A 114,140-nucleotide genomic window follows, 5' to 3' on the forward strand; every position below is an offset into this window, starting at 1 on the left:
TTCGTTTTGCAGCAATTCGTCCTTAACCCCGGACATCATGCCCCCCAGCGCTCCGTACAACCCGTCCATTCCGTTCATCGCCGACTTCCCTGCATCGTAAGGATCGTCGTCAAGGTCGGCTCCCTTGGTTTCCGCCTCGGCAGCTTGATTGTTAAATTCGATGCTTTCGCCGTAATAGGTTTGCAGCGTGTCGTATTCTTTCATATAAGTCTTTGCCTTTTGATCCAGCTCGTTGATCCGTTCCAAAATATTCGCTGCCTCTTTCAATTTGGCCTTGCCCTGTTTTTCCTTTTCCTTCCGCTCTTTATCCGAACCGCGGTGCTGCTCGATCACCGCCGCTTCCTGGTCCAGCCTGTTCGCGGAACCCGACTCGGCGTAGGCCCGCAAATAGCCGTCGATCACCCCCCGGGCCGCAATGACCGCGCTTTTCATGCTGCTTGAGCTGCCGTAAAGCCCGGATGCCCCGGCCAGCTCAGACCGTGCCGACGAAAGACTTTGGTCCGCCTGCCGGAACTCGTCCCGCTGGCGGCTGATCCCTTGCTTCAGATCGCCCAGCAGGCTTTCGCTCAGCAAAAGCTGGTCGGTTTGTCCGCGCAAGCCGCGGATCGTCGCCGCGTCATCCCCGTTGATTCCGGCCGTATGCCCCGGAATGACGCTTCGCGAAACCGCGTCGTAACCTGCGCTTTCGGAGCGGTTTTCGGAAGCCGCGATGACTTCTTTCATCTTTTCGTTCAGTTCGGATGCCTCCTGCCATGCCAGATCGGCCTCCTGCAGAAGCTTGCCGTGGCTGTTCGCCGCCGAACGATGCTTGCTGCCAAGCCGGGACGTCACGTCCGACGAATCCGTCAAATAATCGCGGATCTCGTCGTTGTACTGCGGCTCTTCATCCTCGCCGCGGTTCGCGTCTTCATTCGCCTTGGCGACGTAATCATCGTATTGGGCAGCAATGCCTGCTGCAGCGCTCACCCGCGAGGATCCGAGAGACTCATTGGAAATGGAGGAGGAATACACGCCCATGAGCATGCCCGGTATGCCGTTTGCGCTTTCCGCCGCCTGTCTTTGCTTGTCCAGCATCCGGTCCAGCGCGGCCTCCCGTTTGTCGTACAGCTTTTGCAGTTTGCGCAGCACGTCGACCGTATCGGAAGCCTCTTTCATCGAAGAAGACAACGGCTTCATTTTTCCGGCAATCTCAAGCGTAAAATCGATTGGCGCCTTATACTTCATTTCCTCCCCGATTTGTCGGTTGAAAATGTCGTATTCGCCGAGCATCCTTTCCATCTGCAGGCCGGAACTGTCCAGCTCCATCGGCAGCAAATCGAACCGGTCGCTCCTTTTCCCCTTTTCCAAACTGTTGCTCAACACGCCCGCCATAATCTGATCCCCGCTCTGTTCCCCGTAGGCAAACAAACCGTACCGTTCCTGCAGCTCCACGTCATAAGAAGACATGACGGAACGAACCGCCGCATGCGCCAACCGTTCGGTTTGAACCTTCATCGCCGCGATGCGCGCATAATCGATAAAAAGAGCGACGAACGCAAATATAAAAGCAAGAATCATGATTAAAAACACGGAAACCGAACCGTTTTCCGCCCGCCTTCCAGCAAACACACCTTATCCCCTCTTTCCGCTACCTGCCCGAAGACCTGAATTGATTCAACACCTCCGCGGCGCTGCCCGGATCGGTTTTGGCGTCTTCCCTTGTACCTTTGAATTTCGAAGCATAATATCTCATTAAATCAACCGTACGAATGAATTCGACGGGTTCGACGACAGCGGAATTGGCAAAGCTGCTCGCATCCGAACCTTCTTTCAGCAGGGTATCCAGCGGCGGGAGGGACAGCATGCGAGTCAGGTCTACCCTCACCGTCCGCTGCACGATCGTGTTTTTGTAGCTGATCTCGCCTTTCATCTCAGGCGGGACCATGCTTCCGGAATGGTTCATTTTGATGACAGGGAGGCTGCCTCCCGCGCCATTCCCCCCCGGCATGGGAACAGTTTCCGTATTCTCCGTTATCCCGGTCCAGCTAAACAACGCCCCAAGCATCCCGTCTTCGCTCAGCCTCCAATACAAGGAATCGTATTGTCCTTTCCCGACCTGGCCGGTGGCTGCTTGCTTGTGGCTGTTGTCCCAGCTGTATGCCGCCCGCTCCGCGACGGCGGACGCGGTCTGGTGCAAAAAGCTCTGCTGATACACGTACAGGCAAAAAAATACGAGCGTCATCGTGACAAACAGGAAGATCGGAAGCACGAGGGAAGCTTCGACGGTGAAACTCCCCTCGCTGCCTTTGAGAGGTTTAGCTATCCGAAAATACTTCATCGCTTTTTTTGTCCACTTTCGTTAACAGCCGTTGCACGATCCGAAGCAGCTCTTTTCGGAACAACAAGGCGATGATGATAATCACCGCAATGATCAAGATCATTTCGAGCATTCCGAGCCCGTCTTCCTGTTTCCAAAAATCTTTGGCTTTGCTCCAAGCAAGCATCCACATACCTTCATTCCTCCTACAAATTCATCATCATAAAAGCAGGCGTTCCGACAAGCACAATCACAATCATAAAAATGACGACCATCGGAAAGATCAGCTTGGAAGACGCCTGTTCTCCCCGGGTCCGCGTAATGGCCTTCCGTTTCTCCCACAGAACCCGGGACAAATCGGTCAATGCCAGCACGAAGTCGCTCCCGCCCCGCCTGAAATTGAGCAGGACGGTCGTCGTAAAAATCGAAACCTCCTGAACGGCGCAGCGTTTGCTGAAGTTTTCGAAGGACTGGTGAAAGGAGTATCCCCCTTCGAGATCATCCTTCATCTTGATCAGCTCGCGGTAGAGCGGATGATGAACCTGCTGCTTTTTCTGCTCCACGCAGTGGCTGATCGCCTTTTGGACCGTTTCGCCGGCTCCGACCAGCAGCACGATTTTGTTCAGCAGTTCCGGAAGCTCCGTCAAAATGTCCTGGTCGCGCTTGACGACCTTGCCGTGCATGTCCTTGATCATGGCCGCCGGCACCAGCACGCCCATGGTCCCGCCGATCGCCAGCCCCGCGGCGTCTTTCATGGCAAGCGTCAGCAAGCAGCCCAGCATAAGCAGCAGCCAGCCGTAAGCCATCATTTCCCCGGCGTATAACAGCGTCAATTCGGCGCTGTAGCGCTGGCCGTTCAGCTTTTGGATCGAGCGCTGAATTTTGAAGAAAAACAGCGGGAAACGGGACATCAGCTTCAATCGCTCCACAACATACAGCATCGGGGGAGCCAACCTTTTAAGCCGAAGCCCCTCCATATGCAGCTTCGTCACGCTCCGGTATTTCGCGCCGCCGATCCGGTTCAGCACCACCCAACCACCCGCCAGCAGAACCAGCATCACGACCGCAATCAGCTCCACATCCTCACCCCGCTCAAATTTTGATGTTCATAATTTTGATAATCCATAATAAACAGCCCGCAAGCCCAAGCAGCGCAAACGTCGATATGACCATCCCCATGCCCCCGAACATCGGCTTCATATAATCGCCCGAGGTCAGGTTCATGAACACCAGCATGAGGATGGGCGCGGCGAGGAGCGCCTTCGACTCGAATTTTTTCTGGGCCACGAGAACGGCGATTTCCTGCTGAATGTCCAGCTTTTCGCCGATGATGGAGGAGGTTCTCCGGATGACTTCCACCAGGTCTCCCCCCGTCCGTTTGCATGTGATGAATACGTCCGCGAAATTCGTGATGTCCTCCATGGAGGCCCTGCGGCTGAAATCCCGCAGCGCGTCTTCGATCGGTTCCCCATATTCCAAGCGGGCGCAAATGATGGACAGCTCCGTAATCAAATCGTTTTCGGCGTCCGGATCGAGCATCCGCAAGTCGGAAATCGCCTCCCGAAAGCCGTTCTCCACGGATCGTCCGGCTGACAGCGAGGAGGAAAGCGAATAAAGTGCCTGCTTAAAATGCAGGTTTAGTGCCGCGCGCCTCCGCTGCAGCATATGTTTCCTCCAAAATCGGGGAACAAGCAGGCCGCCCGTCGAAAGCACAAGCGCCATCAGCCACTGATGATAAAACAGGTATCCGATGCCAAAAAACAAGACGGCTCCGGAAATAACGCACATTACCCGCTCTAACGGGCTTAAAACATAGACGCTGTAATCGGGCAGCTGCTTATGCCCTTCAGGCTTTGCTTTGGGGGGACGGCGGCTGCGGCGCAGCATGCTCCCGCTCCCGGCGTATCCCTGGCGGCCGCGCCCTTTGAACGCTTGTCCGGTTTTCATACGACAGCCTCCTTCGACGCCGGGGGATCATAACGGATGCCGGCCATTTTCAGCTTGTCCTGGTTCAACAGCGGTCCCTGAGGCTCCAGCTCCCCAATGATCCTTCCGTCCTTTTCTCCGGTTTCCCTGAACTTGTACAGCGTATGAAGGACGACTTCCCCATTTTCCAGGCCGGCCACCTCGCTGATTTCCATGACCCGCCGCGACCGGTCGCGCAGCCTGCTTAGATGGACGAAAACATCGATTGCCGAGGCGATCTGCTGCCGAACGACGGCGATCGGCAGCTCCGCACCGCTCAGCACCATCGTCTCCAGCCGGCTGATCATGTCGCGCGTGCTGTTCGCGTGCCCGGTGGATAAAGACCCGTCATGGCCGGTGTTCATGGCCTGCAGCATGTCCAGGGCTTCGCCGCCGCGCACCTCCCCGACGACGATCCGGTTGGGCCGCATCCGCAGCGAAGACCGGATCAGGTCCCGGATCGATATTTCTCCCCGTCCCTCCGTGTTGGCGTTGCGGGTCTCCAGCGACACGAGGTTCGGCACGGTCACGATCTGCAGCTCGGCCGAATCCTCGATCGTGATCACGCGCTCGTCCCCAGGGATAAACTGGGATAAAGCGTTCAAGAAGGTCGTTTTCCCCGAACCCGTGCCGCCGCTGATAAAAATGTTATACTTGCCAGCCACCAGCTTTTGCAGAAACAACGAAGCTTCCTCGCCGAGCGCCCCCCGCCTCGTCAAATCGTCCATCGTCATCGGTTTTTCCGGAAACTTCCGGATCGTCATGGTCGGACCTTTGAGCGCGATCGGGGGCAGGACGATATTGACGCGGGAGCCGTCCTTCAGCCTGGCATCCACGATCGGCGACGATTCATTGACGACCCGGTTCACGCCGGACACGATCGTCTGAATGATGTCCTCCAGCCTCGTCCGGGACTCGAATTCCAGCGGCAGCTTCGAAACCTCGCCGTTTTGCTCGATAAAAATGTCCCGATGGCTGTTCACCATGATTTCCGTGATCGCTGGATCATCGACGAGCGGCTGCAAAATATCGAGCCCGCGGAACGAATCGAATATGCGCCGGACCAGCTTTCTTTTTTCCGTCGCGGTCAGATCCTGCAGCTCCCTGCGGCTGAGCACCGTCCGCTCGATGAACTTCATCAGCTCGTCGTTGTCCAAAGCCGACGTGACGTCCAGGCCGGAGCGGACCTCCGCCCGCAGCTGCCTGAAAAGCTCTTCATCCATATCCCTTCACCCCGGTTCCGTTGACCAGCCCTTCCCCGAGCAAATCCCGGCAGAGCTTCAACATATCGCGTTGAAAAATCGGCGAGCTCAGCAGCAGCTCTTCGTTATGGTTTTGTTTCCAGGACGGTATATAAGGAAGGACTCCGTCAATCTCCCGAATGATCTCCGGGGGCGTATTGGCCAAGCTGCCGGCGAAACGGTTGACGATAAACCGGCTTTTTCCCGCCACAAGCCCGAATGCCTCAGGATGGCTGCGTTCCATGTAAGCAAGCTGCTGGCCGCTTTTATACATATGGATAAGGTCGTCCAGCAAAATCCAGACCAAATGCTCGCAACCCTCCAGGACGGCGGACGTCCGGTCATTCATTCCGGAATCGGTATCGGCGATGACGACGTCATAACTCCCGCAGGCCGCGATTCGTTCGATCAGGTTCAGTACGTCGGCTTTGCTCAGTTGAAGAATTTCGTTGCGGTTCGATACCGGCTCGAACCAATCGCACTTCAAAGCCGGATGTTTTACCGAAAACGGTTCGATCGGAATGCGCGCCGGGCTTTTGCTTTCTTGCGCCGCCTTCATCTCGTACAGCAGGCGCGGCAGGCCTTGGGCGTCCTCCGCTTTGCGGTTGGGCCTGGAAAAAACGGCGCTGCTGTTCATCGTCTCCAGGTTCAGATAAAACACGGAACATCCCAATCCGCCGAGCTGCTTCGCCATATTGACCGCTGCCGTCGTTTTCCCGCTGCCTCCGACCGCGGACACAAAGCCGATCGTAACCGCCCCGTCCCCTTTCCGAGCCGCCTGTCCCGCAAGCATTCCTTCCTTGGAACAGGCCTGAAACAATGCTTCGCATAATTCGGGAAGCGCCTGAAATTTCGCTATCTCATGAGGCGGGCCGCCGCCCGTTCCGAGCACCTTCCAGGAGCAGGTTTTGCCCCCTTCCATCCAAGGCCCAAGCAAATCCCGGTCCCCGACGACCAAATCGGGACGTTCGTCTCCGTTCATGAACTCCAAAAAAGCCTCCTGCTTCGTAAAACCGATCATCCGCAATTTGCTTCCGTATTCGCTCGCATGCACGTAATGGAGCAGCGGCTCCAAGTACTGCGGCTCTTTGACGGCAACGACCACCGTATACGGCACCATAAACCTTCGCATCCCCCATTCCAAGACATAAAAAAACACCGTTGAACAACCGCAAAGGCGGCTGTCAAACGGTGCTTCCGTTATCGGCTTCATATTAAGCTCGTCTATCATAAATTGATTATGACTTAATTAGGAATTTACCATATCCTGAAATGAATTACAATACAAAATGTGTAAAATATCGACATATCTTGGATAAAAAATACTCCGCGCCTTTCCTATAAAAACCGTTTTTTCAACTCGGGCGTCGGGAGCAAACACTGCTCCTCCTTGCCGAACCAGCGGTAGCGGTTCCGGGCGACATAACGGTACAGGCGATCCCGGATGGGCGTGGGCACGGCCACAAATATATACAGCAGCGGCCAAGGCATTTTCAATTGCCGGACGATTCGCAGCACCGCCTCCGAACGGACATAATAGCGCCCCTTTTCGATCAGAACCACGGTATCCACCTCGCCTGCGGGCAAACCGCCCTTGATCAGCAGCTCGGCCCCGATCTCGGATTGCAAGGATGCGAAGCGGAACTTTGCCTTCGGGTCGCGCTCGATGATAAAACGGGTTAATCCCTGGCACAAATGACAGACTCCATCGACAAGCACGATGCCTTCATAGCCGCCGCTTTCAGGCGTGCGTCCCTTTTCCATTTTCGGCACCTCCTGAAGTTAGTATCCGCCGTATTTGCCCTGAAATCAAGCATGGCAGAAAAAAGGGGCGGGGAAAACGAGCCGCATTTTTATCTATCAAGCAGGTATATAACGTATAATTAGGCTTACATAATCCGAAAAAAGAAAAAAGCCCGGGTAGCTTCCCGCGCCTGTATCTCGGTTCGACAGCTTATTTCGCCAAAGCTTTGTCGATCCATTGGTTTTCTTCGATTTGCTGTTCCAGCTCGCCTTTGTAGCTCTCGATGCATTTGCAGATGAAGTCTTTGCGGCATACGGGGCAAGGCGTTTTTTGCAATCGGCTGATGTTTGTCATTTTCCATTCCGGAAAACGGCTATAGAACACGCGGCACACTGTTCCGTCAGCCAGGTTCATGATGAATTCGTACAATCCGCTTTGCTCGTTGCTGCTGGCTTCCTTCATGTTCGCAATCACTGGTCTGTAAGACATATGCATCACCCGTTTATAATAAATTTCTGAATCAAGTACCTAGACATATTAAAGAATTTTAAACTTCATGTCAATAAAAGCTTGCGTCACTTCGCGCGCCGCTATTCCGTTGGAAACTGGAAAATGCGGCGTCCTTCGTTAAACGATGGCGCACCGGCGGCGGCCTGGTAATTTTTTTTCAGCGTAAAATCCGGCGATAAACCGGCAGGCGGTCGATGACCCTTCAAGTCCGTACTCTCTGCTTGCCCACATCCGGGCACCGCTATACTAAAAAATATTCAAACGGACCGCAAGTGAATAGCAAACGGGAGCATTTAGAAAACTACCCCATAATAAGGTGCACAAGGTGCGTGATACCGAATGAAGGGCTGGACCAAACCTAAAAGACGCTCCTCGCTCACGGGAATCAACCATTCGCTGGAAGTTCCACGCAGAGGCCCGGCATTCCGGAAATTTCTGGCTTTCGCCGGTCCCGGTTATCTTGTCGCCGTCGGTTACATGGATCCGGGAAACTGGGCGACGGACATCGCCGGGGGCGCCGGCTTCGGGTATTCGCTGCTGTCCGTCATTCTTTTGTCCAATCTGATGGCCGTGCTGCTCCAATCGCTTTCCAGCAAGCTGGGCATCGTCACCGGCCATGACCTGGCGCAAGCCTGCCGCACCCAATACAGCAAACCGGCGGCCATCGGCCTGTGGATCCTGTGCGAAGCGGCGATCGCCGCATGCGATTTGGCGGAAGTGGTCGGTTCGGCCATCGCCCTGAAGCTGCTGTTCGGCATTCCGATGCTGTACGGCGTGCTGATTACGGCGCTTGACGTTTTGCTAATCCTGCTTCTGCAGCATCGAGGTTTTCGCGCCATCGAAACGCTGGTCATCGTGCTTGTGGCGACGATCGGGATCTGCTTTGCGGTCGACCTGTGGCTGGCCAAACCCCATCTCCCCAGCGTGTGGGCCGGATTCATGCCGACGCCCGACCTCATAACGAACCACGAGAAGCTATATATCGCGATCGGGATTCTCGGAGCCACGGTGATGCCGCATAACCTTTATCTTCATTCGTCCATCGTGCAGACCCGCCGGTATGAAACGACGGATGAGGGCAAACGCGAAGCGATCCGCTTTTCCGCCTGGGATTCCGCCATTGCGCTGACTTTGGCGCTCTTCATCAATGCCGCCATCCTGATCGTCTCCGCCGCGACCTTCCATCAAGCGGGCTTGACGGAGGTCGCTAATATCAGCGATGCCTTTCATCTGCTGACGCCTCTGGTCGGAACGACGCTGGCAAGCATCGTTTTCGGACTCGCGCTTCTTGCTTCGGGGCAAAACTCCACGCTGACGGGCACCCTGGCCGGGCAGATCGTCATGGAGGGTTTCCTGGACATCCGGCTCCCGCCCTGGCTTCGCCGGCTGGTTACGAGGCTGATCGCCGTCATCCCGGCAGTGATCGTCACGATGATCGCCGGCGAACAAGGAACCGAAGATCTGCTGATTTTGAGCCAGGTCATGTTGTCGCTCCAGCTTCCGTTTGCGGTGATTCCCCTCGTCCAATTTACCGGAAGCAAAAAGCTTATGGGTTCATTCGCCAATCCGGCCTGGATCAGCTTGCTCGCCTGGTGCGTCTCCGCCGTCATCGTCGTTTTGAACATGTTTCTTATTTACCAAACCTTTGCAGGCTGAAGAAAAAAGACGCCATGGTTCGTCCCAAGCCGAACATGGCGTCTTTTTTCTTATGGCAATAACAGCTGCACTACGATCTGCCCTTTCTGCCTTCCACTTGAAACAGCCTGGAAATCCAAAGCTTATTCCCTGCCCGTCCCCAACTCCTTCAGGGCCAAATTCAGCTTCAGCACGTTCACTCTTTTTTCGCCGAACACGCCCAGGTCGCGCCCTTCGGTAAATTGTTCGACCAGCTCCTTCAATCGCTCCTCGGGAAGATGCCGGAGTGCGCCGATCCGCGGAATTTGCGCCATCGCGGCCGCGGGCGATATATGCGGGTCCAGCCCCGAGCCGGAATTGGTGACCAGATCCGCCGGCAGCTTATCGACCGGAACCTGCGGGTTTTCCTTCTCCCACCGGGCGATGGAAGCCTGAACCCGCTTCAGCAGCTCGGGATTGGACGGGGCATAGTTGTTGGACCCGGAGCCTGCGCCGTTATTGTCGATACTGGAAATCCGGCCCTGGAAAAACGACGGATCGGCAAACGTCTGCCCAATGAGCTCCGAACCCACCGTTCTTCCCGCGCCGTCCTTGATCATGCTGCCGTTGGCCTGGTGCGGAAAGAAAAGCTGGGCCAGCCCGGTGCTGGCCAGCGGGTACGCCAGACCGCAAACAACGATGAACAGCAAACTGGAGCGCAGCGCCAAAAGCCAAATGGAGCCATGCGGCATTTTTTCGAATTCAGCCGTGGTTTTCAATGGATATCACCCTTTTTCATATCGTTAAGAGGAGCGTTCAGCTTTCCCCATGTATCTCTGCCATCCAAATCAGCATGCTCAGATCCACAAATGCACGACCAGATCGATCAGCTTGATGCCGGCGAACGGGGCGATGACGCCGCCGAGGCCGTAAACCGTCAGGTTGCGGCCCAGCAGCCGCGCCGTGCTCATCGGCTTGTAGCGGACCCCCTTCATCGCCAGCGGAATCAGCAGCGGGATGATGACCGCGTTAAAAATGAGCGCGCTCAGGATCGCGGACAGCGGGGAGCCGAGCCCCATCACGTTCAGCGCCTTCATCTGCGGTATGGCCGCCATGAACATCGCCGGAATGATGGCGAAATATTTGGCGACGTCGTTGGCGATGCTGAACGTCGTCAGCGCGCCGCGCGTCATCAGCAGCTGTTTGCCGATCGCCACCACTTCGATGATTTTGGACGGGTCGGAATCCAGGTCGACCATGTTGGCCGCTTCCTTGGCGGCGACGGTGCCGCTGTTCATCGCGATTCCCACGTCAGCCTGGGCGAGCGCCGGGGCGTCGTTCGTCCCGTCCCCCGTCATCGCGACCAGCTTGCCTTCGGCCTGCTCGCGGCGGATAACGGCGATTTTGTCCTCCGGCTTGCTTTCGGCGATAAACTCGTCGACGCCGGCTTCGCGGGCGATGGTCGCCGCCGTGAGCGGATTGTCCCCCGTGCACATGACCGTTTTGATGCCCATTCGGCGCAGCTGTTCAAAACGTTCCTTCATCCCCGGTTTGACGGTATCCTTCAAATGGATCAGGCCGTAGATTTTGCCGTCGACCGCCACGGCCAGCGGAGTGCCGCCTTCCGACGCGATCGCGTCGGACTTCGCCGCCAAATCCTCCGGAATGCTGCCGCCTTGGGCGAGCACCCACCGCCGCACCGCGTCGACCGCGCCTTTGCGGACATGCCGCCCGTCCTGCAAATCGATGCCGCTCATGCGGGTTTCCGCTTTGAATTCGACGAACTCGCCGCCGGCCGCAACCTCCGTGTCATAGGCGAGCTGCTGCTTGTTCATCAGCTCCAGCACCGACCGCCCTTCGGGCGTTCCGTCCTTGAGCGAGCCGACCGCGGCCCAGTACGCGGTTTCGGCAAGCGCCTCTCCTCCGACCGGAATAAATTCGCTCGCCATCCGGTTCCCGTACGTGATCGTTCCCGTTTTGTCCAGGATCATCGTGGTGATGTCGCCGGAGGCTTCGACCGCCTTCCCGGACATGGCCAGCACGTTGAACTGCGTCACCCGGTCCATCCCGGCGATTCCGATCGCGGACAGCAAACCGCCGATCGTCGTCGGGATCAGGCAGACGAGCAAAGCAATGAGCACCGGGATATCCAGCGGAACGCCCAAATATTCGGCAATCGGTGCCAGCGTGACGACCACGATCAAAAAGATGAGCGTGAGCGTGGTCAACAGCGTGTTAAGCGCAATTTCGTTCGGCGTCTTCTGGCGCGACGCGCCTTCGACGAGCGAGATCATCCGGTCAATGAAAGACTCGCCGGGGTCGCTCGTGATGACGACCTTGATCCGGTCGCTCACGACCCGGGTTCCCCCGGTCACGGAGCTGAAATCCCCGCCCGCTTCTTTCATGACCGGAGCCGATTCCCCCGTAACCGCCGACTCGTCGACCGACGCAAGCCCTTCGATGACCTCGCCGTCGCCCGGGATCATTTCGCCTTGGGACACAACGACGATGTCGCCTTTGCGCAGCTCCGTGGAATTCACCGCGATGATTTCGGAACCGACGCATTTGTTCGCGGACGATTCCTTTTTCGTTTTTTTCAGGGCGTCGGCCTGCGCTTTCCCGCGCCCTTCCGCAAGCGCCTCGGCAAAGTTGGCGAACAATACCGTAAACCATAAGATCAGGAACACCGCCAGATTAAAACCCGTGCGTCCGGCGGTATTGAAATACCCCGGAAACAGCACCATCAGCAGAACGACGAACGTTCCGATTTCCACCACGAACATGACCGGGTTTTTCATCATGACGACCGGATTCAGTTTAATGAAGCTGTCCTTCAGCGCCTGCTTCACGATGCTTCCCGTCAGCATGCTTTTTCGTTTTCCGTCCATGATTTTCTCCACCTCGTTTATCCATCGCTTAACATGCGTTTTTCGATGGGACGCTCCCAGCGAACCATCGCTTCCGTTTGCAAACCATTTCGACAGGCCCCTTACATCGTCAAAAACTCCGCGATTGGCCCCAGCACGAGCACAGGCAGGAAGGTCAAAGCCCCGATCAGGAGCACCGTTCCGACCAGAATCCCGGCAAACAGCTTCGTATCCGTGCGGAAGGTGCCGATCGATTCGGGAACGGGCTTCTTCCGCGACAACGAACCGGCCACGGCGAGAAGCGCGATGATCGACACATACCGTCCCAAAAGCATGACAAGCCCCGTGCTGACGTTCCAGAACACCGTGTTATCCCCCAGCCCTTCGAAGCCGGAGCCGTTGTTCGCCGCGGATGACGCAAATTCGTACAACGCCTGGCTGAGCCCATGATACAGCGGATTCGAAAGGGCGTCCGTGCCGAGATGCGTCAGGAACGAAATGGCCGTCGGCGCCAAAATGATCAGCGGATGCGCCAGGACCGCGACGGCGATCAGCTTCATTTCCCGGCTTTCGATTTTGTTCCCGAGAAACTCCGGCGTCCGCCCGACCATGAGGCCGCAAATGAACACGCCCAATATGGCGTACATCAGCATGTTGACCAGCCCGACGCCTTTGCCCCCGAAGACGACGTTCAGCATCATCTGAGCCAGCGGAGCCAGCCCGCCGAGCGGGGTCAGCGTATCGTGCATGTTATTGACCGAACCGGTCGTCGCCGCGGTCGTCACCGCCGTGAACAAAGCGGACTGCGCCACGCCGAAACGAACTTCTTTTCCTTCCATGCTGCCCTGCGAAGCGTCGATGCCCAGCTGATGGATCAGCGGGTTGCCGCTTTTTTCCGAGACGTACGTCAGGGACAGGAACGCCAGGAACAGCACCATCATGGCCGAAAAAAGAATCCAGCCCTGCTTGCGGTTGCCGGCGAAACGCCCGAACGTGTAAGGCAGCGCGGCCGATATCGTCCACATGCTTAAAATTTCGATGACGTTCGTGAGCGGACTCGGATTCTCGAACGGATGTGACGAGTTCGCCCCGAAAAATCCGCCGCCGTTCGTTCCCAGATGTTTGATCGATTCCAGGGACGCTACCGGCCCCATCGCGATATGCTGCACAGCGCCGCCAAGCGTGTTCACGGTCACCGCCTGATCAAGCGTCTGCGGCACCTTCAACCCCACAAGCACCAGGGTAACGATCAACGCGAGCGGCAGGAACACCCGGACATGGGCTTTGACGAAATCCTCGAAAAAGTTGCCGAGTCCGCCCCGCCGGCGGGTTATGCCCCGCATGAAAGCGATCGCCACGGCCAGGCCGGACGCGGCCGACGTAAACATCATCATCGTGATGACGATCATTTGCCCCAAATACGACATGCCGCTTTCCCCGCTGTAATGCTGCAGGTTCGTATTCGTCATAAAGCTGATGACGGTGTTGAAGGACAAGCTCGCCTCCATGTTTCCCGTCCCGTTCGGGTTTGCCGGCAGTCCGCCCATCCATCTCAGCGCCGCGTAACTTGCGGCCACCAGCACGACGTTCGTCGCCATCATGCTTAGGGCGTATGTTTTCCAGCTCATCCCGGAGCGTTTCCGAAGACCGATGACGGCATAAAAAAACTCCTCCACGGGACCGAACATCCGGTCCGTCCAGTTCGCCTCGTTAGAAAATACGTGGTAAATATAACTGCCTGCCGGTTTGACCAACAGCAGCAGCACCACGATCACGATGCCTATCTGCAATATATCCAAAATCGTTTCCTCCTCTTATAAGCGGGTCGAAGGCGTCTAAGCCTGCTCCGCCCGGCCTTTCTAAAACCGTTCCGGATGGATCAAGGCATACGCCAGGTAGACGAACACAAACGCCGTCAGCACCAAAACCACGATCATCGGCCTTCGCCTCCCCCATCCACGACATGGCCGCACCACATGAGGAACAGCAAAAAGATTCCGAACACGCCCGCAAGCGTTAAAATCATTAAAAAATCCATCATGGTTCAACGCTCTCCTTGTCAAATCCCTTATTTCAGCAAAAATCCGACTTCGCCGTTCAACGTGTGAATGACGTGATCCGCGCCAAGCCCCCGGTAAATGCCCGGCGAGTGATGCGCCCGGGTGATTACGTATATCGAATCCGGCGTCCAAGCACGGCAAATTTGCAAGTAACGGCACGTTAAATTCAAACTGTTTTCGAATATAAAAATCCGGCCGATCCGCCACTCAGGCACGACCCATTCCTCCGTGTTGTTGGTATGGAGCCGGATGACTTTGGAGACGCCCAGCTTCTTCAGATCGCGTTCTTCCTTGGCATTGTTCGTCAGCGCGGCGAAAGGCCGCTTGAGATAGATCAAAAGCTTGATAAAATTGCGCCCGGCCTCGTTCGGGGCCGTCACGACGATGAGTTCCTCCTCCACGGCTCTCGCCTCCTTTCGTTTCTGGATCGGGCAATCCGCAACAATCGCACCTTTTATTAAAAATGCTTATCCGAAATGCTGACCCGAATAAAAAAAAGCCGCAGGAAAGAGGATTCTTTCCCGCGGCTTCCAACATCCATGACCAAAGAAAGCCATGAAATATCGCTCACGACGAATGGGGCCTCTCCCGATACGCTTACGAGGTTAGCTGACGGATTAGGGCGTGAGAGTCGCCCTTCCCCCGTCCGGTTTTCGGACAAAGGGATTCACCCCGGCGCCATCCGCTTGTGGAAGCAAACGGCGCGTTGGTTCCCCCGCTTCCGGCCAAAGCCAGAATTCAGCGTTAAAGACGTTTCTATTGACTTTCATCCATTTTGTGCAACGTTGCGTTTTTGGCAATAAAAAACCACAGAGGTCATCCGATCCCCTGCGGCCGATGTTCATCGATCACAAGTTTCATCATTCCTCTCTCAGGCGACGCTTACGAGGTTAGCTGACGGATTCGAGCGGTGAGAGTCGCTCTACCCGCGATCGGATCCATGGCATCCGTTCGCAGGATTCACCCCGGCGCCTCCCTGCCTTCCGACTCTCACACCGGACGACGGGACGCGCGATTGGTTCCCCCGATTTCCGCTTCTTCAAACGGAAACTCAGCGATTTAAAAATGGAAACATGTTCAATTACGATTTGAATCATACACCCGCGTGCATCGGCATGTAAAGGAGACGCGAAATCGTTATCCGCGTAAAATGACGACCCTAGCATACAGGTTACCGCTTACAAAAGTCTTTATCTGCGCCAAGCTCTCGCATGCTCTCTATTTTTCGCGTTTTTGGCAATGGATTCGAAAGCCCCTTCTATTGCGTTCCTTTGAATCGGATCCCTTTTTCCGCAAACCGGCCGGGCCCAATCGAATCGTGAACCATTGCCCTATGGCGACCTAAAAGCATAAAGAATGGAGCAAAACAAAAAAGAGGCCGCATTGGCCTCTTTCGTTATATGTGAGTCTATGGAATTTCCCGCGGCGGCAAAAGCTTCTTTTTACGGACGAACGCTTGGATGGCGAAACATTGCCCGGTGCAACAAAAAAATCCCTGCAAAACAGGGATTTTCTCGGTCAGATCGTCAATGCGGTAGAGAGGACTCGAACCTCCACGGGCATACGCCCACTACCCCCTCAAGATAGCGTGTCTGCCATTCCACCACTACCGCATAATATTAACTTTTGCAGCAACTCTGTTATTATACACCGATTATCACGATATGTAAATAGCTTATTTCTTTTATCCAGTCCGATCCCAGGGAATATATGATCCGTTGCGTAAAAACGGGCCGTGGACCAAAGCCCGTTCATTCCTTCAACAGCTTGCCCAGCTTGGCGACCGTATCGCCTTCCGCCGTCGGAACGTTGATCGTGACGGTCAAACCCGGGTCGTCGGACGTCACAAACGAAACCTGCTCGAATTCGAGCCTGCCCGCGGCCGGATGATGAATGATTTTTTTCCCTTCGGGGCCGTTTAAGACGTCATGCCGCGGCCACCACGCCCTGAATTCTTCGCTTGCGCGGTTTAATTCCCCGATCATGTCCGTCCACCATGGATCCCCGGCGAATTTGGCGTAGTTTGCCCGAAATTGCGCCAGACGGTGCCGGGCATGGGCTTCCCAACGTTCCCGGAGCAGGCTGCGGACATCCGGGGAGGTAAACGTACGCCAGACGGAGTTGCGTTCCCTTGCCGGCATCGTTTCATATTCTCCATACACCATGCTGGCGATCCGGTTCCATCCCACGATGTTTAAGCGCTGGTCGGTCACGTAAGCCGGGCTTGTTCCCTGCAGGTCCAGAAACCGCTGAAGCGCCGGCGTAATTTCCGCGGCAGCCTCCTCCGAAACGGGGGGATACTGCTGCAAAGCAAGCAGAAACAGATGTTTTTTTTCATCGGCATCAAGCTGCAGGGCGCGCGCGATGCTCTCCGTCACCTGGGAAGACACCTGTATGTTTCGGCCCTGTTCCAGCCACGTATACCAATCGACGCTGATGCCGGCAAGCAGCGCCACCTCGCTGCGCCGAAGTCCCGGAGTCCGCCTGCGCCCCTCCACCTTCAATCCGGCCTGCTCCGGCGTCATCCGGGCGCGCCGGGTCCGCAAAAACTGGGCAAGCTCCCGAAGACGCTCCCCATCCGCTTTTTCCCACAAGTGCTTCTCCTCCCCTTCCCGTTCCCTAGGAGAATTTCTCCTAGGATAAACCCTCATCTAGTCCCATGATAAGAACCATTATACACTTTCCCGGTAACGGCGATGACTGCCGAATTTGCCTTTACGGAGGGATTGTCTTGGAAAAAGCGATGAACATCCAGTCCGACGGCCGCTGGAAGCCGGCTAAAGCGCTGCTGCTGCTCGGACTGTCGATCGGATACTTTATGGTGCTGCTGGACACGACGGTAGTCAGCGTCGCGCTGCCCGCGATCCGCGCCGACCTTGGCGGCGGGATTTCCGGCCTCCAATGGGTCGTCAATGCGTATACGATCGTGTTTGCCGGCTTCCTGCTCTCGATGGGCGGGCTAGCCGATAAACTGGGAGCGCGCCGCGTCTATGCCGGAGGCCTGGTCCTGTTTCTGGCCGCTTCGGCCTTGTCCGCGGCCGCCCCTTCGCTTGGCTTGCTGATCGCCTTGCGCGCCGTTTTGGGCATCGGAGGCGCGGCTCTGACGCCGGCCTCGCTAGCGCTCGTTGCCCATGCGTTTCCCGAACCGTCCGCACGTGCCAGGGCGCTTGGCATCTGGGCTGCGGTCACCGGGATCGCCATGGCTGCCGGGCCCGTTGCGGGCGGCCTGCTGGCCGATTCGCTCGGGTGGCGAAGCATCTTCCTGCTGAACGTGCCGCTTGCCGTCATCAGCTTGGCCATCGTCCTGCGGCTCGGCGCCGAAACCGCCCGCAAGCGGCGGCAGCCCCTGGATTGGACGGGCCAATGGACGGCTGTAACGGCCATCGCCGCGTTATCCTTCGCGCTCATGGAGGGATCGGCTTACGGCTGGGGATCGCCGATCGTGATCGCCGCTTTCGTCCTGACGCTCGTCAGCGCGGCTCTCTTTGCGCGGGCCGAAAGGAAAGGCCCCGACCCGCTGCTTCCGCTGGGAATGTTTCGAAACGCAACCGTATCGGCGGGAATGATTGCCGGCATGGCCGTCAATATCGGATTGTCGGGCATTTTGTTCGCGCTGCCGCTCTTTTTTCAACAAGCGCGCGGATTATCGGCTCATACGGCAGGCCTGGCCCTCCTTCCGATGACGATCCCGCTGGCATTCAATCCGATCGTCACCGGCCGCATCGTCGGCAGGATCGGCGCCAGAATCCCGATGACCGCAGGGTTCCTTCTTGCAGCCGCGGGAACGATCTTCCAGCTGCGAATGGTTTCAACCTCCGATTACGCCCTTCCTTTGATCGGCCTGTTCCTGATCGGCCTTGGAGTTTCCCTCACCATCCCCGCGCTCATGACCGCGGTCATAGGCGCGGTTCCCCGGGAGCAGACAGGCGCCGCATCGGGCGCATTAAATTCGAGCCGGCAGGTGGGCGCGACCTTGGGCGTTGCCATGATCGGCTCGATCCTCGGCGGCACCCCGTCGATGACGGCGGGGATGCGCCTGGGGCTGGCCCTGACTGCGGCCGTCCTGCTGGCCGGGAGCCTGCTGTCGTTTGCCTTTATCGGCCGAAAGGGCCGCAACCCGCGGATTGAACGTTAATGTTCCCAACCACAAAAAAGAGCCTTGCTCCCAAAGCAAAGGCTTCTTTTTTGCGTTGTCCCGGGGCACGCCCCCCCTATGATAGCCGCTCCCTGAAGGCTTGCCGCCACCCGGCTGATCCATCGGGATCGACGGTCCATCCTTCCTGCAGGAACAGACGCATGCGTCCCTTCAGGCCGTCGCGTCCGATTCTATTTGCTCATTCGCCGTTCGATTGTTTTTTTCGGTAACGCGTAAACTCGATATATTCCCTTATGAACTCTTTTTCCTTCTCGGACAACGGAACGTCGCCGTCATCCCCTTCCTCCCATGCGTATGTACCTGTGTTTTCCTTCAAATGAAAACGCTCCTGGTCTTTGCCCAAAATCAGCCAATCGAGGCTGACGTCGAAAAAGGAGGCAATTTCGATCAGTTTATGGGTACCCGGCGTTGATTTTCCTCTTTTCCAATCCCCCAGATTCCCCGTGCTGATGCCAAGCTGCTCGCAAAACGATTTTTTCGTCATCCCCCGCATTTTGATTAACGATTCGATTCGATCGTAAATGGATTGCATATTAAACCGCCTTCCGATAATTCTTATGACGACGTATTTTCGTAATTTTTCTCTTGCAAAATGACGTAAAAAAGTATATACTTTTCTTTATGCTACAGTAATTATAACATAACAATAATTGGAGAAATAAGTTTATTCCTTTATTCACGCAATCCTCAAACATCCCATGCGAACTCCCCGTCAGACAGACCTGAACCAGCACGCGTACCTGCGATAAAGCACTTCCAATACAAATAGAGGGAGCGACCTTAGTTGCCTAAAACAAGCTTCACTTTTCCCGAAATCATCGATTCGTTCAAGCAGGCCGTCGCGGTCGTCGATGCCGATGGCTGCATTGTCTCCGTCAACCGAAACTGGGTCCAAAATTCGATCGATGCGGGCATTCCCGAAACGTTCGAATGGATCGGCGTCAGCTTCATGCAAATTTATTACGCCCTGTCGGAGGCCGACGGACGGCCGCCGGACGAGCTTGATTCCGTATTGAACGGAACGCTGCCTTATTATCGCCAGGAAATCCAGTCCTCGATGCAGCGTGCGAATAAGTGGTATCTGCTCGAAGCCTCGGCGATTTACGACGATGGCCGCCATACCGTCAAAGGGATGACCGTGTGCTTCACCGACATCACCAAGAGCAAAATGATCGAGCATGATTTGCTGGAGGCCCTGACCCAAATCCGAACGCTGCGCGGGCTCCTTCCGATCTGCGCCGTGTGCAAAAGAATCCGCGACGAACAAGATATTTGGAATTCGGTCGAAAGTTTTCTCGAAAAACATACGCACGCGGAGTTCACCCATGACATCTGTCCGGACTGCATCCGGCGCCTGTATCCGAAGTATTCCTCTATTTTGGACGGATCGTCCTGCTCGTAAACCGGCCTTAACATACGCATGCCCGGATTGTCGTTTCGATACGCGACGCTCGAAAGCCATCCGTGCTTGTATGCATTCGCAATGAATAACATTCCATTTTATGGATGTAACGTTGACGATTTCTATTTATATGAATATAATTGTTATGACAATTAATTGAAGGAGTGCATCTCTCTGAAAAGGTCCAAATTGCCCCACCAATCGATTGGATTCCGGTTCGGCAACATGTCCCGCAAAATGTCCTCCCTGTTTGCAAGCAGACTGAAGCCGTACGGCATCACCCCCGAACAATGGACGGTGCTGTACCAAGTGTATCTCCAGGAAGGAATCAACCAAAAGGAGCTTGCGCTGAGATCCGGCAAAGACCAGCCCTCCATTACGCGGATCCTCGACGTTCTCGACAAAAAGGGCTTCGTCCGGCGCAAACCCGACCCCGGCGACCGGAGAGCCTATTTGATCTATGCGACCCCGGCCGTTAAGCAGCTGATGAACGAAACCGAGCCGCTGGAGCTCAGCCTGAACGACGAGCTGATCGCCGGGATTACGGACGAGCAGCTCGAGACGCTCGACCAGATTATGAAACAAATCAACGCCAATATTGACCGAATATTTGTAGAGTAGAGGTTACAACCATGGAAGACACCAAAGACAAATTGTGGACCCGGGAGTTTATCATGCTGACGGTGTGCAATCTGCTGCTGTTTTTGAACCTGCAGATGATCTTGTCGCCGCTCCCCGGTTACGTCAAAGAACATTTTCACGCGGGCGCTTTAACGGTCAGCCTGTTCACGACCGTGTTTGCTTTATCCGCCATTATCTCCCGTCTCTTCTCGGCGAAAGCGCTGGAAAAAGGGAAACGCAACGTCATCTTGTTTCTGGGGCTTGCCCTGGCGCTTCTCGCCACGCTGGGCTACCTATGGAGCGGCACGCTTGCGCTGCTGCTAGCGATGCGGATCGTGTTCGGCATCGGCTTCGGCATGGGCAGCACCACGCTGCCGACGATGGCATCCGGGATCGTTCCGGTCCGCCGCCTCGGCGAAGGCATGGGGTATTTCGGCTTATCGACCAGCATAGCCTTGTCCCTTGGACCCGTGATCGGCAGCATGCTGCTCGAAAAGCAAGGGTTCACGACGCTCGTGTACGCAACGATCATCGTAATCGCCCTTATTTTTCCGCTTGTTTATCCGCTGACGAAAAAGGTTAAACCGCCGGAGCCTGCCGCCGTTCCCAAAGCATTTTCGGCCGTCCCGGAGAAAAAGGGATTCCCGAAAGCGCTCCTGCTGCCAAGCCTGCTGAACCTGCTCATGTCCGTGACGTACGGCGGGCTCCTCAGCTTTATGAACCTGTTCGGCAAAGAGGCCCATTTGGCCAACGCTTCGCTTTTCTTTTTGTTTAATGCGGCAGCGGTCATTTTGATCCGGCCGATTTCCGGCAAAATTTACGACAAAAAAGGCCATAAAGCCCTGCTCATCCCGGCAGCGGCATGTTTGATCGTCGGGCTGTGGCTGCTGTCCTATGCGACGTCGACCGGCTTTTTGGCGCTGGCCGCCCTCTTCTACGGGCTTGGATTCGGCACGCTGCAGCCGACGCTGCAATCCTGGATGCTTCAGCTCGTACCGCCGCAGCGGCAAGGGATGGCGAACAGCATGTATTTCAACTCGCTCGACTTCGGCGTGGCCGTGGGCGCGCTCGTTTTGGGGCAAATCGCCGCTTTCAGCAGCTACGGCACGATGTATCGGTATTCCTCGTTGTTCCTGGGCGTCTTTATCGCCATTTATGCCTTGTACCTGCTGACCCGATCCAAAGACGGGGCGAAAGCCATCCTCCAGCCTTCCCCGGACAACCGCTCGATCGACGGTTAAACGTCGCAGACCCTTCCGCATGCCGCGGAGGGGTCTTTTTCCACGCTTCGTTTTTAAGTCCCGGCGGCCCCCCTGGAATTTAAGGTGATTCTTCGAACCGCTTCCCCATATAATGGTTTCATGACATCCGTAAGCCTAACGTTAAAGCCATTTAGCAAAAATGCAGCGGCACATGTCTTTTTGTTTTGCAAGCGCTTTCTTATCTAATCACAATACATAAGGAGGAAGACCCGTCATGAGAAACCACCGGATTACGACCTTCTCCGATTTGCTCTACCCGAACGGTACCTTGATGCAAAAAGGCTATTCGACCAAAGCCGTGATGCGCTACAACCGCAAGCATATTAAGGCTCCGCCGTGGCGGATCAAGGAATGGGATTTCTACCAAGTGTCCAATGACGATTACTGCCTCCAGCTGACCATCGGCCACGCCTCTTACGCCGGGGAAGTTTCCGCGATGCTGATCGATTTGAACGAGAAAAAAACATACGCCGCAAAAGAAATCATCGCGCTCCCGTTCAACCGGCTGCACATGCCCGCTTCCGCCGAGCATGGGGATTTGGCCGTTCGCCGCAAAACGATCGACATGCAGTTTGAGGTGTACAAAGGCGGCCGCCGTTTGCGCTGCCGAACCCGCGATCCGAAAACGTTCCCCCGAATCGACATCGATATCGAGCTTTCCCAGCCCGATCTGGAATCGATGGTCATTGCAACGCCGTTTGACGAAGATCCTCGCTATTTTTATTACAATCACAAAATCAATTGCATGCCTGCCAGCGGCACTGTCACGTTTAGCGACCGGACGATCGCGTTCGAGCCGGAAACGGCTTTCGGACTTCTCGACTGGGGACGCGGCGTCTGGCCGTTTAACCATGAATGGGTTTGGGGCAGCGGCAGCGCCTGGATCGGCGGCAAACGTTTCGGATTCAACATCGGCTTCGGGTTCGGCAATACGGAGGCCGCCACGGAAAATATGCTGTTTTACGACGGAAACGCCCACAAGCTGAACGAGGTGTACGTCGACCTGGCGGCAGGCGGGTACATGTCCCCGAAAAAAATCACCAGCGATGACGGGCGGTTCGAAATGGATTTTGAGCCGATCTACGACCGGTATACCGAAACGAAAATGCTGTTCGTCGACAACTGCTGCCACCAAATTTTCGGGCGTTTCAAAGGCAAAGCCGTTCTGGACGACGGCACCGTGATCGACGTGAAGGACATGTCGGGGTTCGTGGAGCACGCGGTCAATCGCTGGTGACCTATAACCGGCAGCGGCAAAAAGCCCTCCCGGTTCATTCCGGAAGGGCTTTGAATGCTTCGTAAAGGCATGCGTAAGAATATGCGCCGGCCCTGCAGGACCGGGAGCGGACCAGCCGCTGGAGCGAGGGCTAAGCGCGTCACGATACGCAGCATCGGGCTCAGCAGCGAAGGCAAAAGCGAGACATGCCCCTCAAAAATCGAAGACGATTCGGGCCTGCCTGCGGAAACGGCTCTGACAGGAAGTTATCTGATTACAGACGGCTTGTCCGGATCGAGGTAGTCTCTTTTTTCCCCTATTCCCTTTAAGCGCTTCATGTTTGTCATGAATCTCGTACCGAAGGAGCAAACGGATCGCTCTCTTCGGGCCAAACCACCCCTTGTTAATATTATGTAATATTTTATTACATTCAGTAGAGTTATTATCATCTTTTTTCACTTGTTTTATTGACAAAAGGAAAAGTTTGTGTGATATTAACTTACAAATATTCTGATTCAAACAGTCGGATAGTGTATTTAGTGTAATATAATATAACATCAAATTTGGTTTTCATCCATTTCTAATGGCTCATCCTATTCTTGCTTGGAGGTGACCGCGTTGAACGACAAAAGCACCAAACTGCTGGATTACGTGCAGATGCTGGATAACGATTTATCGGTTGGAGGCTTCAGCTGCTTATCGGACTTAAGAAGCCGCATTTCGGAGGGACGTATTCAAACGCTGATGGAACTCGAAGGTTATTTTCTTCATCCCCTGACGAACCGTTTAGTCCGCCAAGACGGCACCGCCATTCAAGCGGTATACGAGGCGGCCGAGCTGCTGGACATCGCCTCAATCAGCAACATCGACAATATGCTGCTTGGCCCAGCCGTAACGACGGACGAATGCGAAGCCGCAAGAAAACGGGGAAAAAGACTGGTGAAGCTGGCACAAGCCTTGTACCCATGGCTCAACCTCTCCGTATTGGAGGGCATCGTCCGGGATCAGCTCGGTCCTGCTTGCCTGCCTACCGTCCATGCGTACATCAACTACCAATTGGGAACAAGCTGCGATCAGGCCGTATACGGTTATATGAAATCCGCCATATGCGCCTGCGTTTACGGTGCGGCCCGCCCTCTGAATATCGCCCGTCCCGAGGCCGCTATGTTGGCCGGCAAATGGACGGCGGAAACGGAAAAGGCGTGGCTGCTCGAAAAAGATTCCCTGACGAAAGAACGTTTTGAATCCACGGCAAGCAGCCCCCATATCGCTTGACCGGAAACGCCCGAATAGACACGGAAGCGGCCCCACGTTGTGGGGTTATTTTGATATGGACCCGATGTTTCATGAAGGAGAGAGATGACGATGAACCTTGCACCTGCCGCTTTTGATTTTTTGCCCGCACAGCCGGGGATGGCCAATCACTTCGACGACTATATCGAACTCCGCGACCATATTTCGCAAGAGGGCTTCCCGGTTCTCTTTTATCAATTTGTCGTTCCCCCGGTACACCCGGGACGGTGCCCGCTTATCCCCGGAGGCTGTATCGATATCCTGTTCCCTTTCGGAGCACAGGTTTCGGGCCCGATGGTGATTGGCGGCATCCGCAGCCGGACGTTATCGCTTCAGCCAGGAACGACGTATTTTGGCGCCAGGCTCCTCCCCGTACCGCTTGCCCCTCACTCCCTGATCCCCGTCAAAAAACTGGCGAACAGCTGCGTCCCGCTTGGCGACTTCCTCCCCGCCGGCCTGTGCTCCATGCTGCGGATTCCATTGGAGGGCGGTTCCTTTTTCAGCCGGATCAGCCTCTTCCAAGAGGGAATAGCCCGTGTTACAGCGCTGGCGCCGCTTGGAGGAGATCGGGAACCCAAAGGACTCGGACCTGCGATTGACCGAATCTGCGAAGCTCGCGGAAATATCAGCCTTAGCCATTTATCGGGCATCATGAACTGCTCAAGCCGTCACTTCCGCTCTTTATTCGAGGCATATGTAGGGATCCCGCCCAAGACGTTTTGCCAAATCGTACGTTTCCAATCCGCCGTCCGCCAACTGCTGCAGCCCGGTAAAATCGCCTTCAGCAACATCGTTTCGGAATCCGGTTATTACGATCAAGCCCATTTTATCCGCGAGTTCAAAAAATTCAGCCGCGAATGCCCGACCGTCTGGCTAACGCAACTTCTGCAAAAAAATCATAGTTAGCGTCATATTACCTCACATCAGTTCCGTTTTATACAATCCATGTGATATCTCCTCCGCTAAAATAGGCTCCAACGATGAAAATAAGGCCGCTTGTTTATCCCCAATCCCTGTATATCCGCCTTCCGGCCCCCAAACCAGGGATTTCAAACAGGCCCTTGTCTTCCGTATAGAGTCATCTTTCATAACATCACCACAGGAGGAGAACTTATGAAGAGTTTCAAAAGCAAACAGTTAGTGCTGCTATTTATCTCTGCCCTGTCGCTCACCCCGACGATGGCATCGGCCTCTCCGGCAGCCTCCCCCGCCCCGAGCGGCGAGATGGCGGAAGCCTTATCCCAAGACTGGATGCCGCAATCGCTGACATCGGCTGGGGCGAGCAGTTCGCCGATCACGGCGGCCGAATTCGCCGAAGCGGTCAAAACAGCCGCAAAAGCCGCCGGTTCCTCCGTCACCCTGGCGCCCACCCAAGAAAATGGGGGGCTGACGCGGGAAAAGGCGGCTTCCCTCCTGGATTCGCTCATTCAAGTGCCTTACGCCAAGCCGGTTGAATATCGCGACGTTGCTCCGGACAGTCCCGATCGCAAAGCCATCGCAGACGTATACACCGCCGAGCTGATGCAGGGAAAATCGCCCCAGGCTTTCGGCTACGGCAGCATGTTGACCCATCGCGAAACCGCCGCCATCGTCTATCGCCTTTACCGATATTTGCAGCCCTTCAAGCTGACGGAGGCTACGATCGCGGAGATGCAAAAAGCGATGGAAACCGGGCGCCTCACCTCCGAAGAACTGGTCGGGCAATATTTGGAGCGGATCGCGAAATACGATCATCAAGGCCCCAAACTCAACAGCATCCTTACTTTGAACGCCAAGGCGCTGGAAACGGCAAGACAGCTTGACGCCGAGCGCGCCGCCACGGGGGAACGCAGCCCGCTCCACGGCATCCCCGTGATCGTCAAAGACAACTACGATACATATGACATGCCCACGACCTCCGGCAACGTCGGCCTGAAGGGCGTCATCCCTCCGGATGACGCGGCGCAAGTAAAAAAATTAAGGGACGCCGGCGCCATCGTGATCGGCAAAGCCAATCTTCACGAATTTGCTTTCGGCTATACGACCGTCAGCTCGATGGGCGGGCAAACGCTTAACCCGTACGACCTGACCCGCGTGCCCGGCGGTTCCAGCGGGGGTACGGCCGCCGCCGTTGCCGCCAACCTCGCCGCGGTCGGCATGGGCACCGATACCGGCGGATCGATCCGGATCCCTTCCTCGTTCAACAGCCTGGTCGGTATCCGCCCGACCGTCGGCTTATCCAGCCGCGACGGCATTGCCCCGCTGGCGCTCACCCAGGATACGGGCGGACCGATCGCACGTACCGTAGCCGATGCGGCCCTCATATTGAATGCGACGGCAGGTTATGATCCCAACGACATTGCGACGGCCAAAAGCGTAGGTTTCGTGCCAAAGGATTATACCGATTACCTGGATCGCGACGGGCTGAAAGGCGCCCGGATCGGCATCGTACGCGAAGTATTCGGCACCGACGAACAGGTCAACGCCGTCGCCTCCCGCGCCATCGATGAAATGAAAGCCGCAGGCGCCGTACTTGTGGACAATGTCAAAATCCCGAACTTCGATGTCATCAACAAATACGGAAGCCTAAGCGCCTGGGAATTCAAATTCCAATTCAACGATTATCTCAAGTCGCTCGGCGACGCTTCGCCGTACAAATCGTTGGACGAATTGATCGCTTCCGGCCAATACGATCCTTCAATCGAAAAGGCGCTGATCGACCGGAACAAACGAACCTCTTTGGACGCGCAGGAGTATAAGGACATCGTCCTGTACCGCACGAAATACGTGCAGGAGGCCGTCCTGAAAATGATGGCGGACCATCAGCTGGACGCCCTGATCTTCCCGACCTCGTCCAAAACCGCCGTCAAAATCGGCGAAGATCAGGTGGCCGGAGACGCCTTCAAGCTGAGTTCTTTTACGGGCTGGCCTACGGTAACGGTGCCCGCAGGATTTACGCCGGACGGTCTTCCGGTGGGCATCGACTTCTTCGGCCGGGCATTCAGCGAACCTGAGCTTATCAAGCTGGCTTATAGCTATGAACAGCACACGCATCATCGCCAGGCGCCTGGTTCGACGCCATAACGTTTAACTTTCCGCGTTATTCCGAACTCATATTCCTTATTAAAATTCACCAAAAAAGCGCACCTGCTGCCGCGAGGTACCCGTCAGAATCCTCGGTTCGCGGCATCGGTGCGCTTTTGTTTTTATTTTTGAACATAAAAAAATCCTTGGCTTCGCAAGGACTGTCGTCGTTATGATTATGGTGCGGTAGAGAGGACTCGAACCTCCACGGGCATACGCCCACTACCCCCTCAAGATAGCGTGTCTGCCATTCCACCACTACCGCACGTTTAGGGAAAATAAAACTGGTGAGCCATGAAGGACTCGAACCTTCGACACCCTGATTAAAAGTCAGGTGCTCTACCAACTGAGCTAATGGCTCTCGATGACTCACAAAGATGTGCGCCAATACATGTAAAAGTGAAAGAAGTGACCCGTAGGGGATTCGAACCCCTGTTACCTCCGTGAAAGGGAGGTGTCTTAACCCCTTGACCAACGGGCCAGATTATCAATCGTGACAACAGAAATTATCTTAACAGAATTTCTGGGACATGACAAGTACCTTTTTGAAATTTTTTTTATTTCTTTTGGAACGGGCCTTTTTTTGCGTCATGGATGAATAAGTTTGGCCTTAATCCGGCATCTTATGATTGGTATGTCATCACCGGGATGATTTAATCCTGAACCTAAAATACACACATCAAAGGAGAACGAAACCATGGCTAAACCTGACAACCGCTCCGACAACGCGGAAAAAATCCAAAACGCCATCGACAATACGCGCGAAAACATCCAAAAAACGAACGATTACCTGGACGAGCATGCCGATGAAATCTCCGGGAAAGAGCTCCACAATCTCCAGCACAAAAATACGAAGCGCGAAAGAGCCATCGAAGGCTTTGAAGCCGAATACCAAGACGAAAAAAATCAATAAGTTGAAACGAGGGTTCCCATCCCTAGAACAGAAGAAGCTCCCAGCGTAAGCGCTGGGAGCTTTCGAAGTATTCCAAAACGGAGAGAGAGGGATACCCTCCCTTCGGTCGGGACTGCGACGCTGTTCCTATCGATGCCTATGCTCCGACGCCCCCTCTTCGAGGGTTCTCATCCCTATACATAAAAACTCCCAGGCGCTAAGCGCTGGGAGTTCTCGAAGTATTCCAAAACGGAGAGAGAGGGATACCCTCCCTTCGCTCGGGACTGCGACGCTGTTCCTATCGATGCCTATGCTCCGACGCCCCCTCTTCGAGGGTTCTCATCCCTATACATAAAAACTCCCAGGCGCTAAAGCGCTGGGAGTTCTCGAAGTATTCCAAAACGGAGAGAGAGGGATTCGAACCCTCGCACCGCTTACGCAGTCTAACCCCTTAGCAGAGGGTCCCCTTATAGCCACTTGGGTATCTCTCCAAGATACTGGCTCCCCGAACAGGACTCGAACCTGTGACAACTCGATTAACAGTCGAGTGCTCTACCGACTGAGCTATCGGGGAACGTTTTCAATATGGTGACAATACATAATTTATCATGATTTTTGGGGCGAGTCAAGCGTCGTCTGCCGGAGTTTTCCCCTGCATTTGCCGCATCGAAAACGCCTGGTATCCACCTTCCGCTTGCGCATATATTTCATCCCGCATCCCTGGCAAACCAGGACGTAACGATACGGCAGCGTTTTTCTCCCTCCGCGGCTCTGAAGCGTGCTGCAAAACCGGCTTCCGCCCACATGCGAGAGCAGCGTTTTAAAATCGGAATCGCGATGCTTGTACCCTCTTCCGGCAAGGTGCAGGTGGTAATGGCAAAGCTCATGCTTAATGATTTTCTCCACCTCTTCCCTGCCGTTTTCCTCCAGCTGATGCGGGTTGATTTCAATGTCATGGGTATGCGTAAAATATCGTCCTCCCGTGGAGGACAATCTCGCATTAAACGTTGCCCGATGCCTGAACGGTACGCCGAAGCTCTCCAGCGATACGCGTTCCACCCACTCCTGCAGCTCGTCGTTGCTCATGATCGGCATGTCCTTCATCAATGCTCCCTTTCCGTCTATTTGCACGGACACGAGTATTTCCGCGCAGGAATCTACTTGAATTTTAACTTCACCCTAAGCTACACTGTCAAGTAAGGATTGATTTGCATCGATATGCAAGCAGCAAGTACGGAGGGAGAACCATCATAATGCCAAACATGCGATACGTTATTTTGCAATCGGGAGACAAGCTCCAATACGTGGAGATGCCCGCCGATTATGCTTATCAGCTCAGCGCGCTGAATTTGAGGCTCCATAAGGAAGTCAGCAAGCTTACCGCCCAGGGTACGCCGGAGCTGCCGCTAGCCGTGGCCGAATGCGACCATCTCGAGCTGCTGCAGGAAACGTCCGCGATCGTAAGCGGCCTGGATTATATCAACGAACTGGAAAAATCTTTTGCTTCCCTCAATGAAACAAACTATCCGCTCATCTCGCTGCTCACCGAAATCCGGGCCCTGCAGGCGCAGCTGGAGCAATGGTACGAGGAAGAAGCCGTCTGACGTCCATGTTTAAAGGCGCACGCCGCTAGAGAGAGGGCACATCGCGTCCCGTTCGGGTCCGCTTTACGTCAAAAGTCGATTGCTTGGATGTTCGCGGCATGATCCGCCTCATAAAACGATGTAGACCTGCACGCTTTGGGCGTCTTCCCCATATGCTATCCATACAGACGGTTTTGCATGAGGAGGAGATACCCTTGCCGCAATGGCTCTGCAATCAACTGACACGCGCCTTCCGCAAAAAGGACAGACGCCAAATCAAGCTGCTGAACGACTGCTGGTTTTTTTACCGCAATTCAGGCAGCGAGGGCTCGGATCACTCATAAGTTTCGACATCCATAACGCAAGCAAAGAGGTTGCAAAAACCTAAAGCAAGAAAACGAGCCGGACGGTCAACGTCCGGCTTCTTTTTTGTCCTGAAGGCTGGTTATGAACCCCTGGTCGTATCCGTTCTCTTCCCCCCGAAACACGGCCAGCAGCAGAAATTTTTATTTTAAAAAGGAAGCGGGGGCATCCCCCAAATCTTGACGCTTATTCAAAGCTTCTCGTTGCCGGCCAGACGCCTTGCAGCTTGCTTAATAACACAATTTGACCCGTATGGTAGGCATCGTGGGTAATCAAACTCATAAAACGTTGAGGATGCACTTCGAGCTCCTCTTCCGGCAGTAGCTCCAGTTCGCTTTGCAGCGCTGCGTGAACATCCATAAGCCTCGATTTGGCCTGCTCCCAGCCTTCGCGGCTCGCTTCAAAGATGCGGAACGTCTCATCGTTGCTTAGGTTGAAAGCACCGGATGTCCCCTTTAGCCGGGCCAGCAAACGCTCCTTATAATACAAAAGATGCTGGACGTTTTCCCAAATGCTGTTGGCCGCCCCGTCGGCGGGTTTCCACAGCGCCTGCTCAAACGATACATTTTGAAGGGCGGGCTGCAGCGGCGGATACCAATCTTCCTTTTCCATGCAATAACCCCAATATTTCAGCAGCAAATTCCGGATGCTCATTCCATCGCCTCCATTTCATTGTAACCATCAAATTAATATACGGTAGTTACAACGAGAATAGCATACATATTCTTCCTGCACAACAGCCAATATGTTTAAAACGGTTTTCTCCCGGCGGTTCGCGGCCAAAGATGGCAAAAGCCATCCGTGATTGCTACAATGCTCATATAGAAAGGATGAATTGAGGCCATGTTATGGGATGATTTCGTGAACAGCCATTGGCATGATTGGCGGGGCAGCGGACGCGAAGAGGACCGTTTGGAGAAGGAAACGTGGCTTCGCCGGTTTATGCAGGAAAACGGCATTACCGCCGCCACCCTTCCGGATCCAGCGGAACTCCGCGAACTAAAAAAGCTCCGGGCATTTCTGCGGGAGCTCATTGGCCGGATCGTCGCCGGGGAAAGCATGACCGATGATCAGATCGGGATGCTGAACGACTGGATGGAAAAAGCGCCGGTATACCGCAAATTGACCCGTGCGGCCGATGAAGCCGTGAGCCTGGCGTATCTTCCGGCCAACGCCGATTGGACGCAAAGCATGGCCGAAATAGCGGCCTCCTTTGCGTCCGTGCTGGCGAATGGCGAAACGTCCAGAATCCGCATCTGCGACAACCCGGACTGCCTTTGGGTGTATTATGACGATACGCGCAACCGCTCCAAGCGGTATTGTGACGACAAAATGTGCGGCAACCTGATGAAGGTGCGGCGTTTCCGGGCCAAAAAGAAGCTCTCCGCCCCCGTTCAAGCGAACCCGGACGCCCCCTGAAGAATAACCGACTTCCCTTATAAAGACATGCGGAAATAAGCCCCGGTCTATCGATTTTTTCGACAGGGGCTTATTCGTTTTTACCGCCTTCTATTGCTGATCTTTCGGCTTGCGCATAGTCAAACCGACGCGGCCTTTTTTCAAATCCACGTTCAGCACCCAAACCGTTACATTGTCCCCGACGGAGACGACGTCCATCGGATGTTTGACGTAACCTTCGCTCAGCTGCGAAATATGCACGAGTCCGTCGCTTTTGATGCCGATATCCACGAAGGCCCCGAAGTCGATCACGTTGCGCACGGTGCCCTGAAGCTCCATGCCCGGAGACAAATCCTCGATCTTCAGCACGTCCGTCCGGAAAATCGGCAGCGGCAGCTCCTCGCGCGGGTCGCGGCCCGGGCGCTGCAAGCTTTCCAAAATGTCGCGCAAGGTCGGAACGCCGACGTCAAGCGCTTCGGCGAGCTGGCCGACATGCTGCTGCGCCAGCAAATCCGACAGCTCCTGCGTGCCCAGCTTGTCCATGCCGATGCCCAGCTCCTTGAACAAGCGATCGACCACCGGATACGATTCCGGGTGGATCGGCGTGCGGTCCAGCGGGTTCTCCCCGTCCGAAATCCGCAGGAAGCCGACACATTGCTCATACGTTTTGGCGCCGAGGCGCGGCACGTTTTGCAGCTGCTTGCGGCTGATGAATTTGCCGTTCGAATCGCGGTATTTCACGATGTTTTTCGCCAGCGTCGCGTTGACCCCGGCCACGTAAGACAAAAGCGACGGCGAAGCCGTGTTGACGTCGACGCCGACGTGGTTGACGGCCGATTCCACGACTGCCTTAAGGCTTTCGTCCAGATGCTTTTGCGAGACGTCATGCTGGTATTGTCCGACGCCGATCGCTTTCGGCTCGATTTTGACCAGCTCCGCAAGCGGGTCTTGCACCCGGCGGGCAATGGAAACCGCGCTCCGTTCCGCTACGTCCAGGTCCGGGAACTCTTCCTGCGCCAGCTTTGACGCCGAATATACGCTCGCGCCCGCTTCATTGACGATCAGGTACGCCAGGTTACGATCCTGCAGCTCCCCGATCACTTCCGCCACGAACTGCTCGGTTTCGCGCGAAGCGGTGCCGTTGCCGATGACGATCAGCTCGATCCCGTATTTGTTGATCAGCTCGCGGAATTTCTCCGCGGCTTCCTTTTTCTTGTTGTTCGGAGGCGTCGGATAGGTGACCGCCACCTCAAGCAGCTTGCCCGTCTCGTCGACGACGGCCAGCTTGCAACCCGTCCGGTACGCCGGGTCTACGCCGAGCACGCATCTGCCTTTGACCGGCGGCTGCAGCAGCAGGCTGCGCAGGTTGCCGGAGAAGATGGAGATCGCTTGATTCTCCCCTTTTTCCGTAAGTTCTGCGCGGATTTCCCGTTCGATCGAAGGCGCGATGAGACGTTTGTACGCATCTTCAATGACCGCGGTCAGGACGTTCTGCACGATGGACGGCCCCTTTACGGTCTGGCGCGCCATGAAATTGTGGATCGGCTCGGCCGATACCTCAAGCCCCACTTTGAGCACGTTTTCGCGTTCGCCCCGGTTGATCGCCAAAATCCGGTGAGGCGGCATCTTTTTGGCAAGCTCGCGGTAATTGTAATAGTTTTCGTACACCGATTCCTGCTCGGCATCCTTGGCCTCCGAGGTCAGCATCGCATGATCCATCGTATAACGGCGTACCCAGGAGCGGATCGTCGCGTCGTCGGCCATGTTTTCCGCCAAAATGTCCATTGCGCCGGCAATGGCGTCGTCCGTGTTCTCCACGCCTTTTTCGGCATCCACGTATTTCGCGGCTTCCTGCTGCAGATCCCCCTGCTTCGGCTGCCCCATGATCCATTCCGCCAGCGGCTCCAGTCCCTTTTCCTTGGCGACGCTTGCCCGCGTTTTGCGTTTTTGCCGGTATGGACGATATAAATCCTCCACTTCCTGCAGCTTGACCGCCTTCTCGATGGCCGTCTTCAGCTCGCCCGTCAGCTTGCCCTGCTCGTCGATGATCCGGATGACTTCGCGTTTCCGTTCCTCCAAATTGCGCAAATAGTGAACCCGTTCCTCGATATCGCGCAGCTGGTTTTCGTCGAGTTCTCCGGTCATTTCCTTACGGTATCTGGCGATAAACGGAATGGTGTTCCCTTCGTCCAGAAGCTCGACCGTCGTGCGGATCTGCTTCAGCGAAAGCTGCAATTCCTTCGCGGTCTGCTGGATGATCCGTTCCTGTTCGATCGCCTTCTGTTCTTCCGTATTCATGTCGACAACTGCTTTTTCCGTCATATGAAATCCCTCTTTCCCGTTCAATTCGCTTGTTTCGGCGACAATTGCATCGTTCGTTCGTATATTTCGTTCGTTTAATGGCGCTTTTTATGCATTTATGGTTGTCATGTAAAATTTCGTTCTCCACCCGCATTACATGCAAGGCATGGAGCTTCAAGTTCCAAATTGGCGTAAAATCCTCGTCAAACGGTCTAAAAAATTTAGATATTTTTCTAAAAAGTGAAGCAAGGTTCTTGTATATTATCACAAACTTTTGCCTACATTTCCAGCGGACATCTTTGGAAGAGGCAAACAAGGATGGCAGATGCTTCTTTCAGGGGGCATTTATTCCCTTCAGTCTGCCGGTTTCGTCGGCATTTGCGTTAACGCTTTGTTAAAAATGCTCGGGTGCGAGGCTTGTATTTTACAATCTTTTTACGCGGTCTATCAAGGATTTGGGGCGGTGGAAACTTTCTCCACAAGGGGGGGATCCATCTAACGAGGGGGAATGTCGAAGTTCAAAAAAGCGATCCCTCCAAAGTATTTTGGAAGAGGATGCCGTCAACTTTTACAGGACTGATGTGATAAAAAGGAGGTTCACATTTTGTGAGCCTCCTCTTTTTGATTATTTCTGTAAAAAACGAAATAAACCAACAGATAATAATATTCCTCCAAACAAACGATATCCGATAATGTATGATTCCAAATGGGCTTTCAGGTCGGCGGAATCCGTGCTTCCTCCCACGGCAGTTAAAAATTCCAGAGCACGGTCATCCCCCATACTAGTACTATTTAGAAGATACCGAGCGCCTATAATTATACAAATTAAGGCCAGTAGCCTCATAAGGATTTCCTTTAAATGAATATTTTTAAACAATAAATCCCCTCCTTTTTACCATTATAAACCTTTTTTTAACTTAAATATCAAAAAAAGTTTCGCCTCTGCTATGCCGAATTTCGCATCAAAATATCATCTCCCCCTCTTTTCCCAGGCAAACAGCCGCAAAAAAAAACGAAAAAAGGCGGCCCCCCGGGCACGCCTTTTCACTGCACTATTCATGGTTAAAAGTCGATCAAGCTCAAGCTGATCTGCAGGGAATCATCCACCTTTTTCATCGTTTCCTCGTCCAGGTGGGTGATTTTGTCCGTCAGCCTTTGCTTGTCAATGGTCCGGATTTGCTCCAGCAATATGACAGAGTCCCTGTCAAAGCCATGCGAAGCCGCATCGATTTCCACATGCGTCGGCAGCTTGGCTTTCTGAATCTGGGCCGTAATCGCCGCTACGATGACCGTAGGGCTGAAACGGTTGCCGATATCGTTTTGGATGACCAGCACCGGTCTTACTCCGCCTTGTTCAGAACCGACAACGGGTGACAGATCCGCAAAAAAAACGTCGCCGCGTTTTACGATCAATGTTTACACCCCGCTCACTAAGCGACCTAAAGTGCTGTCTGCATCTTCCTCCGCATGAAACGCCTCAGAGGCCATCGTCAAATTGATTTTGGCCATTTCCATGTAACCGCGCTGCATGGACTCGCGAATATAACGCTTTTTCCGTTCCATCAGATACAGCTTCATGGCCTGCCTGATCAATTCGCTGCGGTTGGAATTTTCCATAGCAACGATGCCATCCACTTCCTGCAAAAGATGATCCGGCAAGCTGATCATAATTCGTTTGGTATTCTGCATATTAGCCACCTTTTCTTCCACCCCCACAACCTTCACACCCTTGTGCACCAGTATTACTTTATTCAAGGAAATTTATACAAAGGAATATATATGCCGAAGGTATATCAGGTATGCTGCATTCCATTATAAACTACAGCCGCGGTGTCCGTACAGACAATCTCGGCATAAATCCTTATTCGAGAAGCAGGCAAGTTATTCCTGCTAGCTGTTTCGGAAAAGTCGGGCGGCCATTTTTTTCCTGTTATTCAGGGAGGAGAGAGTTGACCAATCGGACGGAATTTCCGCCGCGAACGTACAAGCGCGGCACCCGGCCCGCGATCATGCAGACGACCTCGTAGTTGATCGTGCCAAGCCAGGAAGCCAGTTCGTCGGCGGTGATGCTTGAGCCGGATTGGCTGCCGAACAGCACCACCTCTTCGCCGGCCCCGATCTCTTCCGCTTCTTTCCCGAAGGATTTGAGCGACACCATGCACTGGTCCATGCAGATCGTTCCGGCCACGGGCGCGCGGCGCCCGCGGATCAGCACCTCTGCCTTGCCGCTCAGCATCCGGGAATAACCGTCGGCATACCCGATCGGGAGCGTAGCGATCATTTCCTCTGCTTCTGTTACATATCTTGCGCCATAACTTACGCCCCAATGCGGGGGCAGCTTTTTGACGAACGAAACGTTGGTTTTCAGCGACATGACGGGGCGCAGAGCCACGCGCTGCCGGTTGACCTCATCCGATGGGTACAAGCCGTATAGGCTGATCCCGATCCGCACCATGTTGAAGCTCAGCTCCGGCATGTCGATCGCGGTCGCGCTGTTTCCGGTATGGAGTATCGGGAGGCGGATGCCTTTTTGCTCCATGGCTGCAACGACGCCGGCAAAACGGCGGTATTGCTCCTGCGTATAGCTTTTGTCCTCTTCGTCGGCTTTGGAAAAATGGGTGAACATCCCTTCGACTTCAGCCTGAGGCAGACCCGCAGCCTCCTCGATGAAGGACACCGCGCCGTCCCCGGGCAGCAGCCCCAGGCGTCCCATGCCGCTGTCGATTTTGACGTGCACCTTGAGCGGCCGCTCAAGGCTTGCTTCCGGCAGGCGCCGGATCGCCTCAAGCACCTCGGGACTGAATACGGTCACCGTCACCCGATGCTCCCAGGCGGCCTGGATTCCTTCCGGGGGCGTATACCCCAGCACCAGCACCGGCGCCTGAATGCCTGCCCGGCGAAGCTGGATCGCCTCATCCAGAAAGGCGACGCTCAAATAGTCCGCGCCGGCTTGCTCCAGCGCTCTTGCCACTTCCACGGCGCCATGGCCGTAAGCGTCCGCCTTGACGCAGGCCAGCAGCCGCATCCCTTCGGGAAGCGCATGCCGGAATGCTTTATAGTTCTCGATGAGATGATCCAAATTGATTTCCGCCCGTGTTGCTCTATATTGAACTTGCATTTTTTGCAGTCACCTTCTCTTACGTTTTACGCCAAGCTCGCTCATTAATCGTAATGTTCGAAAAGGCCACTGTCAATGAACCACGGCGGGGCGGTTTCGGGCATGTTTACCGTACCACGCGGGCGTACCGATCCATCCCGCAATCAAAAAAGCGGATTCCCCTGCCGCAGAGCAGTTGCCCTGCAGCGGAGAATCCGCCCGCGTGAAGTTATTTTCCGGTCTGCTCCTGCAGCGACACGGCGATTTTTTTCATCTCGTCGAATGGCAGGTTGCTGCTCGTGATGCGGAATTCGATGCCTTCGTCGTTCATCCAGGTCAGCGTCTTTTGCTCGTCTTCGGTATACAGCCCTGCCGTAAAGCCGAGATCGACGACATCTCCGGATGCCAGGGAGGATACGGCCTGATCCGGGGAGCGCGATTCCATGATGGTATATTGATAGGTTCCGTCATAACGGAGAAGGACCGTATGGTTTGCGCTGTCCTCTATTTTGTGGACATCCTTCTGTTCAACGCCTTCCGGCATGTACACCGGTTCGATCGTTCCGAAGTCTCCAAGCACTGTTGGCGCCGCCGCGTTTTCGGCTCCCTGCGAATCGTCCGCGGAGATTGGATTTCCGTTCTCGTCCACTTCCGTCACCATGCCCAGCGTCGGATCGCCTGCGGACGCCATATTCCGTTTCATGTCGAAGGAGTCCTTTTCGAACTTGGCATCGAACTTGAAGTCGCTGAATTTCACTTCCACCATGACATGCGCTTCGGCGTCGGATACCTGGACCTGCTTCGGAGCGTAGTTGTCTTTGCTGAGCCAAATTTTTTGGCGAACCAGGGATGAGCTGTGGTAATTGGCGGCAACGTCGAATACATAAGCGTCTTTGTCCTCGGCGAACTGGCGGGTTTTGTCGCTCAAGATGCCCTGCACCAGGGATTGGTATAAGTAGACCTGCCCTTGGTTTTCGGGCCAGTCGCTCTTGAAACGGAAGCTTTTCTTCAGGCTGGGCGTCAGGACGAATACGCCGTCGTCATTGCGGAGAACGATTTGCGTCACGTCCTTTTGCGCGTTGGTCAGGCTGATCCGGTAGTAGGAAGGATTTTGGTACCAGACCTCAATGTCGTATTCCTGCGGTTTTTCGCCCGTATACAACGTCATTTTGCCCGTTCCTTTATAAGATCCCTCCTTGCTTTGCAGTGTGTCGGCCACATCGGTTAATCCTTTGACTACGGAAGCGGCGTCCTTTTTGCCGCACCCGGCAAATACGACGGTAACGCACAAGATCATGGCGAGTACCCATGACATCCGGCGCATGACATCATCCCCTTTAGCACATGTTTTACTTGATTGATACATGTCTATGAGGGACTTGTTCACATTATGCAGACTAGCCTGACAAGCCGAGCAGGTTGTACCCTCCGGTACATCAGAAGGGCAGCAAGGCCGCGTTCGTCGCGGATTCTTTGGTCTAGGCCAATTTAGCAGTCTGATGCATTGTAAATATTAGCATGAATGTGGTAATAGTATAAGGATACAATCAAATGTTTACATTCAAATGTTTACATTCAAATTTTAACCCAAACTCGAGCCCAAGCATGATTGCAGTATACTTCAAGATAACCCAGTCCTATGTAATTTTATTACCTGCGAGTTCGCCCTTGGAAATAGAACCGATTAGTTTAGATATTAAAAGACCATTACTATTCAAAATTACACGTGAGCGCCACAAAACTCAAAGTTTTTGATTGGCTAGGCTAGGTTAGACAAGCCATATGAATCTCAAGCATAAAAAAAGGGAACCTATTTAAGCTCCCTTCATGTACTTACCTTAACGCTTGAACCTGCAACATCTCATAGATCTTTACTGCGGCCTGCTCCTAATCCCGGGCAATAAACGAGGTAATACTAGTTTTGGCATATAATCAGTCAGTTCTTTGTAACAATCTGTAAGCCATAATTACGGCTTCTTCAACCGAAGTATTCTTCTTAGGATTGAAGTTATTATTACTATCCCCCTGGATTATTTCTAGAGAACGAAGTTTCTTAATGGAATCTTTCGCCCATGAAGAAAACTCACTCTCGTCCTCAAACCGCTTATATTTATAGTCGATTTCAGCACTAGGTCTGGCAATAATGAAGGCTCTATACAACATCACGCACATTTCTTCTCTTGTTATTGTTTTTTGTGGTGAGAAAATATTCTCTGAAGTGCCTTTTACAATTCCTAAATTATAGGCATTCACAATTTTATTGTTCTTAGTATCAATAAATGGATTTTTTATTGCATCAGATATTTTTTCGCCTGTTAATGATTCGTAATACTTAACTGTAATTTCCGAAAATTTTCCCCTCGTAATTGGCTTACTAAAATCAAGATTTGTTACAGGAAGCAATAACCCCTTTTTTTCAGCTTCTCTCAGTTCTGGTTTAGCCCATTGGCTTGCATTTTTATATTCTCTTGCCTTTTCTACCGACAAGGTAGCAGGAGCATCCATAATCTTTACCGGGGTCAGGATCTTCTCCTCTTTTTTATCAGGTATAAAGTATCCCCCTAAGTTGTCTCCCCAAGCCCAAACCGTCCCATCTTCTCTGATAGCTACTGTTTTTGAAGAACCAGCAGAAACAAGTTTAACCTTATCCATAATAAGTTTTGGAGATCTTACATCTTCAGTTGAATCAATTCCTATTTGTCCATCTGAATTACTTCCCCAACCCCAGAGCTCACCATTTGATTTGATTACCATTACATAGCCATTTCCAGAAGATACATCATTTACATTGCTCATTATCATCGTTGGAGTAGAGATATCATCGAAAGAAGAGTTCGGATCGACCTGATTATAAATATTGTCCCCCCAGCCCCAAAGCTCTCCATTACCTTTTATTGCATAATAGGACCGATAGTAGTTATCGTTCCGTGTATTAATGTACTTAACGTCATTCATTAATTTTTGGGGAGTATCTGAGCTATCACTCCAAAACCAAAGTTCTCCATTTTCTTTAAGCATCATGAGATTCATGTCATCAACAATTGCTTGATTAACATCATCCATCAGTTTTTTTGGCTTTTCATTCATTCCATAATAACCAGGATGACTCCAACCCCAAAGTTCTCCGTTATCTTTTATTACTACATAAGTAGAATACCATTTTGAAATATATTTCAGCTTAGAATCTTTTAAATTTCCAATACCCCACTCACCTGACGAAATTCCATTCTTCTTGATGGCATAGACACCATCATTAATATTCTGTGATAAAAATTCCACGCTGCCTGCTATCTTCTTAGGCTTTGTTATTTTTTTATTGGATCCATCAAGGTAGTCATTTTCTCCCCATGCGATAACATCACCATTATTTTTTAGTATAAGGGTGTCCCTATTACTAATTACAATTTGTTTTGCCCAAAATTCATTGGCATTTGATGCGTTAACTGGAGAATTAATCAAAATAAAAGATAAGATGATAACAGTCAGAAGTGATAACGTTTTTTTCATATATCAATCTCCTTCCAAAATTATACGTATATAGACCGATTCTAATTGTATTCTAGACAAATAACCAGGTATATTATACCATTATTTTTAATCATAAGGTTCTAAAGACCTAGCAAGATAGATACCTTAGCGATAAAAACAGGAGGGGAAATATGAAAAAGAAAATCTTATGTTTAATGGCTGGGATTTCTCTCATATCAAATGCTTTTGGAATTTCTCACATTGAAGCTACCCAAGCAGTACATAAAGTTCATTTAAAATTATCCAATGGAGCTACATACTTTGGTGAAGTGAAAAATGGTAAACCAAATGGTGCTGGTACAATGAAATGGGGAGCAAATAAATCCTATTCTGGTTCGTGGATTAATGGACAGAGATCTGGATTTGGAATCTACAGAGTTACCGATTACAGTAATGCCACTACAAACGAAGAAGGGAAACTAGTCAATGTTGAAATCACCCTATACAAAGGATACTGGAGTAATGATCGCCAAAATGGTAACGGCATTTTGAAAACCGTGCTTACCAGCGATGACGTTAATATAACCAATGTTTACAAAGGGAAATTTGTGAATAATTCATTCAAAACTGGCTATAGTTTGTTTTCTTCTTATTTAGGAGATTATTTTAGTTATACTGATGAGCAAAAGGTTATTCAATTTTCTGTTTATTCTCACAATGATGCACAAAAGTTATCATCCTCCAATTTGAAAAATGGAGAAATTGCCTCTTTAAGTTACTATAACAAAATTAAAAACGGTTACTTTCAAGGATTTCATGTTGGGTCAGAAGGGTCAGCTTCTTCTTTTTCAGAGGGTACATATAAATCATTATCTTCCGAAAACACCACTGATTACCGTCTGCATACAGGAACCATATATCACTATGATGCAGATGAATTTTACACAGCTACTAAATATAAAAATGGTAATAAAATTTCAACATCCCAAGTGAGTAACATTGATCAGTTTTATCAACTTTATAATAACATGATAAATAAGAATAAAGATGTCTTGAAACCACATATAAAGTCCTTTTCGTCTTTATTGTTGGAGTTGTAGTTATGGATCCTCTCCATTTATCTCAGTAATAATCACTTTACACGAAACGCAGATCCTACACAGGAAATTCGGTAAAAATTTTCAGCACTAATACTGCTTAAAAGACCAAGATCAAATTTTTATGCCCTTGGTCTTTTAAGCTTTACGGCTACAGGAGGATATTTAGGGAGCAGTATTTCTATTATTTGATTTACAAATGCACAGGAATGAGTTGAGGACTAATGAAAAAGATCATTATTTCACTATTATTATTTACTATGATATGTGGGTGTAATGACTCATCATCTAGTAATACTGAAATTGTGGAAAGGGAGAAGAGCAGTCTCCATGTCGATAAAGCATCTCAGAATGAAAATGAAAACAAAACAGCAAAAAAACAATTGGTTGATTCGGGAGAAGAAAAAAATTCAAGTGAAGTAACAGAGTCCAGTATTGAAAAAGAAGTTGCCTTTTGGAGAGTTATATCAGACACAATTAATATACGTAAATCTCCTAATATAAAATCGCAAACAATTGCAATTGGTAAGAAAGATCAAGATCTAGAATACCTTCACCACAAATTTCTTGATCCGAGTGATAATCGAATCTGGTATAACATTAAAAACAATCAAGGGGCAATTGGGTGGGTTAGTAGTGCTGTTGTTGCACAATCAGATGGTCAGAATTTTAATCTGCATGAGAAAAATACTAGTTCCGCTCAAGTTATCATGAAATCAAATATTCGAAAAGAACCTTCAATAAACAGTGTATCCATATCGATTGTTGAGAAAAGTTCCATTTTAAAAATTTTGGGTGGAACTACCTACGATTCTAATGACGGTCGCATTTGGTATCATGTTAAAACAAATTCGGGAATAACTGGGTGGATAAGTGGTAAAGTGATAAGTATATTGCCCCCTACTATTCTTGATATCAGCAACCCAGATACATATGTGGGCACTTGGGAGAGACATATGGTTCCTGAAGAAGATGATATCATGAATATCTCAATAATTCTGGAGAAAGGAATTAATGGTTATTCATTTTACATTGAGGATACAAATAATTACTTTGGAGCACATGCTTCCACATCTGGAGATATAGTGTTTGACAAGCAGGGAAGGGGAAAAGCAAAAGTTCACCTGTCTTCAAAAACTGGGCCCGCTGGTGAATATGAAGAAACAACGGAAACAGGCAACATAAGACTTCTTGACTCAGGTATTTTATATGATGGGCCAATAATGTCTGGTGCGGATGGTTATACGAACTATACACTATTTTTTGAGATAAAGAGAGATAACTATGATGGGGATCTTTAGCACGCATTACTAAACGAGGTAGGGGTAACAAGAGTGTTAGAAATAGCCCTAATTGGCGGTAGGAGCAAGAGAAATACCTTTTCGTTTATCGGAGAGGCGTTGACTGGACGTGGTATGAGATTCTCGTTGATACTTGGGAAAGTACATCGGTGTAGGTGGCAGCCACCATCCCAAAGTATAGTGTGCCGATGAAGGCCAGATAGTGTAGTGTTGCGGAGATGCCTTAGCGCTACGGGGTCAGAGACAGGTGGTATTTACCCATATGCTAACCTAGGTGAGGGTAGCACAAAGTTCCGCATCAATGTGGCTCATTACCAAGTGACCTAAAATGCCTCTCAAGTAGCATCTGCTAAGGATACTACAACGGCTTATCATGTATTGGATTCCAGAAACAGAATTGCGTGCAGATTTGGTGAAGACACGCCTCTCCATTAGTTAAATAGGGTTAGAGGCCTTTAGCTGGGAATGGAAAACTCTGGGCAAACAAAAGTATTCGGGTTGAGAGATCTAAAAGTCTACAAGGTGAGGAACCAGAGAAAGACTGCAGATAAAGGCAGAGTAAATTGGGACTACTTGCCGGTGAGGTCATGAGTAAATAGAATAAGCTGAATAAGCTCAAAATTCTAATATTAAGTATGTACGTAGAAAGTTAGACCTAAGTTAGTTATGGTCCTGATAAATTCTAAATCTTATTCATTTTATTCAATTTATTCAGGTAGTCTACAACGAGATCGAGGAAATATTTATGTTTAATCATAAATTATTCAACTTTATTCAACATTTTATGGACTGTGCCATAATTTTAGATAGTAAAATATTGGCCCCTCAGAAATATGACTGAGAGGCTTTTTAGTGCCTTCAACCAGCTATGCAGACTAGCCTGACAAGCCGGGGATGGGTTATATGCCTCGGTACACAGCCATAAATCCATGCTGGTTAGAGCTAACCCGTAATGAAAAACGCTCCCCTTTAAGACAGACAGAATTGATTCCGCCGCTTTAGGAGAGCATCTTCACGGGTTTTATTTGTCAGACATTTCAGGTTGCGAAAAATCTACTTCATAAAACCGGCATTCACGATACCGAAATACAATTTATCAGAATATTTCATATCCATTTCTGTATTGGTAATTTTAATTTTAAGCTTGTTTACGCCTTGAACATTAACATTAAAGGAAATCGGCAGCGTGCCTTTCTCCAGAACATCCGAGGTGTAGAGAAGGTTTCCATCCCCATATACCTTTAGGACCGCATGAGCATCCGTGGAGGAGCGGCTCTCGTAATGGAGGACAAAATCCCCTTGAAAACTTTTATATTTCCGGTTCAAAAGATACTCTCTTTCCGATTCCAGGCCATGCGTACCTCCTGTCCCTGAACCGATCATCTCGAAAAGAAGCCCGTTTTCATAGTTGGCGCCTGTATTGTCCTGATCAGATTCTTCGTCCCATGGCGAGATGGAATTGTTGCCGTAAGTGTCCCAGTCGGAGCCACCCCATTGAATTTGATGGGACTCGCTCAAATAATCCAGTTTGCTCAAAGAAACATTGTAGTCTTCTGCATTAATCTTTCCTATATAGACGCTGTTTTTGCTGCCGTCCCACTTCACTTTGCTGTTAAAGGCCTCTCCGACAGCTCTCACAGGCAGGTAGGTGGTTCCGTTATATACCAAAGGTTCGATTTCATTTCCTTTTTCGTCTTTCGCATGCAGCAGGTGCCCGTCAACATAAATTTTAGTGTGGTTAAAATAAGCCGTAATTTGTTTCTTGACCGGCTCTGCTAATGCTGTAACAGATGAAGTCAACAAAGCGGCTGCAATAAAGCCTGTTGTGAAGTAAAGAATTTTAGGTCTGTTAGGTTTCTTGCACATGACGATACTCTCCTCCTAGATAATTAGTTCTACTAATAGGTATTATCGGATCATATAAGCATAATCTTTAGCTGTAATAACGATAAAACTAGTTCTTTTATCCCACTCACTCCGTTGTGTGGTCTTTTTTTAAAGCTATCTAAATCAGGAAAGTTTATGATATCGACTAGCCTGACCGCTCGGTAACGGATAAGATGCTGAAACAAAATGAAACAACATGGATTTTGGCATTGACAATAACGAACAATCAGGAACAGGATAAGATCATACCTGATCATCAACCATGCTAGGATCTTTATGTTAGCTGAGGAACGCCGGCAGCCGATATTGGAGCTGCTTGTCAAAGACGGCAGGGTCATCGCAAAAGATCTCGCCGGCATGTTTGACCTGTCGATTGATTCGATCCGGCGGGATCTGACCATCATGGAGGAACAGGGGCTGCTGCAAAAAACATACGGGGGCGCCGTCCCGTTAGCGCCGCCTCCGAAGGTACGGACGCTGGCCCAGCCCAGATCCGTTCGATACGAAAATGCGGCGCCGCACCAAGACGCCATCTCGAAATACGCGGCGTTTTGAATCTGATGGGCGCCAAAATTACCGGCGCGGGGACCGATACCATCCGGATCGAAGGCGTGTCCGCGTTAAAAGGATGTACTTACACCGTCATCCCCGACCGATTGATCGCAGGCGCGTTTTTAATGGCAGCCGGCGTCACCGGCGGCTCAGTGACCGTCCAGGAGGTCATACCGGCACACCTTAGGTCTTGTATTGCCAAGCTGCGCGAAATCGGCATCGAGATCGAAGAAAACGAGCAATCCATTACGGCTCATTCTACCGGAATGCTGCGGGCAACCAGAGTCCGGACGGCGATGTACCCGGGGTTTGCCACCGACTTGCAGCAGCCGTTAACCGCCCTGCTGACGCAGGCCGGGGGCAAAAGCATCATCGGCGAGCGCATCTACCCGGCCAGATTCAACCACGCCTACCAGCGCTGGGCGCTAATATCGGTCTATACCCATCCGATACCTCTATGGATCCGAATTCTCTCCTTACCGAGAGCAACTAAAAGTCCGATTGAACAAACCGGCCCTTCGCAAACCATTTCAGCCTTCAGCCGGTGTAAAAAACGGCCCCGTAAAGGACTTCATCCTGCGGGGCCGCACCACTTTATATGAAGAAAAGGAATAAAGAATTATAGAGATGGGGTCGCTTGCGCCGCATTCGTTTTTTCCGGGGAAGCAAACCAGGATTGATCCACGTCATCGGCCGCAGGCAGCTTTCGCGTGACCGGGTCGAACATCCAATAGATGCCCACGCCCAGTACCGCGAGCCCGCAAACGGCAATGACGGCCGAGCTTGAAGTCACGACGCCTGCGCTGCCGCCAAGCAAATTGCCCAGCGGCATCGCGATACCGCTTAACCCGGAAGCCGCGGCAAAAACCGTTCCCATGTTTTTTTCCGGCACGCCTTTTTGGATGACCGTATTGATGATGACGTTGGTGACGCCTCCCGGGAACCAGGCCAGCCCATAAACCAACACGACGAGCCACGTCCAACTGTTGAATACGCACAGGCACCAGGCGATCCCGGATAAGCAGAAAGCGGCGGCAAAAACAATGCCGAGACGAACCCGCTCCAGCTTCATATAAGGCGCGAGAAGGGCGCCAAGCAAACTTCCGCAAGCCCCGGCCATAAGCAGCATCCCATAGATCCCGGGCCCGCCCAATCGGTCGGCAAAAGCCGGCATGACCGTAAAAGTCGCCCCGCCCGCCGCGTTGATGACGATCACGCCGAGTTGGATGCGCGACAACGGCGTGGCAAGGATCAGCCGAATCCCTTCCTTCATGTCCGATACGTAATCCTTGAACGGGGTGCGACGGGTGTTCGATTCCGAGGTTTTGTTTTTTAATATCTTCTGTTCGTTGTTATACGAATCCTTTGGTATTGTTTTGATTCTCAACTGCATAAACAGCAGCGCCCCGATAAAGAAGCCGAGCGAGTTCCACAAATAAAGCGCAACCGCGCCGAGCAGTACAATGAGCGCCCCCGACGCGGCGTTGCACGCAACGTCAATCCCTTGATACGCAAACGAGAACAAGGAGTTGCCCTGCGTCAGCTGCTTTTTATCCAGGATTTTCGGCAGCGCCGACATTTGCGCGGGATAAAACCACATGTTGATCGTCGTTAAGATCGGGGTAATCGCCAGCACCAGCCCAACCGTCAAAAAATCAAAATAATGCGCAAGGGGCACGACCAGCAGCAAAACCGCCTGAAACAGCTGGGAATATACCAGCAGGCCCCGCAGGGGCACGCGGTCGATCATGGGCCCCGAGAAGAGCTGAATGATTCTGGGCAAGATCGATAGAAATCCGGCGATCCCGGTATACAGCGTGGAGCCGCCGAGGCTGTACACCAGCCACATGGCCGCAACGGCATACAAACTGTCCCCGATATTCGTCAGGATCCGGCCGATGAACAGCAGCGTGAAATTACGATTCTTAAAAATCCCCATCCCATACACCCTTCCCGTTTGTCATTATTCATAACCCAAGCAACCCGGTTTGGCCGGTTATTTTGCCGTTTCCGCCGAAATCACCCGAATTCCGATCGCATATTCCCGGCTGTTTTCCGCTTTCGATGCCGAGGTCTTCGCAACCCATGTTTCGAGCAAAGCCTTGAATTCGGCCGTCATTTCCTCGTGCTGCTCCGGAGTGAGCTGCATTCTCACGTTCATTTTCGTGCTGGATGCCGCTTGATAATCGTCTGCCAGAACCGGATCGACAAGCTGCGTTCCCTTCGTGTTGAACCACTTCGCCTTGGACTTATAATATTTCTCCACGATCCCCCCGACAGTCCGGGTCTCCACCAAATCGATCAATCCGCCGTCGTGCAATTTCTGAATATGATAGTGGATGCTTCCCGGCGATTCCCCAAGTTCATCGGCTACTTGCTTGGCTGTTTTCGGTGTCTCGACGATCGCTCCGATAATCTTCACCCGCTGGGCGCTCCCCAGCAATTTGGCCTGCTCCACCGAGATTTCAATGGATTGGTGCTCATTCTGTTCCATAAACGCGACACTCCCGTTCTTTAAAATTTCGATCCAATTTAATTAATCATTCTACATTTATAATTCATTCTAATTTTTTAGATCGATAAGATGGCTTTATCATAACCCACCATTTTCCATTTGTAAATAGGCATCTTTTCTTTTCGAAAAAAATAAAGGCACAACTGTAAGAAACGGTCGTACCTTGGATTTCCATGCTTTTTCCGGTGGCCGGCCACATGGCCGTCATCGAAGAACAAAGGATATAACGCTCTTCGTCGCCCATATTTCATGAAGCTGGTTTCGTGTCCCTGTCAAGGGCAGGCCGACTGAAATATAGTATACGGAAGCCTACCAATATCCTTTAGGAGAGGAAAATTTTCATGAGAAAACATTCATGCAAATGCGATCCTAAACCGAAAAAGTTCAAGCGGTGTTTTAAAGAAGTCAAAGGCTGCGTCACTTACACAACCATTATCTATAAACCAAAAGTTAAAAAGTACCACGATCCGTTTTCCTGGTGCCAGGAAATTCCGTGTAAGAAGGGCCACTGTAAACGGAGCCGTTGCCACGTCTGCAGACCCCATAAGAAAAAGCACCATTGGTGAGGCCATCGGGCGCATGTTCCCCATGACATCCTTTAGGCCGCCATCCAAGATGGCGGCTGCTGTTTGAAAACGCTTCACAAGCCGTCATGACACGATCGCGGCCATTCCGGCGACCTTTGCCCATGCTTCCTTCCGATAGCGCAAAAGCAAAGACTGCCTCGTCATCAGCAGCATTTTGGGGACAAGCTTCGTGACTTGCCGCTTCGTGCGGGCTCCCCCTTCCGGGTGCAGCACCCGGAGCAGCAGGCGCAAATAATAGGTCGAGAACATCCGGAAGCTCTTGGACTTCAGCGGATGCAGCTCAAAGCCAAGCCCGTGGATCATCCCGCGGTGCAGCAGCGTAATGCCGGTCAGCGCTTTGACATGCGTTAGCCCGGGATCGGTTTCGAACGCCGCGCTGATCTCCTGCATCGATTTCCGCAGCATTCTGGCGGTCAGCAGCGCCGCACGGTCGGCCCCCAGCTCCTTGGAGAGCCGGAGCACCTGCCGGTTGTCCAAATGAAGCTCCCCAACCCAATCGCCGGCATGAATCCATTCTCCGGTATGGCATTCCAGGCTTTTTCCGTGATGCCTCTTCACCACAAGTTTGCAAATTCCATAGGTTTGAACGGAGGAACTCCGCCATTTCGTCATTTGGTCAAACACCGATTCCCAGGCCATCCATAACGACTGAACGCTTGCTTTTGAAAACGTAGCGAACATATTCAATAGGGTTCACGTCTTTCTGTTCAAGATTCGGTCTTCTGCAGCAGACCGCCTTTTTTCCTCGAGGAATGGCTTCTATTAACGTTTGACGGCCCGGATCGGCAAAACCATGCAAAAAAAGAAAAAAAGGTGCTTTCGCTGCAGTTATTTTCCCGTCCCTTGCTCCGCCGCCGTCTTCGGCAAGGACCGATAGACGGAACCAGAGTGTACGATCCCGATGATTTCCTTCGCTACCGCCGTCATTTGCTTGCCGTCCGGACTGCCGTCGCAGGAATTCCACCGAAAATTCCGCTTGCCGCTGTTGATGTATACCGTCAGATCATACGCATCCCCCGCGGGGCCGCTGCAGGCAGCAGAGAGCTTTTTCTCGGTCAGGTAACCGGCAAGGACCAAGGCGCGGTATATTTTCTGGAGATCCTTTTCCGGAATGGCAAAGTCGCTGACCGCCGCCATGCTGTCGCCTTCAAGGCTTTTTACAAGCTTCTGTTCCGCCGTATTGATTTCATTTTTCAAGCCGGGACCATACTTCAGAACTATATCGAAGCGGTCCTGCCTGCTCACGTCAAAATGAACCGTCAGCAGCTCGACCTCCTCCCTCTCCCCTGCGCAGCCCGTAAGAACATACCGGATTTGCGTTTCCGTTTCCTCGCGGTTCATCCGGCCGCAGTCAAAGGTCATTACCGTGCCCGAACCGTATTCGTCCATCGTCGTATCCAGCCGCAACTCAACCCGGCCGTTTTTGCGCGTTAACTCATGGTAAATGGGATCGCCTTCGATCGTGTACCGGATCAGCCGCTGCGTTCCCTCTTTTTCGTTCACGAAAGCATCCAGCCGTCCCAGGTTTTTGACCATCCCGTGCATGTCGACCACATCGGCGCCCTTGGATGTTTGGCCGTCTGCTCCCGGTTTCTCCGTATGGCGAGGCGTTTCTGGAGTTTTTTTGCCGTTTTGCGGCTCCTGCCGGTCGGAACAGCCGAAGATGAAAGTCAGCATAACGATGAGCATTAGCAAGCCAAGCTTTTTCATAGAATCCCCCTCTTACTCGTGACGTTTTCCCTTCCTGACGTACCCGCTTGACAAAAGGTTCCAACACCGCCGGTCCACGGGCAGAAGACACAAAAAAAGGACCTTGGGAGCCTGAAGCATCCCGGTCCTCTATGATTAATTTTCCCTGGGCGGCACTTTCGGTACCAGCTTGTAAATGTCCCCGTTTTCAAAGGTATCGATCAGCCGGTCCAGCCACTCGTAATAAGCGAACGCATCCTGGAGCTTGGCTTTGTCTTTGCGCAGCATCTCCATCATTTCCGGATCTTCCGCGTATTCCTTCTCCATTTTATTCATTTCATCCGTCGCTTTGCGAAGGACCATCATGTTGGATTCCACGGACTTTCTCCATTTGATGTCAAAAAAGTCGGTAAACGTCTGGTACCAATCGTACTCCACTTCATACAGGTCTTTGCGCGAGCCTTTTTCCCAAACCTTGTTTACCATTTTCAGATCAAGAAGCGTGCGAACGCCCGTACTCATACTGGTTTTGCTCATCTTCATTTCGGCGCCCATCTCATCCAGCGTCATCGGCTTGTCCGCAAAAAACAGCAGGCCATAGAGATGTCCCGTCGATAAGGAAATGCCGTATAAGTCCATATTTCGCCCGATCGTTTCGATCACACGTTTGCGTATTTTGTCCAGCGCCGCATGCTGCGCTTCTTTGCCCGGGTCCAAGCCCATGCTTGCAACCTCCTTATAGTTCAGCCATTCTCTCGGGTGTTTTCCGTTAGATCACTCATCGCTTAGACGAAAATCCAGAGGCAACAACCTTCTTGGTCTATTGTAGAAAAACGCCTTTTAAAAGTAAAGAAGCCTCAGAAGCCGCATACGAGAGCATACGAGAGGAAACCCAAGGAATGGTTTGTACAGTTTTTTCTGTACGTTCTTTACATACTGTTAAAACGTTTGTTACGATATTGTTAGTTGTTGCATCGTTCAACGCCACGGATTCCATCGGCGCTCTTTTTTTCTGCTGTTTAAAGGGCCGCCGATCCGAATTATGGGTTTTTTGCAATTTTTGTGCTCTAACTGGTTTAAAGGGGGGATTCATTTGTCCATCTTACAGCTTCATAAGGTAAGCAAATTGTTCGGTCCCCACGCGGAGAGCTGCGTGGAGCTTCTCGAGCAAGGTTGGACCAAAGAAAGAATAGCCAAGGAGAAAAACGTTACGGTTGGCGTCAACCGGGTCAGCCTCGATATCGAGGCCGGCGAAATTTTCGTCATCATGGGATTGTCCGGCAGCGGCAAATCGACGCTTGTGCGGATGCTGAACCGCCTCATCGAGCCGACGTCCGGGGAAATCCTCGTACATGGCAAAGATCTGATGAAAATGAACAAGGAGCAGCTGCGTACCGTCCGCCGCCAAACGATCAGCATGGTGTTCCAAAAGTTTGCGCTGTTTCCGCACCGCACCGTGCTTGAAAACGTGGAATACGGGCTTGAAATACAAAAAGCGGATAAACGCCAGCGGCGGGAAAAAGCGAAGCAATCGCTGGAGCTCGTCGGACTTGCGGGCTGGGAAAACAAACGCCCGGACGAACTCAGCGGCGGGATGCAGCAGCGGGTCGGCCTGGCCAGGGCGCTTGCCAACGATCCCGAAATTTTGCTGATGGACGAAGCCTTCAGCGCGCTTGATCCGCTGATCCGGCGGGATATGCAGGATGAGCTGCTGGATCTGCAGGAGAAGATGAAGAAAACGATCGTCTTCATTACCCATGATCTCGATGAAGCGCTCCGGATCGGAGACCGGATCGCGCTGATGAAGGACGGCGCCGTCGTGCAGGTCGGAACGCCGGAGGAAATTTTGACCCAACCGGCCAACGCCTATGTGGAACGTTTCGTGGAGGATGTCGACCTTTCGAAGGTGCTGACCGCATCCCATGTCATGCGCCGTCCGGAAACCATCATGGCCGACAGGGGGCCGCGCGTCGCGCTGGAGCTGATGCGCGAACGCGGCATTTCCAACCTGTTCGTCGTCGACCGCGCCAAACGCCTGCTCGGCGTCATCACGGCGGAGGACGCTTCGGCCGCCATGCGCGGCGGACAGTCGCTGGAAGATATTCTGATCGTCGACGGGCCGCGCGTCCATCCGGACGTCGTCATGAACGAATTGTTCGAAATCACGAGCCTGTCCAAGGTGCCGCTGGCCGTCGTCGACGATCAAAATCGCCTTCTCGGCGTTATTGTCCGCGGAGCACTGCTCGGTGCCCTCGCCGGACAAAACCATCCGAAGGAGGTGATGCCGGATGCCGAAACTACCGCTGGATGAATGGATCGAGACGATCGTGGGCTGGATGGAAGATCATCTGACGTTTTTGTTCGATATGATCTCCGGCGCCATTGAAGGGATCGTCAATGCTTTTACCTGGGTGTTCATGCTACCTCATCCGTTTCTTTTTATCGTTATTTTGGGCATCCTGGCCTTCCTGGTCGGGCGCTGGTCGCTGGCCCTGTTCTCCGTCATCGGCTTCCTGCTGATTTATGATTTGGGGTATTGGTCGCAAACGATGGATTCCTTAAGCCTCGTCATTACGGCCGCGCTGATTTCCGTCGTCGTCGGCATTCCGATCGGGATTTGGTGCGCATACAGCAAAGGCGCTGCCCGGATCATCACGCCGCTGCTCGATTTCATGCAGACAATGCCGGCGTTCGTTTATTTGATCCCTGCCGTCACCTTCTTCAGCATCGGGGTCGTGCCGGGCGTCATCGCCTCCGTCATTTTTGCGATTCCGCCGACCATCCGCCTCACCATGCTGGGCATTCAGCAAGTGTCGGGCGAGTTGACGGAAGCCGCGGATGCTTTTGGTTCGACTTCGGGCCAGAAGCTGTTTAAGGTGCAGCTGCCGCTCGCGATGCCGACGCTGATGGCGGGCGTGAACCAGACGATCATGCTGTCGCTGTCGATGGTGGTCATCGCTTCGATGATCGGCGCGCAGGGGATCGGAGCGGAAGTATACCGCGCCGTAACCCAGCTGCAAATCGGCAAAGGTTTTGAAGCCGGACTGGTGATCGTTATTTTGGCTATCGTACTGGACCGTTTTACGCAACAGCTGTTCAAAAAATCCGATCGAAAAAGGGGAAGATAAGATGAAAAAACAAAGCAAATGGTTGATGCTGCTTGGTCTCGCCGGCGTGCTGACGCTTTCTGCCTGCAACAGCGGCAGCAGCGGCGCGGATAACGGCAAAACGGAGAACGGAAGCTCCGCGGAATCCATCGGCAAGCAAGTCAATCACGAAATCATCGGCATCGACCCGGGTGCGGGCATCATGAAGGCCACCAGCAAAGCGATCGAGGAATACGGCTTGTCGGACTGGAAATTGATCGAAGGCTCCGGTGCAGCCATGACGGCGACGCTGGCCAAAGACATCAAAGCCAAAAAGCCCGTCATCATTACCGGCTGGACGCCGCACTGGATGTTCTCCAAATACGATCTGAAATATCTTGACGACCCGAAAAAGGTATACGGCGAAGCCGAAGAGATTCATACCGTGGCCCGCAAAGGCTTGAAAGAGGATGAGCCGACAGCCTACGAGTTTCTGGACCGTTTCGAATGGACGTCGGATGAAATGGGCGAAATCATGACCGCCATCGAAGAAGGCGCCAAACCCGAAGATGCGGCGAAAAAATGGGCCGAAGACCATCCCGACCGCGTAAACGAATGGATCAAGGATCTGAAGCCGGTAAGCGGCAATAAGCTGAAGCTCAGCTATGTCGCCTGGGATTCGGAAATCGCCAGCACCAATCTGCTCCAATATATCCTTCAAGAGAAGCTTGGTTACAAGGTAACGGCCTTGCAGGTCGAAGCCGGCCCGATGTGGACCGGAGTCGCCAACGGCGACGTGGACGCGACCGCCGCGGCCTGGCTGCCGCTGACCCACGCGGACTACATGGACAAATACAAGGATAAAGTCGATGACCTCGGCGCCAACATGACCGGCGTCAAAACCGGGCTTGTCGTGCCGTCCTACGTGGACATCAACTCGATTGAGGATTTGAAAAAATAAACGGGCTTTGCCTGAAAAAAATGCTTTAACGCTGATGATGCCGCCCCAATTGGGGCGGTTTTTTTTGCGGGGAATTCTTTTGCTCATTTAGGCGTGCTTGGGATGTCAATATGCTAAGGGGACGTGGAAATTAAACGGTACTGGTAAATAATAGTTTTAATGTATCTTTTTTTGCTAGTATAATTTATGAGCTTGAAATTGCTTAAAGGAGGTACATTTCATTTGTCGTCCGGGGATTTTTATACTTATTGTTTGCTGCTACTGAGCTTGATCGTGATTCTATTAGGCTGTATTCTTATAGTCAACTCTAAACAATCCGCAAAGATAGACCGTTTAGAAAAGAAAATGCTCGAAAGAAACAAATAGGGTCAAAATCAACAGCCTCCGCATTCGCGGAGGCTGTTGCACATTTACGTTGCCCATAGGGACCATACGTTTTTTATGCATGATGTGCCGTTCTCGTTACTTTTTGCCGTTACCCTTCCCGTGGCCTTTTCCATTTCCGGGTCCATGGCTGTCTTCATGTTTGCCTTTGCTTTGGTTTTGTTCCGGTTGCTTTTTTTCGATGTTGATTTCTTTTCCGTTCGAGAATTTCACCGAAAGCTCGATCTCTTGGACGTCGCCCGGGTTCACGTTAAGCACCGATACCAGTTTGCTGAGGGCATCCTCGGGATTCGTCCGCTCGGTAATCGCCGCATCGCTCAGCCATTTTTCGATGGCCGCCGCGGCTGGTTTTCCTTCCAGCTTCTCTCGGGTTTGGCCGGACTTGCGCTCGAACTCCGCTTCGATCTTCCCTTTTTTGTTTTCGTATTCCGCTTCCACTTTGCCCTGGCCGGTCAGCTTTATTTCAAGTTCCAATTGAACGACCGTTACCTTCGACGGCTCGTCCGGCTTCGGTTCGGAATCTTTCCCGCCATCATTCGGCTTCGCATCGAGCAGAACGGCTTCTTTGACGATGTTGTCCAATACGACCAGCTGTACGGAGTCATGAACCGCCAATTGGTCTGCGCGGACATATTTGGTATGGTACGACACGAGCAGTTCGGACGAAATGCCGTAGGTGAACGATTGGTTCGCGTATGTAGCGATAGTCACGCTGCCGTCAACGGAACCGTAGACGCTGCCGCTGACCGTGGCCGGCGTTTTGGTTTTGTTGAATTCAATGTTCTGAATCACGCCGCTTACTTTAACCGCGCCGGCCTGATCGAGCAGACCGCCGCTCGTTCTGTCCAGCAAGGCGGCGATTTCGGCCCGGGTCACGTTTTTGTTCGGTTTGAACGTGCCGTCCGGATAACCGCTGATGATCCCTTTTTCGACCGCAACGTTCACATAACCGACGGAGCCGGCAGGAATGGCAGCCGCATCCTTGAACGCCGGCGTCTTCGTCATTTCATGCAGTGCCTCGGACTGCAGCCCGAGCGACTTGACGAGCAGCCCCGCGATCCACACGCGGCTTGCCGGCTTTTCAGGCTGCACCGCTTGCTCGGAAGCGTCGAACAAGCCGTTTTCCAGAGCCGCCAAAATATAACCCTTTGCCCAAGGATATTTTTTGCCGATCAGTTCGGCATCTTTGAAATGAAGCTTCGCATCCGTCTTCTGGGCTTTGGCCTGGTCTTCCAATCCGAGCAGCCGCACGGCCATGACGATCGCCTCTACCCGGGTGACCGGCTGATTCGGCCGGAACGATCCGTCCTCGAACCCTTGAAGTACGTTTTTCGATTTCATTTTGGCGATGTAGGCTTCGGCCCAATCCGCATCCCCGATGTCGTTAAAGTCGAGGGCAAACGGGGGCTTGGCGCCTTTTGAATCCGCTTTCTTGCCGCTTGAAGCCGAGGTCATTCCGGCAAGGCCGACCGTCAAGATGATGACCAGCGCAAGCGTGAGCAGGTTTCTTGCTGTTTTCAACGATAATTCATCTCCTTCGAATGGCGATGGCTTGATTCAGCCGGTGCTTCCGTGCCTCCATGCGCGGCCTGCGTTCCGGAGGACGGCTTTTCCGGCCGGTTTGATGGAATCTAATGTTGTTTATCGACAATATTCGATATTTTTTAATGGGCATCTAGTCCTAAATTATTGGATTGAGCCGGCCATTCCGGGGCTCCCCTCGCTTCCCCGCTTGAAGTCGGGGATCCTATCGACCAAGGTCCAGGAAAAAGTCCAGTCCCCGGATGGAGGCAGCAAGGACCCATTCCCAATAAAATACAGTTAATTTCAAAATTGAACTGGATTGGGGAGATTCGTGTGAGAAAGGTCAGAAGTACACAACAAAGCGCAGCCATCCGCTTGTTTGAAGGCGAGAAATGGCTCGTGCTGACATCCGTGCTCGGTTTTTTGCTCTCGGCGTTTTGCGGGCTTTGGGTGCTCGCATTCGGGAGCGAGGCGGCTCCGGGAGGAAACATTCTAAATGCGTTCTCTTTTAACGCAGCCATCGGCATCTTTCTGCTGTCCACGGCGGCCATCCTGCCGTATTCCGGGCTGGGGAGCAAAGGCAGGGCATTCTTCCGGTATCCGTATATCGCGCTTGCGCTTTATTCCTATGCAGCCGAAACCGTGCAAAATTTTCGCGGCGTGAATCCAAGGTTTGTCGTTGGGGGCACTCCCTTCGACGAGGCGGTCGGCAATATTTTCGCTTTTGTCGCATTGCTTCTCGTTCTTTTTTACCTGGCCATCGCCATTACCTATTTCCGTCCCAAGGTATACGCCAACTATCCGGAATTTGCAACCGGGATTCGCTATGCCATGGTTGCCGTCACGCTGTCGTTTGCCGCGGGCATTTGGATTTCGGTGAATCAGGGCCGGACGGTGGGCCTTCACGGGAACATCATTTGGCTGCACGGCTTGGGTTTCCACGCGCTTCAGGCGATCCCGCTCGTCGGCTGGTTGGCGGAGCGTTCTTCCCTTTCCAGGGCAACGCGGCTGCGGCTGGTTCATGTGGCCGGCAGCGCTTATGTGCTGGGGCTGATCGCGATCGGCTGGCAGACGGTTTTGGGCCATGCCGTTCTTGAATGGTCGGTTCCGACGGTTGCGGCGGGCGCCTGTTTCCTGATCGCGTTGGTTGCGGGGATCCGGGTGCTTGGCAATACGCCTGCGGATCGCATTTTCACGCCATCAGCGGCACCTGCTCCCCGGCGTTCGCGCGTCCTCTAAAAACAGAGCCCCGAAAATGATGGCTTCTGAATCAAAAAAAGGCGCCCCTTCCCTCCGACAACGGAGTCAGGGACGCCTCTTTCCATCCAATTTTACTTCTCTTCCTTATTGCTGCCGGAGTGGCTTCCGTCTTTGATCGTCACGGTGACCGGCGAATATTCCGCGGTGACCGTTTGCCCGTGGACGGACACGCTGCCCTCCGGCGAAATGTCCTTTTCGGTCATGATGCCAAGCGCGATCGTAAATTCGTTGAATTTGATCGGAATCTGTTTTTCGCGGCGGATTTCTTCCCCGTTCAGGTAAAACACGGCTTCGTCGTTGCCGCGGTCATACGTGATTTTGTACGTGTTGAACTCGCGCGCTTTGAAGTTGGTATCTTCCTTGAAAATGCAGAAATAACGCGTTTTATCGGACGGCGGCACCTCAACCCCCGGGAAAGGAAGCACCGCGTACACGCTGGCGTACTTGTCGTTTCCGGCAAAAAAGTCGAGCGCCGCTCCCGTCGTAAAATCGAGCAGGTTAAGCGACACGTAACCGTCGTACAGGTCGCCCGGAACCGTATTTTGCGTGCGGGCGCGAATTTGCAGCTCAAAGCTGACCTCGCCGGATTCAGGCACCTTGATCGTTTCCACCGAATAATACATATGTTTGGCGTTGTCCAAAATTTGAATCTGGTCGTTTTGGCGGCTCAGCGGAGCGCGCACGTACAGGATGCCGTTGCGGACGATGACGACCGCATCCGGCTCGCGGTATTCCCAGAACGAACCGTCCGGCAGCGGAAACCCGCCGATTTTCCAAACCTCGCCTTCCGACAAAATGGTATGAAAATCGCCGATCACTTTTTGTTGTTCCATGTGGCTAAGACTTCCTTTCTTTTACGGATGGGATAAGCAAATCAAATCAGTCCTTGAATCACGAGGCACACGATCATGATCAGACCGCTCAGCTGCGCCGATTTGACGGATGCGCCCATCAAAGGCAAATAAGCATGGGAGCTGTTTTGCGGCTTCAGCCTGCCGTATACCTGGTAAAGCGGAAGCATGGCCGGCAGCGCCAGCAAACCGTAGACCGGAAGCGCACCTGCAATGACGCTGATGACCAGCATGACGGCGGCCAGAAAAAGCAGGAATCTGGAAAACGCCAATGCCCGCTTCTCGCCCCATACGACGACCAGCGTGCGTTTGCCCGCCTGACGGTCGGCCTGCCAATGCAGAAAATGGTGGTTGAACAAAATCAGCGTCGTCAAAAGTCCGATCGGCAGCGACAGCAGCAGCGCCCGCAAATCCAAATGGGAAGTCTGCACGTAATAAGCGCCCATGACCGGAAGCACGCCGAAGGAGAGCAGGATCGCGATTTCGCTGTACCCTTTCCCCCGGTACCCGAACTTCAGCGGAGGCGCCACGTAAAAATAAGCGATCAGCCCGCCGAGGGCTCCGAAAACAAACGCCCAGATGCCGGAACAGATCGCCAGCACGATGCCGCAAACGGCAGCCAGCGCAAAAAGTCCCCACGTAATGGCCGCAAACTTGCGGACGCTCCATACCTGGTTCGTCAAAAACCCGGAGTTGGTCGAAACGGCGTCAACCGCTTCTTTCGCCGCGGTGTCCGTTCCGCTTTTGTAATCCCACAGGTCGTTGATCATGTTGGAAAACAAATGCGCGGCCGCCGCCCCGACCAGCGTAATCAGGAACAGCCAGACGTTAAACACGCCGTCCCACACAAACGCGCCGAGCGCGCCCAGCGCAACCGGGATGAGCATGACCGGCACGACGCCGAACCGGGAAGCTTTTCGAAATTGCTTGAGCATGTTCACCGATGCTCCTTTCTTCTAAGGATACCCCTATTCTTTCGGGAATATGGATTCGGCGAAACAACGCCACCGAACAAATGATATTTTTCACAAACTTTTCCGTAAAAAGCAGCCTCTTTCAGAGAAAAGAAGCCGCATGAAATCATAGGATTTTTCAACATCCCTCGTCGAAAAAAGTTGTGTTTTCTTTCTATTTCAGCATAGCACTTTTATCGATCTTTGTCATGGAGTGTTAGATTTTGCATAATCCGTTCCGTGTAGCCGGTGATGGCCGCGTCATAATCCGGATAGTCGTAGCCCAGGCTGGCGGATACCATTTTGGAATATTTCCGAAACAATTCATAACAAGTCAATAAAGATTGCCACATGTTCGCGTATCCTTGCTCGGCATACGTGGACAGCAGCTTTTCCCAATCTTCCGGCGGAAGATAACGGTCGATGAATTTATAGTTTTTGCCGACGCTAAAAGAGAAGCCCTTCTCTGTTCCGATATGCCAAGACATCATGCGCAGCAAATTGGGCCGGGCAATCTCGTTCAAATGGTCGATGGCGAACAGAATCTCTTGGCGGGCCAATCCCTTGACGACGTACGTGGACACCATCCAAAATTCGTTGCAGCAATCGTCGAACTCCCTGGCAGTCGGCTTTTGGATCCAATACTGCCGGTCGCTCGGACGAACCTCGCGTTTGACGAGACCGTCCTTGTCCAGCAAAACCTCGACCAAACCGTCGCTGCCTGCAAAGTATTCATCAGTCTCGGCTACCGGAATAAGCGTTAGATCCAATTTAAGCCCGTCCTCAAAAAGTATGATGTACGAAAACCAATTGCCGAGTTCGGGCGAAAAAAGCTCCATATCCTCCGGCTTTTGCATCATCAGGCGTTCCCCGAAGACGTTCAGCCACTCATCGCTTGCTTTGAACGAATCCATATCCGTCACAAAATAAGAAATATCAAAATCCTGAAACGCATCCCGGAGGATGTTGGCGTTGGTTCGCGACCCTTCCAGCGTGACCATTCGAATCCGGGGATCATTGACGGCGAAGTCGACGAGCAAATCCATGAATTGTTGTTCGTTTCTCATTTTGAGTGCTGCCCTCCCAGCGCATAAAATATCGCAATTTTTTAACCAAATGCTAGGCCATCCCCCTATTCTACCTAACCTGAAAAAAGAAAGCTACGGACGCCGCCCGCGGCATCCATAGCTTCGTTTGCCAAATCAAAATCTATCGTTTGATGTTGTCCAGCGCTTTTTTGCCCAGACGTTCCAGCAGCTGCTGTTTGTACAGGCTTTCCACCTTCACGTGTTTGCCGAGGCTTTCCCAGTAACCGTCGCTGCGCGGACGCGGGTCGTATTCGCTTGGCACGAGGCCGGGCACCTTCGGACCCGCATGTCCGATCGCGTAGTTTTGCGCCGTCGGCGGCTGCTGCGAAGTGAGCTCGTTTTCCGTATTCCAAGAGACGTAGTTCGCTCCCGCCCAGCCATGCCCGCTGCCCAGCCAGCCGCGGTCGCGGATGGAGATCGGCGCATCGATGTTGTCGAACAGGCCGCCGACCGACCAGCGGTGATGCGGTTCGCTCGTGTTGTAGTTTAGGGTCGCCTTGCCGTCCAGGAACACGTTTGGCCCCTGCACCCGGCTGTCGACGACAAAAGCATGCCGCGCCGTTTCCGTGTAAATCCTTTGCGCCAAATTCAGCTGCCCCATCTGGTGGATCACATAACGGCGGCCGCCGGTAATGATGCTGACCATGTCGTACATTTGGCTGTCCTGCACCGTAATCCATTTGGAGTTGCGGCTCATCTGCACCAGCGAATACGACAGATGGTAACCGGTCACGTCGCGGACCCAGCCGTTTTTGACGCTGTTAAAAACGACGAAACGTTCCGCGTGCTTTTCGTCGGCATGATACGGATCGGTTTTGTCGTTGTCCATCACCGTATCCATCACGCTCGGGTCGAACTCGGTATCCGCGCGCATGTTTTCCACGCCGACCTGCTCGATCCGGGCGCCATCCGTATATTTGAACAGCTGCCCGCCGCCCCATTTTTGCTCGATGGCATTGGCGATAGGCGCATCCACCGTAATCGTGTTGCCGTCGATCGCCGTGATGACGCGGTCAAAATCGAGGTTAAACGGCGACCACTGCGTGACGGTTCCGCCCGGGCGATTATAAATGTAGTCCATGCCGATCTCGTGAATCCAGTTTTTGTCGCCGATCCGGCGCACCACGACCGTATCGCCGACCTGATACCCGCTGGCATCGTCCACGTGGAAGGTCCGGGAGCCGGAAGGCACGTACAGATCGGTGATCGTTCTCATGGAGTCGTTATCGATGCTAAGGCCCGTATTTTCCCCGATTTCGATCAGATTGCGCGGCGTCGTTCCCGTGCCGTAGATGAGGGTGCCTTTGTCATCCTGCCCTTCGCCACGCAGCACGACCCCGCTGGCTTTGATTTTCAGCGTGCCTCCGACCTCGTATTTCCCTTTTTTAAGCAAAACCGCTCCGCGGAAGCCGTCCTTGCCCACCGGCAATTGAGACACTTCATCGATGGCCGCCTGAATGCGGGCCGTGTCGTCCCCGTCCCCCGGCTTCACCGTCGCCTTCACTTTGACGTTCGGGATTTTTACGCCGCCGCCCATGTAGCCGGCATTCGAAAAATCCAGAATTTGATTGCCGCGGAAGTCGCTTACGTACACCAGCTTGCCGTCATCGCCAAGAAAGGCGATTTGGCTCTGATCCTTCGGAATCTTCTTTTTGTCCCATACCGTAAAGTAGAAGGAGTCGTATACCGGAGGCTTGCCTGCTTGCTCCATCTTCAGCCGGATTTCGTACCGGCCTTTCTGATCCGCTGCACCCGCAGGCGTCCACTGCTTGGTCTCCCCTTTGGACACCGAGATCGGATCCAGCTTGGCAATAACCTTGCCGCCGTAGATCAGTTCGCCGCTCAGGTTGCCGTTCACGTTGGAGACGGTCGACACGGAAGGATACGCATCTTTCGGCTCGATGAGTGCAGGCTGGCCGATTTCGCTTGGGATATGCGGATGGGCGAGCGTGGAGTTCATCACGTATTTCTCATCCAAAAACGCGTTCGGATCATCGACCACGATCCAAAAATCATTCGTTTTCAGCTGCGTCGCCGTTTGCACTACGCCATGCACAAGCGCCGCGCCCGCCTGGTTGGCCGTAAACGCTCCCGAAGGGGCGATGCTCACGTCCTGCGTCGTGGACGCAAACGTCTTGGCGTAAGGCGTCAAATCCACTTCCTGCCCGGAGTCCAGTTCGCCCTTCAGGACCAGGGTCCCCTGTTCGCCTTTATTCAAGCGGATTTCGGCATTGTTCGGGTATTCCTTTCCGCCCGGGTCCGTAAAATAGATCCGCTTCAGCCCGGCGGGGGCCGGCGCTTCCGTGCTGTGATACACTTCAAGTTCGGACAACTGAACGTTCAAGTCTTTGCTTAAATTGAGATGGAGTTTGATATATCTTGCGGACACGTTTTCGAACATCGCTGCCTCCGTTGCCGTCAAATCTTTATTTTTGCCGTATGCCTGATTCCAGCTGCCGTTGTCGTCGGAATATAGGATTTGATAATCCTTTAGGTTATCCGCGCGATTGAGATGAAACATGACTTTGTTGAAGGTTTCCCTGGCTCCGAGGTCGACCGATATCCAGACTTTCATATCGTCCCCGCGGTCCGCGGCCAGCGGCTGCCAGACGGTCGAAGGATCGCCGTCCACGGCATTGCCGGCCTTCCCGGAGCTGGCCTGCGCGTTTTTGCCGAGCGCCAGATTGGCGCTTGGGTCGCCGGCTGCAGCCGCCTTGTCCTTGCTGCCGGATATAGCCGGAAGTATCAGCAACAGAGCCATGAAGCCGAGGCCAAGTTTTTTCATCGAGCCCATCAATAAAATCCCACCTCTCTGAAATGAGGATTGTGCGAAGTGGCTAGGATTGCATTCCGCATCCCCTCTATTTTGAAATCGCTTACATTTTAACTTGCGCAGGTGTGGAAAGACATGTCTTTTTTATTGATGGGCTTGTGTTTTGTTAAGGAAAACATGCGGGAACAAGCCCTTGTTCCAATCGCGCGCTGCATGGTTGCAAATTTTAAGCGCCCCCGTCGATGCCGGAAGCGCTTTTGCTTTATCCGGAAGAGGTGCCGGCATAAGTTTACAAATCCCTATACCGTGCCGCTAGCCTCCTCTTATTCATACAGCCAGCCCAAGGACTCCGCAAAATCCTTCAGTTTGTCCGGCTGCAGCGTATAATAGTGCCTCTTTCCCTCCCTGCATTCTTTGATGTAGCCCGCTTCCTTGAGCTCCTTCAAATGGTAGGACAGTTTGGACGGCGATACGTCCTCCAGTTTAAGCTGCAAATCCGCAGGACACACGGCAGCAGGCTCAAACGTGCAGACAGGCGACTGGTAATCCGGCTGCCTGCCCTCTTTGATCATCACCAAAACCTTCATCCGAATCGGGTCGCTAAGTGCTTTGGCCGCTTTGGCCATATCATTTTCATAATTGGGTCTCATGGAAAATATTATACGCTTCCCTTATTGACAATTCAACTTTTCTTGAAATATAATCATTTCAAAATATTTTGAAACGAGGTGCTTTTTAATGCCCCCACGAGATTTATCCTCCACAGTTTCAAGGGGTAAGAATACTGCCGCTGCCCACTCTGCTACCAAACCGGATGCGTCAAGGAAAGCCTTGGGCTGGAGCCTGGCGATCCTTGCGTTTGCCCAGTTGATCTACTCCCTGGACATTAATATCGTGTTCGTCGCGCTTCCCGAAGTGGGCCATGCACTGGGCTTTTCGAAGCAATCCCTTCAGTGGGTGGTCAGCGCCTATACGATTTTTTGCGGCGGTTTCCTCCTTCTTGGCGGCCGCGCCTCGGACCGGCTCGGGCAAAAAAGGATGTTCGTCTCCGCGCTGCTTCTGTTTGCGCTGGCTTCTCTGCTCGGAGGGCTGGCTTGGAATCCGCTCGTCATCATCATGGCCAGGGCGCTCCAAGGCATTGGAGCCGCGTTTCTTTTTCCGGCTACCTTGTCGCTCATCAATCGGCTGTATGAAGAAGGCCCCCGGAGAAACCGTGCCCTCGCGGTGTGGGGCGGGGCCGGGGCCAGCGGGCTGACCCTCGGTTCCCTTCTCGGCGGGATTCTAACGAATGCCATCGGATGGGAAGCCGTTTTCTTCGTCAACGTGCTCTTCGCCGGCGGCGCAGCCCTTGCGGCCCTCTTCGTGATTCCGCGGGACTCCGCCCGATCGGGAAGAAGCCGCTTCGATCTCCCCGGTGCGCTAACCTTTACCGCTGCCGCGACCCTTCTCGTTTATGTTCTCGTGCAGGGACCGGAGTCGGGATGGGGTTCGGTCAGCATTTTGGTATGCGCCGTCATATCCCTTCTGTTGTTTCTCGCTTTTGTACGGATCGAAATCCGTACCGCGGATCCGCTCATGCCGCTGCATCTCCTTCGGAGACGCAGCCTTGTCACAGGCATGATCATAACCTTTCTTTACATGGGCACATTCGGCGCGATCCCTTATTTCCTGACGGTTCTGTTCCAAAATGTGCATCAATTCAACGCCCTGCAAACCGGTCTGGCATTTATCGTGCCTTCGCTTTCCATCGCCCTCGGAACCCAATGGGGCGAAAGGCTTGCCACCCGTTTCGGCATGCGCAGCACGCTCCTGAGCGGCTTCCTGATCGGCATTGCGGGTACTGCCCTCCTCCCGCTGGGGGCGGGTGTCGACTCCGGCTACTTGCTGATCGTTCCCGGCTTGATCATTTCCGGTGTCGGCCAGGGCGTCGTATGGACCGGCATGTGGATCGCCGCTTCCACCGGCGTGGCCCATTCGGAGCAAGGAGTAGCCTCGGGCATGGCCACAACCACGCTGAATATCGGCAACGCGATCGGGATGGCCTTCCTGATCTTCATCGCCAATTCCGGCATTGACGGGCAAACCGGCAGCGCGCTGCTGGCCGCGCAGGCTTCCGGTGTCCAAACCGCCTTGTATTTGGCCGCCGCAGGATTGATTGTCGGGGGAGTTGCCGCCTTGTTCCTTCCGCGAAAGAAAACAAATCCATGATGAACAAACGAAAGGCTGCCCATGGGCAGCCTTTCAAGAGGTATTAAAGCACGAGACCGCCTTCCGGCGCTAATTCTACGGGTTCTGCTTGTCGGTAGCCTCAGGGAATACCCCCTAGGTCATCGAGCGGGCTTTTTCCTGCGGACCCGGCTGCCGATTTATGTACGTTTATCCGGCTTCGGCAAAGCGGCTTTGGCCGTTTTGGCCGCGCCTTGTTGAGCCTTTTTAGCAGCATACCGTCTTAAGTCCTCCGGCGTGACAAAATCGGTGTAAAATCCGTAAACGCCCTTCGCCTTATACTTGTCCATCGCTTCGGGGCTATTGATCGTATGGACGAAACTCCGCTTGCCCAACTGTTTCAGGCCGCTTAGAAATCCGGAGGTCGCCCGCCATTCGGGCATCGTGACGGCCGTAACTTTCGGGCGGCTTTTGACGTACTGCAACACTTTTTGGTTCGAATCGGCCGTCTGGTACAACGTATAGATGTAAGACTCGAACGGAAAGACGCGCTCGATGACCTCGTACATTTTTTCGTTATAAATTTGCGGGATGATCCGCTTCAATATATACGGGTCTTCATTCAGCAGCTCTACGATTTGATTGAACTGGGCGGTCACCGTATCCGGATCCGTGCTTTTCGTGTCGGTCACAAAATAGGCGTCCGGATACTCGTGCATAATATCGACGATATCGCCAAACGTCAGCAGATGGTATTGATCGAACATCGTTAACGACCTCATCCGGTCAAGCGGAAGCGGCCCTCCGGTCATGTCTGCCGAAACCGGTTGTCCAAGCGATTGAAAAGCATAAAGGGACCAGTCATGCCGCCCGACCAGGCAGCCGTCCGACGTAAACTGCAGATCGATTTCAAAAACGCGCTGTCCTTTTTCGTAATTCGTGACAAAAGCCTCGTAGGAATTGGTGTACGGCTTCTGGTCGATCCCGCCGAGCGCGTGGGCAACCAGCCGGTAATCCGTCCATCCGGCCGCGGACGCGGAAGAGCCCAGGGACAGCATGCAGGCGGCCAGCAGCGGGGGCAATGCGGCAAACCATTTTTTCATGTCAACCTCCAAGATCTCGGCATCACGTTATTACGGGGCACCCTTTTCAACGCTTACCGTTTTCGTTCTGGCCGGATCGTACACGTCCTTGTCGGCATAGGGGCTTTCCAATACGGCTTTCACATATTCCCCTGCCCGGTACTCCTCCGCGTTTTTGACTTTCACTTCAAATCCGCTGACGTGCAGCATGTTCCTGTCGGCATCGACGCTATCGATCCGGCCCTCCACCTCAAAACGATGAGGATGATGGCACCCGGCTGCCAGGACGCCGAGCAGGATCAACGAAACCAACCACGCGGCTTTCATGGACTTGTCGTTCCCTTCCCTAAAAAAGCCTTTTACATATAAAACAGTTTAGAGCGGAAAAGGTTGCGGGCATGTGCGGATTTTTCGGAGCCTTCAGCATTCGAACACACAACAAAAAGGACCGGCTAAGCCGGCCCTTTGCACATGCTTTTTTTATCCTTCGGAACCTTCCCCGCTAAGCTGCCAGGTAATGCCGAATTTATCGCGAACCATGCCGTAGGACGGGCTCCAGAACGTTTCCTGCAGCTCCATGAGAACTTGTCCGCCGCCCGAAAGTCCGTTATAAATCGATTGCAGGCGCTCCAAATCCTTCGTCATCAAAGCGATGGTCAATTGGTCCCCCTGCTTGTAAGGGTTCCCTGGAAACGTGTCGGAGAACAGCAGCATCTGACCGTCGAATTCAAGCGCGGCATGCAGGACGCGGTCCTTCGCTTCCTCGGGCACCGGATGTCCGAGATCCGGCTGATCGCCAAAACGTTGAACGCCTAAGTTGTTGGCGCCCAGCACCTTTTCATAAAACGATACCGCTTCGGCGCATTGTCCGTCCAATACGATATACGGCGCGACTTTTAAGCTCATATTCCTTGTCCTCCCTTATCATGATTCGTTTTTAACATGAGTTACCTTCCTCATTATATCCCGCTTTTTCCGCGAAGATAAGGCGAACAGACAAGCATTTGCAAAAAATCACTTCGGCCGTTCCAAAGAAAACGTCTCTCCCAGCTTCGCATAATCGCTGCCGGCCAAACGGCTGACAGGCCTTAAGACATCCGCCAGAATCCGGCCGCGATCCAGCACGACGTCATCGACATGAAAGCGGACGACGCGCCCGATCAGCAGATCTGCAGCCGGGGAATCCGGCGTCCCTCCCAGCGGTATGGCCCGTTCAAGCACGCACTCCATGCGTATTTTCGCTTCGGCAATGCCCGGGACGCTTACGCTTTCGCTCGGAACCGCCGTCAGTCCGGCAAGCTCCAGCTCGCTTTCGTTCGGCGGCAGGCTCGCCGCGGTAACGTTGAGCTTCTCTACCGAACATTCGTCCCCGATATGCACCACAAACTCGCCTTCGCGAATCGCATGGCTTGCCGTATCTTTCGGGATGCCTTGCTTTCTCTGAACCGACACGGATATCATAGGCGGATCGGCCGTCACGATGTTGAAGTAACTGAACGGCGCCGCATTGACCTTGCCGTTGCCGGCAAGCGTCGTCACCCAAGCCACGGGTCTTGGAATGATGCTGCCGGTCAGCAGCTTGTAATTGTCGCGTTCGCTTTGGCTTAGCGGATCGACGGACACCATCATCGGCGTTCCACCCCCGGTATCTCGCGGACTTCAAACGGCGTCAGCTTGGCTTCGATTTCTTCCCGCCGCGGCTCAAACCATGCCGGCAGCATCAGTTTTTCGCCCAAACGGTCCGGTTCTTCGTCGCGCGCAAATCCCGGCGGATCGGTCGCAATTTCGAACTGGATGCCGCCTTCCTCGCGGAAATAGAGGGCGTTGAAGTATTGACGGTCGACGATCTCCGTCGTTTGGAAGCCATGCTCCAGCACATGCTCCCTCCACTCGGCGTGCTCCCGGTCGTCTTTCGCGCGCCAGGCGATATGATGCACCGTGCCCGCGCCTCCCGTTCCGCGCTCGACCGGATGGGCAAGGACGTCGACGGTATTGCCGAGCTCCCCGAACGACCGGAACCGGATGTATGCCCCATCCTGCCCGACTCTGTCCAGGCCCATCACCTGCTGCAGCAGGTGGGACGTCCGTCCAGGATCCAGGCTGTACAAAACCGCGCCGCCGAAACCTTTAATCGCCCGCCCGGCAGGAATGCCGCCAAAGCTCCACGTGCTCAAAGGACCGGCCTCCCGCTCCACGATTTCCAGCTGCAGCCCGTCCCCGTCCCGGAAAGCGAGGTATGTCTCCGAAAATCTCGCCGTTTTCTCGTACGAAATGCCGTACGCCGCCAATCTCTCTTCCCAGAAAGCAAGCGCTCCGGCAGGAACGGCAAACGTCGTGACGCCAACCTGCCCGCCGCCGACGCGTCCTTGGCGGGAACGGGGCCATGGGAAAAACGTGATGATTGTACCCGGAGTGCCCTGTTCATCCCCCAAATACAAGTGATACACCTCCGGCGCATCGAAATTGACGGTTTGCTTGACCAAACGCAGCCCCAGTACGCCTGCATAAAAATCGACCGTTTTCTGCGGATCCCTTACAAACGCGGTAATGTGGTGAATGCCTGCGGTTTTCATGTTCATCGTCCTCTCTAAAATCCAATTTTCTTAAAATTAAGATATGAGATCGAATACGTACTGTTAAAATCGTAAATTCAAATTATTTATCTTGATATAAAGATATTGTAAATTGAATTAGTTGTCAATACGTAAAATCGAACCCGAGATCCAAACGACGGTGGCGCAAAAACCCTCCCGATTTTAATAAGAAGAAAAAACGGCCGGAGCTTTCGCTCCAGCCGCGTTTCCGTGTGCTTCATTCCAGCCGCATTCCAGCCACGGCACATTCGCGGGTATCCGGGTGCCGTTTCATCCGCCTGAAGGCGAATCCGCTTTGACTCGACTACGGTTTACTTTACATGGCCCGTACGCGTATTGCTCAGTTCGCTTTCATTGTGCAATCGGGTTACCGCCGCGACGGCATAAGTATACTCCTGGCCCGGAACGGCGCTGAGATCCGTAAACGTTTGCTTCACCCCATCGACTCTGCGCACGGTGGCGATCAGCTGCGAAGTATCGTCGGGATCGATGGAACCTTTGCCGGTGACGCGGTATATCGCGTAATAAGCAGGTTTTTGTTTCCCGTTGTCCTTCCAGTCGACTTCAATCGTACCTTTTTTGCCTTTGACATTGAGCAGCTTCGGCGCGACCGGCGTTTCGTCCGGCAGCCACGGCATGGCGGGAATCAGCGCGGGACGGGAATACATCGCCGCGACGGCGTCCCTTACACCCAGCGGATTGGCAAGCAAATGGGACGTGCTGAACATGATATTGCCCGAAACGTCTCCGCCTTGATCGTTATTGTATCTTAGCTGCGTCGGCAGCTGATCGGGATTCGTCCAGTTGCTTTCGCCGACCCGGTATGCCGCCTGGCCGATATATAACTGTACGGGATGTTTGCCGGAATTGTCGTTTTCCCCGTTGATTTCTTTGGTCCACCAATCGATCAGCTTTTCGTAAGCAGCCGCCGGATTTCCGAAATGCCAATAAATTTGCGGCGCCAGGTAATCCACCCAGCCGTTTTTCATCCATGTTCTCGTATCGGCATACAAGTCGTCGTAATTTTGCAGGCCGTTCGTGTCCGATCCGGTCGGGTCCGTGCCTTTATTGCGCCAGATGCCGAACGGGCTGATGCCGAATTTGACGTAACCTTTTGCGCTCTTGATGGCCGTGTGCAGTCCTTCGACAATGCGGTTGACGTTGTCCCTGCGCCAGTCGGCCAAAGACAGGGTGCCTCCGCCGTTTTTGTAGTCGCTAAACTGCTTGCTGTCGTCAAAAGGCTCGCTTCCCGGATACGGATAAAAATAATCATCCATATGGATGCCGTCGACGTCGTATTTTTCGACGATTTCCCGGACTCCGCCAATGATGTATTCCTGCGCTTCAGGAACGGCGGGATTAAAGTACATCTTGCCGCCGTTTTTCACGACCCAGTCCGGATGGAGCCGGGCCGGATGGTTGGCCGCGAGCAGAGCGGGGTTGTCGTGCATGCTGATCCGGTACGGGTTGATCCACGCGTGGAATTCGAGATTCCGTTTATGCGCTTCTTCGATCATGAACTGGAGCGGGTCATACCCGTCGCTTGGCGCTTTGCCTTGCTCTCCCGTCAGCCAATGCGACCATGGGAAGTATTCGGACGGGAAAAAGGAATCGCTTGTCGGGCGGACCTGCACGAAAACCGCGTTGATTCCCGTTTGCTTCAACTCGTCGAGCAGCTTCACGAAATCCTGTCTCTGCTGCGCGGGATCAAACACGTTTTTGGTCGGCCAGTCGATGTTCTCCACCGTGGAAATCCACGCGCCGCGCAGCTCGCGCTTCGGATGGGCGGCCGGATTCGTGACGATCAGCAGCTGCTGGGCTTTTTTGCCGCCGACTTCGGCCGTAATCGTGGTCGTTCCCGGCGCCTTGGCCGTCATTTGGCCGGTCACCGGATCGATCGCCGCCACGCTTTCGTTCGTGCTGCCGAACGTGATCCCTTCCGTAATTTCCTTTTTGCCTTCAACCTTGTAATCCCCGTACACTTTGGCTGCTGGCGCTTCTTCTCCGATCGTCACGGAAAATACGTTTGCGATTTCGATGCTTTTCAGCTCCCCTGCTTTCACCTGAACCCTGTAGCTCGCTTCGTGACCTTCATATTTGGCGCTCACCTCGGTTTCACCTACCTGCAAAGCATGAATCTGCCGCCCGGTGATTTCGGCGACGCTGCTGCCGGGTTCGACCTCGAACCTTGCTGCCGCCGACACATCGACCGGCTCTCCCCCGCCGTAAACGGCAAATGCCTTCAGATCCGCCGTCTCCGTCAGCACGAGCGAAAGCGGTCCTTCAATGAACAACCGGTCCGGCACGACGGGATCCGAAGATACGGCCAGCCGATATACGGCATTGTATTGATTCAGGTACGTGGCCGTCAAAGTGGTTTCCCCTGGCGCCAGCGCACGGATCGTTCCGTTTGCGTCAATCGTTGCCACCGATTCGTCGCTGCTTGCGAACGTCACGCTGCCGCTTTCGGCCGGCTGCGGAGCCGCGTCGCCTTTACGGGTGACCAGGATGCCGGCCGACGCCGAATCCCCGGCTTTGAGCGGTTTGACTCCCGACCATTCCACGGCAAAAACATCCGTGTTTTCATACACGGCGCTGATTTGGTCCACATAGAGCGTTCCCGCGCTTTTAGTGCCGGTCTCTACCAAATAAATGTAGTTGAGCTTGACCGGATAACTTTCGGACGGAATGTTTGCCGTGACGTAACGCCAGCCGTTCAACACTTCGCTGCTGAGCGTAAAGTCAAGCGTAAACTGTTTTCCCAGACTGTCCTGCACCTGGCCGCGAATCCAATGTTTCTTATCTTCGCCGTACACCCAAAATCCGATTTTTTTCGGTTTGCCCGGAATATCGCGGCCGTCTTTTCCGTCGGGATTTTTGAATCGTATGTAAGCCGCGGAAGTGCCTTCGTTGTTCGTAAAATCGTATTCCAGCCGTCCTGCCGAAAGGCCGTACCGTACGGGAAACGGACGCTGCACCTGGTCCAGCGCGGCCGAGTTCGCCCTTACGGAAGTGACCCGGACGTCATCGATCCGTTCAAAATCCTCAAACACTTGGGACCATCCGGTTTCTGCCGTCGCCTGCGCCGGCGCCACGACGTTCACTTCCACCTCTGCGGCGAGGCCGTTGTACACCGCTTCGACGACGCCGTGCGCCGGCTGATTCCCCGCCGTGAGCGTCGAGCCGTCGAGGGTGCCGATGCCGGGTACGCTGTCCGTTTTGATGCTCCAAGCCACCTCCGACTGCGGGATGTCCGTCCCGGTTCCGTCCGCTCCGTATCCTTTCGCAACCAGGGCAACGGACGCATTCGTCTCAATCGTCATCGGACCCGGTGAAATTTCGAGGCGCGCGGCCTCCATGTTTCGGTTATCGCCCGTATGTTCCTTCATGCCTCGTTCTCCCGTGCTATGTTCATTGACGGCGTTGGCAGAGCCAGCCCTGTCCTCGGCAAGGCCTTCTTCCGCGATGTTTCCTGCGGCAACGTTGTTTTCAATGACCTGATGCCCGGCTGTTTCCCCGTTGTCTGCTTCCCCGTGCACGGATGCCGGAACAGAGGTTATGAATGCGCTTACAATTAAACTTGCGGCAAGCATCCCGCAAAACGTTCTGCCAAACCATGATCCCTGGTGGTTCATCCTTGCTTTCTCCTCCCATAAGTGAAGTTTTCCAGCGAATGACAAGCGCCCGAATCCTTTTCGGCGATCCACCCCCGATCTATTTGAAAATATGTTTTAATTATATAGTGCATTATAAAATTTTACTACAAAAAATGATTTTAAAATTTGATGTTTTTTTCAAAGAAATATGTCGAGGAAATCCATTTCAAAGACACAACAATTCGAGTGAATTTGACGTTTTATTGACATGATGTTGATTAGTGTTGTTAAATAGAATGAAGCCATGCCATGGAGGTAGGACATGTCGAAAAAGCTGGATCCGCGCGTAGCCAGAACACGCCAAATGTTAAGGGACGCGCTTGTCGAATTGATTCATGAAGAAGGATACGAAAAAATTACCGTTCAGGACATCACGAAACGCGCAGGCTTGAACCGCGCCACATTTTACCTGCATTACCGCGACAAACTCGACCTGCTGAGCCAAAGTTGCGAGGAAATTTTGCATGACCTGGTTGAAAGCATGAACGCGTCTTTAGCGGGAACCGAGCCCTTTGATTTTATGAGCGGCCAACCCCACGATACGTTTATCCATCTGTTTGAGCAAATATCGTTCAACAGCCGTTTATATAAAGTGTTTTTGACCGAAAAAAACATGTCGCATTTCACTTCGCGCCTGATGGAACTCATGATCGATTTTGTGGCCAAAGGGATGAAAAATTTGCAGCCCGACGACGAAAAGCTGGCCGTAAACCGGGATATTGCCGTAAGGTATTTTGCCGCCGCCTTTTTGGGGGTCATCACGTGGTGGCTTGAAAAAGACATGCCTTACACCCCGAAGTTCATGGCAACGCAGCTCATGCGGATCGGTACCCGCGGCCCGTACATCGAAGACCCGTTCGTCAAATAACCTGTGCAGGCTCCTTGAAGATCCTCACGACGCACTAAAGGCGATTCTTACTCCCATAGGGAATAAGGACCGCCTTTTTATGAATTGGCGAATTGCCTCAAATCAATTAATGCGCCGTATATCCGCCATCAATGACAAGCTCGGAACCCGTTACGAAGGAAGACTCGTCCGACGCCAGGAATAATACGCCGTACGCCACATCCTCCGCCTGCCCCCAACGAGGGAGAAGGGTTGCGGCTTTCAGCGGCGCGCTGTAATGATCGTCTGCCAAAATATCCTTGGTCATGGCCGTTTCGATGACGCCGGGATGCACGGAGTTCACGCGGATGTTTTCTCTCGAAAACTCGACCGCGGACGCCTTCGTAAAGAGACGGACCGCGCCTTTGGATGCCGGATAAGCATTGGCCGCTCCCGTACCCACGATGCCCGCCATGGAAGAAATGTTGATGATCGAGCCGCCGCCCGCTTTGCGCATTTCCGGCACCACCATTTGCGTTCCGAGGAATACGCTGGTCGCGTTGATGTCCATCACCTTTTTCCATTGGTCAAGCGTCGTATTCAGCAGCGGCGTTGCCGGCGCCACGCCCGCGTTGTTCACCAGAACATCCACCTTTCCAAAAGCTTCGACCGTTTTTTCGATGACGTTTTTCCAATCTTCTTCGCTCACGACGTTATGTTTGACGGCGATCGCTTCGCCTCCCGCCGCTTTAATTTCGGCGATAACCGCTTGCAGCGCCTCCTCGTTGATATCCGTCGCTGCCACCTTTGCCCCTTCTTTGGCAAACAGCTTGGCTTCCACGGCGCCTTGCCCGGAAGCGGCCCCCGTAATAATCGCTACTTTTTCGTCCAAACGCCCCATATGTTTTTGCCTCCTTATCAGAATAAAAGCAACAACTCAAAAGAATCATAATGAACATTTCATTGACAACAAGTCGTTTTATCGACATTATGTCGCAATTCCATTATAGTAGCTCCAAATAAAATGGCAACCGACAGTTTCTTTGTTTCTGACGATTTATGGACACTTCGCAAAGGAATGTCGCAAATACGATGAAAGTAATACATGTCGAAGGAAAATGTCGATTAGGCAGGCGCACGAAAAAAGCCGGCATTTCGCCGGCCGCTCAATTTGATCGATTCCTTGTTTCAATATGCCGCTTCATTCCCCGTTTTTCCCTGATACCGGTGCGCGTGCGGAATTCTCCCGTTTACGGTCGTATATCCTTCGAAAAGATGGTAATGTCCTCCTCCCGGCAGCGGAACCGCGGGTCCCGTCGTTCCTCTGATCACGTGCGCATGCTGATCGTCCACCGTCGTTTCCACGTAATAGTTATGGACATGCTGCACGCCGCTTGGATCCGGGTCCGTTTTCCCCGCATAGCGGTGATAGTGCCCGACGTCGACGGACGTCTCCCCCGCAAACGGATGCACATGCATTCGGACCGGCCTCCCGTCCCAGGACGTAATAAAAAGACTGTGCGAATGCCCTGAGCCGTCATCCGAGTGAACCATAAACCCCGTGATCGGAACCTCCATGAAACCACCCTACACCTTAAAATTGGCATGACAGCAGATGGGACAGCCTCCGTTCCGCAAGCGCCGGAGATTGCCCGCATAATAAAGCTGAATACCTCAATATATGTCGATGGCTTGTTCCGGCATTCCATCTTTTCCAAAGGGAATTTTCCAGCCCGGCATCTTTCAGAAAAAAGAAAAAGGACCGTCCCCCCGCAGCTTTGCTGAGGGGACAATCCCTTGGTGGATAGGGTCTTTACGTTGACGGATTACGTCGTAATGAATCCGCTGAACGCGATCGGTCCGATGACCGTTGCGCTCGTGCCGGGCGTCAGGTTTTCAATCGAAAGCGTATAATCATGAACGCCTGGCGCTACGTTGGCATCGGTGAATTGGACGGGAATGAGGTAATATCTCTCAAATCCGGCCTCGAAGCCTTGCCGAGCATAGTAGATGACATTCGTACCCCGGAAGATACGCAACAATACGCTTCCCGTCCCCGTATCTCCGCGGATGCCGACCACGGCTTTCAGATCCACGAAATTCGGAACGCCTGGAACCGTTAATTGGAAATGCGCAATCCCCACGCCTGCCGGAGTGATCGGGATCGGAATGGAAACACCGTCGGTCACCGGCGTCGGCACGCTTGCGTTATAAGCGATCAGTTGCTGAGTCATTGCTCTATCAACTCCTTTCGAAAGATAGTTCATTCTATGTCGGAGTGATAGAGTTGGTATGGACAAGACAACCGATGCATTTATATCATTTTTTGATAGAATCCTCCCGCTTTCCCTGCTCTGCGGTCTGGCTCCCCCGCTTCATTCCCTGCCATCGCTTATCCGTCGACAGATGCATCCCCAGCTGATCCACCGTTCGGACCACAATGTGCGTGATCATATCGTCCATGGTGGCCGGATGGTTATAAAATGCCGGGACGGGCGGCATAATCGTCGTTCCCATTCGGGATAACGCCAGCATATGTTCGAGATGGATATCGTTCAGCGGCGTTTCGCGCACCAGGAGGATCAGCTTTTTCCGCTCCTTCAAGATGACGTCCGCCGCCCGGGTCAGCAAATTGTCGCTTAAGCCCATTCGGATCGAAGCCAATGTCTTCATGCTGCACGGCGCCACGATCATTCCATCCACCTGGAACGAGCCGCTGGAAATGGCCGCTCCCAAATCCTTGTATCCGTAGACCGCATCCGCAAGCTTTTCCACTTCTTTGGACGTATAGGAGGTTTCATACTGAATGTTTGCCGCCGCCCAGGGCGAAATGACCGCGTGCGTTTCAACGCCGGCCTCTCTTAACGTTTGAAGCAATCGGATCCCGAAAATGGCCCCCGTCGCCCCGGACATTCCCACAATGATTTTCATTTTACGTTCCCGGCCTTTTCAAATATGTCCCGGACGCGTCTTTGCATTTCTTCCGGGTAACCCGAAAACGAGGCTTGAAGCGGCGCATAGCCCGCAGGCCACTCATCCGAAGACAGGCAGTTATATACGATTTTCGTCGTTGCGGCTTTCTTCTTCTCGCTCTGATCCAGGTAAGCCACAAGCGGCAATACAGGCTGATCCGGAAAAACAATGGCTTTGTCCGGATGGCTGCGGGTGGCCAAGGCCCATACCACCTGTTCGATCCGGCTTGGATCGATATCGTCGCCCACGACGATTACCTTCGGAATGTACGACCCTCCGCGGCAGGCAAACACCGCTTCGCCGATGCTTCGGGCCAGTTCGTGCCGATCGGCGCATTCCGCGGCGGAGTCTACCGTTACGACAAGCCAATGGACGGCAGACTCAAAGGGAATAAAACAGCGCCGAACAGGCAATCGATGCCGTCGCAGTTCATGTTGAATGCTTGCGGCGATCGCAACGCCCCAATTCGTGTGATTCTCTTCCGGGGGCATGCCCGCGGCCACGACCGGCATGATCGGATCATGGCGGTGCGTCATCGCCGTCACATGGAAACACGGAACTTCCTTTTGGTGCCCCACCCAGGTATATCCTGCGTATTCCCCCATAGGGCCTTCGGGGACCGTTTCATCCAAAGACACAAAACCTTCGATCACGATTTCGCTGTTCGCCGGAACCGTCAGGTCATGGCTTTCGCAGCGGACGACGTCAAGCGGCTTACCGTACCATCCGCCTAACATTTCGGCCTCATTGGTATCGTCAGGCAGTGGATATCCCGCAATCATCGCGATTCCCGGGTCCACCCCGAGGCAAAGGGCATAAGGCATCTGCTGCCCCAGCGCCTTCCATTGCCCGTATATTTTGCCGATATGCTGGGAGGGCACGATGACGCCGGCCATCGTCCGTTTGCCGTGCAGCATGACCCTGGTGATCGACCAGTTGACCCAGGAACCGTCCGGGCTGCGTACGATCAAGATGCCGTATGTGTTAATGTAACGGCCGCCGTCGCCTACATGCAGGTACGGAACCGGAAGACTCGTCAAATCGATGTCGTCCCCGAAAAGCTTATTTTCCTTGCAAGCCGCATCCTCCACTTCCTGCGGAGGCACCGGCGTCACTTCAGGAAGGCAGGACCATGCTTCGACCAGCTCCGTCATTCCCGTTTCCGCCGGAAGTCCGAGCGAAAGCGCGATTCGCAAAAAGGGATGACGTTTACCCGGGCTCAGCCCTACCGGCGCTCCCAGCACCCGAAACCCGGAAGCATTGTCCTTGATGTTGCAAAATAGCGGCGCGGGGGCCGGCAATTCATAGGCATACCGGATCATGGCCCCCATTTCCAAATTCCAATCCACTTCCTGGTCGACCGTGAACACATCTCCAAACCGTTTCAATGCATCGATATATTCCCGAAAACTCATATAAGATTTCTTGATGGCTTCCATCGGCTTAAACCTCCTGCGTACTCTAAAATAATCTGCATGAAAAGTTTACACCCGCCACTTTTTATATGTAAAATATATATTAATGTTGGTTAACATATAAAAAATATATTGTTAGAAGAGGAAACAGCATGGATTTAAAAAAACTGTTATATTTCGTGACCATCGTCGAAGAAGGACAAATTACCCGTGCCGCGCAGCGGCTGCATATCGCCCAGCCCCCGCTCAGCCTCCAGCTTCGATCCTTAGAGGAAGAATTGGGCGTAACCTTGATCGACCGCGGGAACAAAAAGTTCGAAATCACCCCGACCGGGTGGACGTTGTACAAACGCGCGAAAGAGGTGCTGCATTCGATTGACGGCATGGTCGCGGAAATCCAGGAACAACATAAAGGGATGAGGGGCAAGCTTTCCATAGGCACGGTCATGTCCTGCGTTCCTTACTTGCCTTCCGTCATTAAGCAGTTTCAGGAGGCCTATCCGCTGGTTTCCTTTCAGCTGTGGGAAGACGATTCTTACCGGGTAGAGCAGCTGCTGCAGAACAAGACGATTGAACTTGGCCTGGTTCGGCTTCCGCTGCAATCCGAGTTGGCCGCCCAAACCCCTGACGTAGCGATTCACCGCTTACAGACGGAACCGTTAGTGGCCGTCCCGCCGAGCGGCTGGGAACCGTTCCAGGCAAGCAGCGTTTCTTTGGCGGAGTTATGCCGCCATCCCCTGCTGATCCTGCGGGGTCAAGGGGACTACGGCGTGTACCACCGGTTTACGGATGCTTGCAAAATCGAAGGGACCGAACCGAATATCGTTTGCGAGAGCCCGGACGTGTCCACGCTGATGCTTCTCGCCGAATCCGGCATCGGCATCGCGGTCGTTCCCCGATCGGCTTTGCTGCTCCGGCGGGAGCCGGTTCCTTACGCCGAAATCGCTCCGCTGATCGCATCCGATACCGCCATCATTACTTTGAAGGACCCCTATCTCTCTAAGGCGGCCCGAAATTTCAAGCAACTGCTCATTGAATCCATCGCGAGCAGCCGTTTCAACCGCTAGATATCCAAACCAGGCGCATCCAAAAAGACCTTCCGCATGAAGCTGCGAAAGGTCTTTCTTTAAGTTGCTTTTTTGGCTAGGGTCTTAAGACTCCAAAATATTCTGCACGCGCCCCACCGTTCCGTCGGTGAGCTTTACCTTGATCCCTCTGGGATGGTTGGGGGAATTCGTCAGCAGCCTTTGGACGACGCCCTGCGTGCGTTTGCCTGTGCGCTGGTCCTCTTTTTTGACGACTTCCACGGCCATTCCCGGTTTGATGTTCGCCCGGATCATATGCGGTTCCACGTTTATATCACTGCCCTCTCTGTCTCATATCAACCTGCGTAGTATTACCTTCCATCATAGCACAAATGCAATCGGTTGTTCATTTCGGGTACAATAGAGACAAATCGACTGATGGAGGCTTCATGGACATGGAAGAAGAACAAAAGCTACAGGCCATTCCGGCCGAAGATGAACAAGGCAATTTCAAGCTGCTCGATGTCGGACGCATTCTTTCGATATCATCCGAAATCGAAGGCGATGAGGACAGCGCCGCAATCTTTCATTACGAGGACGGCAAAACGTATAAATACGTTCACAGCGAAAAAGCCATGAAGCAATTCGGCGAATGGATTCAAAAAGGGGAAAACCGCATCTAAAACAAGCAAAGCCGCCATAATGGCGGCTTGATCATTTTAAAGCGACGAAAATACTTAACGCGGTTTCGAGTCCTTCGCCGCCAATAAAATCAAACGTCTGGACAAACTAAAGATGGAGGTGAGGAGGAGAAGCACTTGGGTTTGCAGCAAAATATGGTTGCCCCCCGGCTCTTCGCGTTGCGTCTTTTTTTTCTTCTTTTTTGCCATCGGTCCTGCACCTCGCTTCAGCCTTGAATGTTTCATTGCCGCCGCTCCCATCTTATTCAAAAGGGCATTTCGGTAACAGCCCAGATCCAAGGGCTGCCGTCTGTTTTATTGTATGCAGATCCAATCGAAGCGTTGCCTGGACCGTGACATTTGGAATTCGAATCGAAACGAACGCTCCCAAAAAATGAAAAAGGCTCCCGTACGGGAGCCTTTAAAACACTTGTATTACAGGCTTTTAGGGCCTTTTATTACATCATGCCGCCCATGCCGCCCATGTCAGGCATAGCTGGTTTTTCCGGTTCAGGCTTGTCGGCGATGACCGCTTCGGTAGTCAGGAACATAGCCGCTACGGAAGCTGCGTTTTGCAGAGCGGAACGCGTTACTTTCGCAGGGTCGACGATACCGGCTTCGAACATGTTCACCCACTCGTCGGTAGCGGCGTTGTAACCTACGCCCACTTTTTCTTTTTTCAGGCGTTCCACGATGACGGAACCTTCTTGGCCTGCGTTAGCGGCAATCGTGCGGATTGGCTCTTCCAGAGCGCGAAGCACGATGTTGACGCCTGTTTTTTCGTCGCCGGTCACGTCAACGGCAGCCACAGCGTTGTATACGTTCACGAGGGCCGTACCGCCGCCGGAAACGATACCTTCTTCAACCGCAGCGCGGGTTGCGTTCAGGGCGTCTTCGATGCGCAGTTTGCGCTCTTTCAGTTCGGTTTCGGTTGCAGCGCCGACTTTGATGACTGCTACGCCGCCAGCCAGTTTAGCCAGACGTTCTTGCAGTTTTTCTTTGTCGAACTCGGAAGTGGTTTCTTCCAGCTGCGCACGGATTTGGTTCACGCGAGCGTTGATGTCGGCTTTGTCGCCGGCTCCGTCCACGATCGTCGTGTTTTCTTTCGTTACGCGCACTTGGCGTGCATTACCCAATTGCTCGATCGTAGCGCTCTTCAGGTCGAGACCGAGTTTTTCGGTGATCACTTGGCCGCCGGTCAGGGCAGCGATATCCTGCAGCATCGCTTCGCGGCGGTCGCCGAATCCAGGAGCTTTGACGGCAACGGCGTTGAACGTTCCGCGCAGTTTGTTTACGACCAGCATCGCTTGAGCTTCGCCTTCGATGTCTTCGGCGATGATTACAAGCGGTCTGGCTTGTTGAACGATTTTTTCAAGCAGCGGCAAGATTTCTTGCGTTGTGGAGATTTTTTTGTCCGTGATCAGGATGTATGGATTGTCGAGAACGGCTTCCATTTTGTCCGTGTCGGTGATCATGTATGGAGATACATAACCGCGGTCGAACTGCATGCCTTCCACGACTTCCATTTCGGTGTTGAATCCGCGGGATTCTTCGACCGTGATGACGCCGTCCTTGCCCACTTTTTCCATCGCTTCGGCGATCAGTTTGCCCACTTCGTCGTCGGCAGCGGAGATTGCGGCAACTTGAGCGATTTTTTGGTTGTCGTTCACCGGAGTCGCGATGTTTTTCAGTTCGGTTACGGCCGCTTTCACCGCTTTGTCGATCCCTTTGCGAACGACCATAGGGTTAGCGCCTGCCGTTACGTTTTTCAGGCCTTCGCGGATCATCGCTTGAGCCAGAACCGTTGCAGTCGTCGTACCGTCGCCGGCAACGTCGTTCGTTTTGGTAGCTACTTCTTTAACGAGCTGGGCGCCCATGTTTTCAAAAGCGTCTTCCAGTTCGATTTCTTTTGCGATCGTCACGCCGTCATTGGTAATGAGCGGGCTTCCGAATTTTTTCTCGAGAACGACGTTGCGGCCTTTAGGTCCGAGCGTCACTTTTACGGCATTCGCCAAAGCGTCTACCCCACGCAGCATCGCGCGGCGCGCGTCTTCACTGAAACGGATATCTTTTGCCATGTTGATAAAAACCTCCCACAAATATATTGTTGTATTTCGATATTGCTATGTTCAGGCCGTTAGCCTACGATTGCATGAATGTCGCTTTCTTTCATAATCAGATATTCTTTACCTTCGTATTTGATTTCCGTTCCGGCATATTTGGAGAACAGAACGCGGTCGCCTTCTTTAACTTCCAAAGGAACGCGCACTCCGTCTTTCACCGCTCCGCCGCCGACAGCGATAATTTTGCCTTCTTGCGGCTTTTCTTTTGCGGAGTCCGGAAGGACAATCCCGAATGAAGTCGTTTCCTCTTGTGCGATCGGTTCTACCAATACGCGGTCACCTAAAGGTTTGATCATGAAAAATAGCCTCCTTGTTAATATGTTGTGTTTCTGTAACGGCGTTGTTGTCGGTATGTATTAGCACTCGACAACGTCTAGTGCTAACAACCACTTTTATGATACTCAACTTGAGCGCAGATTTCAAGTCCTCTGGATTGATTTTTCAAAGAAACCCGCACTTTTTCAAACCGCCTCCGGCAAGCTTGTCCAGAGCCTGTCCAAAGCGTTTTCAGGGCATACTCCATCATTCTATCCACCGGATTTGAAAATATGCCGGAAAGCGAAAACAACATTCAGAAAAAGGCAGCCTCCGTTTCCAAAGATTCAAGAAACAAAAAAAGAGCCTGCTTCCCTTGCGGGGAAGAACGCTCTTTATGTTCCTGCGGATTTCGGCAATCGGTTATTCCGGGTCGCCTTCCTCCTGCTTGTACCGCGCTTCGATGGCTTCGTCGGCCGCAAGCTGCTTCCGGTAGACCACGGATGACAAATACACGCTGAATTCGTACAAAAGGAGCAGCGGGATCGTCACGAGAAAATCGGAGATCAAATCCGGCGGCGTGATGACCACGGCGATGAACACCAGCGCAAAATAGGACACCTTCCGCATCTTGCGCAGCCTGCGCGGGTTCAATATTCTCAGCTTGGTCAGAAACATCACGATCAGCGGCAGCTCAAACAGCAGGGCGATCGGCACCACCAGCGTAAACATGAAATTGAAATATTGGGAAATGCCGTACGTTTCGGTCAGTCCCATATTTTTGGTGATGGTCGTCGTAAAGCCCAGCGCCATCGGAAACACCACGTAATAACCAAAGGCAATGCCGGCCAAAAACAATATAAAGACGTACGGAACGTAACGCAGCGCGGCTTTGCGCTCGATTTCCCTAAGGCCGGGGCTGACGAACGCCCACAGCTGGTAGGCCGTAAACGGGATGGTCAGGACAAGCGCCACCACCATGGCGATTTTCATGTACATGCCGATGCCGTCCCAGAACGCAAATGCATGAAGCTGAAAATTCTTCGCCGAGTCCACGCTGACCAGATATTGGTAAATAGGGTTGGCGCAAACGAGGCCGATGACAAGGCCGAGCAAAAGAACGGCCAAAACGTAAATGATCCGCCTGCGCAGCTCCCCGAGATGTTCGACAATCGACATTTCTTCCTGTTTATCAGACATACGGTCACCGTCCTATCTCTTCTGCCTGCGGACAAAACAAAATCCCTCCCCGCACGGAAGGGATTCCAAAGTCCTCTTTCCTAAACCTATTCCGGAAGACGTTTGTTGTCTGTTGTGCTTTGGGAAGTTGCCGGAGCAGCCGCTTGCTCTTCGTTAGAAGCAGCAGCCAGCGGTTTGGCTTTTTCGTTTTTGCTTGAAGACTCGTCATCCTCTGCAATAATATCGCGGGCACCGTCTTTGAATTCCCGGAAAGTGCGTCCCACGGCTCGTCCGAGCTCAGGAAGCTTGTTCGGCCCGAATAACAGCAAGGCCAAAATCACCAGCAATATAATTCCCGGCACGCCAATACCGTTCAGCATTTCGAATTCTCCTCTCTGTCCTCTATCAATAAAACATCACGACGTCAAATTCGGACATAATTCTGCCACAAAGACATCATACCATAACTCAAATCTCAACAATATCAAATAAGTGTGACAATTTTGGAAATAGCATGCGGGAGGTTTACTGACGGAATTGCCCCGTCACCATCAGCAGCGCCTCCGGCAGCTGGTCCATGATCGCCGCCAAATTTTCATGCACGCCTTTCGGCGTTCCCGGCAAATTCACGATCAGCGTCCGGCCGCGAATGCCCACGATGCCTCTGAACAGCATGGCCGCCCGGTTCTTCTGCATGACCGTTGCCCGCATCGCTTCCGCCATGCCCGGCACTTCGCGTTCAATGACCCGTCTTGTCGCTTCCGGGGTGACGTCGCGGATGGCCAGTTCCGTTCCCCCCGTCGTCAGCACCAAATCCGCCTGAAAATAATCTGTGAGTTCAATGAGCGATGCGATAATCTCATCCTGTTCGTCGGGGACGATGCGGTACTCCACAATCTCCCCGCCGAGTTCCTCCTCCACCAGCTCCCGGATGACCTGGGCGCTAGTATCTTCGCGCTCACCTCTTGAGCCTTTGTCGCTTGCCGTCAAGATCGCCGTTTTCCACACCATAAGATCACCCCTCCTCCTGCTCATCCTTTATTCAGATTCCCGTACGTAATCGCCGCTTTTTCCGCCGGTTTTGGACTTCAGCATCGTCGGTCCGATCACCATATCCTTTTGCAGCGCTTTGCACATATCGTAGACGGTCAAGGCGGCTGCGGAAACGGCGGTCAACGCCTCCATTTCGACGCCGGTCCTGCCGGTTGTTTTCACGGTTCCTTCTATATATAACTCATCGATGCCGTTGTCGGAAAAATGGATGTCGATGCCCGTCAGCGGCAGCGGATGGCACATCGGAATCCAATCGGACGTTTTTTTGGCCGCCATCACGCCGGCGACGGAAGCGACCGCAAGTACGTCGCCCTTGCCGATTTTTCCTGCCTTAATGCGGGATAACGTTTCGGGCGCCATTTTAACCGCCGTTTGCGCGACCGCCGTGCGCGACGTGATGTCCTTGTCCGATACGTCCACCATTTTGGCTCTGCCTTGTTCGTTAAAATGCGTCAGTTCCATCTTCAGCCTCCCCGTTCATTTTGCGTACACCTTGTTCCGTAATCAGAACCTGAAGACGCGCATCCGTCGTTTCCATCGGAACCTGCTCCACCACTTGCTCGCCGAAGCCGATGCCGGCCCATCTTGGACCGCGGCGCTTGCCCCCTGCCGAAAAACGTTCATGCAGCCTGTCGTAGTAGCCCCCTCCGTAACCCAGCCTTCCCCCGTTCAGATCAAAAGCGAGTCCCGGCATGATCACCGCTTCGGGCACGAAGTCATCCGCTTCGGCCGGACGGCGCCGCGGATCGGGCTCCATGATGCCGTATGCGCCGGTTTTCAGCTCGTCCCACTGCTGCAGCAGGTGAATCGTCATCGAGCGGTCCTCCGGCAGGCATCGCGGCACATAAACGTCGATGCCCGCGCGCCATGCCGCTTCGACAAGCGGTTTCGTGTCCAGCTCGCTGCGGAACGGCACGTAAATGAGCATGCTCCGGATTTGCTCCCCGGTGAGCCAGGCGGCTGCGTGACCGCATGCGCGCCCCGACAAGCTTGCATGCCGCTCGGGCGGCAGGCTGCCGCGAATCCGGGACATGCGGGCGCGAAGCTGCGCTTTCAGCTGCCGCATCCTTTCCAGTTCCCCGTTCATCACGTCAACAGCTGCCTTCCTTATCCATTTTTCAGATGTTTGCAATTTCATTTCAATTTTCTGCGGCGCAAAGATCAAGATCGGCCATGGCACCATATATAGCATCGACACACCGCCATCGATCTACATTTGGCAGCCGCTTCAGCCGCTTGATGAACTTTGCGTCCATTTTGCTCTTAGTTTACCACTGTTGCTCCATTTTCGCCAAGATAACCCCGAAGTCCTGCCCTTATGTCGCGAATTCTTCATATTTAATGTAAACTGAAATTATATGAAGCCATTCGAATGAACAACGCCTGCCGCGTGCCATTCAACATCCAAAACAAAAGTTTTTCCAAAAGCAAAATACCAAGCAAATACGACAATGATCTATAGACGGAGGTTTACAGCTCATGCTGCTTCAAGCAAGTGGAATCAAAAAATTGTACGGTGTGGAGCCCGTACTTGACGGAATTAATTTGCAGATTCAGGAGAGGGATCGCGTGGGGCTGGTCGGCGTAAACGGCGCCGGCAAATCCACCCTGCTCCAAATCCTTGCCGGCGAGATGTCCTATGACGGCGGACAAATTTTTAAAGCCAAAGAAACGACCATCGGCTATCTCGCGCAAAACAGCGGACTGCAATCCGGCCGCACCATCTGGGAAGAAATGATGAACGTATTCGCCCATCTGATCGAAACCGAAAAAGAGCTCCGGCAGATGGAGGAACAAATCGCGGATCCCGCCCTCATGGAGAATCCCAAAAAATATCAGGAGCTGCTCGACCGTTATGCCGTCCGTTCCGACTGGTTCAAGGACCATGGCGGCTACGAGATGGAGACGCGCATCCGCAGCGTGCTGCACGGGATGGGTTTCGGCAGCTTTGCGCCGGACACCCCGATCTCGACCTTAAGCGGCGGCCAAAAAACGCGCCTTGCGCTGGCGCGCATCCTGCTGCAAGCTCCCGATCTGCTCATGTTGGACGAACCGACCAACCATTTGGATATCGCCACGCTGACGTGGCTCGAAGATTATTTGCGTTCCTATTCGGGCGCGCTGCTCGTCGTTTCCCACGACCGTTATTTCCTCGACCGGCTCGTGACGTCCATCGTTGAAATCGAACGGCACCAATCGAAGCGCTACACCGGCAATTACAGCCGTTACATCGATTTGAAGGCGGCGGAATACGAGTCGGCCATGAAGCAATACGAAAAGCAGCAGGACGAAATCGCGCGCATGGAGGAGTTCATCCAGAAAAACATCGTGCGGGCTTCGACCACCAAACGGGCGCAAAGCCGGCGCAAGGCGCTCGAAAAGATGGAGCGGATGGACAAGCCGCTCGGCGACTTGAAAAAGGCCAGCTTTTCGTTCGAAGTCGAATACATGTCGGGCAAAGACGTGCTGCAGGTCAAAAACCTTGCCGTTTCCTTTGCGCCGCCCCATCATCTTTTCCAAAACGTCTCGTTCGATCTGCATCGCGGGGAAACCGTCGCTTTAATCGGCCCGAACGGCATCGGCAAGTCCACGCTGCTCAAATGCCTGACCGGAAGCGAACGCCCTGCGTCAGGCACGATCCAATGGGGTACAAAAGTAAAGATCGGTTATTACGATCAGGAGCAAACAAACCTGAATCCCTCCAATACGGTGCTCGAAGAGCTGTGGAGCCATTACCCTCATATGGAGGAGGCCCGCATCCGGACCGTTCTCGGGAACTTCCTGTTCAGCGGCGAGGATGTCCTGAAAAAAATCGCGGCGCTCAGCGGCGGCGAAAAAGCGCGGGTCGCGCTGGCCAAACTGATGCTGCTCGAAGCCAACATGCTCATCCTCGACGAACCGACCAACCATCTCGATTTGTTCAGCAAAGAGGTGCTCGAATCGGCTTTGATGGACTACGAGGGCACGCTGCTGTTCATTTCGCATGACCGTTACTTCCTGAACAAAATGGCCGAACGGATTATCGAACTTCATCCGCAAGGGGTGGAGCATTTCCTGGGGAATTATGACGATTATACCGCCAAAAAGCAGGAACTTGAGGAATTGTCCCAGGAGGCGCTTGAAGCTGCCGGAAACCGGACGCAAAAACAGGAGAATGCTGCGGAATCCGAAGGCAAACCGGGCATCAACACCTTTGAGGCCGACAAGCAGGCCAAACGGGAGGAACGCAGCCGCCAGCGTAAAATCGCCGCGCTCGAGGAACGGATCCAGCAGCTGGAAGCGGAAATTTCCGGGCTGGAGGCCGAGATGACGAAACCCGAGGTGTATCAGGATTATATCTCTCTGCAAAAACATCAGCAGGAACAGGAAGCCAAGAAAAAAGAGCTTGATGAAGCTTTTGCCGAATGGGAGCTGCTTGCCGCCGATTAATGCGGCCAGGACTTTTTGATTAGGTCTTTGAGATCAACAAAATTTAATTTGTCAAATTCACAAAACTTTTTAAATTTCGGTTCAATTCAATTATTCACAGGATTATCCACATAAACGGTGCATAACCTGGTTGAAAAAATGGCCCTCAGGGCCGTTTTTTATGGATTAAATTCATCTTTTTAATGAATATCCACTATTATCCACTAAACTATCCACATTATCCACAGTTTTTAAGGGTCCTAAATGAAAATCATATCCACGTTTTCAAAACCCTTTGAAATCAACGGATTTCGCATCCATAACGGGTTTGTACACAAATTTACTTGAATATGTGGATAATCTTGTCCACAACTTGACAAAAACTTTGTCGAATGCTGCAAAAAAAGCCCGTACTTGTTGCCAAGTACGGGCCATGAGCTGCCGTGCTATATCGCTGCTTCTTGCCGATCTTCATCTTCATCCGCCTGCAGACTGTACCGCGCTGGAGCAGGCAGCCGCGTTTCCCGGACTAGTTCGATCAGGACTCCTGAACCGACCATGCTTCAAGCGAAAATTGCGGCATCGCCTTCAGGTCCAAACCGGCGAATTGCCCATTTTTCCACTTCAAATAGGCTGCAGCGCCGATCATGGCTGCGTTGTCGGTACAATATTCGAACGGCGGAATGATGAGCTCGATGCCTTCCTCGCGGCACTGCCGCTCCAGTTCTTTGCGCAGCCCGCGGTTTGCGGCGACGCCGCCGCAGAGCAGCAGCTGTTTGGCTTCATAGGCTCTGACCGCCCGGATGGCCTTCGTGACCAGCACCTCGACGACCGATTCCTGGAAACCGCGCGCTATGGCGCTTTCCAGAATAGGCTCCCCGCGCATTTTACGCTGGTTGACGACGTTCAGCACCGCGGATTTCAAGCCGCTGAAGCTGAAATCGTAGGAATCCGACTCCAGCCATACCCGCGGCAAATCCACCGCCTCCTCCGCCTCCAGGGCGAGACGGTCCACGTGAGGCCCGCCGGGGTACGGAAATCCGATCGCCCGCGCGACTTTGTCATACGCCTCGCCGACGGCATCGTCCCGGGTCCGACCGATCACCTCGAAGTTTCCTTCGGACTTCATGTAGACAAGCTCCGTATGCCCGCCGGAAACGACCAATGCCATGCACGGATATTCCAAATCCGCCACAAGGCGGTTGGCATAAATATGCCCGGCGATATGATGGGTGCCGATCAGCGGCTTGTTCAGCGCCAGCGACAGGCTCGTAGCCGCGACGACGCCGACCAGCAGGGCGCCGACCAGCCCCGGCCCTTGCGTCACGGCGATTGCCGACAGATCGTTTAGGCCGATGCCGGCTTTGCGCACCGCTTCTTCCAGCATCAGCGTAATATTTTCGACATGCTTGCGCGAAGCAACCTCGGGTACGACGCCGCCGAAGGCTTTATGGGTTTCGACCTGGCTGGCGATCAAGTTGCTGAGAACCTCTTTGCCGTCCTTGACGACGGCCACCGAAGTCTCGTCGCAGCTGGTTTCGACCGCCAATATATAGCAGGATTCCAACTCGTTATGAATTTCACTCATCAGTACGTTTCGCTTCCTTCCCTACTTCCCTGCGCGCTGCCGCGCTCAGGCAGATCCGCCCACATGATCAAAGCATCCTCCTGGTTGTCCGAATAATAACCTTTGCGGAGACCTGCGGGCTTAAATCCCAGCTTACGATATAAATTCTGCGCAACTTCATTCGACACTCTGACTTCAAGCGTCATCCGCTGCATGCCCAGATCTGAGGCGGTTTTCATCAGTTCGCGCAAAAGACGCTCCCCCCATTTCCGCCCGCGGTACGCCCGCAGAACGGCGATGTTGGTCACATGCGCTTCGTCGATCACGGTCCACATGCCGGCATACCCTACGGGCTGTCCCAAATATTGCATGATCATGTATCGAGCAAAATGGTTCTGGGTCAGCTCGTTTCGGAATGCTTCCTCCGTCCAGGGGAGCGTAAACGATTCATGTTCGATCACCATGACATCCGGGATATCGTCCACCGCCATCTGGCGGAAGGACAATCCTTCGTGATTCGGATACATCTCCTGCTCCATGACTATCGAACTCCCTTCACGGCTTCCGCAGGAGCTTTTCAGCTTCCGCCAGCTGCGTATAATTCGGCACGAGCGCGTGCACGTCGTCGGTGATTCCCTGCATCAGCCGGTCAGACCCCAAACGGCCCACCGGTTCCCCTTCCATATCGCAAGCGGCGGTATGAAGACGGTCTCCCAGCAGGGCGCGCAGACGTTCGATGGCGGGTTCGTGTTTTCCGGCATCCCCGACGAACCAGACGCCATCCGGTTGTTCCTCCGCCGGCGTTTCGTTCCAGATCCGCTCGATTTCGCCGACCCAGTTTTCCATCAGACGAATGGCGTCTTCTTGCAGGCGCGCCGGCATCTCTGTGCCTCTGGCCCGAAACAATGCCGTGTACGCCTGATCGCGACGGGCATCCATCATCGGGATCACCCAGTTGATGCCCGTGCTTGCTGCAGCCGCCGTCAGAAGGCCGCTCCATGCCAGGGCGTGCAGGCTGGAAATGCCCGCGACGGGAATGTTCCACGCCCATGCCAACGTCTTGGCGGCCGTCACCGCAATCCGCGTCCCCGTATACGAACCCGGCCCGATTCCTACCGCAATCCCGTTCAAAGCGGATGCGTCCACTCCGGCTTCGCTCAGACCTTTTTGAACGAGCGGCAGCAAATGCACCGAGTGGTTCCGTTCTCCCGCAGCCTTGATCTTATAAAGCACCTTATCGTTTTCCATCACCGCCAGCGCAAGGCAAGCGGTCGACGTATCCAACGCCAAAAACCGCTTCAGCGGCTGTGTTTGTGGTTGATTCATTCCTGAAAGACTCCATTCTGTTTCAGGCTTCCGCACCATTCCTCATATGGCTGCCCAAAGCCCTGCAACGTAATTTTCCGCTCCGTCTCGCCGACCGTCTCGATATACAAATGCAGATGCTGCTCCGGCAGCAGCTCCCGGACGATTTGCGACCATTCGACGAGGCTGACCCCGCTGCCGTAAAAATATTCGTCAAGCCCCAGGTCCTCCGCTTCCTCCAAAGACACCCGGTACACATCCATATGGTAGAAAGGCAGGCGCCCCTCATATTCTTTAATGATCGTAAAGGTCGGACTGTTGACGACGCCCTTTACGCCCAAATGTTTGGCGAAAAATTGCGAAAAAGCGGTTTTGCCCGCTCCCAAATCTCCGTCCAATCCGATGACCGTCCCGGGAACCGCCGCTTTTGCCAGCCATGCCGCCAGCGCTTCGGTATCCTGCGGACGAAGAGAGGTATACACAAACGGTTCCCCGTTTTGAATCTGTTCCAATACCTTGACCCACCTTCGGTTTCAATTCCTTGCATGAACTTGTCCTTAATTATATCGGTCTGTATTCGCTGCCGCAAGGACGGACGGGACCATCTTCCCGATTTTCGGCATGGCCGAACTTCACTGACCGGTTTTGTCAGGGAAGCGGTCGTATGATGTTAACAAAGGATTGACCCATCACCAAACCCAACATGCTTAGGAGGACTTTTTTATGAAAAAATTCGATAATTCCGGCTCCCAAACCGGATATGTATTCATTCACGGCGCCGGATTAAACGGCGGTATTTGGAACCAGGTCATGGATCGGCTTCCGGTTCCCTGTTTGTCGATCGATTTTCCTTTTCGCCAAGCCGAAGATGCCATTAGGCAAAAGATGTCGCTTCATGACTACATCGCCGACATCAACAACCAGATCGATCGCTGGGGCGTGGAGCGCTTTATCCTCGTCGCGCATTCGATCGGCGGCGTTCCCGCATTGCGGATTGCCGCGGACCGCCGGGAGCAGGTGGCCGGTTTGGCGGCGGTTGGTGCGGTCATCCCTGCGGACGGCGGTTCCTTTCTTTCCGTATTCCCGCCGGCCCAACGCATCCTCATGGCGACATTAATGCGCGCGTTCGGAACGATGCCGCCGGAGCAGGTGATTCGCAAAAGCCTGTGCAGCGACCTGTCGCCGGAACAGGCTGCGGAGATCGCAAAGCATTTCACGCCTGAGCCCCTTCGCATCTATACGGATAAAATAAATGCTCATTGGCCTGCCGGAATTCCCTCGCTATACGTCAGACTTGAGCAGGATCGGGAACTCCCGGCAAAGCTGCAGGAACGGATGATCCGAAACCTTGACGGCTGCAAGACTGCGGCTATAAATTCGGGGCATATGCCGATGCTGAGCCATCCCGACGAGCTGTCCGCGATTCTTCTCCGGTTTCTTGGCGGGCTCCCCGCGTCGTGAAATCATCCGGCGGCTCCGAAGCCATTGTGTCGAGGCGCCGGTTCCAAATGCGAAGGTTCCATGATGCGCGCTGTACTGCCGTCAGGCGAGAGGAGCTTCATGGAGCCGAGCACTCTCTTAAGCATCCAACTCCGCAACTGGAGTTTATTTCTGATCAGGCCAAACAAAAAGAGAACGTCTCCAAAAGACCTTCTCTAATACATTCCCTTTTCCATTGATCGTACCGGTTGACCTGCGGACGGCAGCGCAGACCCGCCGCCAACATTCAGACCCTTAGCGAGCCGCGGAACCCTCTTGCCGCATAGTAGGATTCTGCCCCGTTGTGGTACACGAAGACCGTGTCGTAGCGGCGGTCGCAAAAGAGGGCCCCGCCGAGTTTTCTAATCCTTTCGGGGGTCAGCACCCAGCTCGACGTCTTCATATCGAAATTGCCCAGCTGCTGCAGTTCCCGGTATTGTTCTTCCGTTAACAGCTCAATGCCCATGGCAGCGGCCATGTCGACAGCATTGTTTTTCGGTTTATGTTCTTTCCTGGACTCCAGCGCTTCCCGGTCGTAACAAACGCTTCTCCTGCCTTTCGGGCTTTCGGTCGAACAATCGTAAAAAATGTATTCGCCCGTCTTGCTGTCATAACCCACAACATCCGGCTCTCCGCCGGTTGCTTCCATTTCATGGAGCGGCCACAGCTTGTCCGGATTTGCTTCGAGTTTTGCTTGTACGCCGGCCCATTCAAGACCCGCATGGCGGCTCATGTTTTTTTCGAAACGGGCTTTTAATGTTTTGAGCAGTCCTTCGCGTTGATCCGGCGATAACTCAATCTTGGTCATGTTCCAATCCTCCCCTTCGCTTGATCTGTCTCGTTCAACTGACACTCCTTCCTATCTATGCGTATCTGTCCCTCTCATTTAATTGCTTCAATAGAAAAGACGAATACTTAAGCAACTCTGGTTCTTTCAGCATTTTGAAATACAAGCTTCGCAAAAAATGCTTCGTGTTGGCCCGCAATGTCTCGTTCTCCGTCATGCTGCCGGCCAAAGGGACATAGGCAATCTTGCATATCCAGTCTGCAATATCATCGTCCGCCAAGGCGTTGCGCATCAATATGACCGCTGCCGCGTCGGCAAAGCGCTCGTCTTCATCGTTCACATACAGGTAGCTGCCGATGCAAACCTTATTTCGGATCGCTTCCAGCATCCTCAGCAAATCCGAGCCCGTCATTGGCTCCAATCCCGCAAGCGATTCGATGCCGTCCGCGGCATGCGCCGCCGCATGAGCCCAGCCTTTCCCCTCCACGTAGCCTCTCAAATCCTCCTCCGAATCCAGGTACTGGATGAGCTTTGTTTTCATGGCCTGCAATTCATCTTTCTGCAAAAAAGGGGTCTGTTTATGCATATACACCGCTACGGGGAGAATAAGCGCCGAAAAAGACCGGGTAAATACCGAATCGGTCCCCTTTTCCCCGATCCCGAAAAACAGATGATCCTCATCCATTGCGGAAACAAGAAGCCTGCGCATAGCTTCAGGGGAAATGTTCCGCTGCTTCGTCCAGCGGCAAATCGTACTGTAGATCAAATCGTCCCTAAGTTCTGGATCGGTGCTGCCGATATGGTTCAACATGTCCGGAAGCAGCTGTTCCGGGTGCAGATCATCCCCGGTTCCTTTCCGGCCAGCCCGCAAATGCAGCAATGTCGTTTTTAACTTCGCTTCTTCCTCGTTCATTCCACTCCTCCCTCTCTTATCCGCTATACGAATAGTGTAACTGATTTGTCCTTCGCATTTTAGGGAGATTTAATCGCAAAAGAAAAAAAACTATCCGGGCATCCCCCTCGAATATCATAAAAAATGCCTAAAAAGACCCGCGAATCGCCGCGGGCCCTTTGATGGTATCCAATTATGAAACGACCGCCTTCCCTTCTTCCGCCAAAACCGTACCGCGCTCCCATACCTCGCTTGGAATTTCCCGCTTGAGCACGGGCAGCACGTCTTCGGCAAAACGCTGCAGCTGCTCCTCCTGCTCCGATTCGGCCAGTCCGTCGACGCTGATGCTCAGCACCTGATGACCAAACGCTTCGTGGTAATTCAACACCTTCTCGATGACCCGCTCCGGGCTGCCGATCAAAGCCGGTCCGTTTTCGATCATGTCCTCCAGGCTGACGAAAGGCGATTGGTTATGCTTCGAGGATTCGGTCGCGCTGAATGCATTGTAGTACGGCCGATAACGGCGGATCGCCTCCTCCGTCGTCGCTGCGAGATACAGGCTGCCCGAACCGGCACCGACGACGGCGCGCGCCGGATCATGCCCGTAATGGGCAAGCCGCTCGCGGTAATGGTCGATCAGCGCTTTGTATTTGGCTTGCGGATGGAACGAATTCGAGGAGAAAATCGGTTCCCCGAACTGTGCCGCCAGCTCCGTCGAAAGCGTGCTGGACGCGCTGCCGTGCCATACCGGTATCGCCTTCTGATAAGGCCTGGGGTATGTCGTCACCTGCTCCAAGGGCGGACGGTATTTGCCTTCCCACGATACGTTTTCCTCCGACCATAATCGTTTCAGCAGCCGGTAACGCTCCGCCATCGATTCCCACTGCTCCTCTTCCGTAATGCCGAAAAGCGGATAATGCCGCGGGTCGTTGCCCTTTCCGATAATCATCTCCAGACGGCCCCCGGACAGATGGTCCAGCGTCGCATAATCCTCGGCGACCCGGACCGGATCCAGCACGCTCAGCACCGTCACCGTAGTCAGCAGGCGGATGCGGGCCGTTTGGGCCGCAATGGCGGTCAGAACGACAGGCGGGGAAGAGGATAGGAACGGCGCGCCGTGCCGCTCGCCGACGCCGTAAGCGTCAAATCCGAGCTTTTCCGCAAGGACCGCCTGGCGAATGACGTTCCGGAACTTTTGCTGCGCCGTCCAGGTTTCGCCGGTAACGGCATTGGGGATATTCATCATCAAGCTGAATAATGCGACCTTCATGAGATCCCTGCCCCCTTAAGGCCAGACCACTTCTGGCCGTATCCCCAAAAGGCATAAAGACCCGGCGCCGTCATACCGCCTGCCCCTGCTCGGTCCGATTCGGAGCAGAGGCATAATGCCCAAGCTCGCGGACCAGGTCGCCAATGGCGTCATCCAGCCGTTCCTGCAGCTGTTCGGTCAGCTCGTATCCCCCGTGTTCGGTGCGGCTGACCCACCCGTCCACGGCGAACACGCCGCTCAGGATATTCGTGCCACCCAGCGCGGCCACGACCGGCTTCAGCGCATAATCGACGGCCAGCAGATGCGCGATCGTCCCGCCGATAAAAAGCGGCAGTACGATTTTGCCCTGGAAGCCCTTTTGCGGCACAAGGTCTAAAACGGTCTTCAGCGCCCCCGAATAGGAAGCTTTAAACACCGGACTGGCAATGATCACGGCGTCTGCCTCGTCGACGGAGGAAAGCGCCTCTTGAATGGCGGGACTGTTGAAATTTGCCCTCAGCAGCTCTTCGGCCGGAAGGTCCGCGGCGGAGATCAAATCGACGTCATAACCCGCCCGGGCCAACCGGTCCGTAGCATGTTGAATCAAACCGAATAACCGGGATCCGTTTGATGGACTGCCTGCAATCACAGCGATTTTAGTCATCTTCATCCTCCTTAGGTTGAACTGCTGCGCCCGACACGCTTATCATGATAGGGTTGCTGCGTTTCAGGAACGGACGGCTTCCGCCCGGGCTTTCGTATACCGGTTCTCCGGCACCGCAAGCCCGAGATGGCCCCTAAGCGTGTCGCTTTCGTATTCCGTTCTGAACAATCCGCGTTCCTGTAGGATCGGCACCACTTGATCCACGAAATCCTCCAGCCCGCGCGGCACGGCGGCCGTGATCATGAACCCGTCGGCTGCTCCGGCCTCGAACCATTCCTGAATCCGATCGGCCACCTGCTCCGCGGTTCCGATGAAGTTTCCGCGCGGCGTAGCGGATTGGAGCGCCACCTGCCGGAGCGTAAGCCCTTTTTCCTTGGCGTCCCGTTTGATTTTGTCCGTGCCGCTCTGAAAGCTGTTTTTGCCGAGATCCCCAAGCTCCGGAAACGGTTCATCCAGCGGATACTGCGAAAAGTCATGATGCTCGAAAAACCGCCCCAAATAGTCGAGCGCATTTTCGATCGTCACGAGGCTCGCCACCTTCTGATATTTGCGCTCCGCCTCTTCCTCCGTGCGGCCGATGATCGGGCCGATGCCGGGAAAAATCAGCACGTCGTCCGGATTCCGGCCGAAAGCCGCGGCGCGGGCTTTGACGTCCTGCGCAAACCGCAGCGCCTCCTCCAAATTTTCGGCTCCCGTAAATATGGCGTCCGCTTCCTTCGCGGCATAGTTTTTGCCGACCTCCGATGCACCGGCTTGGAAGATGACCGGGCCCCCCTGCTTGGAGCGGGCGATATTCAGAGGCCCTTTGACGGAGAAAAACTCCCCTTGATGGTTCAGCTCATGCATTTTGTCCCGGTCGAAAAATACGCCCGTCTCCTTGTTCCGCACGAACGCGTCGTCTTCCCACGAATCCCACAGGCCGCGCGTCACTTCGAGGAATTCCGTGGCGATCCGGTAACGCTTGTCGTGATCCGGATGTTCTTTTTTGCCGTAATTGAGGGCAGACCCTTCGAGCGGAGAGGTGACCACGTTCCAGCCGGCGCGCCCGCCGCTGATGACGTCGAGGGAACCGAACTGGCGGGCCACCGTAAACGGTTCGCTGTACGAAGTGGACAAGGTGCCGACAAGCCCGATGTTCGTGCTGACGGCCGCAAGCGCGCTCAGGAGGGTGATCGGCTCGAAGCGGTTCAGAAAGTGTGGAATCGATTTTTCCGTAATGTATAAGCCGTCCGCGATAAAAATCAGGTCCAGCTTGCCCTCTTCCGCCTTGCGGACCCAGCTTTTGTACAGTTCGAAATTGACGCTTGCGCCCGGGTCGACGTCCGGATGCCTCCAAAGCGAAGTTCCTCCGCCGACGCCGTGCAGGAGAGCTCCCAGCTTCAACTGTTTTTGCTTTGCCATGATTATTCCTCCCTTTTGAAAATCCCCTGAAACGGGTCCTCCGACCAAAGCCCTTCCTTATGCCTTTTCCAATGCAAGGGCAGCGGCCTGCCGAATCCGCTCGATCTGGCCGAGATGGCCTTGAACATGACGGATGAAGCCGCGAATGATTGCCTTGATGCTGACGCTCTCCCCTTTAAAGTTGACCCCGGTCTTTTCCAGCTCTTCTTCGCTCAACCGTCCGATCAGCAAAGCGTTGTACTCCAAAATCGCGTGAAAGGCATCCAAAATGTCGGACAGCCGCCCTTCGTTCGAACGTTGGCCGCTCACCCAGGCATCCTGGTCGAACGCCGGCAGCCTTGCCGCCGTCCCCGCCAAAATGTCCCGGATCCGGAACGAAATCACGAAGCTGTGATCGACGAGATGCGAAGCCACCTCCTGCACGCTCCAGATTTGCGGCGCGGGCTTCCATTTCGCCTGCTCCTCGTTCAGTCCGGCCACCGCTTCGGCCAGCTGCCCATGGGTGTCCAAAAAAGCATCCAAATCCACTTCGCTCATGTTCATTCTCCTCCTTGTGCAAAGCTTGGCGCAGGCGCTGCCTGCCCCGAAAAACGCGAAAGCGCAAACGGGCCCAGATCATACGGCGGTTCCTCGTCCATGACGAGCTTCGAGCAGAGTTCGCCGACGACGCTTGAAAATTTGAAGCCGTGCCCGGAAAATCCCCCAGCAATGACAATATGCGGGTAATGAGGGTGCCTGTCGATGATGAACCCTTCGTCCGGCGAAAGCTCGTATTTGCATGCGGTGCCTTGGATCAGGCGCCCGGACGCGCCGGGCATATATGTCCCGAGGGCGGCGCGCAAATCCGCTTCGTCTTCCGGAAAACTTCCGAAGGGCAAGAAAGGCTCACCCGGCTTCCACTCCCTTCCGGCGTCATGCCGCCCGATTTTCAGCCCGGCCCCGCCGATATCCGGAAAGCCGTAAAACCCGCCTTCCTCCGTATGCAGCGTAAATCCCGGAAATCTCCCAACCTTGTAATCCTGACCGGCGGTTTCGAACCAGCCGACCGTCTTGCGGACCGCCCTCACCGGGATGGAAACGAACGGTGCCAGCGTTCCGAACCATGCCCCTGCGGTCAAAATCGCCGCGGCTCCGTGAAATTTGCCGTTTCGGGTATGGACCACGACGCTGCCTCTCCGGGCCGTAATTCCGGTAACGGCCGAATGCGTCAGCAGCTCGGCTCCGTAGGCCAACGCCAACCTTTTGTAGGCGTCGACGCATGCTTCGCTGCGGAGGTACCCGGCCGCCGGCTCAAACATCGCTTCGAAATGATCCGGAATCGCCAAACCCGGCCAGCGCCTGCGGACTTCGTCCGCATTCAGCTTGACGGCAGTAACGTCATGTTTCGCGGCTTCCGCCAGGCGGCCGTGAAAATTATGAAGCTTCGGGTCCGCAATATTGAGGACGCCGGACTGCACCAGAAGCTGGGTTTCCGCCTGATCCTCAAGCTCGTTCCACAGCCGGTGGGCATGAACGGCCAGTTCCGTGTAAACGGGGTGGCCTCCGTAAGCATGGCGGATCAACCGGGGTTCCCCATGATGGCTCCCTTCCCGGTGCGGCGGGTCGAAGGCATCGATCAGCAGCGTCCGCACGCCCCGCCTGGCCAGATGATAACCGGAGCTCATGCCCATGGAGCCCGCTCCGACGATGATGACGTCATAGCTTGGGATCATCGTTATTTCCGCTCACCTCCCGCGGCGCGGAGCTGCGCCAATGCGCGTTCGGACAATTCGGCAAAAAAACGGATGCTGACCGGAAGCGCCGCTTCGTCGAGCGTAAACGCCGGATGATGCCATTCCTGCGTACCCGCCGTCCCCATGAACACGAACAATCCCGGAACTTTCCGCTGATAGACGGCAAAATCTTCGCCTGCCGGCGACGGTGCGGGGACCACGGCGCGAAGTCCCGCTGCCTCCGCCGCCGCCCGGCCGAGTTCCGCCAGCGCCTCGTCGTTGTTCACCGGCGGCGGCCCCTCGATCCAGCGCACGCCGGCGCTGGCGCCGAGAGCGGCCGTCACGCCTTCGACCACCTGGCTGAAGCGCTCCAGCACCCGTTCGCGTACCGTCTCGTCGAACGTCCGGATCGTTCCTTCCAGCACCGCCCGGTCCGGGATCACGTTCCAGGATGCACCGCTATGGAGCTGAGTCACGCTGATCACCGCGCTCTGCAGGGCGCTGACGTTCCGGCTTACGACGGACTGCAGCGCCGTAATGACATGGGCAGCCGTGACGATCGGATCGAGTCCGGCCTCCGGAACCGCCGCATGGGAGCCCTTCCCTTCGATTTCGACGGCAAAGCCGTCCGCGGCGGCCATGAGCGGCCCGCCTTTGATGCCGACGGTTCCGACCGGCAAATCCGGCTTGTTGTGCATGCCGAAGATGGCCTGCACCCCTTCGAGCGCCCCGGCGTCGATCACTTGCTTGGCTCCCTTGGCTTTTTCCTCGGCCGGCTGAAAAATGAGCCTGACCGTTCCCTGCAGCTCGTTTTCCTTTTCTTTCAGGGCATACGCCGTTCCGATCAACGCGGCGGTATGGAAATCATGCCCGCAGGCATGCATTTTCCCGGGGATTTTGGAGGCAAAAGGCAGCCCCGTCTCCTCCTGGACCGGCAGCGCGTCGATGTCCGCGCGCAGCGCGATCACGGGTCCGGGCTTCCGGCCACCGACCTCGGCCACGACGCCTGTCGCCAAGGGGAAATCCAGGATGCGGATCTCCGCTTCCTCAAGCCATGCCCGGATCGACTTCGTCGTTTCGAACTCTTCGTTCGACAGCTCCGGATATTGGTGCAAACGGCGGCGTATGTTTATGAATTTGTCATAACCGGTTTCGGTCACCGGCTCCAGTTGATGTCCCGTCATCATCTCCACCTCCTGTAAAATGCAGGCCGATAGCAATCTGCCCGACCCGCGCATTATACCTCTGCAACCGCCCCGTTCAAGGCCTCGGCCAGCAGTTTGAAGGAACGGAGACGTTTTTCGAACGGAGCGATGTTGCTTGTCACGATGAACTCATCCACGCCGGATGACCGTTGAAGCTCCTCAAGCTTTTCCCGGACGGATGCCTTTGTGCCTTTAGTAATGAACGGCTCCTGCTCCTCGATCGTATACGGCTCGCCAGCCTGCCGGCCGAATTCCTCCGCTTGCTCGCGGGTGCCGAGCGTCAGCGTTTTGCCGCTGGACAGATGAATCTTCACCAGCTTCTGGGAGGCAACCAGGCTCTCGGCTTCCTCCTCCGTATCGGCTACGACCACGGCAAGCGCTATAATCGCCTGCGGCCGGGTTCCGCGTTCGGCGTTAAAGCCCTCTCGGTATTTCCGGATCGCTTCGAGCGCCACGTTTTCATCCCCGTTGATAAACAAGGAGAACACATACGGCAGTCCAAGGCCGGCCGCGATTTCCGCGCTGCCGACGCTGGCGCCCAGCACATAAATTTCAGCGGGCCGCTCCGCCAGCGGGGCGGCTTTCAGCCCGGACAAAGGATGGTCCGGAGCCAAGCGGTTATGCACATAGCCGTCCAATTCGGCGATTTTGTCCGTCAAGGAGGCAGCATCGGCATTCCCGCGCTGCAGCGCCTGCGTGCTGCGGGGCAAACCGCCCGGCGCGCGCCCGATGCCAAGATCGACGCGCCCCGGCGCCAGGGAGGCGAGCACGTTGAAGTTTTCGGCCACCTTGTACGGGCTGTAATGCTGCAGCATGACGCCGCCCGAGCCGATGCGGATGCGATTCGTTTTGGCCAGCAGATAAGAGATCAGCACCTCCGGGGAGGAGCCTGCCAGCTGATCGGAATCATGATGCTCCGACACCCAGAAACGCCGGAATCCGAGCCGCTCCGATGTCTGTGCCAGCAGCACCGTGCGCGCCAGGGCTTCGGCTCCCGTTTCCCCCGGGTAAACCGGGCTTTGATCGAGAACGCTTATCGTAATCGCCATAGTTTTGTCCTCCTAAATGCTATAGTTAAGTTCCGGCGTGATCCGCTGCAGGAATTGCTTCGTCCGCTCCTCGCGGGGATGGTTGAATATCTCCGACGGCTTGCCCTCCTCGACGATGACGCCCCCGTCCATAAACACCACGTGATTCGCCACGTCCCGGGCAAACCCCATCTCGTGCGTGACGACGATCATCGTGATGCCTTCCTTCGCGATTTTCCGGATGACGGCCAGCACCTCGCCGACCAGCTCCGGATCCAGCGCCGACGTCGGTTCGTCGAACAGGATGACTTCGGGTTCGAGCGCCAGCGCCCGGGCAATCCCGACGCGCTGCTGCTGTCCGCCGGAAAGCTGGCTCGGGTAAGCGTCCAGCTTGCCGCCAAGCCCTACCTTTTCGAGCACCGCGATGCTGCGGGCTTTCGCTTCTTCTTTCGGCAGCTTTTTCACGACGACAAGGCCTTCCATTACGTTTTCAAGCGCCGTTTTATGTTTGAACAGATTGTATTGCTGAAACACCATCGCCGATTTTTGGCGGAGCCGGTAGACGTCCTTTTTGCCTGCACGCTTGCAGTCCAAGGTGTAATCCCCGACCGTGATCACGCCGTCGTTCGGCTTTTCCAGCATGTTCACGCAGCGCAGGAGCGTCGTTTTCCCCGAACCGCTGGGGCCCAGAATCACGACCACCTCGCCTTTTTGCACGGTCAGGTCGATGCCCTTCAAGACTTGCTGGCGCCCGAAGGACTTGGTGATACGGGTCAGCTTGATCATGCCACTCCCCCCCGATTGTACATATTGATTCGTTTCTCGATGACCGCGGTCAGCCGTTCGATCAAGAGCGTCAGCCCCCAAAAAATGACGGCCGCGGCCAAATAGGCTTCGAAAAACTTCCAGTTGGTCGACGCCACGATCTGCGCCTTCGCGTTGATTTCCACCACGGAGACGGCAAAAGCAAGCGTGGAGCCGTGCAGCATGCCGATGACGGAATTGGACAGGTTCGGCAGGCTTGCGCCCAATGCCTGCGGGAAAATGATCCGCCGCAGCGCCTGCGGCGTCGTCATCCCGATCGAATAGGCCGCTTCCAGCTGGCCCCGGTTCACCGCGAGCAGCCCCGCTCGGATCACTTCCGACATATACGCCCCCGCCGTAATCGAAAAGGAAATGAAAGCAAAGCCGATCATCGGGATGGAAGTCGATTTGAATCCCCACCCGAGCCCTACGGACACGGCGTCCAGCAGCATCGGCAGCCCGAAATAGATCAGCAGCAGATGGGTGAGCATCGGGGTGCCCCGTATAAACGTCACGTAACCGGATGCGATCTGCCCCAGGACGGGGACTTTGTAGATCCGAAGAAGCGCGGCGATCAGGCCGATGATAAAACCGCATGAAACGGATACGGCCGTAATCGCCAGCGTCGTGGGAATCGACGGCAGCAGTTGGGTAAAAGCCGTCCAAATGAATGAAGGATCGATTTTCATGCTTCCGCCCCTCCTTTGCCTGAACCGATGCCGGCGATCAGCCCCCGGTAACCGCGTTTTCTTTGCAGCCGGAACCGTCTCTGGCCCGCAGGATCGGGCTGCTCATGCCGCAGCAAACGGCGCTCCGCGATCCGCAGTAGCTTCTCCAGCGTTAGGCTCACTGCCAGATAAATCAGCGATAGCGAGATGTAGGCTTCGACAAAATGCTGCGTCAGCGCGCCCAGCGTCTCCGCTTTTCCCGTCATTTCCATCACGCCCAGCGTGAATGCGAGCGACGTGTCCTTGAGCAGCGCGATCACAAGGTTCGAAAACACCGGAACCGCAATCGCGAGCGCCTGGGGCAGCACGATCCGGCTGAACGCCTGATACCCCTTCATCCCAATGGCATACGCCGCCTCCACCTGTCCCCGGTCCACCGCCGTCACCGAAGCCCGGATCGTTTCGGACATGAATGCGCCGGTATGAAGGCCGTAAGTCAAAATGACGAATACGAGCACCGGAGCTTTGGACATGTCGATATGAACCAGCTTCAGCATTTCGGGAAGGCCGTAATAAAACAGGAACAGCTGAATCAAGATCGGCGTCCCGCGGAAAAAGGAGACGTAGACCCTGGCGAGGCCGTTCAGCACCGGAATCCGGTACAGGCGGGGAAGGGCGATGAGAAACGAGACGACGATCCCCGCCAAAAGCGAACCTGCCACGATCAGCAGCGTCATGCCCAGCGTCGACAGCAGCTTTGGAAAATAGCCGAAAATATACGTGTAATCAAACGGCGCTCCCATGAGTCCCCTCCTCCCTTACGATTTGTTCGATTCGCTGCGTGGCTTATTGCTTGGAATCGGCCGTAAAGTCGTCGCCCAGCCACTGCTTGCTGAGTTTGCCTAACGTGCCGTCCGTCTTCAATTCCTTGATGGCGCCGTCAATGTCGTCGGCCAGCTTCTGCGACTCCGGATCATCTTTGCGGAATACGAAAAGAATGTCGGCTTCGGACAAATCGTCCCCGGTCGTCTTCAGCTTGCCCTGCGGGTCGATCAGCGGCAGCGAGAAATCGGCGCCGATCGTGGCTTCGACGCGTCCGCTGGTGATCTGGCTTACCGAATCCCGCGCGGCTCCGCTTTGATACACGATGTTGATCGCGTTGTTGTTTTTCTTGTTGTAGTTCTCCAAAATTTGCGCCTCGGCGCTTGTCGCCCCGGTCAGCACTTTTTTGCCTTTCAAGTCGTCCAGCGAATGGATGGAGTCATTGTCTTTGGCTACGATGATTTTGTTTCGCCAGTGGGCGTAAGGCTCTTTGTTGAACAGATATTTTTGCTCGCGTTCCGGATTTTTTTCCATCTCGTGCGCGACAAAATCTATTTTTTTCGTCTCCAGGCTGAGGAGGAGGTTGGCGAATTCCTGGGTTTGCAGCTCGAACTCGTATTGTGGCAATCGCTTATCGATTTCCCTGACCAGTTCGACGTCAAAGCCGGTCAGCTTGCCGTTTTCGTCGATAAAGCATACCTTCGGAAAATTCGTCCCGGTGCCGACCACGATTTTTTTGACGTCTCCCGAAGATGCTGCGGCGGTGCCTTCCTTCGACGGGTCCGCCGTTTTGCCGGCGCCCGTTCCGCATCCGGCCATCACCCCCGCAAGCAGCAGCAAAGCGGCCCATGTCCATGTTTTTCGCATGATCTCATCCCCTTTTGTCATCCAATTTAATAAATTCCAATCTGTTTAGTGTGAATTGGTTGACACTAACTTTACCGCGATTCGCCGCACGCGTCTAATAGAGTTTTTCTATTCATGGATGCAAATCCTTAATCCGGCGGGCACCCGCCCCATTCCAGAAGCGCTTCCGCGATTTCCGTATGCTCGCCGGTTAACGTGATGAGGTTCGTTTGCAGGGCGATTCCGGCCGTTTCGGTAATGTCGACGGGGACGAGCAGCCCGGCTTTGACTTCCTGCTGCACGCACAAACCGGGAAGGAAGCAGATTCCGGCTCCGCGCAGCACCAGTTTTTTGGCGGTCTCCGAATTGTCGACCTGATAGACGATGCCCGGGGGCTGCTCCAGGCTCTCGAACACGCGGTGGATTCGCATCCAATCGAGGGAGCCGCACTCGAAGAAGATCAGCTTTTCGTGCCGGATGTCCCGGATCGACGCCCTTTCGGCCATCGCCAGCGGGTGACCCTGATAAACGTACAAACGGATCGGATCTTCGAAAAAGGAGTAGGACTGAAAAGCGGGATTCATCATCTTGCGCACGAAAGCCAAATCGAGCTCGCCGGAAGCCAGTTTGCCGGCAAGCTCATCCGTCGCGGCGGTCGTTATTTTGAATTTGATATCCGCAAACCTTTCGCTCAGCCGCGTGAGCAGGTAAGGCATCAAATAATTGGACACCGACACGGTGCATCCGATCCGCAGTTCATTGGGCATGACCCGTTTGGAGTGGAGTTGATGTTTGCCTTTTTGGTACGTCTGAAGAATTTGCTGGGCATAGGGAAGGAACTGCTTGCCTTTGTCCGTCAGATGAATCTGTTTGCCGAAACGGTCGAAAAGCTTGCAATCCAGCTCCCGCTCCAGCGACTGGATCCGGGCCGTGACGGTCGGCTGAGACAAAAAGAGCACATCCGCCGCCTTGTTGAAGCTGCCGTAGTGATTGATGTACACAAAGGCTTCGAGATTTTCGATATTCAAAAGACATCCACCTCCAATGGATTACAAATCAAATACTTATTATTCATATAAAATTACATGGTTTTAACTCGGCGCAGTTTCCATAAATTATTTTTATCTTAGGGAGTTGGAATTTTATTGTCAATCCCAAAAGAGGCAGAAAATCCCTTCACCCTGTCCGGCATCGCATGACAAATCGCGGATGACCGCTTTCGTTCGGGCTCCTGCCCCTCAGACGGTAGCATTGATTTTTTTAATAAGGGCATTAATATTTATAATTCCATATAGGTTTACTCGGTTTTAAACGTTATACTGGATATCAAATTCGAAGAAAGCGATAAAAGGAGTGAATCCGATGACTGCAGCAAGCGAAATCGTCATCCGCGACGCGGAGGAATTCGAGCAGGAGAACATCGCGCAGGTTATGCTCGAAGCTTACCAGCAATATGCCTTCGATCTTCCCCAGCCCCGCTGGGAGGAATACCGGGACTCCATCCGAAACTCCGTCTACGGAAACGGTCCATATGCCCGGATCGTGGCCGTCCTTGACGGCGATATCGTCGGCAGCGCCCAATTGTTTTTATCCTCGGAGGCAGCCTACGGCAGACCCGAATTGGGCATCCACGCGCCGATCATCCGGCTGTTGGCCGTTTCGCCCGCATACCGCGGACGCGGCATCGCCACGCTCCTGATCCGGGAGGCCGCGCGCAGAGCGGTGTTGCTCGGCGCTTCGTCCTTGCATTTGCACACCTCCGACATGATGGCTTCGGCCGTCCAGCTGTACGAACGACTGGGCTTCGAACGGGCTTACGAAACGGACATGCGGAACGGGGAAACGCTTGTAAAGGGGTACCGGCTTGACTTGTCTTCGACACCGCTGCTCGATCGGGTGGTATAAGGAAAAGAAAAAGGAGGTGCCCGCCTGGTTTTGGCGGGGTCTCCTTTAAAAATTCCATAGCCATCCAGCGGCCCTGCAGCACCACATCAAGGTGCGGTTAACATCCGATTAAAGCCCGCTCCCCATAAGCTGTCGCTCCAGCCAATCATAAGCCATCCGGCCGCTGATTTCATGCCCTCCGTCAAAGAAATCCGCCGCCAGCCGATCCTTCGCGCCCGCCGCTTCGTAAATTTCTTCCAAGGCGGCATATGCCTTCACCGCGCCTTCACGCGGAAACACCCGGTCTTCGCTTCCCGTTTCCAGCAAAAGGGCCCTCGGCGCAATCAGGCCGATCACGTCGGCCATCCGCGCCTCCGGCATGATCCCCGGGACATAGTTGTCGATGCAGTGGCTGCGGCTTAAAATGCTGTCTGCGAACGTATTGGCGTAACCGCTGACGACCGCCGCGCCGATCCGTTCGTCGAGCGCCGACGCAAACGAGGCGACCAGCCCCCCGCCGGATATGCCCATGCATCCGATCCGATCCGCAACCGCCTCCGTTCGGGTCTGCACGTAATCGACCGCCCGCATCGTTTCATAGACGCGATAGCCGGCCAGCGTTCGGCCCGCCATCAGCAAATGAAGGGCCAGGAGGTGGCAGGAGCTTTTTTTCGGATCGCCGTCCAGATCCTCCGCCAGCCTGCGGTCGCCGAAGCCGAGAAGCTCCGGGGCGGTCACGACGAATCCGCGCCTTACAAGGTCCAGCGCAAAATCCTTGTGCAGCCCCGGCTCCCCGCTCCGCTCCGTTCCGTCCGGTTCCAAACCGACGATTTCCCGGCTGCCGTACCCGTGGCCGTGCAAAGCCACGATGACGGGCCGCGGCTTGGCATCCGAATCCAAGGGAAGCAGGACGTAGATCGGCATCCGCAAGCCCTCGTAAGTCGTGATTTCGACCCGCTCCCGGATATGGTCGCCGAACGCCGTCCGTTCCAGAACGACCGGATCGAGCGCCGCTGCGCGTTCAGGAAACCCGCCCAATAGAAACGCAACGCGCTCCTTCAACGCCTTCCTCCAGCTTGGCCAATCGGTCCCCTGGCGAAACACATGCTCCGCCCCCTTCGCGGCCAGCTGCTTCAAATACGAATCCGGGCACCATCTTCCTTTTTTTCCGGCGGCAACCTCCGTCATGTCATTTCCCGGCATCATCAGCTTCAGCACCTTTCCGAATCCTACTGTTTTTGCAGCCTCTCATTCGCAGGTGTGAAAATCCATCGAAGTATCGTTCTCGCGCAAGGCTTTTGTCGGGAAGATTGTATCAAAAGCCTATTGCCGGATCAATGACGATCTTAGACATGAACCTCGCTATTTTCCACAGGCGAATCTACCATGCTGCAAAGCGCACAAATAGATTCCTCCTTCCGACGCGGTCCCAAACGCACAAATAAAGCCCGATTCCCCTGCTTCGGGTCACTCGGGCTTTTTCGCTTCATTCCGTCAGCCTTCCTGCAGACGCTCCACTTTTACGGTTTGCGTGTTGGTCGGCCGGGATCCGACCTGCACCGTCGCCATGCCGTTTTGCTCATCGACGTTTTCGATCCAAACCGGTTGTCCTTCCAGCTTTACTTCGAACGTATGCTCTTTGTCGGTGTAAATCTCCATGGCGCGTTTAACGTCCATCCGTCATCATCCTTTCGATATATGTTTCGCTAATAAGCGATTTTGTAATTTACGCATCCTCGTCCGAACGCGCTTCGGGAACCATCGCATCCGTCGTGCTGTCGCCGATATACCCGTTATCCGCCGTAATATTGCCGCCGCCGAGGCCTTCATTCACCATGCGGTCGATATCGAACATATGGGTTTCATGGGTCACGACCGGATCTTTGGAGGTCATCTTTTCCCAATCCACGTCATTGCCGCTTTGCGTATAACTGGCCGACTCCAGCTTGCGGGACTCTTCGTCGTATCTTTCGGTCGCCGCGGAAGCGTTCAGCTTCGCTTCATCCTGATGTTCACGCATTATTCGCTGCCTCCTGAAACATAAAATGATCTCGCGCCCCCCTTACTATGCCCTTTTCATGAAAAACCATGTCATTTGGGGCAAAACTTCTCCTTTTCTTTCAACCCGGATGTCATAGATTCGGCGAAACATACCCATACTATAAGGAACGAGCACATGCTGCAAAACGATATGATCAATAAGCGAAGGAGAGGCTAAAATCATGCATACGGTTTGGAAAGGGGCCATCAGCTTCGGACTGGTTCACGTGCCCGTCAAAATGTTTTCGGCGACGGAAGACAAGGATATCTCGATGCGTTACGTGCACAAGGAATGCGGCAGCCCGCTGTCCTATGTCCGGAAATGCCCCGTCTGCGAAAAAGAAGTGCAGTGGGAGGAAATCTCCAAAGGCTACGAATACGAAAAAGGCAAATTCGTGTTGTTCGAAAAGGACGAGCTGGAGCAGATCGCCGAGCAGGCGAACAAAAGCATCGCCATTTTGGATTTTGTGGATTTGTCCGAAATCGACCCGATTTATTTTCAAAAAACGTATTACCTGGCCCCGGACCAGGCGGGCGGCAACGCGTACCAGCTGCTGAAGGAAGCGATGAGCCAAAGCGGAAAAATCGGCATCGCCAAAATATCCATCCGTTCCAAAAGCAGTTTGGCCGCCATCCGGGTGCTCGACAATTGCCTGGCGATCGAAACGATGTTTTATCCGGATGAAATCCGCCCCGTCTCGCAAGTGCCGAATTTGCCCGAAAACATCGCCGTCAACGAAAAGGAGCTCGGCATGGCCCAAATGCTGATCGACCAGCTGTCGACCCCTTTTGATCCGGAAAAATACACGGACGACTACCGCGCGCGTCTGCTCGAGCTGATCGAGCACAAGGTCACGGGCGAAGAAATCAAGATTGCTCCGGCCAAGCAGGAAACGAACGTCATCGACCTGATGGCCGCCCTTCAGGCAAGCATTGAAGCCGCCAAGCCGGCCGCCATCACTCCGACCGACCCCGGAAAACCGAAAAAAACGGCCAAGGCCAAAACCAAAACCGCAGCCACGGAAGACAAGCAGGCCGCAGGAGCTGAAGGGCCGAAGCCGAAACGGCGGAAAACCGCAAAGAAAAATGAAACGGTATCGTAACCGGAATAAGATGGGGGACATCAGATGAAATTCGCCCCGGTAAAACCGTTCGAGCCGATCATGACCGCCGTTCTTCCTTCCGGGGACAACTGGATCGCCCAGATCAAATGGGACGGCGTGCGCATGCTCGTATACAACGACGGCGAGGAAACGGAGCTGATCAACCGCAAAGGGAACAGCCGCACGCCCCAATATCCCGAGCTGTGGGACACGTCCGTATACTGCAAAGCGGAATCGGTCATTCTGGATGGAGAGATCATCGCTTTGGTGGGCGGCGTGCCTTCGTTCCATCAGGTCATGAAAAGGGACGGGCTGCGCCAAGAGCAGCAGATCCGCGCCCGGGTACGGCAAATCCCGATCGTTTACATGGTGTTTGACATCCTGTACTGCAACGGGGAATGGGTGACGTCGAAGCCGCTGCGCGAGCGGCAAGCCCTGCTGCAGGAAATGCTCATTCCGGGTCCCCACGTTCAGCTGGTGCCAAGCTATTCCGATCTTCCCCTGCTCCACGATATTTCACGGCAGCATCGGCTGGAAGGGATCGTGGTCAAGGACGTAAGCAGCGCCTATGCGATCGACGGCAAAGACAAGCGATGGCAGAAGCTGAAAAACATCATGGACCTGAATGCGGTCGTCGGAGGCGTCACCTATCGCGACGGCATCGTTAATGCGCTGCTGCTCGGCTTGTACGACGAGGACGGCCGGCTGATCTACATCGGACACGCGGGAACCGGCAAGCTCGGCGTCGCCGATTGGCGGAGGATTACGGAAGAAGCCGCCGGCATGCTCCAAAAGGAAAGGCCCTTTGCCAATCAGCCGGAACGCCATAAAGGAGCGGTATGGATCCGCCCCCGGTGGGTCGTGAAAGTGAATTTTTTGGAATGGACGGTCTACGGGACGCTCCGGCAGCCGAGCATCCAGGCTTTCGTCGACGTTTTGCCTGAAGAATGCAGGCTGGACCCATGAGAAACGGCCATCATCCGGTCATTTATCCCTTCGTGCCGAAAGCACCTCCATTTCCGGGCGCAGGTCTTCTACCGGTCTAACGAACGGCGGCTCCCAAAAAGGGACGCCCGGCAACAAATTTTCTAATGGAGGTACACCGATGCCCCGAACGATTAAAGGCACCATCAACATCGAAGGCCACGACATCCCCATCACGAATCCGGACAAGCCGCTCTGGCCCGAAATGGGCGTCACCAAAGCCATGTATCTGCAAAAGCTGGCCGCGCTGGCCCCTTACCTGCTCCGTTATTGCCGAAACCGCCTGCTGACGACCATTCGTTATCCGCATGGCGTGCCCGGCGAGTTTTTTTACCAGAAAAACGCTCCCGATCCGCTGCCCGAGTTCGTCCAAACGGCCGAGCAGGACGGCATCCATTATATTGTGCTGAACGGGCTGCCCGAGCTGCTGTGGCTCGGCAACCTTGCCGCCCTGGAGTTCCATCCTTCCCTGCATTATGTCGGGAGCACCCTCCCTTGCGAATGGATGATCGATCTGGACCCGTCGCGCGAGGAAGAGCCGCGCATTATGGAAGCCGCCTCCATCGTCGGCAAAGTGCTGCACTCCCTGGGACTCGCTTCGGTGCCGAAAACCTCCGGGGCCACCGGCATTCAGATCATCGTGCCGATCAACCAGGGCATTACCTTCGACGAGCTCCGGGTCATCGGCCATTTCGTCGGCCGGTTCGTGACCGAAAAACATCCCGATCTGTTCACGCTCGAACGGCTGAAGAAAAACCGCGAGGGCAAAATTTATTTCGATTACCTGCAGCATTATCACGGCAAAACCCTCGCCGCCCCGTATACTCCCCGTGCCCGTCCCGGCGCGACCGTATCGACGCCGCTTTACTGGGAAGAGGTGGACAGCAACGTGTCGCCGCTTGATTTCCATCTGCTGAACATCGAGGAGCGCCTGAAGGAAACCGGCGACCTGATCGCCGCCCTGCCTCCGCAGCCGGTGGAGCAGGTGCTCCGCCATTTGAACGCGACAAAGCCCGGAAGATAACCTTCCGGGCTTGCTTTATGCTTTGCGCTAATGAATATCTTTTTTCTTGAACCTGCCGCCCTTAACGTCATGGATATTACCAACCGCAAGAAACGCGTCCGGGTCCCAATCCCCGACGATGGACTTGAGCTTCGCTTCCTCGAGGCGGGTGATGACGACGAAAATAACCTTTTTGCTGTCGCCCGAATAGGCCCCTTCTCCTTCGAGATACGTCACGCCGCGGCCGAGACGCTGGGTCAGCGCATCGCCAATCTCTTTGTATTTATCGCTGATGATCCATACCGATTTCGATTGGTCGATGCCTTCGTTGGTGATATCAATCACTTTAAAGGCGATGAAATACGCGATAAGCGAGTACATGGCGTTGTTCCAGCCGAACACGAACCCTGCGCTCGTCAGAATGAACACGTTGATGAACATGATGATTTCGCCGACGGAAAACGGCGTTTTCTTGTTGATAAGGATCGCCACGATTTCGCTGCCGTCCGTCGATCCCCCTGCACGGATGACCAGGCCTACGCCGGCTCCCAGGATGACCCCGCCGAAGATGGCGGCAAGCAGCGGATCGAACGTAATCGGTTTGACGGGCTCGAGAAGAGCCGTGCCGACCGACATGACGAGTACGGCTGCCAGCGTCGAGAAGGCAAAGGTTTTGCCGATTTGCTTATAACCGAGAAACAGGAAAGGAAGATTGAGCAATGTCAAAAAGATACCAAGCGGCAAATGAAAGAGGTGAGCTAACATGATGGAGATGCCGGTAATCCCGCCATCGATGATATTGTTGTTTACGAGAAAGATTTCAAGCGCGACCGCCACCAGCCCGGCGCCGATCAGCATCACGATGATGCGCGACAAAACCTTGAGCTTGGAAGTCGGCGCATTTAACGGTTGCTGCTTTCCCTGCGGAATTTTTGCGCGTTCCGCGGTTTGGGTATTAGAAGTTCCAGCCATCGAATCCCCCCGATTCTTATCGATTTGGTGTGTTTATCAATAAAACTGAACGCTCCCCCGGCGAGTTTTTTGTGAATATTCTTCTTATATATTATATCATAGTTTTAAGCTGAGTATTAACGTTGATGGGAGTTTTTCTATCATGAGAACCATATTTTTATTTCTGGCGGCCGGGCTGGCGGAGATCGGCGGCGGCTACCTGGTGTGGCTTTGGCTCCGGGAATCCAAACCTTGGTGGTACGGGCTGGCCGGCGCGGCCGTGCTGGTCTTGTACGGCATCATCCCCACGCTTCAGCATTTCCCTTCTTTCGGGCGGGTGTATGCCGCGTACGGAGGCGTTTTTATCCTCCTTGCCCTGCTCTGGGGCTGGGGGATCGACAAAAACGTCCCGGATCTCTACGATTGGATCGGCGCGGCGCTTTGCCTGGTCGGCGTATCGATTATTCTGTGGGCTCCCCGCTCCTAAGGAGGGGCAGGGCCGCTACAGCAGCGGAGACAGCATGCGGCAAAGCATCTCCGCTTTTTTGTGCAGAAACGGCCTCCGTTGGAACTCCTTTTTCGTCATCTCCCGGCATACGCCCATATCGTTCTCAAAGTCAGCCGTCAGCCGGTCGATGGCGGACGGCTCAAAGAGCGCGGCGGTCAGCTCGAAATTGCAAAAAAAGCTGCGCATGTCCATGTTGGCCGTGCCCACCGAAGCCAGCAAGTCGTCGACGATCAGCACTTTGGCATGGATAAATCCCTTTTGGTATTGAAAAAAGCGGACGCCCGCCAGCATCAACTCCTCCACGTATGACAAGGACGCCAGATGGACAAGCCTGGAATCGGCCCTCCACGGGATCATGATCCGAACGTCGACGCCGCTGACGGCCGCGGTTTTCAGCCCTTCGTAAATGCCGGGATCGGGAATGAAATAGGGCGAAGCGATCCAAATTCTTTTTTTCGCGACGGAGATGGCCGTAAAGCAAAACTCCTGTATCGCGTTCCATGCCTGGTCCGGGCCGCTGCTGACGATCTGGATCTGCTCGTCTCCCTTGCAGTGATGCTCGGGAAACAAAGCGGGGTCGGCGATTTTTTCGCCGGAAGCAAGCTGCCAGTCGTTCAAAAATACGTTCTGCAAAAAATAGACGGCATCCCCCTCGATCTCCAGATGCGTGTCCCGCCAGTAGCCCATTTTCGGGTATTGTCCCAAATAATCGTCCCCGACGTTGATGCCGCCCACGAACCCTTTGACCCCGTCCACCACGATGATTTTGCGGTGGTTCCGGTAGTTGATGCGGCGGTCGATCAGGGCAAAAAGCGGCGGCAGAAAAAAATGAAACTCCACCCCCGCCTCCTTCAGCTTGTCCACGAACTCCCGTTTCAGCTTGTAGCTTCCCAGGCCGTCGCACATGAACCGCACTTTGACGCCTTCTTTCGCCTTGCGGATCATGATCTCCTGAAAACGGGTTCCGATGACGTCGTGCCTGAAAATGTAAAATTCGATATGGATGTGCTCCTTGGCCGCCTCCATCGCCTTCAGCATCGCGCCGAACGTCTCTTCCCCGTCGGTCAGCACCCGGCTTTTGTTGCAGCCCGTGATCGGGCTTTCCGACAAACGCGACAGCAGATTAAAAAGCCGCTCCTGGTGGCGGAATTCGGGATTGTGCATCTCTTCGATGGTTTGGACGGTAACCGCCCTGCTCCAGATGACCGGACGGACTTGCCGGAATAAACGCGTCCCCCGGGTGCGGAGCTGCTTGCGGGCCTTGTAGTCCTGAGCGACAAAATAGTAAACGACGAAGCCGATCATCGGGCAGCAAAACAGGATGAACATCCATGCGACCGTTTTGGAAGGATTGCGGAATTCCAGCAGCAAAATCGTTCCCATTTGAAAAATAAAGATGATGAGTGCGAGCAGCAGCCATGCCATGAAAGACTCCCCCCTTCCCCCGAACGCTTCCCGCTTGAATCGGTTACTTATCCATCATTGACCAAACCAAGCCTTCTTTATTCAAGTCATTACCTCAAGACGGACAAGCAGACGCAAGGGATGAAAAAGGTAACATTTTAGACATGTTTGGCGCCTCTTTCGAATACATAGATGATAAGACAAGTATAAACGAAGTTATGGAAAGGAGCCGCCATGAAACGTGCATCCGCCAATCGACGCATGACGCTTCTCGTGATGAGGGACGCCCAGCATTCGGTCAAGCAGATCCGTCTATCCAAACCCTTGATGATGGCCGTTCCCGCCGCCGCGGTCCTCTCGTTGTCCGGCCTCATCCTTGCCCTGCAGGCCCATTCCTCCCAAGCCATTTCCCGACTGGAGCAGAAGGTCACCCTCGAAAACGCGAAAAACCTGCAGCTGCAAAACTCGGTCAACAGCCG

General features: G+C 53.9%; 111 protein-coding genes, 6 tRNA genes, 1 pseudogene and 2 riboswitches (2 of these 120 running past the window's edge). Of the genes and pseudogenes, 33 read left to right on the forward strand and 85 right to left on the reverse strand.

All coding sequences use genetic code 11. From position 1 onward, the window contains the following. The 9 genes from MKY58_RS22465 to MKY58_RS22505 all read right to left on the reverse strand — a co-directional run. Positions 1-1,608, reverse strand: the 5' portion of a protein-coding gene (locus MKY58_RS22465) for a hypothetical protein (RefSeq protein WP_339322194.1). The gene continues 627 nt to the left of window position 1, outside the view; 1,608 of the gene's 2,235 nt are visible here — the first part of the coding sequence; it begins with the start codon at positions 1,606-1,608; its stop codon lies beyond the left edge, outside the window. A gap of 19 nt (positions 1,609-1,627) precedes the next feature. Continuing rightward, entirely contained in the window at positions 1,628-2,317 is a 690-nt protein-coding gene (locus MKY58_RS22470; RefSeq protein ID WP_339322195.1) for a TadE family protein, read from the reverse strand. Beyond that, positions 2,295-2,489, reverse strand: coding sequence for a Flp1 family type IVb pilin (locus MKY58_RS22475; protein ID WP_339322196.1), 195 nt, complete (start codon positions 2,487-2,489; stop codon positions 2,295-2,297). The genes MKY58_RS22470 and MKY58_RS22475 overlap by 23 nt, the downstream gene beginning before the upstream one ends. 13 nt (positions 2,490-2,502) lie before the next feature. After that, complete coding sequence (locus tag MKY58_RS22480; protein WP_339325228.1) at positions 2,503-3,354, reverse strand: type II secretion system F family protein; 852 nt, start codon at positions 3,352-3,354, stop codon at positions 2,503-2,505. A gap of 34 nt (positions 3,355-3,388) precedes the next feature. Further along, positions 3,389-4,183, reverse strand: a complete 795-nt coding sequence (locus MKY58_RS22485; protein ID WP_339325229.1) for a type II secretion system F family protein — start codon at positions 4,181-4,183, stop codon at positions 3,389-3,391. A 56-nt stretch (positions 4,184-4,239) separates the two neighbouring features. Further along, positions 4,240-5,484, reverse strand: coding sequence for a CpaF family protein (locus tag MKY58_RS22490; protein ID WP_339322197.1), 1,245 nt, complete (start codon positions 5,482-5,484; stop codon positions 4,240-4,242). Beyond that, a complete protein-coding gene (locus tag MKY58_RS22495; RefSeq protein WP_339322198.1) occupies positions 5,477-6,622 on the reverse strand; it encodes a hypothetical protein in 1,146 nt (381 codons plus the stop codon). The genes MKY58_RS22490 and MKY58_RS22495 overlap by 8 nt, the downstream gene beginning before the upstream one ends. Before the next feature lie 218 nt (positions 6,623-6,840). Beyond that, positions 6,841-7,266, reverse strand: a complete 426-nt coding sequence (locus MKY58_RS22500; protein WP_339322199.1) for a thiol-disulfide oxidoreductase DCC family protein — start codon at positions 7,264-7,266, stop codon at positions 6,841-6,843. A gap of 190 nt (positions 7,267-7,456) precedes the next feature. Then, on the reverse strand, positions 7,457-7,735 hold the full coding sequence (locus MKY58_RS22505) for a hypothetical protein (RefSeq protein ID WP_036713108.1): 279 nt from the start codon (positions 7,733-7,735) through the stop codon (positions 7,457-7,459). A 360-nt stretch (positions 7,736-8,095) separates the two neighbouring features. Between MKY58_RS22505 and MKY58_RS22510 the strand changes: the two genes are divergently transcribed. Further along, entirely contained in the window at positions 8,096-9,412 is a 1,317-nt protein-coding gene (locus tag MKY58_RS22510; RefSeq protein ID WP_339322201.1) for an Nramp family divalent metal transporter, read from the forward strand. A 122-nt stretch (positions 9,413-9,534) separates the two neighbouring features. On the opposite strand, the gene kdpC is transcribed toward MKY58_RS22510, so the two are convergent. The 6 genes from kdpC to MKY58_RS22540 form a co-directional block, all read right to left on the reverse strand. Further along, complete coding sequence (gene kdpC / locus MKY58_RS22515) at positions 9,535-10,122, reverse strand: potassium-transporting ATPase subunit KdpC (RefSeq protein ID WP_339325230.1); 588 nt, start codon at positions 10,120-10,122, stop codon at positions 9,535-9,537. Positions 10,123-10,227: 105 nt separating this feature from the next. Beyond that, on the reverse strand, positions 10,228-12,258 hold the full coding sequence (kdpB, locus tag MKY58_RS22520; RefSeq protein WP_339322202.1) for a potassium-transporting ATPase subunit KdpB: 2,031 nt from the start codon (positions 12,256-12,258) through the stop codon (positions 10,228-10,230). A 101-nt stretch (positions 12,259-12,359) separates the two neighbouring features. Then, positions 12,360-14,036: a potassium-transporting ATPase subunit KdpA gene (kdpA, locus tag MKY58_RS22525; protein WP_339322203.1), complete on the reverse strand. Its 1,677-nt coding sequence runs from the start codon at positions 14,034-14,036 to the stop codon at positions 12,360-12,362. A 269-nt stretch (positions 14,037-14,305) separates the two neighbouring features. Further along, positions 14,306-14,698, reverse strand: a complete 393-nt coding sequence (locus MKY58_RS22530; protein ID WP_212952198.1) for a hypothetical protein — start codon at positions 14,696-14,698, stop codon at positions 14,306-14,308. 177 nt (positions 14,699-14,875) lie between these two features. Next, a riboswitch (cyclic di-AMP (ydaO/yuaA leader) is annotated at positions 14,876-15,051 on the reverse strand. Positions 15,052-15,160: 109 nt separating this feature from the next. Beyond that, a riboswitch (cyclic di-AMP (ydaO/yuaA leader) is annotated at positions 15,161-15,364 on the reverse strand. Between the two features lie 463 nt (positions 15,365-15,827). Then, positions 15,828-15,910: transfer RNA gene (locus MKY58_RS22535), tRNA-Leu, on the reverse strand. A gap of 138 nt (positions 15,911-16,048) precedes the next feature. Beyond that, entirely contained in the window at positions 16,049-16,891 is an 843-nt protein-coding gene (locus tag MKY58_RS22540; RefSeq protein WP_339322204.1) for a helix-turn-helix transcriptional regulator, read from the reverse strand. Between the two features lie 137 nt (positions 16,892-17,028). Here MKY58_RS22540 and MKY58_RS22545 point away from each other — a divergent pair, with 137 nt between their 5' ends. Next, on the forward strand, positions 17,029-18,432 hold the full coding sequence (locus MKY58_RS22545) for an MFS transporter (protein ID WP_339322205.1): 1,404 nt from the start codon (positions 17,029-17,031) through the stop codon (positions 18,430-18,432). A 199-nt stretch (positions 18,433-18,631) separates the two neighbouring features. Here MKY58_RS22545 and MKY58_RS22550 read toward each other — a convergent pair whose 3' ends face one another. Next, the gene (locus MKY58_RS22550; protein ID WP_339322206.1) at positions 18,632-18,985 is read right to left on the reverse strand and encodes a helix-turn-helix domain-containing protein; all 354 of its coding nucleotides are present in this window, start codon (positions 18,983-18,985) and stop codon (positions 18,632-18,634) included. A gap of 252 nt (positions 18,986-19,237) precedes the next feature. Here MKY58_RS22550 and MKY58_RS22555 point away from each other — a divergent pair, with 252 nt between their 5' ends. The 7 genes from MKY58_RS22555 to MKY58_RS22585 all read left to right on the forward strand — a co-directional run bounded on the left by MKY58_RS22555 (position 19,238) and on the right by MKY58_RS22585 (position 27,310). Next, the gene (locus MKY58_RS22555; protein WP_339322207.1) at positions 19,238-19,855 is read left to right on the forward strand and encodes a PAS domain-containing protein; all 618 of its coding nucleotides are present in this window, start codon (positions 19,238-19,240) and stop codon (positions 19,853-19,855) included. 189 nt (positions 19,856-20,044) lie between these two features. Next, positions 20,045-20,476 (forward strand): MarR family transcriptional regulator, encoded by a 432-nt coding sequence (locus MKY58_RS22560; RefSeq protein ID WP_246537169.1) that lies wholly within the window; start codon positions 20,045-20,047, stop codon positions 20,474-20,476. 11 nt (positions 20,477-20,487) lie between these two features. Continuing rightward, positions 20,488-21,717, forward strand: coding sequence for an MFS transporter (locus MKY58_RS22565; protein WP_339322208.1), 1,230 nt, complete (start codon positions 20,488-20,490; stop codon positions 21,715-21,717). 235 nt (positions 21,718-21,952) lie between these two features. Continuing rightward, positions 21,953-22,975, forward strand: coding sequence for a DUF2804 domain-containing protein (locus MKY58_RS22570; protein ID WP_339322209.1), 1,023 nt, complete (start codon positions 21,953-21,955; stop codon positions 22,973-22,975). A 597-nt stretch (positions 22,976-23,572) separates the two neighbouring features. Beyond that, a complete protein-coding gene (locus MKY58_RS22575; RefSeq protein ID WP_339322210.1) occupies positions 23,573-24,229 on the forward strand; it encodes an urease accessory UreF family protein in 657 nt (218 codons plus the stop codon). Between the two features lie 90 nt (positions 24,230-24,319). Next, positions 24,320-25,153, forward strand: coding sequence for a helix-turn-helix domain-containing protein (locus tag MKY58_RS22580; RefSeq protein ID WP_339322211.1), 834 nt, complete (start codon positions 24,320-24,322; stop codon positions 25,151-25,153). 207 nt (positions 25,154-25,360) lie between these two features. Beyond that, complete coding sequence (locus MKY58_RS22585; RefSeq protein WP_339322212.1) at positions 25,361-27,310, forward strand: amidase family protein; 1,950 nt, start codon at positions 25,361-25,363, stop codon at positions 27,308-27,310. 179 nt (positions 27,311-27,489) lie between these two features. Here the strand turns inward: MKY58_RS22585 and MKY58_RS22590 are convergent. From MKY58_RS22590 to MKY58_RS22600, 3 genes are all read right to left on the reverse strand, one after another. Then, positions 27,490-27,575, reverse strand: a tRNA-Leu gene (locus MKY58_RS22590). A gap of 20 nt (positions 27,576-27,595) precedes the next feature. After that, a tRNA-Lys gene (locus MKY58_RS22595) sits at positions 27,596-27,671 on the reverse strand. Between the two features lie 48 nt (positions 27,672-27,719). Continuing rightward, positions 27,720-27,791, reverse strand: a tRNA-Glu gene (locus MKY58_RS22600). A 216-nt stretch (positions 27,792-28,007) separates the two neighbouring features. On the opposite strand from MKY58_RS22600, the gene tlp reads away from it, so the two are divergent. Continuing rightward, a complete protein-coding gene (gene tlp, locus MKY58_RS22605) occupies positions 28,008-28,223 on the forward strand; it encodes a small acid-soluble spore protein Tlp (protein WP_339322213.1) in 216 nt (71 codons plus the stop codon). A gap of 381 nt (positions 28,224-28,604) precedes the next feature. Here tlp and MKY58_RS22610 read toward each other — a convergent pair. The 3 genes from MKY58_RS22610 to MKY58_RS22620 all read right to left on the reverse strand — a co-directional run bounded on the left by MKY58_RS22610 (position 28,605) and on the right by MKY58_RS22620 (position 29,288). Further along, positions 28,605-28,693, reverse strand: a tRNA-Ser gene (locus tag MKY58_RS22610). Between the two features lie 7 nt (positions 28,694-28,700). Next, a tRNA-Asn gene (locus MKY58_RS22615) sits at positions 28,701-28,776 on the reverse strand. Positions 28,777-28,808: 32 nt separating this feature from the next. Continuing rightward, on the reverse strand, positions 28,809-29,288 hold the full coding sequence (locus tag MKY58_RS22620) for a SprT family protein (protein WP_081992589.1): 480 nt from the start codon (positions 29,286-29,288) through the stop codon (positions 28,809-28,811). A 167-nt stretch (positions 29,289-29,455) separates the two neighbouring features. Here MKY58_RS22620 and MKY58_RS22625 point away from each other — a divergent pair, with 167 nt between their 5' ends. Further along, the gene (locus tag MKY58_RS22625; protein ID WP_339322214.1) at positions 29,456-29,806 is read left to right on the forward strand and encodes a hydrolase/acyltransferase; all 351 of its coding nucleotides are present in this window, start codon (positions 29,456-29,458) and stop codon (positions 29,804-29,806) included. Positions 29,807-30,000: 194 nt separating this feature from the next. Next, positions 30,001-30,129, forward strand: coding sequence for a cortex morphogenetic protein CmpA (cmpA, locus tag MKY58_RS22630; protein ID WP_156124654.1), 129 nt, complete (start codon positions 30,001-30,003; stop codon positions 30,127-30,129). A gap of 205 nt (positions 30,130-30,334) precedes the next feature. Here cmpA and MKY58_RS22635 read toward each other — a convergent pair whose 3' ends face one another. Next, positions 30,335-30,802, reverse strand: a complete 468-nt coding sequence (locus tag MKY58_RS22635) for a DinB family protein (RefSeq protein WP_339322215.1) — start codon at positions 30,800-30,802, stop codon at positions 30,335-30,337. Positions 30,803-30,991: 189 nt separating this feature from the next. Here MKY58_RS22635 and MKY58_RS22640 point away from each other — a divergent pair, with 189 nt between their 5' ends. Continuing rightward, positions 30,992-31,567: a CGNR zinc finger domain-containing protein gene (locus MKY58_RS22640; protein ID WP_339322216.1), complete on the forward strand. Its 576-nt coding sequence runs from the start codon at positions 30,992-30,994 to the stop codon at positions 31,565-31,567. A gap of 90 nt (positions 31,568-31,657) precedes the next feature. Here the strand turns inward: MKY58_RS22640 and MKY58_RS22645 are convergent, their stop codons facing one another. The 7 genes from MKY58_RS22645 to MKY58_RS22675 form a co-directional block, all read right to left on the reverse strand. Continuing rightward, the gene (locus tag MKY58_RS22645; protein ID WP_339322217.1) at positions 31,658-33,868 is read right to left on the reverse strand and encodes a Tex family protein; all 2,211 of its coding nucleotides are present in this window, start codon (positions 33,866-33,868) and stop codon (positions 31,658-31,660) included. Between the two features lie 604 nt (positions 33,869-34,472). Further along, the gene (locus tag MKY58_RS22650; RefSeq protein WP_339322218.1) at positions 34,473-34,724 is read right to left on the reverse strand and encodes a hypothetical protein; all 252 of its coding nucleotides are present in this window, start codon (positions 34,722-34,724) and stop codon (positions 34,473-34,475) included. Between the two features lie 185 nt (positions 34,725-34,909). After that, positions 34,910-35,260 (reverse strand): type II toxin-antitoxin system PemK/MazF family toxin, encoded by a 351-nt coding sequence (locus MKY58_RS22655; protein ID WP_036648300.1) that lies wholly within the window; start codon positions 35,258-35,260, stop codon positions 34,910-34,912. Positions 35,261-35,263: 3 nt separating this feature from the next. Beyond that, positions 35,264-35,545 carry a ribbon-helix-helix protein, CopG family gene (locus MKY58_RS22660; protein WP_036713120.1) on the reverse strand — a complete coding sequence of 94 codons (282 nt, stop codon included), beginning with the start codon at positions 35,543-35,545 and terminating at the stop codon, positions 35,264-35,266. Between the two features lie 232 nt (positions 35,546-35,777). After that, entirely contained in the window at positions 35,778-36,965 is a 1,188-nt protein-coding gene (gene alr, locus MKY58_RS22665; RefSeq protein WP_339322219.1) for an alanine racemase, read from the reverse strand. 208 nt (positions 36,966-37,173) lie between these two features. Continuing rightward, positions 37,174-38,268 carry a DUF4367 domain-containing protein gene (locus tag MKY58_RS22670; RefSeq protein ID WP_339322220.1) on the reverse strand — a complete coding sequence of 365 codons (1,095 nt, stop codon included), beginning with the start codon at positions 38,266-38,268 and terminating at the stop codon, positions 37,174-37,176. A gap of 608 nt (positions 38,269-38,876) precedes the next feature. Next, on the reverse strand, positions 38,877-40,451 hold the full coding sequence (locus MKY58_RS22675) for an S-layer homology domain-containing protein (protein ID WP_339322221.1): 1,575 nt from the start codon (positions 40,449-40,451) through the stop codon (positions 38,877-38,879). 152 nt (positions 40,452-40,603) lie between these two features. Between MKY58_RS22675 and MKY58_RS22680 the strand changes: the two genes are divergently transcribed. Together MKY58_RS22680 and MKY58_RS22685 are read left to right on the forward strand one after the other, a co-directional pair. Continuing rightward, on the forward strand, positions 40,604-41,512 hold the full coding sequence (locus tag MKY58_RS22680) for a hypothetical protein (RefSeq protein WP_339322222.1): 909 nt from the start codon (positions 40,604-40,606) through the stop codon (positions 41,510-41,512). Positions 41,513-41,733: 221 nt separating this feature from the next. Further along, positions 41,734-42,810, forward strand: coding sequence for an SH3 domain-containing protein (locus tag MKY58_RS22685; RefSeq protein WP_339322223.1), 1,077 nt, complete (start codon positions 41,734-41,736; stop codon positions 42,808-42,810). A 1,053-nt stretch (positions 42,811-43,863) separates the two neighbouring features. Here MKY58_RS22685 and MKY58_RS22690 read toward each other — a convergent pair. Continuing rightward, a complete protein-coding gene (locus MKY58_RS22690) occupies positions 43,864-44,676 on the reverse strand; it encodes an NPCBM/NEW2 domain-containing protein (RefSeq protein WP_339322224.1) in 813 nt (270 codons plus the stop codon). A gap of 297 nt (positions 44,677-44,973) precedes the next feature. Here MKY58_RS22690 and MKY58_RS22695 point away from each other — a divergent pair. Together MKY58_RS22695 and MKY58_RS22700 are read left to right on the forward strand one after the other, a co-directional pair. Next, positions 44,974-45,246: pseudogene (locus tag MKY58_RS22695) on the forward strand (DeoR family transcriptional regulator); the annotation flags it as partial. A gap of 11 nt (positions 45,247-45,257) precedes the next feature. Further along, a complete protein-coding gene (locus MKY58_RS22700; RefSeq protein ID WP_339322225.1) occupies positions 45,258-45,851 on the forward strand; it encodes a hypothetical protein in 594 nt (197 codons plus the stop codon). Positions 45,852-45,868: 17 nt separating this feature from the next. Here the strand turns inward: MKY58_RS22700 and MKY58_RS22705 are convergent, their stop codons facing one another. From MKY58_RS22705 to MKY58_RS22725, 5 genes are all read right to left on the reverse strand, one after another. Continuing rightward, a complete protein-coding gene (locus MKY58_RS22705) occupies positions 45,869-47,188 on the reverse strand; it encodes an MFS transporter (RefSeq protein ID WP_339322226.1) in 1,320 nt (439 codons plus the stop codon). Positions 47,189-47,245: 57 nt separating this feature from the next. Further along, positions 47,246-47,743, reverse strand: a complete 498-nt coding sequence (locus MKY58_RS22710) for a winged helix-turn-helix domain-containing protein (protein ID WP_339322227.1) — start codon at positions 47,741-47,743, stop codon at positions 47,246-47,248. A gap of 671 nt (positions 47,744-48,414) precedes the next feature. Continuing rightward, a complete protein-coding gene (locus MKY58_RS22715; RefSeq protein ID WP_339322228.1) occupies positions 48,415-48,963 on the reverse strand; it encodes a polysaccharide deacetylase in 549 nt (182 codons plus the stop codon). A gap of 216 nt (positions 48,964-49,179) precedes the next feature. Next, a complete protein-coding gene (locus tag MKY58_RS22720) occupies positions 49,180-50,061 on the reverse strand; it encodes a DUF4362 domain-containing protein (RefSeq protein WP_339322229.1) in 882 nt (293 codons plus the stop codon). Positions 50,062-50,196: 135 nt separating this feature from the next. Then, positions 50,197-50,763, reverse strand: a complete 567-nt coding sequence (locus tag MKY58_RS22725) for a GbsR/MarR family transcriptional regulator (RefSeq protein WP_339322230.1) — start codon at positions 50,761-50,763, stop codon at positions 50,197-50,199. A gap of 370 nt (positions 50,764-51,133) precedes the next feature. On the opposite strand from MKY58_RS22725, the gene MKY58_RS22730 reads away from it, so the two are divergent. The 3 genes from MKY58_RS22730 to MKY58_RS22740 are packed head-to-tail and all read left to right on the forward strand — an operon-like array spanning position 51,134 to position 54,087. Further along, entirely contained in the window at positions 51,134-52,351 is a 1,218-nt protein-coding gene (locus MKY58_RS22730; protein WP_339322231.1) for a glycine betaine/L-proline ABC transporter ATP-binding protein, read from the forward strand. Then, the gene (locus MKY58_RS22735) at positions 52,329-53,168 is read left to right on the forward strand and encodes a proline/glycine betaine ABC transporter permease (protein WP_339322232.1); all 840 of its coding nucleotides are present in this window, start codon (positions 52,329-52,331) and stop codon (positions 53,166-53,168) included. Before MKY58_RS22730 ends, MKY58_RS22735 begins: the two co-directional genes overlap by 23 nt. Position 53,169: 1 nt before the next feature. Further along, a complete protein-coding gene (locus MKY58_RS22740; protein ID WP_339322233.1) occupies positions 53,170-54,087 on the forward strand; it encodes a glycine betaine ABC transporter substrate-binding protein in 918 nt (305 codons plus the stop codon). 462 nt (positions 54,088-54,549) lie between these two features. On the opposite strand, the gene MKY58_RS22745 is transcribed toward MKY58_RS22740, so the two are convergent. Further along, on the reverse strand, positions 54,550-55,992 hold the full coding sequence (locus MKY58_RS22745; RefSeq protein WP_339322234.1) for an S-layer homology domain-containing protein: 1,443 nt from the start codon (positions 55,990-55,992) through the stop codon (positions 54,550-54,552). A gap of 336 nt (positions 55,993-56,328) precedes the next feature. Between MKY58_RS22745 and MKY58_RS22750 the strand changes: the two genes are divergently transcribed. Further along, positions 56,329-57,234: a hypothetical protein gene (locus tag MKY58_RS22750; RefSeq protein ID WP_339322235.1), complete on the forward strand. Its 906-nt coding sequence runs from the start codon at positions 56,329-56,331 to the stop codon at positions 57,232-57,234. A 92-nt stretch (positions 57,235-57,326) separates the two neighbouring features. Here the strand turns inward: MKY58_RS22750 and MKY58_RS22755 are convergent, their stop codons facing one another. The 5 genes from MKY58_RS22755 to MKY58_RS22775 all read right to left on the reverse strand — a co-directional run bounded on the left by MKY58_RS22755 (position 57,327) and on the right by MKY58_RS22775 (position 63,570). Next, on the reverse strand, positions 57,327-58,088 hold the full coding sequence (locus MKY58_RS22755; RefSeq protein WP_339322236.1) for a DUF6081 family protein: 762 nt from the start codon (positions 58,086-58,088) through the stop codon (positions 57,327-57,329). A 41-nt stretch (positions 58,089-58,129) separates the two neighbouring features. Beyond that, entirely contained in the window at positions 58,130-59,041 is a 912-nt protein-coding gene (locus MKY58_RS22760) for a prenyltransferase (RefSeq protein WP_246537166.1), read from the reverse strand. Positions 59,042-59,253: 212 nt separating this feature from the next. Beyond that, a complete protein-coding gene (ant(6), locus tag MKY58_RS22765) occupies positions 59,254-60,126 on the reverse strand; it encodes an aminoglycoside 6-adenylyltransferase (RefSeq protein WP_339322237.1) in 873 nt (290 codons plus the stop codon). A 142-nt stretch (positions 60,127-60,268) separates the two neighbouring features. Next, positions 60,269-62,941 (reverse strand): discoidin domain-containing protein, encoded by a 2,673-nt coding sequence (locus MKY58_RS22770; RefSeq protein WP_339322238.1) that lies wholly within the window; start codon positions 62,939-62,941, stop codon positions 60,269-60,271. A 302-nt stretch (positions 62,942-63,243) separates the two neighbouring features. Next, on the reverse strand, positions 63,244-63,570 hold the full coding sequence (locus MKY58_RS22775) for a metalloregulator ArsR/SmtB family transcription factor (RefSeq protein WP_197070098.1): 327 nt from the start codon (positions 63,568-63,570) through the stop codon (positions 63,244-63,246). Positions 63,571-63,751: 181 nt separating this feature from the next. Here MKY58_RS22775 and MKY58_RS22780 point away from each other — a divergent pair, with 181 nt between their 5' ends. Continuing rightward, positions 63,752-65,128 (forward strand): MFS transporter, encoded by a 1,377-nt coding sequence (locus MKY58_RS22780; protein WP_339322239.1) that lies wholly within the window; start codon positions 63,752-63,754, stop codon positions 65,126-65,128. Positions 65,129-65,286: 158 nt separating this feature from the next. Here MKY58_RS22780 and MKY58_RS22785 read toward each other — a convergent pair whose 3' ends face one another. The 6 genes from MKY58_RS22785 to MKY58_RS22810 form a co-directional block, all read right to left on the reverse strand. Then, on the reverse strand, positions 65,287-66,189 hold the full coding sequence (locus tag MKY58_RS22785) for a phosphatidylinositol-specific phospholipase C/glycerophosphodiester phosphodiesterase family protein (protein WP_339322240.1): 903 nt from the start codon (positions 66,187-66,189) through the stop codon (positions 65,287-65,289). A 30-nt stretch (positions 66,190-66,219) separates the two neighbouring features. Further along, a complete protein-coding gene (locus MKY58_RS22790; RefSeq protein ID WP_339322241.1) occupies positions 66,220-66,495 on the reverse strand; it encodes a hypothetical protein in 276 nt (91 codons plus the stop codon). Between the two features lie 153 nt (positions 66,496-66,648). Further along, positions 66,649-67,074 (reverse strand): VOC family protein, encoded by a 426-nt coding sequence (locus MKY58_RS22795; protein ID WP_339322242.1) that lies wholly within the window; start codon positions 67,072-67,074, stop codon positions 66,649-66,651. Between the two features lie 108 nt (positions 67,075-67,182). After that, positions 67,183-67,794: a flavin reductase family protein gene (locus MKY58_RS22800; RefSeq protein ID WP_339325231.1), complete on the reverse strand. Its 612-nt coding sequence runs from the start codon at positions 67,792-67,794 to the stop codon at positions 67,183-67,185. After that, the gene (locus tag MKY58_RS22805) at positions 67,794-68,747 is read right to left on the reverse strand and encodes a ring-cleaving dioxygenase (protein ID WP_339322243.1); all 954 of its coding nucleotides are present in this window, start codon (positions 68,745-68,747) and stop codon (positions 67,794-67,796) included. The genes MKY58_RS22800 and MKY58_RS22805 overlap by 1 nt, the downstream gene beginning before the upstream one ends. Before the next feature lie 326 nt (positions 68,748-69,073). Next, the gene (locus MKY58_RS22810) at positions 69,074-72,397 is read right to left on the reverse strand and encodes a family 10 glycosylhydrolase (protein ID WP_339322244.1); all 3,324 of its coding nucleotides are present in this window, start codon (positions 72,395-72,397) and stop codon (positions 69,074-69,076) included. Positions 72,398-72,680: 283 nt separating this feature from the next. Between MKY58_RS22810 and MKY58_RS22815 the strand changes: the two genes are divergently transcribed. Continuing rightward, positions 72,681-73,286 carry a TetR/AcrR family transcriptional regulator gene (locus MKY58_RS22815; RefSeq protein ID WP_339322245.1) on the forward strand — a complete coding sequence of 202 codons (606 nt, stop codon included), beginning with the start codon at positions 72,681-72,683 and terminating at the stop codon, positions 73,284-73,286. Between the two features lie 106 nt (positions 73,287-73,392). Here the strand turns inward: MKY58_RS22815 and MKY58_RS22820 are convergent, their stop codons facing one another. The 5 genes from MKY58_RS22820 to MKY58_RS22840 form a co-directional block, all read right to left on the reverse strand. Then, on the reverse strand, positions 73,393-74,145 hold the full coding sequence (locus tag MKY58_RS22820; RefSeq protein ID WP_339322246.1) for a glucose 1-dehydrogenase: 753 nt from the start codon (positions 74,143-74,145) through the stop codon (positions 73,393-73,395). 287 nt (positions 74,146-74,432) lie between these two features. Beyond that, on the reverse strand, positions 74,433-74,822 hold the full coding sequence (locus MKY58_RS22825) for a YmaF family protein (protein ID WP_339322247.1): 390 nt from the start codon (positions 74,820-74,822) through the stop codon (positions 74,433-74,435). Positions 74,823-75,070: 248 nt separating this feature from the next. Then, positions 75,071-75,478, reverse strand: coding sequence for an exosporium protein C (locus tag MKY58_RS22830; protein WP_212950252.1), 408 nt, complete (start codon positions 75,476-75,478; stop codon positions 75,071-75,073). Between the two features lie 85 nt (positions 75,479-75,563). Continuing rightward, positions 75,564-76,175, reverse strand: coding sequence for a flavin prenyltransferase UbiX (locus MKY58_RS22835; RefSeq protein ID WP_036709164.1), 612 nt, complete (start codon positions 76,173-76,175; stop codon positions 75,564-75,566). Beyond that, complete coding sequence (locus MKY58_RS22840; protein WP_339322248.1) at positions 76,172-77,656, reverse strand: UbiD family decarboxylase; 1,485 nt, start codon at positions 77,654-77,656, stop codon at positions 76,172-76,174. Before MKY58_RS22840 ends, MKY58_RS22835 begins: the two co-directional genes overlap by 4 nt. Positions 77,657-77,784: 128 nt before the next feature. Here MKY58_RS22840 and MKY58_RS22845 point away from each other — a divergent pair, with 128 nt between their 5' ends. After that, positions 77,785-78,699 carry a LysR family transcriptional regulator gene (locus tag MKY58_RS22845; protein WP_339322249.1) on the forward strand — a complete coding sequence of 305 codons (915 nt, stop codon included), beginning with the start codon at positions 77,785-77,787 and terminating at the stop codon, positions 78,697-78,699. 84 nt (positions 78,700-78,783) lie between these two features. Here the strand turns inward: MKY58_RS22845 and MKY58_RS22850 are convergent, their stop codons facing one another. Further along, complete coding sequence (locus MKY58_RS22850; RefSeq protein ID WP_212950282.1) at positions 78,784-78,972, reverse strand: YwbE family protein; 189 nt, start codon at positions 78,970-78,972, stop codon at positions 78,784-78,786. 140 nt (positions 78,973-79,112) lie between these two features. Here MKY58_RS22850 and MKY58_RS22855 point away from each other — a divergent pair, with 140 nt between their 5' ends. Further along, positions 79,113-79,340 (forward strand): hypothetical protein, encoded by a 228-nt coding sequence (locus tag MKY58_RS22855; RefSeq protein ID WP_036709159.1) that lies wholly within the window; start codon positions 79,113-79,115, stop codon positions 79,338-79,340. Positions 79,341-79,394: 54 nt separating this feature from the next. Here MKY58_RS22855 and MKY58_RS22860 read toward each other — a convergent pair whose 3' ends face one another. From MKY58_RS22860 to MKY58_RS22895, 8 genes are all read right to left on the reverse strand, one after another. After that, on the reverse strand, positions 79,395-79,547 hold the full coding sequence (locus tag MKY58_RS22860) for a hypothetical protein (protein WP_212950249.1): 153 nt from the start codon (positions 79,545-79,547) through the stop codon (positions 79,395-79,397). Between the two features lie 248 nt (positions 79,548-79,795). Then, positions 79,796-81,415, reverse strand: coding sequence for a chaperonin GroEL (groL, locus tag MKY58_RS22865; protein ID WP_339322250.1), 1,620 nt, complete (start codon positions 81,413-81,415; stop codon positions 79,796-79,798). A 59-nt stretch (positions 81,416-81,474) separates the two neighbouring features. Then, positions 81,475-81,756, reverse strand: a complete 282-nt coding sequence (groES, locus tag MKY58_RS22870; protein WP_036709147.1) for a co-chaperone GroES — start codon at positions 81,754-81,756, stop codon at positions 81,475-81,477. A gap of 382 nt (positions 81,757-82,138) precedes the next feature. Then, entirely contained in the window at positions 82,139-82,915 is a 777-nt protein-coding gene (tatC, locus tag MKY58_RS22875) for a twin-arginine translocase subunit TatC (RefSeq protein WP_339322251.1), read from the reverse strand. Between the two features lie 86 nt (positions 82,916-83,001). Further along, complete coding sequence (locus MKY58_RS22880; protein ID WP_339325232.1) at positions 83,002-83,271, reverse strand: twin-arginine translocase TatA/TatE family subunit; 270 nt, start codon at positions 83,269-83,271, stop codon at positions 83,002-83,004. 148 nt (positions 83,272-83,419) lie between these two features. Further along, complete coding sequence (locus tag MKY58_RS22885; RefSeq protein WP_036709137.1) at positions 83,420-83,905, reverse strand: MogA/MoaB family molybdenum cofactor biosynthesis protein; 486 nt, start codon at positions 83,903-83,905, stop codon at positions 83,420-83,422. A gap of 27 nt (positions 83,906-83,932) precedes the next feature. Beyond that, entirely contained in the window at positions 83,933-84,409 is a 477-nt protein-coding gene (gene moaC, locus MKY58_RS22890; RefSeq protein ID WP_036709134.1) for a cyclic pyranopterin monophosphate synthase MoaC, read from the reverse strand. Then, positions 84,390-85,034 (reverse strand): 5-formyltetrahydrofolate cyclo-ligase, encoded by a 645-nt coding sequence (locus MKY58_RS22895; protein ID WP_339325233.1) that lies wholly within the window; start codon positions 85,032-85,034, stop codon positions 84,390-84,392. Before MKY58_RS22895 ends, moaC begins: the two co-directional genes overlap by 20 nt. A 392-nt stretch (positions 85,035-85,426) precedes the next feature. On the opposite strand from MKY58_RS22895, the gene MKY58_RS22900 reads away from it, so the two are divergent. After that, positions 85,427-87,376, forward strand: a complete 1,950-nt coding sequence (locus tag MKY58_RS22900; protein WP_339322252.1) for an ABC-F family ATP-binding cassette domain-containing protein — start codon at positions 85,427-85,429, stop codon at positions 87,374-87,376. Positions 87,377-87,893: 517 nt separating this feature from the next. On the opposite strand, the gene tsaD is transcribed toward MKY58_RS22900, so the two are convergent. Genes tsaD through tsaE form a run of 4 tightly spaced genes read right to left on the reverse strand, consistent with a single transcriptional unit; the run spans position 87,894 to position 90,730 of the window. Then, positions 87,894-88,943 carry a tRNA (adenosine(37)-N6)-threonylcarbamoyltransferase complex transferase subunit TsaD gene (gene tsaD / locus MKY58_RS22905; protein ID WP_339322253.1) on the reverse strand — a complete coding sequence of 350 codons (1,050 nt, stop codon included), beginning with the start codon at positions 88,941-88,943 and terminating at the stop codon, positions 87,894-87,896. Continuing rightward, entirely contained in the window at positions 88,943-89,461 is a 519-nt protein-coding gene (gene rimI, locus MKY58_RS22910; protein WP_339322254.1) for a ribosomal protein S18-alanine N-acetyltransferase, read from the reverse strand. The genes tsaD and rimI overlap by 1 nt, the downstream gene beginning before the upstream one ends. A 16-nt stretch (positions 89,462-89,477) precedes the next feature. Next, complete coding sequence (gene tsaB, locus MKY58_RS22915; RefSeq protein WP_339322255.1) at positions 89,478-90,248, reverse strand: tRNA (adenosine(37)-N6)-threonylcarbamoyltransferase complex dimerization subunit type 1 TsaB; 771 nt, start codon at positions 90,246-90,248, stop codon at positions 89,478-89,480. Next, positions 90,245-90,730: a tRNA (adenosine(37)-N6)-threonylcarbamoyltransferase complex ATPase subunit type 1 TsaE gene (gene tsaE / locus MKY58_RS22920; RefSeq protein ID WP_212950278.1), complete on the reverse strand. Its 486-nt coding sequence runs from the start codon at positions 90,728-90,730 to the stop codon at positions 90,245-90,247. Before tsaE ends, tsaB begins: the two co-directional genes overlap by 4 nt. A 220-nt stretch (positions 90,731-90,950) precedes the next feature. Between tsaE and MKY58_RS22925 the strand changes: the two genes are divergently transcribed. Beyond that, on the forward strand, positions 90,951-91,688 hold the full coding sequence (locus tag MKY58_RS22925; RefSeq protein WP_339322256.1) for an alpha/beta hydrolase: 738 nt from the start codon (positions 90,951-90,953) through the stop codon (positions 91,686-91,688). A 265-nt stretch (positions 91,689-91,953) separates the two neighbouring features. Here MKY58_RS22925 and MKY58_RS22930 read toward each other — a convergent pair whose 3' ends face one another. From MKY58_RS22930 to MKY58_RS22995, 14 genes are all read right to left on the reverse strand, one after another. Continuing rightward, a complete protein-coding gene (locus MKY58_RS22930) occupies positions 91,954-92,514 on the reverse strand; it encodes a DUF4256 domain-containing protein (protein WP_339322257.1) in 561 nt (186 codons plus the stop codon). Between the two features lie 55 nt (positions 92,515-92,569). Beyond that, entirely contained in the window at positions 92,570-93,406 is an 837-nt protein-coding gene (locus MKY58_RS22935; protein WP_339322258.1) for a DUF2785 domain-containing protein, read from the reverse strand. A gap of 172 nt (positions 93,407-93,578) precedes the next feature. After that, the gene (locus MKY58_RS22940; protein WP_339322259.1) at positions 93,579-94,655 is read right to left on the reverse strand and encodes an LLM class flavin-dependent oxidoreductase; all 1,077 of its coding nucleotides are present in this window, start codon (positions 94,653-94,655) and stop codon (positions 93,579-93,581) included. Positions 94,656-94,725: 70 nt separating this feature from the next. Continuing rightward, positions 94,726-95,298, reverse strand: a complete 573-nt coding sequence (ssuE, locus tag MKY58_RS22945) for an NADPH-dependent FMN reductase (protein ID WP_339322260.1) — start codon at positions 95,296-95,298, stop codon at positions 94,726-94,728. 63 nt (positions 95,299-95,361) lie between these two features. Next, entirely contained in the window at positions 95,362-96,699 is a 1,338-nt protein-coding gene (locus MKY58_RS22950; protein ID WP_339322261.1) for an LLM class flavin-dependent oxidoreductase, read from the reverse strand. Between the two features lie 57 nt (positions 96,700-96,756). Beyond that, positions 96,757-97,236 (reverse strand): DinB family protein, encoded by a 480-nt coding sequence (locus tag MKY58_RS22955; protein WP_339322262.1) that lies wholly within the window; start codon positions 97,234-97,236, stop codon positions 96,757-96,759. 2 nt (positions 97,237-97,238) lie between these two features. Further along, positions 97,239-98,411 carry an N-methyl-L-tryptophan oxidase gene (solA, locus tag MKY58_RS22960; protein WP_339322263.1) on the reverse strand — a complete coding sequence of 391 codons (1,173 nt, stop codon included), beginning with the start codon at positions 98,409-98,411 and terminating at the stop codon, positions 97,239-97,241. A gap of 2 nt (positions 98,412-98,413) precedes the next feature. Then, positions 98,414-99,595: an amidohydrolase gene (locus tag MKY58_RS22965; protein ID WP_339322264.1), complete on the reverse strand. Its 1,182-nt coding sequence runs from the start codon at positions 99,593-99,595 to the stop codon at positions 98,414-98,416. 53 nt (positions 99,596-99,648) lie between these two features. Then, positions 99,649-100,665 (reverse strand): LLM class flavin-dependent oxidoreductase, encoded by a 1,017-nt coding sequence (locus MKY58_RS22970; protein WP_339322265.1) that lies wholly within the window; start codon positions 100,663-100,665, stop codon positions 99,649-99,651. 12 nt (positions 100,666-100,677) lie between these two features. Next, positions 100,678-101,430, reverse strand: coding sequence for an amino acid ABC transporter ATP-binding protein (locus MKY58_RS22975; RefSeq protein WP_036709101.1), 753 nt, complete (start codon positions 101,428-101,430; stop codon positions 100,678-100,680). Continuing rightward, complete coding sequence (locus MKY58_RS22980) at positions 101,427-102,137, reverse strand: amino acid ABC transporter permease (RefSeq protein ID WP_339322266.1); 711 nt, start codon at positions 102,135-102,137, stop codon at positions 101,427-101,429. The genes MKY58_RS22975 and MKY58_RS22980 overlap by 4 nt, the downstream gene beginning before the upstream one ends. Further along, positions 102,134-102,919, reverse strand: a complete 786-nt coding sequence (locus MKY58_RS22985; RefSeq protein ID WP_339322267.1) for an amino acid ABC transporter permease — start codon at positions 102,917-102,919, stop codon at positions 102,134-102,136. Before MKY58_RS22985 ends, MKY58_RS22980 begins: the two co-directional genes overlap by 4 nt. A gap of 43 nt (positions 102,920-102,962) precedes the next feature. Then, positions 102,963-103,805 carry a transporter substrate-binding domain-containing protein gene (locus MKY58_RS22990; protein ID WP_339322268.1) on the reverse strand — a complete coding sequence of 281 codons (843 nt, stop codon included), beginning with the start codon at positions 103,803-103,805 and terminating at the stop codon, positions 102,963-102,965. A gap of 128 nt (positions 103,806-103,933) precedes the next feature. Beyond that, positions 103,934-104,812, reverse strand: a complete 879-nt coding sequence (locus MKY58_RS22995) for a LysR family transcriptional regulator (protein WP_339322269.1) — start codon at positions 104,810-104,812, stop codon at positions 103,934-103,936. A 334-nt stretch (positions 104,813-105,146) separates the two neighbouring features. On the opposite strand from MKY58_RS22995, the gene MKY58_RS23000 reads away from it, so the two are divergent. After that, on the forward strand, positions 105,147-105,689 hold the full coding sequence (locus tag MKY58_RS23000; protein WP_339322270.1) for a GNAT family N-acetyltransferase: 543 nt from the start codon (positions 105,147-105,149) through the stop codon (positions 105,687-105,689). 108 nt (positions 105,690-105,797) lie between these two features. Here MKY58_RS23000 and MKY58_RS23005 read toward each other — a convergent pair whose 3' ends face one another. The 3 genes from MKY58_RS23005 to MKY58_RS23015 all read right to left on the reverse strand — a co-directional run bounded on the left by MKY58_RS23005 (position 105,798) and on the right by MKY58_RS23015 (position 107,688). Continuing rightward, a complete protein-coding gene (locus MKY58_RS23005) occupies positions 105,798-106,886 on the reverse strand; it encodes an alpha/beta hydrolase family protein (RefSeq protein WP_339322271.1) in 1,089 nt (362 codons plus the stop codon). Positions 106,887-107,162: 276 nt separating this feature from the next. After that, positions 107,163-107,345: an H-type small acid-soluble spore protein gene (locus MKY58_RS23010; protein WP_036709089.1), complete on the reverse strand. Its 183-nt coding sequence runs from the start codon at positions 107,343-107,345 to the stop codon at positions 107,163-107,165. Positions 107,346-107,394: 49 nt separating this feature from the next. Beyond that, positions 107,395-107,688, reverse strand: a complete 294-nt coding sequence (locus MKY58_RS23015) for a hypothetical protein (RefSeq protein ID WP_036709085.1) — start codon at positions 107,686-107,688, stop codon at positions 107,395-107,397. 202 nt (positions 107,689-107,890) lie between these two features. Here MKY58_RS23015 and MKY58_RS23020 point away from each other — a divergent pair, with 202 nt between their 5' ends. The 3 genes from MKY58_RS23020 to ligD all read left to right on the forward strand — a co-directional run bounded on the left by MKY58_RS23020 (position 107,891) and on the right by ligD (position 110,819). Continuing rightward, entirely contained in the window at positions 107,891-108,811 is a 921-nt protein-coding gene (locus MKY58_RS23020; RefSeq protein WP_339322272.1) for a Ku protein, read from the forward strand. A 24-nt stretch (positions 108,812-108,835) separates the two neighbouring features. Continuing rightward, a complete protein-coding gene (locus MKY58_RS23025) occupies positions 108,836-109,777 on the forward strand; it encodes an RNA ligase family protein (RefSeq protein WP_339322273.1) in 942 nt (313 codons plus the stop codon). Positions 109,778-109,916: 139 nt separating this feature from the next. After that, entirely contained in the window at positions 109,917-110,819 is a 903-nt protein-coding gene (gene ligD / locus MKY58_RS23030; RefSeq protein WP_339322274.1) for a non-homologous end-joining DNA ligase, read from the forward strand. A gap of 27 nt (positions 110,820-110,846) precedes the next feature. Here the strand turns inward: ligD and MKY58_RS23035 are convergent, their stop codons facing one another. Next, a complete protein-coding gene (locus MKY58_RS23035) occupies positions 110,847-111,770 on the reverse strand; it encodes a YitT family protein (protein ID WP_339322275.1) in 924 nt (307 codons plus the stop codon). Positions 111,771-111,909: 139 nt separating this feature from the next. Here MKY58_RS23035 and MKY58_RS23040 point away from each other — a divergent pair, with 139 nt between their 5' ends. Further along, positions 111,910-112,236 (forward strand): YnfA family protein, encoded by a 327-nt coding sequence (locus tag MKY58_RS23040; protein WP_212950272.1) that lies wholly within the window; start codon positions 111,910-111,912, stop codon positions 112,234-112,236. Between the two features lie 15 nt (positions 112,237-112,251). On the opposite strand, the gene cls is transcribed toward MKY58_RS23040, so the two are convergent. Then, positions 112,252-113,682 carry a cardiolipin synthase gene (gene cls, locus MKY58_RS23045; RefSeq protein ID WP_339322276.1) on the reverse strand — a complete coding sequence of 477 codons (1,431 nt, stop codon included), beginning with the start codon at positions 113,680-113,682 and terminating at the stop codon, positions 112,252-112,254. A gap of 213 nt (positions 113,683-113,895) precedes the next feature. Here cls and MKY58_RS23050 point away from each other — a divergent pair, with 213 nt between their 5' ends. Next, positions 113,896-114,140 carry the 5' portion of a M23 family metallopeptidase gene (locus MKY58_RS23050; RefSeq protein WP_036709071.1) on the forward strand. Its footprint extends 766 nt past the window's final position, so 245 of the gene's 1,011 nt are visible here — the first part of the coding sequence; it begins with the start codon at positions 113,896-113,898; the stop codon falls past the right edge of the window.

The sequence above is a fragment of the Paenibacillus sp. FSL W8-0194 genome (genome assembly GCF_037969745.1).
Lineage (GTDB): Bacteria > Bacillota > Bacilli > Paenibacillales > Paenibacillaceae > Paenibacillus_AQ > Paenibacillus_AQ cookii.

What these genes read in the sequence shown, in the direction of transcription:
- MKY58_RS22845 (WP_339322249.1), top strand. Translation starts at nt 77,785, where the DNA reads ATGGATTTAAAAAAACTGTTATATTTCGTGACCATCGTCGAAGAAGGA.
- MKY58_RS22510 (WP_339322201.1), top strand. Translation starts at nt 8,096, where the DNA reads ATGAAGGGCTGGACCAAACCTAAAAGACGCTCCTCGCTCACGGGAATC.
- MKY58_RS23000 (WP_339322270.1), top strand. Translation starts at nt 105,147, where the DNA reads ATGACTGCAGCAAGCGAAATCGTCATCCGCGACGCGGAGGAATTCGAG.
- MKY58_RS22690 (WP_339322224.1), bottom strand. Translation starts at nt 44,676, where the DNA reads ATGTGCAAGAAACCTAACAGACCTAAAATTCTTTACTTCACAACAGGC.
- MKY58_RS22930 (WP_339322257.1), bottom strand. Translation starts at nt 92,514, where the DNA reads ATGACCAAGATTGAGTTATCGCCGGATCAACGCGAAGGACTGCTCAAA.
- MKY58_RS22550 (WP_339322206.1), bottom strand. Translation starts at nt 18,985, where the DNA reads ATGCAATCCATTTACGATCGAATCGAATCGTTAATCAAAATGCGGGGG.
- MKY58_RS22645 (WP_339322217.1), bottom strand. Translation starts at nt 33,868, where the DNA reads ATGACGGAAAAAGCAGTTGTCGACATGAATACGGAAGAACAGAAGGCG.
- MKY58_RS22975 (WP_036709101.1), bottom strand. Translation starts at nt 101,430, where the DNA reads ATGATCAAGCTGACCCGTATCACCAAGTCCTTCGGGCGCCAGCAAGTC.
- MKY58_RS23015 (WP_036709085.1), bottom strand. Translation starts at nt 107,688, where the DNA reads ATGCGTGAACATCAGGATGAAGCGAAGCTGAACGCTTCCGCGGCGACC.
- kdpC (WP_339325230.1), bottom strand. Translation starts at nt 10,122, where the DNA reads ATGCCGCATGGCTCCATTTGGCTTTTGGCGCTGCGCTCCAGTTTGCTG.
- cls (WP_339322276.1), bottom strand. Translation starts at nt 113,682, where the DNA reads ATGGCATGGCTGCTGCTCGCACTCATCATCTTTATTTTTCAAATGGGA.
- MKY58_RS22800 (WP_339325231.1), bottom strand. Translation starts at nt 67,794, where the DNA reads ATGGTGTCCGTCGATCCGCTAAGCCAAAGCGAACGCGACAATTACAAG.
- MKY58_RS22810 (WP_339322244.1), bottom strand. Translation starts at nt 72,397, where the DNA reads ATGAACCACCAGGGATCATGGTTTGGCAGAACGTTTTGCGGGATGCTT.
- rimI (WP_339322254.1), bottom strand. Translation starts at nt 89,461, where the DNA reads ATGGAGCAGGAGATGTATCCGAATCACGAAGGATTGTCCTTCCGCCAG.
- MKY58_RS22885 (WP_036709137.1), bottom strand. Translation starts at nt 83,905, where the DNA reads ATGGTGTGGAAAACGGCGATCTTGACGGCAAGCGACAAAGGCTCAAGA.
- MKY58_RS23025 (WP_339322273.1), top strand. Translation starts at nt 108,836, where the DNA reads ATGAAATTCGCCCCGGTAAAACCGTTCGAGCCGATCATGACCGCCGTT.
- MKY58_RS22860 (WP_212950249.1), bottom strand. Translation starts at nt 79,547, where the DNA reads ATGGCAAAAAAGAAGAAAAAAAAGACGCAACGCGAAGAGCCGGGGGGC.
- MKY58_RS22500 (WP_339322199.1), bottom strand. Translation starts at nt 7,266, where the DNA reads ATGGAAAAGGGACGCACGCCTGAAAGCGGCGGCTATGAAGGCATCGTG.
- MKY58_RS22710 (WP_339322227.1), bottom strand. Translation starts at nt 47,743, where the DNA reads ATGGAACAGAATGAGCACCAATCCATTGAAATCTCGGTGGAGCAGGCC.
- MKY58_RS22735 (WP_339322232.1), top strand. Translation starts at nt 52,329, where the DNA reads ATGCCGAAACTACCGCTGGATGAATGGATCGAGACGATCGTGGGCTGG.
- MKY58_RS22855 (WP_036709159.1), top strand. Translation starts at nt 79,113, where the DNA reads ATGGAAGAAGAACAAAAGCTACAGGCCATTCCGGCCGAAGATGAACAA.
- MKY58_RS22715 (WP_339322228.1), bottom strand. Translation starts at nt 48,963, where the DNA reads ATGACGAAATGGCGGAGTTCCTCCGTTCAAACCTATGGAATTTGCAAA.
- MKY58_RS22485 (WP_339325229.1), bottom strand. Translation starts at nt 4,183, where the DNA reads ATGCTGCGCCGCAGCCGCCGTCCCCCCAAAGCAAAGCCTGAAGGGCAT.
- MKY58_RS23035 (WP_339322275.1), bottom strand. Translation starts at nt 111,770, where the DNA reads ATGGCTGGAACTTCTAATACCCAAACCGCGGAACGCGCAAAAATTCCG.
- solA (WP_339322263.1), bottom strand. Translation starts at nt 98,411, where the DNA reads ATGATCCCAAGCTATGACGTCATCATCGTCGGAGCGGGCTCCATGGGC.
- MKY58_RS22675 (WP_339322221.1), bottom strand. Translation starts at nt 40,451, where the DNA reads ATGAAAAAAACGTTATCACTTCTGACTGTTATCATCTTATCTTTTATT.
- MKY58_RS22840 (WP_339322248.1), bottom strand. Translation starts at nt 77,656, where the DNA reads ATGGAAGCCATCAAGAAATCTTATATGAGTTTTCGGGAATATATCGAT.
- MKY58_RS22850 (WP_212950282.1), bottom strand. Translation starts at nt 78,972, where the DNA reads ATGATCCGGGCGAACATCAAACCGGGAATGGCCGTGGAAGTCGTCAAA.
- MKY58_RS22815 (WP_339322245.1), top strand. Translation starts at nt 72,681, where the DNA reads ATGTCGAAAAAGCTGGATCCGCGCGTAGCCAGAACACGCCAAATGTTA.
- MKY58_RS22955 (WP_339322262.1), bottom strand. Translation starts at nt 97,236, where the DNA reads ATGAGCGAAGTGGATTTGGATGCTTTTTTGGACACCCATGGGCAGCTG.
- MKY58_RS22820 (WP_339322246.1), bottom strand. Translation starts at nt 74,145, where the DNA reads ATGGGGCGTTTGGACGAAAAAGTAGCGATTATTACGGGGGCCGCTTCC.
- moaC (WP_036709134.1), bottom strand. Translation starts at nt 84,409, where the DNA reads ATGGAACTGACGCATTTTAACGAACAAGGCAGAGCCAAAATGGTGGAC.
- MKY58_RS22900 (WP_339322252.1), top strand. Translation starts at nt 85,427, where the DNA reads ATGCTGCTTCAAGCAAGTGGAATCAAAAAATTGTACGGTGTGGAGCCC.
- MKY58_RS22475 (WP_339322196.1), bottom strand. Translation starts at nt 2,489, where the DNA reads ATGTGGATGCTTGCTTGGAGCAAAGCCAAAGATTTTTGGAAACAGGAA.
- MKY58_RS23010 (WP_036709089.1), bottom strand. Translation starts at nt 107,345, where the DNA reads ATGGACGTTAAACGCGCCATGGAGATTTACACCGACAAAGAGCATACG.
- tatC (WP_339322251.1), bottom strand. Translation starts at nt 82,915, where the DNA reads ATGTCTGATAAACAGGAAGAAATGTCGATTGTCGAACATCTCGGGGAG.
- MKY58_RS22895 (WP_339325233.1), bottom strand. Translation starts at nt 85,034, where the DNA reads ATGAACGGGGAACTGGAAAGGATGCGGCAGCTGAAAGCGCAGCTTCGC.
- MKY58_RS22685 (WP_339322223.1), top strand. Translation starts at nt 41,734, where the DNA reads ATGAAAAAGATCATTATTTCACTATTATTATTTACTATGATATGTGGG.
- MKY58_RS22490 (WP_339322197.1), bottom strand. Translation starts at nt 5,484, where the DNA reads ATGGATGAAGAGCTTTTCAGGCAGCTGCGGGCGGAGGTCCGCTCCGGC.
- kdpB (WP_339322202.1), bottom strand. Translation starts at nt 12,258, where the DNA reads ATGGACGGAAAACGAAAAAGCATGCTGACGGGAAGCATCGTGAAGCAG.
- MKY58_RS22795 (WP_339322242.1), bottom strand. Translation starts at nt 67,074, where the DNA reads ATGAGCTTAAAAGTCGCGCCGTATATCGTATTGGACGGACAATGCGCC.
- MKY58_RS22790 (WP_339322241.1), bottom strand. Translation starts at nt 66,495, where the DNA reads ATGAAAGCCGCGTGGTTGGTTTCGTTGATCCTGCTCGGCGTCCTGGCA.
- MKY58_RS22625 (WP_339322214.1), top strand. Translation starts at nt 29,456, where the DNA reads ATGCCAAACATGCGATACGTTATTTTGCAATCGGGAGACAAGCTCCAA.
- MKY58_RS22670 (WP_339322220.1), bottom strand. Translation starts at nt 38,268, where the DNA reads ATGCGCCGGATGTCATGGGTACTCGCCATGATCTTGTGCGTTACCGTC.
- groES (WP_036709147.1), bottom strand. Translation starts at nt 81,756, where the DNA reads ATGATCAAACCTTTAGGTGACCGCGTATTGGTAGAACCGATCGCACAA.
- MKY58_RS22580 (WP_339322211.1), top strand. Translation starts at nt 24,320, where the DNA reads ATGAACCTTGCACCTGCCGCTTTTGATTTTTTGCCCGCACAGCCGGGG.
- MKY58_RS22705 (WP_339322226.1), bottom strand. Translation starts at nt 47,188, where the DNA reads ATGGGGATTTTTAAGAATCGTAATTTCACGCTGCTGTTCATCGGCCGG.
- MKY58_RS22965 (WP_339322264.1), bottom strand. Translation starts at nt 99,595, where the DNA reads ATGACGGGACATCAACTGGAGCCGGTGACCGAAACCGGTTATGACAAA.
- MKY58_RS22700 (WP_339322225.1), top strand. Translation starts at nt 45,258, where the DNA reads ATGGGCGCCAAAATTACCGGCGCGGGGACCGATACCATCCGGATCGAA.
- MKY58_RS22725 (WP_339322230.1), bottom strand. Translation starts at nt 50,763, where the DNA reads ATGGGCTTGGACCCGGGCAAAGAAGCGCAGCATGCGGCGCTGGACAAA.
- MKY58_RS22480 (WP_339325228.1), bottom strand. Translation starts at nt 3,354, where the DNA reads ATGCTGGTTCTGCTGGCGGGTGGTTGGGTGGTGCTGAACCGGATCGGC.
- MKY58_RS22775 (WP_197070098.1), bottom strand. Translation starts at nt 63,570, where the DNA reads ATGAGACCCAATTATGAAAATGATATGGCCAAAGCGGCCAAAGCACTT.
- tlp (WP_339322213.1), top strand. Translation starts at nt 28,008, where the DNA reads ATGGCTAAACCTGACAACCGCTCCGACAACGCGGAAAAAATCCAAAAC.
- MKY58_RS22770 (WP_339322238.1), bottom strand. Translation starts at nt 62,941, where the DNA reads ATGGGCTCGATGAAAAAACTTGGCCTCGGCTTCATGGCTCTGTTGCTG.
- ssuE (WP_339322260.1), bottom strand. Translation starts at nt 95,298, where the DNA reads ATGACTAAAATCGCTGTGATTGCAGGCAGTCCATCAAACGGATCCCGG.
- MKY58_RS22935 (WP_339322258.1), bottom strand. Translation starts at nt 93,406, where the DNA reads ATGAACGAGGAAGAAGCGAAGTTAAAAACGACATTGCTGCATTTGCGG.
- MKY58_RS22970 (WP_339322265.1), bottom strand. Translation starts at nt 100,665, where the DNA reads ATGGCGATTACGATAAGCGTTCTCGATCAAAGCCCGGTTTACCCGGGG.
- MKY58_RS22830 (WP_212950252.1), bottom strand. Translation starts at nt 75,478, where the DNA reads ATGACTCAGCAACTGATCGCTTATAACGCAAGCGTGCCGACGCCGGTG.
- MKY58_RS22720 (WP_339322229.1), bottom strand. Translation starts at nt 50,061, where the DNA reads ATGAAAAAGCTTGGCTTGCTAATGCTCATCGTTATGCTGACTTTCATC.
- MKY58_RS22835 (WP_036709164.1), bottom strand. Translation starts at nt 76,175, where the DNA reads ATGAAAATCATTGTGGGAATGTCCGGGGCGACGGGGGCCATTTTCGGG.
- MKY58_RS22805 (WP_339322243.1), bottom strand. Translation starts at nt 68,747, where the DNA reads ATGAACATGAAAACCGCAGGCATTCACCACATTACCGCGTTTGTAAGG.
- MKY58_RS22925 (WP_339322256.1), top strand. Translation starts at nt 90,951, where the DNA reads ATGAAAAAATTCGATAATTCCGGCTCCCAAACCGGATATGTATTCATT.
- MKY58_RS22570 (WP_339322209.1), top strand. Translation starts at nt 21,953, where the DNA reads ATGAGAAACCACCGGATTACGACCTTCTCCGATTTGCTCTACCCGAAC.
- tsaD (WP_339322253.1), bottom strand. Translation starts at nt 88,943, where the DNA reads ATGAGTGAAATTCATAACGAGTTGGAATCCTGCTATATATTGGCGGTC.
- ligD (WP_339322274.1), top strand. Translation starts at nt 109,917, where the DNA reads ATGCCCCGAACGATTAAAGGCACCATCAACATCGAAGGCCACGACATC.
- MKY58_RS22985 (WP_339322267.1), bottom strand. Translation starts at nt 102,919, where the DNA reads ATGGGAGCGCCGTTTGATTACACGTATATTTTCGGCTATTTTCCAAAG.
- MKY58_RS22940 (WP_339322259.1), bottom strand. Translation starts at nt 94,655, where the DNA reads ATGAAGGTCGCATTATTCAGCTTGATGATGAATATCCCCAATGCCGTT.
- MKY58_RS22680 (WP_339322222.1), top strand. Translation starts at nt 40,604, where the DNA reads ATGAAAAAGAAAATCTTATGTTTAATGGCTGGGATTTCTCTCATATCA.
- MKY58_RS22620 (WP_081992589.1), bottom strand. Translation starts at nt 29,288, where the DNA reads ATGAGCAACGACGAGCTGCAGGAGTGGGTGGAACGCGTATCGCTGGAG.
- MKY58_RS22785 (WP_339322240.1), bottom strand. Translation starts at nt 66,189, where the DNA reads ATGAAAAAATGGTTTGCCGCATTGCCCCCGCTGCTGGCCGCCTGCATG.
- tsaB (WP_339322255.1), bottom strand. Translation starts at nt 90,248, where the DNA reads ATGAATCAACCACAAACACAGCCGCTGAAGCGGTTTTTGGCGTTGGAT.
- MKY58_RS22740 (WP_339322233.1), top strand. Translation starts at nt 53,170, where the DNA reads ATGAAAAAACAAAGCAAATGGTTGATGCTGCTTGGTCTCGCCGGCGTG.
- MKY58_RS22495 (WP_339322198.1), bottom strand. Translation starts at nt 6,622, where the DNA reads ATGGTGCCGTATACGGTGGTCGTTGCCGTCAAAGAGCCGCAGTACTTG.
- MKY58_RS22505 (WP_036713108.1), bottom strand. Translation starts at nt 7,735, where the DNA reads ATGTCTTACAGACCAGTGATTGCGAACATGAAGGAAGCCAGCAGCAAC.
- groL (WP_339322250.1), bottom strand. Translation starts at nt 81,415, where the DNA reads ATGGCAAAAGATATCCGTTTCAGTGAAGACGCGCGCCGCGCGATGCTG.
- MKY58_RS22635 (WP_339322215.1), bottom strand. Translation starts at nt 30,802, where the DNA reads ATGAGCATCCGGAATTTGCTGCTGAAATATTGGGGTTATTGCATGGAA.
- MKY58_RS22585 (WP_339322212.1), top strand. Translation starts at nt 25,361, where the DNA reads ATGAAGAGTTTCAAAAGCAAACAGTTAGTGCTGCTATTTATCTCTGCC.
- MKY58_RS22980 (WP_339322266.1), bottom strand. Translation starts at nt 102,137, where the DNA reads ATGAAAATCGATCCTTCATTCATTTGGACGGCTTTTACCCAACTGCTG.
- MKY58_RS22470 (WP_339322195.1), bottom strand. Translation starts at nt 2,317, where the DNA reads ATGAAGTATTTTCGGATAGCTAAACCTCTCAAAGGCAGCGAGGGGAGT.
- MKY58_RS23020 (WP_339322272.1), top strand. Translation starts at nt 107,891, where the DNA reads ATGCATACGGTTTGGAAAGGGGCCATCAGCTTCGGACTGGTTCACGTG.
- alr (WP_339322219.1), bottom strand. Translation starts at nt 36,965, where the DNA reads ATGCAAGTTCAATATAGAGCAACACGGGCGGAAATCAATTTGGATCAT.
- MKY58_RS22825 (WP_339322247.1), bottom strand. Translation starts at nt 74,822, where the DNA reads ATGGAGGTTCCGATCACGGGGTTTATGGTTCACTCGGATGACGGCTCA.
- MKY58_RS22990 (WP_339322268.1), bottom strand. Translation starts at nt 103,805, where the DNA reads ATGCGAAAAACATGGACATGGGCCGCTTTGCTGCTGCTTGCGGGGGTG.
- MKY58_RS22950 (WP_339322261.1), bottom strand. Translation starts at nt 96,699, where the DNA reads ATGGCAAAGCAAAAACAGTTGAAGCTGGGAGCTCTCCTGCACGGCGTC.
- MKY58_RS22760 (WP_246537166.1), bottom strand. Translation starts at nt 59,041, where the DNA reads ATGCTCAAGCAATTTCGAAAAGCTTCCCGGTTCGGCGTCGTGCCGGTC.
- MKY58_RS22640 (WP_339322216.1), top strand. Translation starts at nt 30,992, where the DNA reads ATGTTATGGGATGATTTCGTGAACAGCCATTGGCATGATTGGCGGGGC.
- MKY58_RS22755 (WP_339322236.1), bottom strand. Translation starts at nt 58,088, where the DNA reads ATGGAACAACAAAAAGTGATCGGCGATTTTCATACCATTTTGTCGGAA.
- MKY58_RS22565 (WP_339322208.1), top strand. Translation starts at nt 20,488, where the DNA reads ATGGAAGACACCAAAGACAAATTGTGGACCCGGGAGTTTATCATGCTG.